This window comes from Desulfallas sp. Bu1-1 (genome assembly GCF_015594625.1).
Classification (GTDB): Bacteria; Bacillota; Desulfotomaculia; order Desulfotomaculales; family Desulfallaceae; genus JADNRQ01.
The window spans coordinates 57,672-173,014 of sequence record NZ_JADNRQ010000006.1 but is presented as its reverse complement, the minus strand read 5'-3'; the positions used below and the strand labels follow the sequence as shown (position 1 = coordinate 173,014).

Sequence of the window (115,343 nt, the reverse complement as noted above, 5' to 3'; positions counted from 1 at the left end):
ATAACCTTTTGTTCATTGCATTAGCCTCCCTAATATTTATTATTTTCTGGATCTTTATCTGTGCCCTTTTCTTGCTTGCGGTCCGTTACAGATTACCGTTTTTATAGCTCTCAATTGCTGATATCAGGGCCGGGACTGCCTGATACAGGTCAGCCACAATGCCGTAGTCAGCAATTTCAAATATTGGAGCCGCTGGATCAGTGTTGATAGCCACGATCATATCCGACTCTTTCATACCGGCAGTATGCTGTACAGTCCCGGAAATGCCGCATGCAATGTATAGTTTCGGACGCACTGTTTTACCCGTCTGGCCGATCTGGTGGGCGTGTGAAATCCAGCCGGCGTCCACTGCATCCCTTGAAGCTCCGATCTCTCCACCAAGCACACCAGCCAATCTCTCAAGAACCTTAAAGCCTTCAGCCGAGCCCAAACCCCTACCCCCGGCGACAATGACATCGGCTTCTTCCAGGTTTACTCCCCTTTTAATCTCTTTGACAATATCAAGAACCTTGACCCTCAAATCCATGGTATCCAATTTATATGGTATCTTGACTACTTCTCCTCTTCTCCCTTCGTTCCTAGGGAGGCTTACCATAACTCGCGGGCGCACTGTCGCCATCTGTGGCCTGTGGTTCGGTGTAACAATAGTGGCTATTATATTACCTCCAAAAGCAGGACGGGTTTGCAAAAGCATACCCTCATCGTCTATGTCCAGGCCGGTGCAGTCCGCAGTCAGCCCCGTCCCCAGCCTTCTGCCAACTTTAGGGGCCAGGTCGCGACCCAAGTTGGTAGCTCCCACGAGGAAAATCTCCGGTTTGGACTCCCGGATCTGCATACACACCACTGATGCATAAGGGGTAAGGATTGACGATCAAGCCAAGGGTTCCTCTCTCGATGATAAAAATATAAACATAAGTGTCTTGCTATTATTCTCCGCAAAGATAGCAGGTAAAGATAGCAGGTAAAAATAGCAGGTAACCTTCCGGTCTATCCCTGCTATCTTCATCAGAACCTCACCGAGCGCTCGGATTATTCCCCAACATTGCCCTATTCTCACGCCAAGTAAGAGCCATAATTATTATAATCAAGTCATTATTCTCTGCATTTAACCATTAAAATTATCAATCCCTCCTGTACCACCGTTCCATCCTGTTTGATCAACTTGGTTTCCCTGACCAGAATTCCCCGGCTTGGATTGGAGGTTTTCCGCTTTTCCTTAATAGTCACTTCGACATGAACAGTGTCACCGAAAAAAATAGGCGCCTTCATATTCCATTCTTTTATGCCAAGATTGGCGATAGCCGATTCATTAAAAATTCCCATCCTGTATGTCAATCCTGAGGCTATGCACAGGCCCAGCAAACCATGAGCTATAGGTCTGCCGAATATTGTTCCTTTAGCAAACTCATAATCGGTATGCAGCGGATTAAAGTCCATGGACAACCCGGCAAACTGCATTACGTCACTCTCGGTAATAGTTCTTCCGGGACTGGTAAACTTCTGCCCCACCTTAAAATCTTCAAAATATAATCCCATAATATACACCTCTACTGTGTTCTAAAGAACTTTAGTCTCTAAGCAATTCCCTGGCTATGACTATCCTTTGAATTTCCGAAGTTCCTTCAACAATCCTCATAACGCGAGCTTCCCTATACATGCGCTCTATGGGCAGCTCTGACATATAACCCATACCGCCGAATATCTGCACTGCCCGGTCAGCCACCCGGCAGACCATTTCGGTGTTATACAGTTTAACCATGGCCGACTCCTTGACCAGTTTTTCCCCATTGTCGTGCCTCGCCGCGGCATTATAAAGAATCTGCCGGGCGGCATAAATCTCCGTGGCCATATCCGCCAACATAAACTGTATGGCTTGCTTGGTGGCGATGGGTTTTCCGAACTGCACCCTCTGCTTGGCATAATCCACCGACATGTCCAGCAACCTCTGGGCCATCCCCAAAGCCATTGCACCGTACTGCAGTCTTCCCTCGGTCAGTGTTTCCATGGTGATGTCAAAACCATGACCGACCTGGCCGATTATATTGGATGAGGGAACTCTGCAGTCTTCGAATACCAGTTCAGCTTGAATCACCGGAGGCCCTGCCATAGTTTCCTGAAGCTGCTGGACTGAAAAGCCGGGGGTTCCCTTTTCTACTATGAAAGCCGTAATCCCTCCCCGGCTTCTTTTCTCCCTGTCAGTTAACGCCATAACAGTTACTATGTCTGCCACCGCGCCATTTGAAATAAAATGTTTGGTTCCATTCAGTACCCAGTAGTCACCCTCCTGCCTGGCTGTAGTTTGTATTGCGGAGGCGTCGGATCCCGCATTAGGCTCTGTTAATGCAAAGGCTACCAGAATTTCACCTTTCGCTATACCGGGCAGGTATTTTTTCTTTTGTTCCTCGCTACCCCCAATTAAGATAGCCCTGGAGCCGATACCGTTGCTAAGGCTGACTTCGTGTAAGTATGCCTTCGGCCCCTTGGCTAACTCCTCCATCACTACGCAGTACCCGAGAGCGCCGATTCCCATCCCGGAATACTCTTCCGGAATGGTCAGCCCGTAAAAACCGAGTTCCTTCATTTTCTGCAATGTACTTTGATTAAGTTGTCCGGTTTTCCTCAGTTCCTCTTCTTTCGGAATGAGTTCCCTGCGTGTAAAGTTGGCCGCCATTTTTTTTAGTTGCATAATATCTTCAGGTAAATTAAAATCCATTTCTTCTCCTCCATTATGAATTATGTAAGCCCTTCCGGTTCTTCAAGGTTTATCTTACAGAATTCAGTCCCTTTTAGACCTTGGGGTCCCAAGCATACTCCTTTATTTCAGTCAGGATAAAACTGCCTGAACAGCTTGATGCATGTTCCCTCCCTTCATTCAAAGCCGTTTCGGTCACTTCTTGCATTAGGCCTCATCAATACCCAAATAATTCTTTGCTTCTTTAAAAAGCAAACTCCAGGGCAACGGTACGGCTGATACTTAATTCCCGCAGATTTATTTCTTGCAAGGACTATGCCAAGTCTATCAACAGGGCTGGCACTCCCCAAGAACTATAATATTCAAAAGATTTATTGAACTCGTGCAACTTTTATTGCAAAAATGCAAAAATAATTGCGCCTTAACACCGTTAAGTAACTGTGTAGCGCCATCTAGCCAGTGGCAATCCTCTTGCCTGGCTGTGTTATATGTTTGAGATTCAGAGCCGTGCTATAACCGGTTTTGTATTGGCACGGGAATTGCGGCCATAGTTTAGATCTGTTGAGATCTTTTGCCGATACTATTTGGCACGCCAGGCTGCCTTGGTGAGATGATGAACTTGCCGTAGTCTTCTGGTCGAACTGACACCGGAGGAAGATTTTGAGAGTTTGGATACCGGCCAACTCATGTGCAAATACATAGCAGAAGATTAGCAGTGCCATAAAACCAATAGTTTCTGCTTTTACAGTCTGGCATCAGGCATAGAAGAAACAATGGCTCTGATCCGCCGCAGTACATACGGGGATTGAGCCAGCAAGACGTGGCCGACGCCTCTGCGGAGGCCTTTGACGAAAGGGTGATGTCCAAGAGCACCGTGAGCCGGGTGGTCAGGGCCATCCAGTAATGCTCTATGGCCGGAAGATCAGTCCCAATGCCTATGGGCTCGCCTGCTGAAAGAATCAGCCGAGTCTCATGAACCTGGGCCACCCTCTGCCCACCAAAGTGGGACCATTTTTACAGGAAAAATGGACTTGACGGGGGAAGTGCTTTTTTAATATAGTAAAATTATAATAACTAACTTCTTATGGAGGAGGGATAGCATTGAATGCAACCACGATCCAACAATATAGGCCTAAAAACGAAATTTTTGTAGGTAATTCTCAGTTTATGAAGGACTTAACAAAAAAAGTCATGCAGGTAGCAGCATATGATTGCACGGTCTTATTAATGGGTGAATCGGGCACTGGAAAAGAACTAATTGCTAACACCATTCATAAGTTCAGCAAAAGACCCGGCCACATGATCAAAATAAATTGTGGTGCTATTCCAGAGAATCTTTTAGAATCAGAACTTTTTGGCTATGAGCATGGAGCTTTTACTGGCGCAAAAACCGGTGGAAAACCAGGAAAATTTGAGGAAGCAGATAATGGGACTTTGTTTCTTGATGAGATAGGAGATATGCAGCTACATCTACAGGTCAAATTACTGCGGGTACTACAGGAAAAAGAAATAATACGTGTCGGAGGTTCAAAAACAAAAAAAATCAATACCAGAATAATCGCTGCCACAAACAAAAACCTGTACAATATGGTGCAGGAAGGGAAATTTCGTGAAGATCTTTTTTACCGGCTAAATGTTGTTCCCATTACTATTCCACCCTTACGGGAACGCAGAGAAGATATTATGCCCTTATTACTGCATTTCAAGAAAAAATATGAAAAAAAATATAATACCAAAAGAAGATGTTCACCCGAAGTTATAAAACTGTTCTTATCCTACGATTGGCCGGGTAACGTGCGGGAAATGGAAAATCTCATTGAACGACTAATTGTAACAATGGAACCAAAAGAAACAATTACCCCCAAAATATTGATAAAAGATTACTTAAGTATCGCCAGACAACAATTAGAAAAAGATGTATCTGTCCACCGACTTATGACCCTCAAAGAAGCAACTGACAAAGTTGAAAGTCAATTAATCAATATGGCCATGTCTAGGTATAAAACACTAAAAGAGATAGCAAATGCATTAGGAGTGGATCAGTCAACAATCTGTCGGAAATTAAAGCAGTTAAATATTCAGAGGATTTAATCAATTTAATTAATTACCTAGCAAAAACCCGCCCATTTTCACTTCGTAGGTCCTGAGAACATACGATTGTAAATGAGACAGCCAGTTGTTTGAAATATTTGTTAATCATTTCGAGTTTTCTCCCAAGACAGCCGAAGCTGCCATCAATACAGTCAAAGAGATCTACGAACTGCACCGCTATGACCCCGACCGGATGTGTGAAACCGGCCGGGTAATCCGGCAGGTTGTTTCCATAAAAGCAAAGCACGGGCCCCGGCTGCGTGAACTGCCCAAAGTAACCGTAAAGCTAACCGTTGACGCCGGCGCCGAAGATCAGGAAGTCTTTCGTAAGCATGGTGCCCCCGGCCTGCGCGAAGTGCAGATCTGCCGGATGACGGAAGAAGCCCTTGAGCAGGGCGGCGTACTCACACAAGAAGACATTGCCGACATACTCCAGGTGGATGTCCGGACCGTCAGGCGCACCATCAGGCAGCTGCAAGAACGCGGCATTCGAGTGCAGACCCGCGGTCTTTATCACGACATAGGCCCGAGCATATCCCACAAAGCGTGGATTGTCAGCCTCTATCTCGAATACAAGACCTATTCCGAGATCGCCCGGACAACCCGGCACGGGGCGACCTCCATTAAACGGTATATTATGGACTTTGCCCGAGTAGTCCTGTGCATCCAAAAAGGTTTGAGCTTGACAGAAACAGCCCATATCGCCGGTATATCAGTGCGCCTGGTCAGGGAATACGCAGGACTTTACCTGCGCTACAATACCCCGGAACATGCCGAAAGATTACAAGACCTGATCACCAAAGCAAGCCGTGACGTAGCAGGTCAAGAACAAAAAGGGGGCCTGGCGGTTTCATGAAAATTGCTGCTAATAAAGAATATGCCATAAGAAAGCGCACATTTCGAAGCGCCCTCATTGAAATGCTCGAACGGAAATACAAGCTTATCGGCAGCCACAAAGTCATTGAGCTCATTGCCGACGATATCTGCCAGTTAAGAGACGAATTCTACCCGCGAGCCAGTGAAGAAGCCTATGGTAGCCTTACCTGGGTCACCACCTCCAGTGACAACAAGAAGCCAAAATTGGGCCAGCGAGTCGAAGACTACAAAAACACCCGCATTTCGCTCCCGCTTATAGATGAAGAAGACCTCCGGATGATGGAGAACCTGCCGTCCACAGAGCGGGACAAAGCAAAGATCGTCCGGCTGATCAACTCCGCCTACGAGCAGGGGGCCTTCTAACCATTGAAGAACTGGCCCTGATGGTAAACAGGACACCCACATCCGTGTCCAAGCGGATTAAAGAATACCAGGAAGAGCACCAAGTGGTGCTGCCAATCAAAGGGAACAAGCTGGACATAGGACCCGGAATTACCCACAAACGGATTATCCTTGAGCTGTACGAAAAGAAAGTCGCCCCGCCGGATATTGCAAGGCAGATCAACCACAGCCAGGAGGCCGTAGACCGGTACATCAAAGATTACGAGCGCATCAAGTTCCTCGTACGCCAGCACAATTAAAAACTCGGTGCTACCGCCCGAGCCACCTGAACCTTTTCGGCTGACCCTGAGCGTCAAGTTCGACCTATACGGGCAAACGATAAAGCATAGTCATAGTCTTTTACCACCCGGATAACCCACTTCCGGGGCTGCTTAACCTTAAGGTACTGTTATTGTTGGGCTTGGCATCGTCGCCGGTTTGGCTCTTACAGGTTTGGCATGGCCACTTATTAAGATGCCCCAGGGCAGTTCTCGCCAGACGTCAGCCCACGTCTTTTGCAAATTTCGTTAGCGCAACGTCTAATTCCGACCGGAATCCAACGAGTTCACGGTTCCTCAACTTGGTAAAGAATTTCCCGTAATCCTTTGGCGTCAGCATATTGAACTGATAGCGAGCAGGGATTTTCTCATTTTCCAGCCATGAATTCAATCGCTCGAAATGTACAAGTGCATACTCGTGCTTTTTCACATTCTCCGGCGACGGGTCTTTAATCTCCTCGTCATCCTTGATTTCAACCACGAAGATATAGTCATTTTGCTTTATAAAGAAATCGGGGCTGAACTCCCCACGCTTCGGGTGCTCCCCTTTCTTCCAGGCGTATTCAATCGAGTAGAACCCGACCGGTGTGTTCTTAAGCCACGCATCAAGCTCCTTTGCGTTGTCCCGATTGCACAGTTCCCGGATGAACCTTCGCTCAGGCCCACCATCAGCAATAGCCAAAGAAACCGGTGTCCTAAAATCGCTGGAATTACTAATGGGAATTCGGGCTCCCGCGAATTCCCCATCCGGGTCCTCCACTTCCCTGAAGAACTCCTTCTGCTCGTCCTGCAGAGTGGCTTCACATCCGGGACCGTAGAATACCGTCTTTGCCCCACGCCGCAGTTCCGCCGCACTACAGCTCTCCGCCTGCCGCTGGATTGTGTTCAATGTAACCAGCGCCATGGCGGACAGCTTGTAAATCACCCTTTTAGCCGCCTTACGCCGCAGCGTGCCCAGCGCCTGCAGGAGCTTCTGCCGATTATCGTCCGTGACGCGCCCGCTCGTGATCTTCGCTCGCTTAAGTGACTCGAGGACGATCTGTTCGCATTTCTCAAGCGGGAACCTCTTTGCGTAATTCGTGCGCTCCTCAGGATCCTCTGCCTCTTTTGATTCCTCGTCGATTGATTTCAGCCGGTTGAACATCTGCTCTGCGACTTCTTCCACACTCCATGTCTTGTGCAGAATCTGTGTCTTAAACTTCGTGTGTTCACCCGTGACGGCTCGTTCAAACTCCACCGTCACATCCTCCGCCTCAACCTGTGTCGGCAAGTCTACGTAACCCTGCTCCAGAAGACGATACTCGCCCTTTTTCGCGTACTCGCTCGTATCTTCCACCCGATCGTAATTGAGGTTGTATAGCTCAAAGTTATATGGCGACGCAGGATTGACAGTCGAGGTAAGCCGCCGCTCGATTTCCAAAATCTCGCTCACCAAGTGCTTGATCCGGGCTGACCAAGCGTCGTGATTAAACACCGTCACCACTGGGTCTTCCCCCTGCCAACCGTCGGGCCGCCGCAGGCCGCGGCCGAGCACCTGTGCGATGAGCAACTTGCTGTTAAACGCCCGTTCCTCATGCGGAACGATTTGAAACACATTCTTAACGTCCCAGCCTTCACTGAGCATTGACACCGATACGATCCACTCGACCTTGCTGGCCGGGCTGTCCACGGTCCTTAATTTCGCCAAATTAGGCTGATGTTCCTTTGCGGATGTGACCGCCAGCACCTTGTCCCGCGCCTGTTCTACAGTAAGCTTCTCCCACTCAACAAGGAAGTCCTGTAGTTCCTCCGCGACTCGCTTGCAGTCTGCGATACCCTTGGTGACGACGATGGTCAAAGGCCTGATGCCTCGCTTCTTGAGCTTTTTCTTGAAATCCTGGTGGCGGTTGTAGATGAGCTGCCACTTCTCCTCCGGGTTGCTCGTCTCAGGCATCTCCGCAACGTACTCCACCTTCTTAACAAACCGCTGTTCGATGGCTTGGCGGAGTGAGTAGCGGCTTATCACATCAGAGAAATACTCATCGCCGACATAACACGTGCCTGATACGCCGACGATGATCCGGAAGCCATACTCTGGGTCTAGCAAAAACTCTTTCCACTTCTTAGTCGCAGAGCTGGACTCATTAGCAATGTGGTGCGCTTCGTCGTTCAGAACGGCCACTCGTGCGCCTTTGCCCTTAAGGCTGTCCCGAATTGACGACTTCACGTTCTTTAAAATAGCGTGGTAGTTCTCTACGCAGATGGAACCCTTGACGATCGTCTCCGATGCGGTTATGATTCTCGGTGTGTTTACCATCGCATTGGGCGGTAGCGCATCCCGGAGATTGCTGTCTGCCGCCAATTCTCGAAACTTGGCTAGAAGCCCCGCTTCAATCGTGTTCGACGGGCAAAGCACAAGAACGCGGTCCACAGCGCCCTCTGCCAACAGAATCGCCGCCAGGCCATAAAGCACATAGCTCTTGCCTGTACCAGTAGCCTGGTCAATTGAGCATGAAAGCTGGTCGGGCAATTGTAGATGCCTCTCCATCCCGGCCCACGAGCCGTATCGTTCCTTCAGTTCCGGATTCGCTTTAAAGTTTTCTTTTGCCAACTCCCGAAGGTTGGCATACTTGCGCCCCAAGAGGTAACGCAGTGTTATGCGGATTGCGTCCTTCTGGTATTCCCGTATTCCGCAAAGCTCGTCAAGAAACGGCTCGTACTTGGATTCGTCCCAAACCGTAGGATCAATATCCGTCGTGACCTTGAGCACCAGGTCTTCGTTGCGGAATCTACGCCGGTCACCTTTTGCACCCATATCCAGTTACCTCGCCTTCGTTTCCCAGCGGCGCCTGGGGCCTATCCCCGCCAGATCCTGCGCCCTTTCTGAACCGTTCGCTTGGGATCACCTCGCGGGCTTCGTTGCCGTATATGTCGATGAATACGGCCATCACCTGTTTGCCGAGCGGCTCCAGGGGGAACCGAACCTCCCAACCCGCTTTCTCTATAGCATCGGCGAAGAAGACCACATCCAGGTCGAACACCTCGTCGTCGTAATCGTAGTCCAACATTACCATGGAAAGCGTCTCGAGATTGCCTTTCTTCCGTAACGGTTCTCGCACTGCAGCCTCACTCTTGAAGATCTTGATGCGGATGAAGGCCTCCTCTAACGCCCCCCCTTTCCGCTTGCCCACGCCGCACTCGTATTCAAGCTCCGGCCGGCGGATGAAATCGAAGCCCACAGCCTCCACCGTGTCGTTTACCGCCATCTCGTCGGATGGTTGCTTGAGCGCGGTAAACTCGCGCTGGTGCAGTTCGTGGATGATTGAATAAGGGATGCGGAGTGCGTAATAACGAACGCCTTCGATGTCGATGTAGTCCTGTTGGAAATCAAAAGTCAGCGCGGGCGCGATGATATACAGACGGCTACCCACGCGTGAGCCAAGCGCCTCGTGCAGGCTCTGGATCGTCTCCTCGTCAATCCGCACGCCAGGCTGCTTCTGGTGGTTGAACACAAGCACGCTGGCACCCTTGAGATAACCGTCTAATTGGATTCCGCCGATCTTGTGCGGCTCATCGCGGCACTGGAATAGTTGCAGGGCGAAGAATCGCCACGACTCCCATGGCAGATCCCGCAGCTTAGAAAAATCATAGAGACCAGCGTTATAAAGCGTGAATGGCTTGGGCTTGAGCAACGGACCTTTATTGCCGATCTCCTTCCGTAAATTGAGCATCCGTTTTTGAATCGTGTAGATAGCGAGCTTGCCGCAATCGATGCCAATCCAGCGACGGCCAAGTTTCTCTGCCACGGCGCAGGTGGTACCGGAACCGACAAAGGCGTCTAAAACCAGATCTCCAGAATTAGAAAGAGCAGAGAGGACTCGTTGGAGAAGGGCTTCCGGCTTTTGCGTTGGGTAACCGGTCCTTTCCGGAGATGTAGCACCCATGAACGGAATATCCCATACATCGTCAACCTTTTCATCATTATATTCGTCATAAATTAGGTTACCATCTTCGTCACGGACGTTAACAATACGCTTAAGTTCCTTATCCCACCGCTTGCGCTTAAGATATTTCGGAGTATCCAGGGGTGTGATCTGCGGATTATACACATAATCGGCTGAAGCGGATTTTGTATACCAGAGAAGACGCTCGCTATTATTAGCAAAACCACGCATACCACGCATCTGGTATTTCCTGTAATACCAGATTATCTCTACCTTGAAGTTTTGCTCGCCAAAAACCTCATCCATGAGCACCTTGATGTAATGACTTTTGCGAGTATCCAGATGTATAACGATACTACCATTATCAGCGAGTAGTTTTTCGAGTAGCACCAATCTGCGACGCAAAAATTCAAGGAAGTTGGCACCAGCAATCTTATCTTGATATGCTTTCTGATGCTGGTTACCTTGAAATTCTTGCTTCGTCGCAAATGGTGGGTCGATATAAACCAGTCGAACACCGGGCGTGCCGTCTGCATTACAGAGATGACCTGCTTTTTTCATCTCCAACAGGCTTTTCATCACCTGAAGGTTGTCGCCGAAGATGAGCATGTTGTGCCAGTCTTCGCCGTTCTTGCCGAATGTACGCACCGGCTGCAGCGGAACGGCCAGCGTGTCCGCCAAGATATCTTCCTCGCGCTCCTTGCCGTGATACACGAGTTCATACTCGCGCTTTTCCGGCGGGAAAAGAATACGCGCCCATTCCGGCGAGAGATCCTCGCCTTGCTCCAGCAGACGAATTAGCTCCCTTCGTTGATCCTCAGTCATATCATTCACTCCCGGGTCAATTTCCGTGACTGATTTGTTTGCCCCGGAGCCAGGCATTCCAGCTCCAGTTCGTCGAGCAACCCGCTATCCGCAAAGCTGTAAGTTGCTTCTTCACCCACGATCACGTGGTCCAACACCTTCAACCCTAATGGACGCGCCGCGGCGATTAGGTCGAGCGTCAACAGCCGGTCGGACTCACTCGGCTCCGCTGCGCCAGAAGGATGATTGTGTGCTGCAATGAGCGCGCAGGCATTAACTTGTAGCGCACGGGCAACAATGGTCCGGAGCGGCGGGCGCACCGATTCCACAGTACCCTGGGCAATCAACGCATCATCCAGCAACTTGTTCCGCCGATTCAGGTAAAGAACACGGAAGTGTTCCTCGGATAAGCCCCGCAACCGGATCCGGAGATACTCAGCCGCAGCACGAGTACTTTTGATTTGAAGCTGGCTCTGCCTTCTGGACGCCGACACACGCCGGGCAATCTCCATTGCCGCTACAAGCTGTGCGGCCTTTGCACCTTTTAGTCCTTTCACTTCCAGTAGAGCCAGCACTGGCGCTTCAACCATTGCCCGCAACGAACCAAACTGCTGTAGCAATTGCCGCCCTAGTTCAACGGCACTCGTGCCCTTAAACCCAATTCGGATAAGGATGGCAATTAGCTCTGCATCCGTCAAGGCTTGGGGGCCTAAGCGCAAAAGACGTTCACGTGGCCGCTCTTCTTCCGGCCACGAAGCAATACCTTTTGTTTCCGTTCGGATTGACCTCATTTCTGTAGTTCTCCACCATAAAGCAGAATTGAGTATTTAATAAATTGAAAGCTTGCTTTTAGCCTCAGGAGAAGAGTTGTCCAAGTTATCGACTACGTTCAACAAGATGGCATAAAATACGGGCGCGAATCCTTGTCAGGAGAGATCCGAACCGGCAGGGCGACCATGCAGTCCACCAGGTCAGCTTAGATGATGTTTTTATTTCCCCTCGCAGGACTGACTGGAGGACATAGTACCGTTGGCAGCCTCTCCATTGGTACAGACATCAGGGACACAAGGCGAAACATCGATTGACAATCCAGTTGAGACACCGTTAGTCACGCTATTCCCTTCACTAAGCAAAGAATTCGCAAGTGCAAGGTGGGGTGGCCCACCAGGAAGATATTTCATACGTTTCCCCTATTCGACACTGTTCTACCCGATTCCTGCACACCAAGGAAAAGCAAAAATAAGGCTACATGCTGACCTGAACTCCATTCTTCTAACTTTTAAGCCCCATATCAATTTTGATATAATTTATTGAGGTGGAAACAGTGGACAGGATTACCAAAGAGTAGTTGTTACTAATTTATCCAAATGTTCCAGAATCATCATGACCGAAAAGGTAGCTCTTTATATTTCGAACCATCCTCAACCTACCATTCACGATTATTCAATACAACCCACTTTTGGGTCTTTATTGAGGTTTAGCATGTTTTCTTCCAGTTGGGCTTCAAATTGCTCTAGCTAGAAAAATAACGGATGTGATCGTAGGATCACATCCACCTAAAATTTAAATTTTCCGCACAGGAAGTCCCTGTCCGTGAGGGCGGGGATGAAAGATGGCTAGGGCGGGGACCGCCCGAATTTACGCCTGTCAGAGAGATCTACTCAATGAAGCAGGAAGCCTCTTCCTGAGCGAAGCGAAGGGAGGGGTAGTTCACTTCTTAACTTTGATGTCTGTAGTCTAAGGGTATTTTATATCCCTTGCGTAAGGCACTGTCACGTCTTTGGACAACATTAGGAACAGAAATGCCAAGATGTTGGGCTGTTTTAACCAATGACATGCCTTTCTCGAAAAGACATTTCACAACCTCTTGTTCTCTTTCGGAAAGTGGCTCCTCAGGTGCATTCAAATAACCATGATTAACAAGCCAGTTATAATACCTCTTTACATTATTCATGGATGTTCCCAGCTCTCGACTTACTTGGGAGTGCGATGCACCTTCCAAATATAAATCTAAAGCTTTTTGGTATTTAGGGTTATTTGGTAGTGGGGGCAAGTCTTCGGGTAATCCAGGGCAACTATTATCGTCAGGTCCACTATCTTCTAATCTCTCAATAATCCTTGAATACGCAGCTTCAAGTTCTTCATGGACAATTTTTTGAATCAAGGGAAAATCCATTATTAAAAAACCTCCTTAATTAATTAAGATAACCTTAATTTGTATTATACTCATATACCTAAAAAATGCAATATATATTTATTGAAGGAAGTTATGATTTTTTGACCTTCAATTATAACCCAAGTTTGGCGACAATTTTTTACAGTCAAAGTATATTAAGACATTTAGGCCTGTGGATAACTTTTGTAGTCCCGAACTATATTTGATGCGGTATTAATTCAATTATCACGCGGCTTTTAGGGGCTGATTATTTGTATTCGGGACTACAATTTTACGAATTGAGCCTCAGGATCCTTGATACAGCTGCGGTTGGTAAATTATGTCGCCAAACTCGGGTTATAACACAAATTTAATTGAGTAACATTCGTTAAAAAGCCGCTAACCTAACAGCGACAAGGGATAGCGGCTTTTTTATGCACATGGATATGTGTTTATTGCTTTGATGTGTTCGACAGCAACTGGATAAATAAAAGTCGCAACAAGGCTTCCCGCAAGGGCTGGCGGCTAGGTAAAAATGGTACGTGTAACTAGGCCCTATTACTGCTTTTTATGGCTAATCTCCAGTATTTTCGGGGGCTGCGGGATTTTTAAGGCTCCAAACAATTGCTTTAAAAATGGTGTTGATTCAGTTCTTTACAGAAACTTTCCTTCGCTGGTGTGAAACTCGCCCAAGTGCATTCTCTGCAAGTGCTCCCGCATCTGGCGCCAGGTATAGCCGGTCTTGTTCTCGGCACAACGGATTAGTAAAAGCGCCAACCAGCATAGCAGCACATGGGACCGGATCCGGTCCTCCAGCCGGTGGTACACCGGCCTGAGTTCTCCTGAGTTCTAAAGTGGTCTTTAAGGTACAAAAGGCGTCTTCCACTTCCAAGAGCTGCTTGTAACCCAAAGCCACGTCTTCAGGGGATATGGTGTCGTCAGAAGTGCGCAGCAGGTACTTGCCGTCCAGTTTTTTTTGGCTTTAATCTTGGCCTGATCCAGTTTGGGCTGGCCTTTTTTGTCGGTTTTCAGGTATCTTCCGTAGGTGGGATGAGCTATCAGGTTGTATACCGCCTTGGTATGAGGAGCGCCGTTCAGTTCACCGATTGCAGCCAGTTCTTGTTTGATTTTTTTAATTACAATGCAATATTTCTCCCACGTTCTACAGCAACTTATTTAAGCAAGAAAAAGAGAGATAGATCTCTTCGTAGAATACTACAAAGTCTATCCCTTTTCTTGGTACATATAACTTACGGGTGGGACTTCCCGGCGGGCAAGTTAAATTTACGGGAGACTATTATTAAGAACGTGCCAGTCCAAAATTGTTAACCATAATTAGAAAAATGGTTTACAATTATTCTGTCACCTGGTAAAATTTTATACGTTGGGATTTATTATGCGCCAAATGTTAACCTGTCGATTGTGGTTAGTTAACGATTTAATGCAGGTTAAATAAATCATTAAGGGGTAACGAAATCAAATGAATTTCTTATTAGATGAATTGGCAACGCTAAAAAGCGGTAATCTTTACCGAACACTTAAACAGATAGACGGCTCACAAGCCGCCCGGACAATAGTTGATGGAAGAGACTGTATTTTACTTTCTTCCAATAATTATTTAGGTTTGACGGAACATCCCGAAATTAAGGCGGCCATGAAAGAAGCTATTGAACGCTGGGGTGCAGGTTCCGGAGGGTCGCGCCTCATTAACGGCAATTTGGGACCGCACGTGGAACTTGAAAGAGAAATTGCTCGATTTAAAGGAACGGAAGCAGCAATTGTGTTTAATACCGGCTATATGGCCAATGTTGGAGTAATCACTGCGCTAACGGGGAAAGAGGATGTAATTATTAGTGATGAGCTCAACCATGCCAGTATAATTGACGGGTGCCGGCTTAGCCGGGCGGAAGTTAAAATTTACCGGCACAAGGATATGAATCACCTGCAAGAAATATTGCAACAAACCAGGAAATACCGCCGGCGCCTAATTATAACGGATGGCGTTTTCAGTATGGACGGCGACATTGCCCCGCTACCGGAAATTTCGGCCCTGGCAGATAAGTATGAGGCCATAGTTATGGTTGATGATGCGCATGCTACCGGTGTTTTGGGCAACCGGGGTACGGGTACGGCGGAATATTTCGGGTTGGAAGGGAAAATTCCCATTCAGATGGGTACATTAAGCAAGGCGTTGGGAAGTTGCGGGGCATATGTGGCTGGACAATTTGAACTGATTGATTTTTTAAGGAATAAAGCCAGAAGTTTTATTTTTTCAACCGCCTTGCCTCCGGCGGTGATTGCCGCATCCATTGCAGCCATAAAGGTAGTACGGAATCACCCGGAAATCCGGAAAAAGTTATGGGAAAATGCTTGCTATCTAAGGGCGGGGCTGGAGAAGCAAGGTTATCGTATTTTAGCTGGTGAGTCTCCCATCATACCTGTGTTTATTGGTGATGAAACAAAAACCATGCAGTTAACCAATTGTATATTGGAAAAAGGCGTTTATGTCTCCGGTATCCGCCCGCCAACGGTGCCGCCGGGCACCAGCAGAATCAGAGTTACGGTAATGGCTATCCATTCCCGTGAAGATTTGGACGAAGCATTGGATGCTTTTAAACAAGCGGGCAAAGAAACAGGAGTAATTTAAAAAACAACACTCGTTGGAGTCTTGGGCTGCTTATGTGACACATTGGATCGAGACTGGAACCGGGACTAACGGCTTCAGGCGACTATTACAAGGTAGGTGAAGAAAATGACCGGCAATGGTAATTTATCCGGGGGTTTTTTTATTACCGGAACTGATACTGGTGTGGGAAAAACCGTAATTACAGCAGGATTGGCCGGGTGTTTGAAACGCAAGGGGATAAACGTGGGGGTAATGAAGCCCATTGTAAGCGGAGTCAACAGTAAGAATTTACGGGGACCGGTTCCGGAAGATGCTGTTTTTGCCATGAAAGCGGCAGGTGTTACCGATGAGCTTGAGCTGGTAAGTCCCTGCTGTTTGGAACTACCCCTGGCTCCTCGAGTGGCAGCCGAAATTCAAGGTGTTACAATCAACCTTTCCAAAGTAATGGAGGCCTACCGGGAGCTCCGGCAGCGGCACGAAGTAATGCTGGTTGAAGGGGCGGGAGGCATTATGGTGCCTGTATTCGACCGGTTTTTAATGGCTGATTTAATTAAAATGATGAAGCTACCGGTCATTATTGTATCCAGGCCTAATTTGGGTACGGTCAACCATACCCTTTTAACGGTGGAATATGCCAGGGCTCGGGGAATTCCAATTGCCGGTATTATTATCAACGGTCTGAAAGAAGACGAGGCGGGTTTGGCTGAGCGAACCAATCCCGGGTTAATTGCCGAACTTTCCGGCGTACCTGTACTGGGAATAATTCCTTATGTTGATAGCGTTAATGTGGATACATGTACTACCGGGCAAATTGTTGAAAAAGTGGAAACAAATATTGATCTTAAAAAGATATTAAACTTTATTATGCCTCATAAAAATGTTTGATCCAATAGTAATAAAGGAGGAATTGTATCCATGGAAAACATTACTCCGGAACAACTTGAGTTGTGGGACAAACAATACATATGGCACCCCTTTACCCAAATGCGCCAATATTGCCGTGAAAAGCCCTTAATAATAGAACGGGGCGAAGGGAGTTATCTCTTTGATATTGAAGGAAACAGGTACCTGGATGGCATATCCTCTTTATGGGTTACCGTGCATGGGCACGGAAAGGAACAGATTAACAGGGCCATCAGAGAACAGTTGAATAAAGTGGCCCATAGTACATTGCTGGGCCAGGCCAATATTCCTTCCATACTATTGGCCAAAAAACTGGTGGAAATCACTCCGGCGGGATTAAATAAAGTCTTTTACTCCGATAGCGGGTCCACTTCGGTGGAAGTTGCACTTAAGATCGCTTATCAGTACTGGCAGCAGAAGGGCGATGAAATATACAAATCAAAGCGTAAATTTGTTTCACTGGTTAATGCTTACCATGGTGATACCATCGGATCGGTGAGCGTGGGTGGAATGGACCTCTTCCACAGTATTTTCAAGTCATTGCTTTTTGACGCCATACACGCTCCCGCTCCTTATTGTTACCGCTGCACATTTGGCTTGAATAAAGAAAATTGCGGTATGCGTTGTCTGGAGGAAATGGAAGCAATACTGGCCGACAGGCACCATGAAATAGCCGGGTTAATAATTGAACCACTGGTCCAGGGCGCCGCCGGTATGATTACCGCGCCCGAGGGCTACCTTGCGCGGGTACGGGAATTGTGTACCCGGTACAATGTATTATTAATCGCTGACGAGGTTGCCGTAGGATTTGGGCGGACAGGCAAAATGTTTGCCTGCGAACATGAAGGTGTTACGCCGGATTTGATGTGCATAGCCAAAGGTATCACCGGTGGGTATCTACCGCTGGCGGCCACTTTGGTTACAGATGAAGTTTATAGTGCTTTCCTGGGAGAACTTGAGGAATGCCGCACTTTTTACCACGGACATACTTATACCGGAAATCAATTAGCCTGTGCAGCCGCCCTGGCAAACCTGGAACTTTTTGAACGCGAAAATCTAATAGAGAGCCTGCAGGAAAAGATTGCTTATTTAACTGCCGGGCTGGAAAAGTTCAAAGATCTTGAACATGTGGGAGACGTTCGCCAGCGGGGCATGATGGTTGGAATTGAACTGGTGGAAGACAGGGAAAGCAAAAAGCCCTTTCCCATGGAAAAAAATACCGGCCACCAAGTAATCCTGGAGGCCAGGAAAAATGGTTTGATCATTCGGCCTCTGGGTGATGTTATAGTTTTGATGCCCATCTTATCAATGAGTTTGGCTGAATTGGGAACGGTCCTGGATATAACCTACGCAGCCATAAAATGTGTAACGTCCAATATCCCCATGGCACAATTCCCGGGGATTTAAGGCGCATTGCGGTAAAAAAGGATGTTGCTGAAAAATCTCCGGGTAATTTCCTCGTCGGAGATAAAAGAGCGGAAGGCCCTGGACGCAAGGCTCTCTTTATCCGGCCGGTTCCAGGCCAGGTAGAGGTCGTAACTCAGGTTCACGCCGGGCACCCTGACTTCGCCCAGGCAGCCTTTTTCCAACAGCTCGCCCGCCGCCCAGCGGGAGACGGCGCCTATGCCCAACCCCAGGCGCACGGCATTGATCACCGCCTGGGTGCTGCCCAGTTCCAGGACGCTGGAAAACTGGTCCAGCGTAATGTTGTGCTTCAACAGTTGCTGTTCCAGAGCCTGCCTGCTGCCGGATCCCACTTCCCGCACAATGATGGATTCGTTGGTCAGGGCCGCCAGGGGGACCTCCTCCCCGCTCAACGGGTGCCACGGTGGTGTTACCACCACCATGTGATCGGTGACCCAGGGCTCACATTCAATTCCCTCGGCCTTTACCGGGCAGCCGGCGATGCCCATTTCCACATCCCGGTCTTTGAGCCACTGGGACACCCGGGCGCTCCCCCCTATTTGCAGGCTCACCGTCACCGCCGGGTATTGCTCCCGAAAGCCCCCGATAACCAGCGGCAGCAGGTACTCCCCCGCCACGGGGACGGCTCCCAGCATTAAGTGCCCGGCCTTAACCTCCCTTAGATCATCTATGCCGGCCTTGATTTTATTGTACTGGCGGACCATCTGCATGGCGATGGGGAACAATAGCCTGCCCGCTTCCGTCAATACCACCTTTTTGTCGTTGCGTTCAAAAAGGGTGATATTAAGCTCCTCCTCCAGTGATTTGATCTGAAAGCTAACCGCGGGTTGGCTCATGTCAAGTTGCGCCGCCGCTTTGGTGAAGTTTTTAAGTTGTGCTACAAGTAGAAAAGCTTCCAGTTGTTTAATGTTCAATTTCGATCCACCACTATCATTATTATTATGGATAAGCTTTTTCTTTATTAACCGGTAAAACTCCTTCTGCGGAACTTAGTTCGCAACAAACATCAACCCAATGTTTTCACAGCAAAAACACTTCCAAATCATTACTCTACACCAACATTATTTGCTTACGCAACCCCGTTTTTTGAGGCCTCCCCGGTTCAAAAAAAGAGGCGAATGGACATATATCTTCCATCCGCGGTCGAGAGGAGGATTTCCGCCGCCGGCGCATATCCCAAACCGGCGACGGAAAATGTTAGGGGGTTAAAGGCATGCCAAGGTAAACTTTTACCCAAAATTATCGATGATAAGGGCGCTTCCGTTGCCTTCGCTCACTCCAACTTCGCATCGGACAACTCTATGGCGAACGGAAGCACCTTATATGGTTTGTCACAGTCTCCCGGTCAAGCCGTATGCTTGACCGCCTTCTTTTCCCTGACCAGCGGCGCCGCACTGTAATGCTGTTGGGGCAAGATGTTGAAGTTTTCCACGATGAACAGGTAGACCAGAACACCGGTAGCCACCAGCCCGATGCTTACCCCCCACTCCAGCAGGGAGGGGAAATAAAAGCCGCCCATGGAACCGGCCATACCGGTAAATACCACATTCATCCGGTTGAGTACCACACCGGCGACAACCAGCACGCTGAAGGCCAGCAGCCCCCCCTTGCTGGTACGCAGTTTGGGAGTAAAACAGATAATCAACGGAATGATGACGCCGGCAACCATCTCCAGCAGGAACATGTTGCCTTCCAGGTTGCCGCGGAATACCAGCCCGGCGGCCCCGCGGTAGAACAGGTCGATCACTTTGAGCACCAGGTAAACCGCCATCAGGTAGCCCGAAATTTTAATCATGGATTGCAGCACGTCCAGGTCGGGTTTATGCCCGTGAGCCCTGGCCCCCAAAAAGGTTTCCACGGTAACCATGGCCGGCCCCACGAAGAAGGAAGACATGAGAAAGAATGCCGGGAGCAGCATGGACCACCACAGGGGATATAGCTTACCCACTTCAATTACATACAGCGAACCGAGCGAAGACTGGTGCAGCGTGGGCAATACAATCCCGATGATGAACAATACGGGCATGATCTTTTTAAACAGGCCGTGCCAGGATTTTTGCACCTTCTCCGTGGCAACCTCGCCGAACTCCAAAAGCTGAATCATGGTATAGAGCGACACGCACCAGAACACTTCAAACAATACGCTGTGGTAACCCCAGGACACGAACGGGCGCCAGAAATTAAACCAGCGGCCGATATCCATGAACAGCCCGGCCATCACCAGTAAATAGCCGATCAACGAAGTGAGCATGGCGCTTCTGGCGATGGAATTGAATTTCTTGATTCTTAACACGTGCACCAGCAGGCACGTACTGTACCCGCCACCGGCCAGGGCCACCCCGGTGAGCACGTCAAAACCGATCCACAATCCCCAGGGCCATTCGTCGTTGAGATTGGTGGCGGCGCCCAGCCCGAAAACAAGCCTGTAAGCCATCAGCATCAACGCCAACACGCTCAGGCCCGCCAAAAAATACCTGGTCGGGGTCATTCTAAAACTCCAGTTGCTTTTTACGGCCATCAACCGAACCTCCCCACTGAATATTCCAAATCAATCACAGGGCCAAAACGGCGGAAACCGGTCTTAACCCGTTCATTTCCTCTTGTTGGCCTTGTTATTGCCTTTCTCTTCCCGGGCAATTTCGTTACGCCGCCTGTTGTACACGTACAGCCCGGTGAGCACCGCACCCCAGCCCAGCCCTACGGCGGGAGTCAGTCGCAGAATGCTTTCCGAATACCCGGGCAGCGGCCTGGTGGTAACGTTGGTGCGGAAGCCAAGGACTTCAAACGGCACGTCCGAAATGTACAACCAGGAGGTGCCCCCGGCCTCTTTTTCACCGTAAATGTGCTTTATGTAGCCGCTGTTCCCGTTGATTTTCTCCCGGGCCTGCCTGATCAAATCCTCCCGTTCGCCGTAAGTAAGGGCGCCCGCCGGGCAGACTCCCACGCAGGCGGGAGTTTCACCCTTTTCCACGCGGCCGGCGCACATCTGGCACTTGCGCACCCGGGGGAAGGTTTTGTCCCACTCGTATTTGGGGATGTTGAAAGGACAGGCCAGCATGCAATAACGGCAGCCCACACAGAGTTTGGCGTCATAAACCACCGGCCCGGATCCGGTCTTTTGAATCGCCCTGGAGAAACAGGCGGAAGCGCAGGCCGGTTCCTCACAATGCAGGCACTGCTGCTTGACAAATCTCCACGCGCTTTTCCGCCCTTTTTTAACCTCCACCTTGTTGACCACAGTCCAGTTTTCCGCCGCCAGCCTCGCGTCCTTGCCAATAGCCGGGATTTCCTTGGTGTACTTTAAATCATTCCACATCTTGCAGGCCACCACGCAGCTGCCGCACCCAACGCACCTGGTGACGTCAACCAGAACACCTTTCGACATATCGTATACCTCCCGCTAAACCACGCTCTTTGCTTTTTCCACAGCTTTAAGCTGCTTGAAACTCTTACCCCGGTCAGTATATCCGGTGTGCAGCAGTTCCTCGGCCAGTTCACTCATGGGGTGCTTGAGGAAATCCCGGTACAGGGCCAGCACCTCCGAATTCTCATGGCTTTCGCGCCAGGCCATCCGGGCATCCGCCTTGTACAGGCTCTCAATCCTTTTCAACCGGACCTCGTCGGAAGGCGGCACCGCGGACCTGGGCTGCCCGCCCCCGCTGATGCAGCCGCCGGGACAGGACATGAACTCGATAAAGTGCCACGGCGCGTTACCCCTGCGCACCGCCTCCAGCACCTGCCGGCCGTTGCCCATGCCGTGGCAAACCGCAACCTTGAGGGTGCCGGCTCCGGGCACGTCAACGGCCGCTTCCTTAACCCCGGCGAGCCCGCGCACCGGGGTCAGCGTCAACAGGTTGGCGGGCGGTTCCTTTTCGGTAATGAAGTAATAAGCTGTTCGCACCGCCGCTTCCATTACGCCCCCGGTGGCGCCGAAAATGATTGCGCCGCCGGTGCTCTTGCCCAGCAGTTGATCATAATTTTCTTCAGGCAGTTTGGACAGATTAATGCTTTTTTGCTTCAGCATCCGGGCCAGTTCCCGGGTGGTCAGCACCGCGTCCACGTCCCGCAGGGACTTGTTTCCCCAGTATTTCCCGCTGCCGTTCATTTCCGGGCGCCGGGCTTCAAACTTCTTGGCCGTACAGGGCATGACGGCTACTGAGAAAATCTTCTCCGGGTTGATGTTTTTCTTTTTAGCGTAGTAGGTTTTGGCCAGCGCCCCAAGCATCTGCTGGGGAGATTTGCAGCTGGACATGTGAGGCAGCAGTTCCGGGTAAAAATATTCGCAAAACTTAACCCAACCCGGGCTGCAGGAAGTAAATTGGGGCAAGGGCTTGTTCAAGTCGCCCTTGATCCGCTTGATCAGCTCGGTTGCTTCTTCCATGATGGTAAGATCGGCAGTGAAGGTGGTATCGAATACAGCGTTAAAACCCAGGCGCTTGAGGGCGGCCACCTGCTGCCCCGCCACCCAGGTGCCCGGCGCCAGCCCGAACTCCTCGCCCAGCGCCACCCTTGTAGCCGGCGCCGTTTGCACCACCACATGCCTGCCTGGGTCCTGTAAAGCCTGCCAAACCCTTTCGGTATCGTCGCGCTCGGTAATGGCCGCCGTCGGACACCACAGAGCGCATTGACCGCAATTAATGCATACGATTTCGTCCACCAGAGGTAATCCGTAATGACCAAAAACTGTTTGCGTATTTTTGCATACTTCCAGGCATTGCCCGCATAACACGCACTTTTCGTCATCCCGCACGATGGAGGGGTTATCCGGTTCAACCGGCACCCGCCCCCTGACCTGGGCCGGCCACGTGCCCGGCACCTGGTACTGTTGCGGCAACCAGCCCTCGCCCCCGGCATGCCCGGCCAGTGACGACGCGCCGCAGCCGGCGAGACTGACCGTGAGACCCGCCAGTCCAAGACCACCCATCATCCGCAGGAAAGACCGTCTGGTCATTTTTCTATCCAGTTGAAGCTGGTCTTCCATGTATGTATGTCCTCCTTGTTCATTCGCTCTTCTCGCCCAATCCGGCCTATTTGGCCATGGCCCGGCTATCTTTCGCCCTTTGCAACAACCTCTTGAACAGTGCCGCCAAATTGAAAGCCTTGCCGGACTTTTTCAAGTTTGCGGTCCACTCCACGAGGCGCACGATCGTGGCGCTCAATTCGTATAAAAGATACATGGGTGACGCAAATAGCAGCACCGTGAATATATCCGGGCTGGAGACCACCGCGGAAGCTATGACCACCGCCGCCAGAATGGCGAATTTGCGCCCCTTGACCATGGTCCGGTAGGATATTATCCCCAGTTTGGCCAGGAAGAAGCTGGCCAAGGGCATCTCGAAAATCAGGCCAAAAGGAAGCAAAAAATTCAACGTAAAAGAAACATATTTACCAACGGTCAGCATCGGTACCAGCTGGCTTCCGCCATACCTCAGCAAAAAAGCGACACACAGTTTAAAAACAACCAGAAAACCGAACGCGACGCCGCCAATAAAAAGAACAAATGAAATCAATACAAAAAGGGTAAAGTATATCCTCTCCACTTTGCGCAAGGCGGGGACGATAAATCCCCAGAATTGCCAGAGGGTGACAGGCAAAGATACTAAAAATCCCAGGAACAAAGCGAGCTTGATTTTAGTCATGATCGCTTCGGTCACGCCGATGTAAATGATTTTGTTCCCCGTAGCCGTTACGGGTTCCAACAGCACTTTCAGCGCAGCGTCGCTGAAAAACCAGCATCCAACGGACGCAACAAATGTTGAAATGATGCAAATAATCAGCAACCGGCGCAGTTCCTCAAGATGTTGCACCACGGTCATTTCATCGGGCCTGGAAATATCGCACCGCCCCCTCCGTACCATCCGGCCCCCAAAGCCCGGATCATGCAAATATTTACAAACAGTATTTATAAGCAGTATTGTTGGAAAACCACCGGAGTTAAATTTAATTAATGTGGGTATTTTCAGATACCTTGGAAGCTACAACCTGTTCGCCGCCGGAATTTTTCTTCCGGCCTTTTGCCGCCTGTTCATCTTCATCCGAACCTGCAAAAGCGTTTCTCATATCCCGCAGGGCGTTGCCTAGGGCCTTGCCGGCTTCGGGCAATTTGCCGGGTCCAAAGATAATCAATACCACAACCAGAATGAGAATCAGGTGAGTCGGTTGAAACAAACCGTTGAACATTTTCTCCCTCCTTTACCTTAAATTTAAAATAAAATATCATAAAAAAATGTTTGGGTTTTGTGATAAAAAAATTTAATTAATTAATGTTATTTTTAATAAATTTATTTAATAAATTTTAATTAACTTTATTTATTATAATAGTGTTTTTTGTCACTCAAATCAATAGCTAATTGCTTAAATTATGATTTTTTTGAAATTTTGAACTTATGTAAAGAAAAAATCACGTTAAAATTTATGCTTGTCAACAGGTGGAAGCAGGTATATAATCAACGACAAATGCTTATATTGAAATAACGAGCCTGACCGGCCGGGGGAGAACACCTGACCGGGAGGGTAACAATGTTGTCACTCAAGACCCTGAGGCGAACAGGTGCGGCGGCGCTGCGGTCAAGGGGGTAAGGGTTAATCGCTTTTGCCTTTTCGGCCTGTTTTCCTCGCGGGGAAACAGGCCTTTTCATTTTTACCTGGTGATAGGGAGGAAACGGATATGACCATGGAACGCCGGATCGGCGTAATCGGCATTGTAATTGAGGACCGAAAGGTAGCCCCCAGGATTAACGAAATCCTGAGCGCCCACGGGGATGTGATCGTGGGCCGCATGGGGATCCCCTACCGGGAAAGGGGACTGTCGGTAATTGCACTGATTGTGGACGGCAGTACCGACGAAATCGGCGCCCTCACGGGCAAACTGGGCAACATTGGCGGAGTCCGGGTAAAAAGCGCGCTGGTCACCCGTTAATTTAATATAGGGGCACCGGGAGGCAATGGCAAAGGTGGTATTGATATGACTGCTTACCGTTTGGAAAAGGACCTGTTGGGCGAACTGCAGGTACCGTCGGATGCGTATTATGGCATTCATACATTGAGGGCGGCACGAAATTTTAACGTTAGCGGCCACATGGTTCACCCGGGTTTGCTGCGCGCCCTGGCCGAAGTCAAATGGGCCGCGGCCCGGGCCAACCGGCAGGCCGGGATATTATCGGACCGGCTGGCCCGGGTCATCTGTAAAGCCGCCCTGGAAGTCGCCGAAGGTGGATTGGCCGACCAGTTTATTGTGGATGCCCTGCAGGGCGGCGCCGGAACGTCCACCAACATGAACATGAATGAAGTGCTGGCCAACAGGGCAATTGAACTGCTGGGCGGACAAAAGGGCGATTACCGCCTGGTACATCCATTACATCATGTCAACCTGTCCCAGTCCACCAACGATACCTACCCCACCGCGCTGCGCGTGGCCGCCATCCGGTTGGTGCTGAACCTGAGCGAAGCTTTGGCGGAACTGCAGGCCGCGTTACAGGAAAAAGAAGCGGAGTTTGCCGGGGTATTGAAGCTCGGCCGAACGGAACTACAAGATGCCTTGCCGGTAACGCTGGGCCAGGAATTCGGCGCCTACGCGGAAGCGGTCGCGCGGGACAGGTGGCGGTTGTACAAGGCCGAAGAACGGCTACGCCAGATCAACCTGGGCGGCACGGCCGTCGGTACCGGTCTTAACGCACCGCGGCGATATATCTACCATGTTGTTGAAGAATTGCGTCAGATAACCGGCCTGGGTCTAGCCAGAGCGGAAAACATGGTTGACCTGACCCAGAACGCCGATGTCTTTGCCGAGGTTTCGGGACTTTTAAAGGCAGCCGCCGTCAACCTGGCCAAAATCGCCGGCGACTTGATGCATATAGCCGCAGGCCCGGCCGGCGGTCCGGCTGAAATTAACCTTCCCCCCCGCCAGGCGGGCTCATCCATTATGCCCGGCAAGGTTAACCCGGTGATCCCCGAGATGGTGACCCAGGCGGCCTGGCAGGTGATGGGCGCGGACATGGTTATTTGCCAGGCCTGCGCGGCGGGGCGATTGGAGTTGAACTCCTTCATGCCGCTGATAGCCCATAACTTGTTGCACAGCCTCGACCTGCTGATTAACGCGGTCAGCTTGTTCGCCCGTGAATGCATCAAGGGTATCACCGTTAATGAGCACAGGTGCACCCGGTGGCTGGAAGAAAGCAATGTTCTAATCACCGCCCTGGTGCCGTACATAGGTTACGAGCGGGCCACAGACCTGGCCAAGCAAGCCCGGGAACAGAACAAGAGCGTCAAAGAGCTGGTTCTGACCGGCAACCTGCTGAGTGCCGAAGAATGGCGGGCGATCAACACGCCGCAGGAACTGACTCGTCCGGGCATTGCCGGCGCGCGCATGCTTGCCGGCCGGTTAATTAGTAAATTGGAGCAGGGGGATGATGAGAATGCATGAAACACCAAGGGGCGGCAGGCTGCACATTGCTCTGTTCGGGCGGCGCAATGCCGGCAAGTCCAGCTTGATCAACGCCCTGACCGGCCAGGACCTGGCCATTGTATCACCGGTGGCCGGGACCACAACGGACCCCGTTTACAAATCTATGGAAATTTTACCCATCGGCCCCGTTGTGTTAATTGATACCGCCGGGCTGGATGATGAAGGGGAGTTGGGTGAAAAGCGGGTGGCCAAGAGCCTGGCAGTACTGGCCAAAGCGGACCTGGTGTTGCTGGTGATTGACCCGCGGCAGGGCATGGGGGAACTTGAGCTTGGGCTGATTGACAGCGCCAGGCAAAAGCAGCTACCCGTCATCATTGTTATAAATAAAATTGACCTGCTGCCTGAAAACTGCACTATCAACATTTCAGTACCGGATATCCCCCGGGTGCAATTGAGCGCCCTCACCGGCCGGGGAATTAACGAACTCAAACAAACCATGGTGAAAATGGCCCCCCGGGATTGGACGGCGCCCACCATCGCCGGCGACCTGGTGCCCCCGGGGGAACTGGCCCTGCTGGTGGTACCCATCGACCTGGCCGCCCCCAGGGGCCGGCTGATCCTGCCCCAGGTGCAAACTATCCGCGACCTGCTGGATCACGACTGCCTGGCCATGGTGGTCAAGGAAAGGGAACTTAAAGCCGCCTTCAACCGTTTACAAAAGCCACCTGCGCTGGTAATCACAGACTCCCAGGTCTTCTTAAAAGTGGACGCGGACACGCCGCCCGGCGTGCCCATGACATCCTTCTCCATCCTTTTTGCCCGGTACAAGGGGGACCTTGCCACCCTGGTTTCCGGCGCCCTGGCTGTGGAAGACTTGCAGCCCGGAGACAGAGTGCTCATAGCGGAAGCATGTACACACCACAGGGTGGCGGACGACATCGGTACAGTAAAGATTCCCCGCTGGCTGCGCCAGTGCGTGGGCGGTGAACTGCATTTCGAGTGGTCCAGTGGTATCGAACTACCGGCCAACCTGGACCGGTACAAATTAATCGTGCACTGCGGCGGCTGCATGATCAACCGGCGGGAGATGTTGAGCCGCATCATGGCGGCCCGGGCCGCCGGCGTGCCCATCGTCAATTACGGCGTGCTGATCGCCTACATGCACGGCATCCTGCGGCGGGCCCTGGCCCCTTTCCCGGAAGTGCTGGCATTGCTTGATGAAAACGGGGTGGCTTGAGATGGAAGCTTTTGGCCTTGCCCTGCAGAAAGCTTCCGCCAGTGAACAAATTAATCAACGGGAAATTGTCGCGCTGCTGTCCGCGGACGCGGAACAAATGCCGGCACTGTTCGCCGCCGCCGATACCGTGCGCAGCAATACTGTGGGGGACGCGGTGCACCTGCGGGCAATCGTGGAGTTTTCCAATTACTGCCGCAAAAACTGCCTGTACTGCGGCCTGCGCCGGGACAACAAATCCCTGCCCCGGTACCGCCTGGCGGAAGATGAAATATTGCAGGCCGCGGGTAAAGCGGCGGCTCTTGGTTTCCGCACGGTGGTATTACAATCGGGCGAGGATTTGTTTTACAGCGCCGCCGCTATCGCCCGGATCATTGAACGGATCAAACAAAAACACGACCTGGCGGTCACCCTGTCCCTTGGCGAGCGCAGCCGGGAGGATTACAGGGTCTGGCGGGAGGCGGGCGCCGATAGATACCTGCTGAAACACGAGACGGCCGACGAACGGCTTTTCCGGTTTCTCAAGCCAGGGGGCGACTTGCGGGAACGCTTGCGGTGCCTGCACTGGCTGAAAGAGCTAGGCTACCAGACCGGTTCGGGCAACATGGTTGGCCTGCCGGGCCAAAGCCTGGCCACCCTGGCCGAAGACATCCTGTTGATGCGGGATTTAAACGTGGAAATGGCCGGCATCGGCCCTTTCCTCCCCCATCACGCCACCCCTTTAAAGAGCGCCGCCGGAGGAACACTGGAGCTGACCCTGAAAACACTGGCCGTCACCAGGCTCTGCCTGCCCGGCGCCCACCTGCCGGCCACCACCGCGCTGTGCACGCTGGCTCCGGACGGGCGCAGGATGGCCCTGGGCTGCGGAGCCAATGTCATTATGCCCAATTTAACGCCGCCGGGCGTGCGGGATAAATACTTGATTTACCCGCAAAAATCAGACATTACGGAACAACCCGAGCTGGCCCTGGCCGGGATCACCAGCCTGCTGGCCGAACTGGCAAGGCCGCCGGCCACGGGTTACGGGCATGCCCAAAACTTTTCGGGAGGTAATGGAAATGGAAAACTTGAGGGCCGAGTTTATCAATGAGGAACAAATTCAGGCATTGCTGGCCGAAGCCAGCCGGGCGGGGGCTCGCGAGGCAAGGCAAATCATTGACCGGGCGGCCCGGGCCGAAGGGCTGACGCCCTATGAATGCGCGGTGCTGCTCCACCTGGAAGACGAGGAGTTGCTGGAAGAAATGTACCGGGTGGCGCGCCAAATCAAGGAGGGAATCTACGGCCGGCGGCTGGTTTTATTCGCCCCGCTGTACATCAGCAATTACTGCGTCAACAACTGCGTTTACTGCGGCTACCGGCGCGACAACAGCTTTGCCCGGCGCCGGTTGACCATGGATGAACTGCGGGAGGAAGTCAGTATACTGGAATCCATGGGGCATAAAAGGCTGGCCATGGAGGCGGGGGAGGATCCCCAAAACTGTCCCATCGAATACGTCCTGGAGGCCATCGGAAACATTTACGAGGTAAAGGAAGCCAACGGAAGCATCAGGCGGATCAACGTCAATATCGCCGCCACCACGGTGGAAAACTACCGGTTGTTGAAAGAAGCCGGCATCGGCACCTATATTTTGTTCCAGGAAACCTACCACCGGGAAACATACAAGGCCATGCATCCCAGCGGCCCCAAACGCGACTATGATTACCATACCACCGCCATGGACCGGGCCATGCAGGGCGGCATCGACGATGTGGGCCTGGGAGTGTTGTTCGGCCTGTATGACTATAAATTCGAGGTGCTGGCCATGCTCATGCACGCCCTGCACCTGGAAGAAGCTTTTGGTGTGGGGCCCCATACCATTTCCGTACCCCGGCTGCGACCCGCCCGGGGGGTCGACTACAACAATTTCCCCCACCTGGTGAACGACGCGGAATTCAAGAAACTGGTCGCCGTTTTACGGCTGGCCGTGCCCTACACGGGAATGATCCTGTCCACCCGGGAAAGGCCGGAGTTCAGGGACGACCTGCTGACCGTGGGGATATCCCAGATCAGCGCGGGTTCATGCACCGGAGTGGGCGGTTACAAGCAGGAACAGGAGAAAAAGTCCGCCTGCACCGCCGGCACTGATGACGAAGCGCCCCAGTTCCAGGTTGAAGACCACCGGAGCCCCGATGAAATGCTGCGCAGCGTCTGCCTTTCGGGCTACATTCCCAGCTTTTGCACCGCCTGTTACCGCAGCGGGCGCACCGGCGACCGCTTCATGTCCCTGGCCAAAAGCGGGCAAATTCAGAACGTATGCCAGCCCAACGCCATCCTTACCTTCAAGGAATTTCTGGAGGACTACGCCTCGCCCGAAACGCGGGAAGCGGGTGAAAAAGCCATCAGGGAGCATCTCAACGAAATCGGCAACCCCGGTATACGCCGGTTGACTGAGGAACGTTTGCACCTAATTGAACAGGGGCGGAGGGATTTGTACTTCTAGCAGGGCTGCAAGAACCCGGCATCTGGCCAAGCTTCATCGCCCGGGGTTTGCACTTCAGATACTCAGGGTCAGTACGCCAAACCCATACGTTGCAATGTGGGACAATGGTAATTTTGGTATTATAGTTACGAAAATTAACGGAGCCGGTGGTCCCCTCTTCAGAAAAATAAATCCGGGACAGCGCTTGCGGGGAACCACCGGTGCCTGTATTATGCTTGAAAAAGGGGAAAAACAATTACTTTAATTTGAATTCTCAACCGCTTTAACCTGCGAACACACACCCTTTGTTAGATTTATACTGTTAAAGTAACATAAGGTAAGGAACAAAATTAAACCGGGAACAGACAACCAAATTTTTGGGGCCATTAACAGAATGGCGGATACTAAAAAAAGTGTCCGGCTAACCCAGTTAATTTTTCTTACAAGGAAACCTTCGGCACCTGCTGACAGGGCAATAATCCCGATCAAAGCAGTAAACACGTCAATAAGAATGTTCACGGGCTCGCCCTGCAGCAACAATGTCTTATCCATCATAAACATGAACGGAATGATGAAGGAGGTAATTCCAAGCTTCATCGCCAGCCAGCCGACCCTCATCGGAGGCGCGCCGGCTATCGCCGCCCCCGCAAAAGCGGATAAACAGACAGGCGGTGTAATTGTGGAGATACAAGCATAGTAAAAAATAAAGAGATGAGCAGCCAGTAACGGTACTCCCATATCAACTAAAGCCGGCGCCACAGTACTTGCCGCCAAGGCATAAGCCGCAACCGTGGGCAACCCCATACCCAACAGGAGGCAAAGCAGCATCACTAATACCAAAGCAATAACAAGATTACCGCCGGAAAGCGCAATGATAAAAGCGGCAATTTTAGCTCCAAGTCCGGTTAATGAAAAAACACCAATGATAATACCGGCGCAAGCGGTAGTTGCAGCAATAGATGCCATGCTTTTCATGGCATTGCTGACGGACGTGAAAAACTGCGAAAACATAATTTTATTTTTCGTAAACCAGCTTAAAACAATTAATGATCCGATAGACAGGATCGCAGCCCGAACGGGTGAATTTTTCAATACCAGCAAAGAGAAAAGCATGACCAATAAAGGGATTAACAAAACCCCGCGTTCTTTAAGGATATTTTTAGCATTGGGAAGCTCGCTTTTGGGGAGCCCCACCAAACCAAGTTTTCCAGCTTCAAAATCAACCATAAATATTACTGCCAAAAAATATAGAAGCGCCGGAATAATTGCTGCGATAATAATGGTCGAGTAGCTGATTCCGGTAATATCGGCCATAATAAAAGCGCCGGCCCCCATTACCGGCGGCAAAATTTGTCCTCCCGTCGAAGCTACCGCTTCAACGGCTCCGGCAAACGCGGGCTTATACCCTACCCGCTTCATCAGCGGAATGGTAAAAGCTCCGGTACTGGCAACATTGGCAACCGCACTTCCGCTTACAGACCCCATCATGGCACTGGAAATAACGGATACTTTCGCAGGTCCGCCGCGAAACCGCCCGGCAATCGAGTAAGCCAAATCGATAAAAAATTTACCACAGCCGGATACTTCCAGAAAAGAGCCAAACAAGATAAAAATGAAGACATAGTTGGCAGATACCCCTAAAGGAATATTATATATTCCATCCATGCTAAACATGTAACTGATAATCCGGTCCCAACTGTAGCCCTTGTGCCAGAGGTCCCCCGGAAACATGTTCCCCCAATAAGCATATCCTAAAAAAACTACTCCCAATACAGGTAATGCCCATCCGGTTGTTCTTCTGGTGATCTCAAGTAACCCCAAAAGAGCAACAGCTCCAAAAAATAAATCCCACCGGGTAGGCGCAACGCCAACCCTGTCCAGCATTTCAGTGTAAGTAAAGGCAACATATACACTCGATGAAAGCAACAATACCGCTAGCACGAAGTCGGTGATTGTCGGTCGCGCAGTGGTGCTCCCCTTAAAGGCGGAATATGTCAAAAAAGCTATTACTCCAGCACCCGCAAAGTGAATCGCCCTGAATACCCACGGATCTATCGGGTAGATAGTAAGAATAAAAAGTTGATAGATACCAAAAACAACACCGATGACAAAGACGATTTTTCCGTATATGCCGACAAGTTCTCGTTGTTGCTTTTCCAAATCGTCCAACCGCATATCCTTATTTAAAACCATACAATTCCCCCTCTTCCAAAAAGTGACCCTTTCAGAAAGGTGACTTCTAGCCGGTGAAAACGTTCCACCGGCTAGAAAATAACCTTACTTATTTCTTATATTCCGGAGGGTAAGCGGAATCCGGCAATTTAATACCCTTTTCCTCATAAAACTTGATGGCCCCCGGGTGTAATGGAACGGTAATAATTGATTCCGGCACGACATCAACGGATAATTCCTCCGCCTGTTTAACCGCCTTTGCTAATTCTGGTTTACTTTCAAAAGTAGTTTTTACGAGCTCATAAACAAAATCTTCGGGAAGATCTTTTTTAACGATAAAAGCACTCCAAATGGTTAAAGTTTCAATGTCTTCCGATTGCCCTTCATAACTGTTGGCCTTAATAATTCCAGAAGTAATACCGTATTGTTTGGCTAATTCTTTTGATTTTTCACCTACACCGATCACTTTGGCATTTTGCGTTTTAATAACCTCTGTTCCCGTTGGATGTCCGGTCGGAGCAAAAACACCAAATGCATCTATTTTTCCGTCTGCCATTAGATTGGAATATTCGCTAAATGAACCGTTAACAATTCTACTCACATTAATTTCTAAATCTTTAAACAATCTTTGTCCGTAATAATCAGGAGTTCCCCCTTTTGCTCCCGTACCAATGATTTTTCCATCCAAATCATACACTGAGGCGGCATTTGCGCTCGGCGACACGAACCAGTGCAAATAACTAACGTACATTGGGAAAATCGTACGGATACTTTCGTATTTTTTATCTGCCCAGCCGATTCCATTATAGGCTTCATATGCTGGTCCCATTGTAACCATGCCCACATCGGAGTCTCCGCGATCAACCAGCTGAATATTGGAGATTGGTCCTGCAGTAGCTTCGACATTTGTAGCAATACCCAGCTTTTTACTTATAACGTCTCCCCAGGCGGTGGCATAAACTTGGAAGGTCCCTCCAAGCGGTGCAGAAGAGATTGAAATCCCTTTGGGCCAATTCTTCTTGGAAGACGAATCCGTGCCGCCGGAGTTATCACTAGTACCGGAATTACCGCAGGCGGAAAGGACTAAGATTAAAGATAACAAAAGCGGTAATATTATAACTTTTATATGCTTCTTCATATAACTACCTCCTAATTGTTTGCATTAAGATTACGCTGTAAATAAGTATAACTTAATCATTGATGCTTTTTTTTAAACTTTTTAACTGTTTTGCTTGTTCCTTCTAATTGCCACCAACTCCCATGCTATAATTCATCAGCTTTTCCAAGAGCAGCATTATCTTCGTATTATCTTCACCCCCCATTCCTTGACTAATTGCCATAGCGTAAATATGTTGCGTGATGCTGGAGAATAGCATCGGCGTTCCCAGTTGCTTAGCCAGATCCAAAGCAATGGAACAATCTTTGTACATCAGCCTCAAAGAAAAGTTCGACTCAAATTTGCGTGCCAGGTAATATTTTGGATACCGCACCGTTGTCATGTGACTGCGCCCGCTGCCTGCATTGACCGCTTCGATGAATTTAAAAGGGTCAACCCCTGCTTTAGCTGCGATAATAGTTCCTTCCAGGGAAGTAATTAAATTAGTTGCGGAGAGCAAGTTATTTAATGACTTCAGAGTATGGGCGGCCCCCAACTCCCCGACATGAATTATATCGGTTCCCAGTTGTTCAAGGATAAAGCGACAACGCTCCATCACTTCCATTTTACCCCCCACCATAATGGAAAGGGTCCCTTCTTTTGCTGCGGGTGCCCCGCGGCTTACAGGAGCGTCCAACATCTCGGCCCCTTTAGCTAATAAAGCCTGGCCGACTTTTTTTGTCATGACCGGGGTAGAACTGGATAAATCCACAAACACATTTCCGGGCTTGATTCCTTCCAGTAAACCGTTTTCCCCGAATATTACCTTCTCTATTACTGAATCATCCGGTAATGAGGCAAGAACAATATCGCTGTATTCCGCCACTTCTGCAGGCGATTTCCTTGCTTCCGCACCGGCTTCCACCATTCGGGCAACTGCTTTTTTATCCACATCGTAGACCGATACAGGATTTTTCAATAACAACACCCGCCGGCACATTAAATTACCCATTACTCCAAGGCCGATAAAACCGATCCGTTCCAAAGTTTAACACTCCTTTTACCGGGCAGGTTGACGACCCAAAGATGATACACCCATTAAATGTTCGATAAAAGAAACGATTTTTGTAACATCTCCCGACCCCATCCCTTGATTGTGTGCCAACGCGTAAATCTCTTCAACGCGTGTGCCCACCAAGGCGGGGATCCCCATTTCATGAGCAATTTGCATACAGACCCGGATTTCTTTTAACACGTTTTCCAATGTATAATCAGAGTCGTAAGTTTGCGATAAACTATAATTAGTAAAATAACTGGAAGTTATAAAACTCTCGCCACTGCTCACATTAATGACATCCAATATTTTGTTACGATCAAGACCAGATTTGATTCCAAGTCCTATAATTTCAGCGGCGGCAATTAAATTTGCTCCCATCATCATCATAATTACAGCTTTGGCTACATGACCTGAGCCCAAATCCCCGACATGAATAGTGTCTTTCCCCAGAACGTTTAGGACCGGGCGGCATCGTTCAAGAACATCTTCTTTTCCGCCAACCAGGAATAATAACTCACCTTTATCGGCAGCACTAACCCCGCCACAAAAGGGCGCATCAATAATGCACGCGCCTTTTTTTTCCAACAATGCGGCCACTTTTCTCGTGACAGTTGGGGTAGACGTGGTGGTTTCTACTACCACACTGTCTGGCTGAATAGAATCAATAACCCCTTTATTACCGGTTAAAACAGCCTCTACGACTTCCGCGCCGGTAACACAAGTGATTATGCATGTGCTGCTTGCCGCCACGTCCGCCGGTGAAACTGCTAATTTTGCCCCCATCCGAACAAGTGGCTCCATCTTATTGTGATCCAGGTCATAAATTTTTACTTCCGCGTCGTTTGCCAATAACCGCCTCACCATGCGGGAACCCATGCCCCCAACACCAATGACACCTATTCTTTCCACGCCTATTTCCCCTTCGCAAAATTCTGAATTTAATCGGTTACCATCAATACAAACAGTATCCTAATAAAAAGCAGCTAAAAAAAGAAATACCCACCACCAAAAAACCTACCGAACAAGTTCCGTAGATTTTGGCGCTGGGTATTACCGGCTAATAGATACATGTTTTAGACAAGTACCCACAGGTAACCAGCTACTATATTTGTAAGCATGGAATGTTTTAATAAAACTATTGGACCTTAAAAGTATCTTTATAACGATCAATGGCGGATTTTATCGCTTGAAGAACCGCCCCCAAAGATGGAATCGACATATGTTTTTTTATTTTATTTTCAAGATTCCCAAAAGGTTCATCAATACAATACCCCTGAACCAAATCTTGTAGAACTTCTTTGGTAAGACTGGAAATAACGCTAAAATCAGATTTAATAATACGGTTGCTTTTCCTGTCCATTAACAGCTGTACACCGATATGCTTATACATTTCATTAAGCGGAGTCCCTTTTGGGGTTTGAGCAAAACCACTTACCAAAACATAATCATTTTTTTCCAGGTGGCCCATAACGCCTCCACTACTATGAAAGTTACTTCACATACTTATAATTTAGCATTATATTTTAAATTATTCAACACTATTTTTAAGATTTATTGATTCTTGTTGACAAATAACAAAAGATCTCTTTTATAAATTCTACGTTTTGACACACTTACTGCTGCTTGGGTTGGAAACCTTAACCCAGTATTCCTGTAAATAAGGTGAAATCTTATAAAATATTGTCATAAATATTACTTGAACAACCGGTTTAACCGCAAGAATTAACACTGTTAAGGGTGAAAAGAAAACAACAGCCAGCGCTAACGCAATAGAGGCATTTTTAGCGTTAACCCCATAAAAAAGGGATACCATGTCCGGATAATTGATTCGAGCGAACCAGGCGTAGAGGATAGTTGCACCAAGAAGAAGAACATAGAAGACTATTAATGGTAAGGTAACAATACCCAAATATTGCGGGTTTTTTAACAATACCTCCGATTGAGACATCATGGCGATAAAGAAAACCGCAAAAAAGCCTAAAGCCGAAACTGCCGAAAATACTGATTTTAATTCATCGAATTTTTCCCGACCCCATTTTCTTATTATCCCTATTCTTGTTATATTTCCCAGAAACAAAGGTACTACAATAGTATAAAAAATTGTATGCAACATATTCCATGGATCGACGGGCACATACTTGCCCGCCAAAGCCCAAATCCAAAACGGAATCAATAAAATACCGGCCAGGAGGCTGATTACCACAATAACCAGGGTCAAGGGTGTATTGCCCCTGGACATTGCGGTCCAAGCCACAATCATGCCCCCGCAAGGAACCGTTCCGTTAATAATTAGCCCTATGGCAAAATCGGGATAACCGGATAAAAAGATATACCCTAAAAGCGCCGCCAGGAGAGGGGAGACAATATAGTTTAAAAACGTTACCACTGTCATAAAACCCAGTCGTTTAGACGCCTTGACAACTTCGCTAATTTTAATCGTAACCATCATCGGAAAAAGCATAATAAAAAGTGTTAAAGGGTAAAAAATTTCCAAACGTTTCCCACTTTCCGGGTATAGATATCCTAAAAACAGCCCCAAACAAATTACTCCCATTAAAAGAGCAATTAAGTGTTTATTAATAAAGTTTGCCACCCTCATCTACACAATTCTCCCGTTTTGGAATTGTTATCCCAGTTCTCACGTATGTTACAAATTATTTATAACTTTTTTTCTTTAAAATAGCATTTGCTCTTTGCTGTAAATCGGAGATATATTCCTTTTTCGGTGGTTTAACGCGTTCTAATCGATATTTTCTTCCTAATTGCCTGTACTTGGGTTCACCGAAAGCGTGATAAGCCATCAGTTCATACTCTGTCAGGTTTTGGAGTTGGGTGATAAATTCCACAATAGCTTTTATATCTTTCCAGGAATCATTGAATTCAGGTATTACAGGGGTTCTCACAATTACCGGCGTCTCGGGAAATTGACTGGCTACTTTCAAAATGTTATCCAAGATTACCTCGTTGTTAACTCCCGTAAACGCTTTATGTTTATCTGAATCCATGCACTTAACATCGTAAAAAATCAAGTTGCAATGCCGGCAAATTCTTTCTAATTCCCTCCAATCACCATACCCGCTGGTTTCTATTGCCGTGTCGATGCCGTGTTTTTTGCACTCTTTCAACAAATCATGAACAAAGTCTGCTTGCAACAGCAATTCTCCACCACTTACCGTAATTCCTCCGCCGGTTCTCCAGGAAGCATTGCCGCCTTGAACCTCTTTGATCACGTCTTCCACGGACACCATCTGACCAAATAACGTAATCGCCCTGGCCGGGCAAACGTCGACACACTTGCCGCAATGATCACACAACCGCCTGTCAATATCGATTTTTGGCGTTTCGATCGTGGAGTTCTTAATGGCTTTTTTAGGACATGCCTTAATGCAATACCCACATTCTTGTATACCTATGCACTTATTTTGGATATAACCTATTTCTGGAAATGTATTTTGCGATTCCGGATTGCAGCACCATAGACACCGCAACGGGCATCCTTTCATAAACACTACATCCCGAATGCCCGGCCCGTCATGAACGGAAAACTTTTGGATATTAAACACGCGGCCCAACTTATGATTGACACTCCCTGTATCATTATCCATTCACAACTCCCCTTTTTTTGAAATAACAAATTGCTCTCCGCTGCTTTTTTAAAACAGCGGAGAGCATCAGTTTTATGCAAATGCGGATTGGCTACATATGTTGATGCTCGGTTCTATTAATAATTTCATTCTGCAACTGCGGGCTGAGGTCTACAAAGTAAGCGCTGTATCCGGCCACCCTTACTATTAGATTGCGGTACTTTTCAGGATTTTTCTGCGCATCCCTTAAAATATCACTGTTTAAAATATTGAATTGCAGGTGCCAGAGCTTTAGATCACAAAATGTCCTTACCATGGACATAAGATCCTGCAGTCCTTTTTCCCCGGCCACAACTTGCGGGCTGAGTTTTATATTCAGTAGCCTGGCAAGGCTGTTGGCATATTTTCTGCTTTTTGCCCTGTCAATCGATAGAAGAGTAGATAGCGGCCCCTTCATGTCAACACCTTGGGTTGGTGATATACCCTCCGATAATGGTTCACCGGCTTTTCGGCCATTAGGAGTGGCCCCCATAACCACGCCCAAACCGACATGCGAAGTTACCGGCACAAACTTTATATATTGATGGCCGTTTGGGGTTTTAAACTTTCTTGCAGTTGTAAGAAGCATGGCATCAACTTCCCGGGCAATTTGATCCGCATAGGGGTCGTTATTACCGTATTTTGGTGCATTCAGTAGCATCTGCCGCAGTGCTTCTTTCCCTTCGAAGTTGGCTTCGAGCGCTTCCAGCAATTCATTCATCGTAATTTTTTTATCATCATATACAAGTTTCTTAATGGCTGCCAGGGATTCTACAGCAGTACCAAAGCCATTGAGGTTAATATTGCCTGTATCTGCGGACACCCCACCTTTGAGGGGTTGGTGAATATCGGTGAGTTCATTCATACAAACATCGTGCAAACTGGACATGAGCGGTGCGGCCAATTTCATTGCATTTGTCATCTCTAAGGCAGTTTGTCTGATATAGAAATGCCTTACCAGGTATTCTACCTGCAGCCGGAATGCGTTTATCAATTCATCAAAGGTGGCAAAGTTTCTTGCATCCCCGGTGGTCACACCAAGCCGTTGTTTATTACCTTTCAGTTTAAGCACACCGTCGTTTAACGCCATCTCCAGCGCCGCGGGCAAGTTGATGTTTCCACCAACAACCATATAGGTGCTGGTGTTGATCATCCTGATTTCCGTGCACGCACAACCGGTATAGTCTCTGGCGTCCTCCAGCGTCGCCCCCTGGGCCAGCAAGTGCGGTATGATTTCCTCGTCGTTCAGAAGCTTCGGAAAACCTGTTCCTTCCCTGATTAACTCGCATACTTCACGTAAAAACGGCTCCGGGGTTTGGGAATGTATTCTGACGGATAGATCAGGATAATGCAGCGGGAATTCTTTTTTGGATTTTAGTATCAAATATGACAACTCATTGGTGGCATCTTGGCCATTCCTTGTCTGTCCGCCAATAACGGTCTGCTCAAAGTGGGCATATCCTTCCCAGAAAGATTTCGCGTTGGTTGCATTTAGTGGTACAAAATCAGCTATTTTCAACCAGAGGCATTCAAGCAACTCCAGCGCAGAATCTTCGTTTATACGCCCTTCCTCCAGGTCTTTTTTGTAATAAGGATAAAGGTACTGGTCAATCCTACCATTGGATATAACTCCTGTTGTTGGCTGCTCCAACCTGCAACCGAGCTGGGTAAACCACTGCGACTGCACCGCCTCGTGGAATGTTCTGGCGGGATTGGCTGGAACCCATTCACACACCTCGGCTATCCGCTCAAGTTCTTTCTTTCTGATTTCATCTTTTTCATTCCGTGCCATTTCCCTGGCCAGTTCCGCATACCTTTTGGCAAAAGCGATCATTGCGTCACATACAATAATAACGGCCTTCAAAAAAGGTGCTTTTCGAATGTGATTTTGCGGGTCAACAACATCCAGCGAATTTAATTTTTCTTCCGCGTCTTTTTTGATACCGAGAAAACCTTTTTCCAAAACCTTTTGATAGTCCACCGCCCAGTTCAGCGTGGCATTTATATTTGCATTATCCTGCATCAAACCTGATGCACCGTAACTATCGTCACCATAAATCAAATACCGTGTTTCCTCTGGCAGCAGGCTTATATATGTCTCGTGCGCTGTCTTGCCGCGCCAGTACGGCACAATTTTTTCCTTAACTGTTTTAATATCCTCGTCTGATACAAGATAAGCGCCTTGCTCTTTAAGCCTTTGTAATCCTTCCTCCAGCCAGCAACCCCTGAGCTCGGGGTACAAAATACTATGTCTCCCTGTCCCGCCACACGTACCAACAATTAACTCATCGTCATTTATAACAACTTCAATTTTATTAAGTACATTTTCCATAGCCTTGGCCCACCTGAGCACCATCGGTAAACTCTCTGTTTCTTGAAATGACTCGGTAAACAGAAGGGCTCTCTGAATATCTACACGCGGTACTTTCCTAAATCTAGCCAATAACTTATTTACTCTTTGCCTTTTATTTTTCGCCTCTTCGGTTGTCAGCTCTTCCTTATCCAGTCCCTTAATTATTCTCTCCTCTTGCGGTGTAAGCACTTTCGCCGCAGCTTCCATGTTAATCCCTCTCTTTCTTATCCAAAATTTTGTTACTTAATTATTGGTAACCTGAATCAATAGTAACTCCAATGAAGCTAACTTTAGATTTGTACACCTCCAACTTATTTATTGAAATAAGCACCCAAAATACAGAAAGCCCAGTATGTCAAATAATCGACATACTGGGCTTTTAACCTATTTTAAAGACACCAAGTTTAAAGCTCAATGTCAGTAGGTTTCCCAGATAAAACTTATCCCCATTAAACGAATCTTTATTTCATATATACTTTAGTATAAATATATATTCTGTAGCAATAATATGTCAAGTGATTATATTATTATTTTATAACAATATACTTTTATTGTTCTCCATGCATACTGTTTATAAAACGCTTTCCCCTTTTTCGCCGGCCGCGAGCACTGGTGACGAAGCACCCCAATTCCAGGTTGAAGACCACCGGAGCCCCGTTGAAATGCTGCGCAGCGTCTGCCTTTCGGGCTACATTCCCAGCTTCTGCACCGCCTGTTACCGCAGCGGGCGCACCGGCGACCGCTTCATGTCCCTACCAAAAGAGGGCAAAGTAAAACAAAAGCCCGGTGTGCCAATTATCGACATACCGGGTTTTATAAAGCAGCATAACCATTCGCAACTTTAGTTGGATCCGAAGCTCTGTTTAAAATGGCTTCCCGGTCCAACATAAAGCGGGTAAGCTCGTAATAACCGTAAAATAAATCTCTTGAATTTAATATGCCGATGATCTTTTGCCCGTCCGTTACCGGCAAATGGTTGACGCCATAACGAACGAAAATGCGTGCAGCCTGATAGATGGTTGTACTATATTCAACGGACGGCATTCCCAGCGAGCGCATCACTTCCCGAACGGGAACCCCGCTGCCGGCAAACATACTGTTAAGATAATACCAGCTAAAGGATTCGGCCTTGAAAAACACATCTCCCGTCAACATCCTCAAACCAGCCGCTTTAAGTATGCTTTTTAAAGTTAACATTCCTGTGGGCTTCATACCGTCCTTTAGCACAATTACTAAACGGGGTCCTAGCCAGGCGCCTCCGTTGTCTTTTTTATGCAGGGAATCCTTAATCATCCTCAGGGCATTGTTTATTGTTTCATTTTCATTAACGGTCAGGTATTCCCCCAGCGGTACCATGTATGCGCCTGCAGTTTGAGTTTTCATTATCATAGTCATACCTCCACAAAACTACAGTAATTCCTCCATGAACCACAGGAGATCAATAACCCTGATCACTCCGACGGCCTTATCCCCATCAACCACCATAACCGAGTCAACCTGGTTTTTCATCATGATCCGGATAACTTGATCCAAGTTATCGTTTACCCTTACGGTTCTTCCGTCCAACGGACACATGAAATTTTTAACCCGCCAGGTGGAATTACTAATCCTTCTTCTGGAAAAAACCAAGTCCAAAAACCAATTGTCATTACCCGGATCACATAACCCAATTGCTTTTAAAAAGGAACGCAAAGAAAGAAATCCTACGATTTCGCCATCTTTATTTGTAACCAACAATGATTCGTAACCCAACCAGGTGCCGCCCTTATCCCGGTAATTTTCAATAAGCATATGTGCGGCCCTGTCAAGAAAAACCTCTTCCGAAATCGCCGGATATTCTTCTATCGGGATCATTACCCCCGTTGCAGTTATTGTCATAAAATTTGCACCCGCCCGCTAAATTGTTACCTCAGGAGCATTCAACGGGTATAGATTTTACCGGCCTGATCTTTAATTAAATAACAGAGCAAAATAAATGCCAGCGCTGCTTATGGCTTGCGCTAATAAATAAAAAAGGTCTCAAGACCCCGGTCTTTTTTGTGGGATATTTTTGCCCATAAAACGGGCAAAAATATCCCACAAGTAACTTGCAAAATGTTATAATAAATTACCGGCATTCATAAAAGGGGTAATTGGACAATGAAACTTAAAATCAAATACGAGGGCTTTATCAACCAACTGCTTATTTTAATAGCCATATTACTAATGATTCCCATAGCGCTTTCAATTTACCTTTTCCACATGGTCCATGCCACCGAGCTGGGCATGATTAAAAATCATCGAAAAGTACTGGAAGAAGCAATGGATTACCTGGATAACAATCTGAACGGATCTTTTGCAACTATTCTTACCGGGTTAAACGTGCAGGAACTGCCCAGGCGTGACCAGGAAAAGGCGCTTAACCAAGCCCTGAAACCTATTGTGGATAAAGCCAGGCAGAAGTATCCCGGATTGGATATAGGCTTTTATTCCAGTGATTTTGATGTAATATTGGACGGCAATAACCAGCATTTACATGAGAACTTTTCCGCACGCAGAAAGCGCAATTTTGATGATGCCTTGGAAAGTAAAAAAACGGTATTTGAAATTTTGGGGCAGGCTGAAAACGGGCAGTTGGAAACATACCGACCGTTGGTTAGGGATGGAAAAATTATCGGTGCTGTCTGGGCCAATGAAAACATTAAGAAAATTTACATGAAAGTTGATGAAATACAGCAGGTTGTTTACGGAATCATTGTTATCGGCATCGTTTTAGGTTTTGGCGGAGCGTTCAGTTTAATAAACAAATTTGCCAGGAACGTTAACGATATTAAAAAGGGATTAAACATCATGGGTAATGATCCTACCTATATGCTACCCAAGGCGACGGGCGAGCTAGGACAGATCACCGACGCCATAAACGATATGTTTAAAAAGTTGATTGATGTGGAGAACTATAATAACCTGATTCTAACCAGCATCGATGACGGGATAATAACCATAGATATAGATGAACGGGTCATCAGTTTTAACATGGCGGCCAGCCGAATGCTAAATCTTGACAGTTCGTGTCTCGGCAAAAAAATAAACGAAATCTTAAGTAAAGACACCCCCTTTACTCATTATCTTATAAACACTCTTAACGACAAACCGGTAAAGGATGTGGATGTTATTTATAAACCTTCACCGGACGTGTCAAGGCATCTACTGATCAGCACCTCATTAATGATCAACGTCAGGCAGGAATTGGTCGGAGCACTGTTGCATTTCAGGGATATTACCGAGATGGTGCGCTTACAGGAAAGCGTAAACAGGCAGGAAAAACTGGCCGCACTGGGGAAACTGGTTGCCGGCGTGGCCCATGAAATTAGAAGCCCGTTAACATCAATAACGGGGTATATCCAGTTTTGGAATAGGGGCCACGTTCCTACCACCAAGTCATTAAATATAGTAAACCGGGAATTAAGCCGCCTCGCTTCACTGACCGACCAGCTATTGGAATTTGCCCGGCCTTCAAAGGCGATATTGAAAGCGTGCGATCTTAATTCTTTGATCAACAGGCTGGTGCAATTTTTTACCGATGCACACGGTGGCGACATTGAAATAACCTGCAATCTCGAAGAAAACTTGCCCCTTGCTGTTATTGACTCGCATCAGATTGAACAGGTGCTTTCAAATATCTTATACAACGCCTACCAGGTTATGGAAGGAAAGGGCAAAATGGAGATTTCAACCTGGCATGATATCGAAAAAGGGATGCTAGTTGTGGCTGTAAAAGATAATGGTTGCGGTATTCCCGAAGATGTTATTCCCCATATATTTGAACCTTTTTTTACAACCAAATCCAAAGGAACGGGATTGGGGCTATCAATAGCCCATGAAATCATCCAGGCGCACAACGGATCTATTCAAGTTGAAAGCAAAGTCAATCAAGGAACAACATTTAAACTCTTCCTACCACAATTCAACAGGGGTGATGACAATGTCAACAGTGCTCATAGTTGATGATGAAGAAGGCGTGTGCGAATTGCTGCGAGACGTTTTGGAAGATGCCGGTTTTGAAACCTGGCTGGCCTATAATGCCAAAGATGCGATTGAAATTCTGGAATCCAAAACTCCCGATACGATACTACTGGACATCAGGCTGCCAGACGCGGATGGAATTCAGTTGATTGAAGAATTTAAAAACATGGGCATCCACGTACCGGTAATATTAATGACCGCTTTCGGCACCACGGAAATCGCCATTCAGGCTATGAAACAAGGCGCCCACGACTATCTCAACAAACCTTTGAACCTGGATGAGTTGCTGATTACCGTGCAAAAAGCGGTGAAAATGCAGCAACTGGTTTCCGAAGTTGCCACTTTGAGAGAGGAACTTGACCATGAAGCTGATTCAGTGGATAACCTCATCGGGCAATCCAGGCATATGCAGGATATATTTAAAGTCATCGGCAAGGTGGCGGATAGTGATATTACCGTGTTGATTCAAGGGGAAAGCGGTACGGGCAAGGAAGTGGTGGCGCGAGCCATCCACAACAATAGCAGGCGCCGCAACCGGCCCTTTATTAAAATCAATTGTGGCAGCATACCGGAACATTTAATGGAAAGCGAACTTTTTGGACATGAAAGGGGCGCTTTTACCGGAGCTATCTACCAAAAGCCGGGTAAATTTGAACTGGCTCACAACGGAACTGTTTTTCTAGATGAAATAGGTGAATTGTCCCCGCATACCCAGGTTAAATTGCTACGCGTGCTGCAGGAGAAAGAATTTGAACGGGTTGGCGGCACCAAATGCATCAAGGTAGACGTTCGCATTCTAGCCGCCACCAATAGGAATCTCAAGCAGATGGTGGAGGAGGGAAATTTTCGCGAAGACCTTTATTACAGGGTTAATGTGGTAAACATAAAACTCCCCCCCTTGCGGGAAAGAAAAGAAGATATACCTTTGTTGCTTAATTATTATTTGAGTAAATCAGCCCGCAAGTATAATAAAGATATTTCCGGCATCTCCAAAGAGGCAATGGCGGTATTAAAAAATTACAACTGGCCTGGAAACGTGCGGGAATTAAAAAACGTTTGCGAACAGGCTGTTGTAATGAGCCGTGGCCCGGCGATCCTCCTGGAGGACCTGCCATTGTCGGGTAATGGTGACCTTGTGCTCGGCAACGGCAATGCCAATACCTCCATAATTGTTAATAATGGTAGGACCTTAAAAGAAATAGTCGCCGATGTAGAAAAACAGGTTATTTTAAAAGCGTTAAACGACAACCAGTGGAACCGGCAGGAAACGGCCAAAGCACTGGGCTTAAATCGCAGGTCATTATACGCCAAAATGAAAGAATATAATTTATTATGAGGGCAATATTTGCCCATTCATAGGGGATAATTTTGCCCAAAATAATAACAGACGGGAATTTAATCTACAAGCAGACTGCTTTTTGTGTGTAAAACCAGTACTTACGGGGTAATATTTTTAAACCCGGGGCTGGCATTTTTTTTGCTCATTACTTTATTCAAAATATATTAATTAACATTTTCACTTTCACAAACCTTTTAGGGGGTGGGATTAACCGATTATCTTATCTTGCAAAAAAATGAACAGGGGGAATAAAAATGACGGAAATATCCAAAGAAAAATTAAATAAATTCAGTTTAGCATTGAGTTGCGGGATATTTGTTTTTTCCATTTTACTTTTCTGGCTGGGACTTAACTTACTTAAATCAGAAATTTTTCCACACTATTACAATCCGTCCAAGCACGTAATTGTAAAGCAAAACCCAGATACCAAGGAGATCTATGCCTGGAAAGACGCTGAGGGTAAAGTTTATACCCAAGAAGATGCCCAGGTTAAAAATTTTACATGGGGCATCACGGCCCTGCTGCTGATCATAATGATTTTCGGAACTACCGTTTACAACCTGATCATCAAGTACTACACCAAAATACTTATCGAAAAGGAGCCCGAGCCAAGACGTAACTACGTGGCCAGATTGCAATAGGGAGGGATCAATATGGACATTTTTTTCCCCATAGCCAGAATGCCCATCTCTGTTTTTACGATCCTCGGACTGGGTGGCGCTGTTGGACTCCTTTCAGGCTTGTTTGGCGTAGGCGGTGGGTTTTTGATGACCCCCTTGTTGATGATGTTGGGTGTTCCACCGGCTATAGCTGTGGCGAGCGACACAAACCAGATTGTAGCGGCATCCGCTTCGGGAACCCTGGCCCATAGCAGGCAAAAAAATGTGGATTTTAAACTGGGCTTTATTATCCTGGTAGGCGGGCTGGTCGGCGGTAGTATAGGCACTGTCCTGGTTAAAATGCTCCGATCCCTTGGAAATTTTGATTTCGTGTTAAAGTTGGCTTACGTGGTGATGCTGTTTTTGGTGGGCACATTTATGTTTATTGAAAGCATCACCGCTTTGAAAAAGCTGAAAACAAAAGAAGCCGGCGCACATAAAATCAAAAAGACCTCCGCCGTAACGCGCTTTATGAATAAACTACCCATGCGAATGTATTTTGAGGTTTCCGGCATCGAGAGCTCCGTGCTGGCGCTTTTCGTCCTTGGACTTCTCATAGGCATACTTTCGGCGCTGATGGGCGTTGGAGGCGGTTTCATCATGCTTCCGGTCATGATTTATCTTATCGGCATGCCCACGCATAATGCGGTTGGCACCAGTATATTTGTCATTATCTTCACCGCCATAAACGTCACCCTAGCCCAGAGCGCTATAAATCATACGGTCGATCTCGTACTGGCCATAGTTTTGTTAATCGGTTCCTCCATAGGTGCCCAGTTCGGCGCCAAACTCGGCAAAAAGCTCAAGGGCGAACAGTTACGCGTGGTATTTTCGTTAATCGTGCTTCTAGTCATGGTAAAAATACTGGTCGATCTTGTAGTAACCCCTTCCACCATGATCGTAATGGGAGGCGGTCATTAATGAAAAAAAGTATAATCTTGATGCTGGCATTAGTGCTTGTGCTTACATGGATCAGCCTGGCCTGGGCTGCGGATACCAGTGTAAATGTTTCACCCGACCGGGTCGATATAGGATTTAATTTTCAGGGAACGGAATTGTCCATTTTAGGAACAGTGCCCGACCATGCCCGGGTATATATCAAAGTTGCCTCACCCAATGATTCGATGTTGGAGCTAAATAAAAAAGGGCGACTGGGTTTTTTCTGGATGAATGTTGAAAATGTTAGCGTAACCGCTGCCCCCAAACTGTACCAGGTTATTACTTCCGATTCTCTGGACCAGCTGCCAGGCGAACTGCAGAAAAAATTGGGTCTTTCCAGAGACTTCAAGCAAATTTATACCAGCGCCAAAGTATATAAACATTCGGAAAGCGGCCCGGTTGAACTGCCCAAGCAAGACTCCGATAGATATGTCAGCTCGCTTATCAATATTTACCAAAAAAGCGGGTTATATGCCGTCAAGGAAAACGCCGTGCAGGTCACCAATTCCAGGTTCAAAGCCAACGTAAAGCTGCCACCTAATATTCCCCATGAAAAGTGTACCGTTACGGTTTATGCCGTCAAGGAAGGTAAGCTGGTCGGCACTGCAAGCGCACCGCTGCAGGTGAACAGTGTCGGTATGGTTAAATGGCTAAGCCGCGAGGCAACATATGACGGGCCAACATACGGGTTTATCGCGGTATTAATCGCATTGGCCTGCGGGATCGGAATTGCCTTACTGTTCAGCTATCTGGATAATGCCCTCGGCGGCGGAAAAAAGAAAGGATTTAATCCCGGCGCAAGCCATTAATGCCCCCATATCAAAGGCCAACTTCATATGAAGTTGGCTTTTTTATATCATTATTTAGCACCCTCCTCCGGCTGTCACCGGAATCTCCGTGGATTTTTTTCATGTGCCATTGCCACGTTTCCCATGTAAGATTATAATAACGTTAAACAAAAATAAATTCGTCGGACGGGGGCTAGCCGCACCCTCCCAAGTTGGTATCAGGCATTGGGTAAAGCTGACAGGTTGGCAAACCTTCGCGCTCAAAACGCAAATTGGTAACGGCCGGAATTATGACTTTTGTCATCGTATACACCGGCGCGGTTCCATTCGTTTTCGCCTGAAACAAACACCTCGACAAGTTGCAGGGCCGGATCGACGATCCAGTATTCTTTGATTCCGTTGGCATAATATAATTGACTCTTTTGCTTGCGATCATATTTTTGGGTGGATGGTGAGAGGACTTCAATCACCAGATCGGAAGGGCCTTGAATGTTGGTTTCCGTGATAATTGAAAACCGGTCCTTTGAGATGAAAATTAGGTCAGACACGAAGCAGTATCAAGGCCGGTGATGTCCTAATACCGCCCGGGAAGAGTGTTGATAAAAACTATTGACTTCAACAAAATTACAAGTATAATAATATTGAAAGTAAGTTAATGAATAATAATCAAGATACAACGGTGTGTCAAAAGGCAAGGACGCTTATTAAGAAGAATTATCTTCTTAATAAGCGTTTTTTGTTTAAGATCACAATGATGTAATTAGATTGGGCAGCGACGCTCTCAACACAGGGCTTAAACCCTGTTGCGAGGGCGTTTTCTGTTATATAGCGGGAACCGGATTAATAAGCGCATCTTGCAGAAGCCGAGGCGCCAGCTTCTGGAGGAAGCGTTTTATTCGATCGGTTCCCGAAGAACTTGGTGAATTAACTGCAAAAACACCATAGCGACAGCGCTCAGGCAAATTTCTGTTAGAATTTCCGTTAATTGATACCGCCGGAGCACCGGATACAAGTACCGGTTTTTGCAGCGAAATCACTTATTTAAAAAATCAAATAAGGGGGTTAAAGAAAATGAAGAACAGGCTATTCAGGACTATATTTATGGCTCTTACTGGTTCGATGTCAATCCCCGCTTTGGCCTGGGCGGAGGAAGCAGTTCCGAAAATTGACACCGGTGACACGTCATTTGTCTTGATATCAGCTGCCTTAGTCATGCTGATGACGCTCCCCGGCCTGGCACTTTTCTACGGTGGCTTGTCCCGGAAGAAAAATGTCCTCAGCACTATAATGTACAGCTTTTTCGCAATGGTATTGATCAGTATCCAGTGGGCTCTATGGGGCTACAGTCTGTCCTTTGGCCCGGACGTAAACAACTTAATCGGCAACCTTGACTGGATTGGGCTGAGAGGCGTCGGCCTTGTACCCAGCGATGTTTACGCCACAACGGTCCCGCACCAGGCCTTTATGGTCTTCCAGTTGATGTTTGCAGTTATCACCGCAGCTCTTATATCCGGGGCTATTGCGGAAAGGATGCGTTTTCCGGCCTTTTTGGCTTTCCTGATCCTTTGGACGACACTGATTTATGACCCCGTGGCCCACTGGGTATGGGGTGGTGGCTGGCTGTGTGACTTGGGTGCTCTCGATTTTGCCGGCGGTACCGTCGTCCACATCCTCTCCGGTGTTTCCGGTTTGGTGGCCTGTATTGTTATCGGTAAGCGTAAAGGTTACGGCACCGAGCCGATGATCCCACACAACCTGCCTTTTACCGTACTCGGGGCCGCTCTCCTGTGGTTCGGCTGGTTCGGCTTTAATGCCGGCAGCGCTCTAAGCGCAAACGGCTTGGCAGCCAGCGCATTTGTGGTAACCCACCTGGCTACGGCCTCGGCTGCGTTTTCCTGGGTAGTGGCTGAATGGATCCGCCACGGCAAGCCCACCGTCCTGGGCGCTGCTTCCGGTGCGGTGGCCGGACTGGTAGCCATTACTCCCGCTTCCGGCTTTGTCGACCCCATGGCTTCCATTATCATCGGCCTTGTGGCCGGGGTGGTATGCTACCTGGCGGTCAGCGTTCTGAAAGCAAAGTTGGGCTATGATGACTCTCTCGACGCCTTTGGCGTACATGGCATCGGGGGCACCTGGGGTGCTCTGGCCACCGGTCTCTTTGCCAATCCATCAGTTAATGAATTGGGTCAAGGGCTGTTTTACGGCAACCCCAACCAGGTAGTTATTCAAATTATCAGTATCGTTGCTTCATGGGCAATCGCTGCTGTAGGGACCTTCGTCATCCTAAAAGTAGTTGGCACCGTTATTAAACTCCGTGCCAGCGATGAAGAGCAGGATGCCGGCCTTGACATCACCCAGCACGGTGAAGACGCTTACACGGATTTTGTATCCGGATCTCCGTTCGGTGATATGAAATTAACCGGAGCGAGCGTCCAGGCTACGGGTTCCATGAATCCGGCGAAGATTTAAATCCCGTGTCCAATATCTTAACTCAAGGGGGAGTAGGCTATGACTAAAATCGAATGTATCCTGCGTCCGGGAAAACTGGAGGACGTAAAAGACTCTCTCAACAAATACGGCATCCATGGCATGACCGTCACCCAGGTGATCGGCTGCGGTTTGCAAAAGGGACGCAAAGAGGTATATCGCGGCACTGAGTACAGCATCAACCTGCTGCCGAAAGTGAAACTGGAGATTGTAACCAAAGATGAAGATGTCGATGAAGTGGTGAAGATCATCAGCCAGGCGGCCAGGAGCGGGGAGATCGGCGACGGCAAGATCTTTACTTACAAGATCGACAATGCCATCCGCATCCGCACCGGCGAAACCGGGGAAGCTGCCATTTAAAAACCATACAGTAAAATCGAGTAAGATAACGCCGCAGATAATTACTGCGGCGTTATCCTTCTTGCAAAACCGTATAATCGAAAAGTCCCGACACCTCAGCAAGATGTCGGGACTTCCATATCGGGGTGTTACAAACAATACATTCGGGTAATTAACGCCTAAAACAAGGTCAGGTATTGATCAATTTCCCACTGGTGCACCCTGGTCCGGTAGCTGTCGTATTCCTTCCGCTTGGCCTCGGTCAATTTCTCGTAAATGTGTTCCCCTAAAGCACCTTTAATCACTTCGTTTTGGGCCAGCTCGGCGTACGCTTCCTGTAAGCTGCCAGGGAGGGAACCGATACCCAACTCTTTAAGTTCAGCCTCCGACATCTGGTAAATGTTTTTGTCGCATGCCGGCGGCGGCTCGATTTTGTTGACAATGCCGTCAAGACCGGCTGCCAGGCAGGCCGCCAGCGCCAGGTAGGGGTTGCAGGACGGGTCCGGGTTGCGCAGTTCAACCCTGGTGCTCTGGCCCCGCTTGGCCGGAATGCGGATAAGCGGGCTGCGGTTGCGGCCGCTCCAGGCCAGGTACACCGGAGCCTCATAACCGGGCACAAGGCGCTTGTAAGAATTGACGGTGGGATTGGTGACGGCGGCCAGCGCCCGGGCATGTTTCAGCAGCCCACCGATGTAATAATATGCTTCCTTACTTAATTGCATAGGATCACCGGGATCATAGAAAGCGTTTTCATCCCCTTTAAATAGCGACTGGTTTGTATGCATGCCGCTGCCGTTGATCCCATAAACCGGTTTGGGCATGAATGTGGCATGCAGGCCGTGCCGCTGGGCAATGGTTCTTACCACGAACTTGAAAGTCACAATCTTATCAGCGGTATCCAGGGCATCGGAATATTTAAAATCAATTTCATGCTGGCCCGGCGCCACCTCATGGTGGGAGGCCTCGATCTCAAAGCCCATCTGCTCCAGCGTCAGCACTATCTCCCTGCGGGCCTGCTCCCCGAGATCCACAGGCGAGAGGTCAAAATAACCGGCATTGTCATGGGTTGTCAGTGTTGGAACCCCCTGCTCATCCAGGCGGAACAGAAAAAATTCCAGCTCGGGCCCCACCTGCATGGTATATCCGAGTTCCGCGGCCTTGGAAAGCATGCGCTTCAGGGTCACCCTGGGGCAGCCGTCAAAGGGCGTCCCGTCGGGATTGTAGATATCGCATACCAGCCTGGCCACTGCACCCTCTCTGGGCCGCCACGGGAATACCACGAACGTGTTCGGATCGGGACGCAGGTACATGTCGGACTCCTCAATCCTGGTAAAGCCGTAGATGGAGGAACCGTCAAACATCAATTCACCATCCAGAGCCTTTTCCAGCTGGTCAATGGTGATGGCAACATTTTTCAGCACCCCGAGCAGGTCGGTAAACTGCAAGCGAATGAACTTGACTCCTTTCTCCCGGGCTTCAGAGATTACATCATGTTTGTCCATAACTTATCTACCTTCCTTTTAATTAATTATTTTTTTATAAAAATAAAAGCCGGCAAAAGGTTTTAATCAAACCTTTTGCCGGCTTCCTCGCCGGATTACCAACATCATTGTCGGTAAAGCATAAAAGCCCACAAGCAAGTTTAAACTCTCAAACTGCTTGCGGGCTTCATCGCCACTTAATAATACGCCGTTGTATTAATATTTAATTTTACTAATGATAGTGTAAATCAAAAGCTTTCAAAAAGCAATTAGTTTTTTTAAAAATATTTATGGAAATAAATTTAAAAATGCCTCGTTCAATTAGCATTATTCAAATATTCCGCGAGAATAATCTTTTTTGGCGCCCAGCAATCAAAATATTTACCTTTGCTTAAAATTATTATATAATTTTAATAACCACTTATCATTTATTGAGAGTCGATGCCGACATCTCAAACGGGGCAAAGGAGCCCGGTATTCTTCACGAATACCGGGTATTTTTTATGGAAAAAATCATCAATAATATGAGAATATAAACAGGAAGTGTGAGCATGTATATCGCCCTGGCCCAGATAAACCCCGTGGTGGGTGATCTGCAACACAACGCCGGTAAAATTATTGAATATATCGACAAGGCCAGGTCTTTTGGAGCAGACCTGGTGGTATTTCCCGAACTTACCCTTACCGGTTACCCGCCCAAAGACCTTCTTTTGCGTAAAGAATTCCTTGATGAAGTGGAAAATAATTTACAAAAAATCATTTCTGTCAGCGAAAACATTGGTGTATTGCTGGGCGTTCCCTTTCGCGAAGATAATGATCTATACAATACAGCAGTATTATTACATAACGGTATACTGGCCGGCATACAACACAAGAGCCTAATTCCCTTTTACGACGTATTTGACGAAAAAAGATATTTTACACCCGCCAAAGAAAGGAAATCCATAGAATTTAAAGGAGTCAAACTAGGTGTTACGGTATGCGAGGACATCTGGAACGATAAGGACTACTGGAACCGCCAGCGCTATGATGTCGATCCCGTGGAGGAGCTTGTAAGGCAGGGCGCGGAATTGATTATAAATCTGTCCGCATCACCATATCATTACGGGAAACACGCCCTGCGCACCGATATGTTGTGCAAGGTGGCTGCCAAACACCGGGTTGGAATAATCTACGTCAACCAGGTAGGGGGCAACGATCACCTGATTTTTGACGGCTCCAGTGTTGTCATAACCAGAGGGGGCACAATATGTTTAGAACTGAAAAAATTTACGGAAGACTTTGTTGTTATAAATACAGGCGCACTTCATGAAAAAAAAGCCGGTGGGGCCGGTCGCGAAGATATTAGCTGGATCTACAACGCGCTGGTACTGGGCACCAGGGATTATCTTTATAAAAACGGCTTTACCCGGGCCATCGTCGGCCTCAGCGGGGGGATAGACTCATCGGTAACCGCCGCACTGGCGGCGGATGCCCTTGGCCCGGAAAATGTAGTGGGGGTTTCCATGCCCTCGCGCTATTCTTCGCAAGGAAGCAAGGACGACGCCCGGACGCTGGCCGAAAACCTGGGCATCGAATACCGGGTAATTCCCATTGAAAATATGTTTAAATCTTACATTGAAGAGTTAAACCCGGGTGGCAGCCCCATTATGGATCTGGCGGAGGAAAACATACAGGCACGAATCAGGGGCAACATCCTCATGTTCATCTCAAACCGGGAGGGCCAGATGGTGCTGACTACCGGGAACAAGTCGGAAATGGCCATGGGCTACAGCACCCTTTACGGAGACCTGGCCGGGGGATTGAGCGTGCTGGCGGATGTGCCCAAGGTAATGGTTTATAAACTGGCAGAATACATCAACAGGGAGAGGGAGATCATACCCCGGAGCGTAATTAACAAGCCACCCTCCGCTGAACTGAGGCCGGACCAGAAGGACGAGGACAGCCTGCCCCCTTACCGGGTGCTGGATCAAATTCTCAGAGCCTATATAGAAGAAATAAAGCCTATCGATGAAATTGTGGCAATGGGCCATAGCAAGGAACTGGTGCTGGATATCATCCAACGGGTAAACAGAGCTGAATATAAACGCCAGCAGGCCCCGCCCGGGCTCAGGATAACTTCCCGGGCCTTCGGGCCGGGCCGCCGCATGCCCATTGCCCACCGCTGGCATTTATAATAATACCCGCTAATAATACCTGTTCTGAAATAGCAATAAAACTAAAAGAGGGAAGGCGTGGCGATAGTTATATGACTAGTATTATCAGTGAAACTATAAAAAAAATGATCTTATATTTTGACGGTGATGTTAAGCGCGTAAACCATGCCTTGAAGGTGTATGCATTCGCAAAAAGCATCGGTGAACTTGAGGGCATTCCAGTAGAAAAACTTAGGATACTTGAAGTAACCGCTATTTTACATGATATTGGAATCAAAGAAAGTGAAAGAAAATACTCATCATCTTCCGGGAAGTACCAGGAGATGGAAGGGCCACCTGTAGCGCGTAATATTTTGCAGGAATTGAATTTTAGTCAAGATTTCATTGACAGAGTCAGTCATTTGATAGCCAACCATCATACATACAGCAAAATAGACGATATAGACTTTCAAATTCTTGTCGAAGCGGATTTTCTCGTAAATATCTTTGAAGATGAATTTAGAAAAGAACAAGTCAAAACCATTAAAAAGAAATATTTCAGAACAAATACCGGGATATGTTACCTGGAAAGCCTGTATGGTATATAAGCAAAGCTAATTTGCTAAAGCAAAGCCCCTCGGAGCAGCTAATCATTCCTTACTTCTCACTGTAATCAGTGGCAACAACTTTTTGTTATCGTAATTTCCAGCTCTCCGGTACCAAGTTCATTAACATTACTGCATAATTTCCCGGACAAAAATTCTGCTTCCAGCCACGGGGGGATATGATTGCAAAGCACTTTCAATTCATAAAAGTTCCCCTGGCGAAGAAACGGCAGCAGCACCTGTTTTGAGGTAACACCCAGGTTTTTTTCCTGAATTTCCTTGATGGAAATCCGGTAACACCCGGCGGATGTTTCCACCGGGGCCGGCGGCACCGTTTCGGTTTTTTGTTCTTCCAGTTGCCGTTCTTCTTCATCCCTGGCCAGGATATAATCCAGGAAATCGCCGGGTTTGCCCTGCATTTCCCAAACCACGCGCCGGGATCTTTCCAATTCAAAAAAAGGTATCCCTGTAACCGAAAGTCCCACGAAGATTTTGCATTCTGCCAGAAAATCCATGACCTCTTCCATCATCCGGCGCAATTCCTTCATCCCCTGGCTGGCACTCGGGTTAAATTCCCTTTCCCTCAATACATTCCATTTGTTTTGCATTTTTCGGAATACCACTATTTTCCCCCGGTCCTTCAGGGAAGCGGTTTCACCGTTCTCGCCCACATATACCGCAATATCAACAGCCATATACCTCATTCTCCCCAAAAGTTATTTTTCTTCCTTACGATGCAGCGGCGATATTTTGTTTTTGAGCGCGCCCATCACCTGCGGCCGGCTTTTCTTCCAGGGAAGCCTTGCTGAACTCCTGAGACCTGTCATCATCCAGCAGTCCGATGGCATCGGCCCGGCACTGTTTACAGTGGCGCATTTGCCGCAGTTCCAACCCGCAAACGTCTCGCATCCGGTTCAATTCTTCGGTGTCTGTGGGGGCAAAATCTTGAAATACGCTCCCCCGGGCGGGAACCAGGGGCATAATATTAGTTATAAACGCGCCTAGATCTTTAACTTTACGTACAACAGCGGGAATTTGGCCATCGTTGATTCCCCGGATCATCACAATGTTTACTTTAACTATAACCCCACGTTGCGCCAGGTAAGCTATACCTGTCTGTTGATTTCTAATTAAGATTTCTGCTCCTGCAGGTCCTTGATATTTCCGGCCTTTGTAGTAAACATACTTATAAATCCCGGCTCCTGTCTCCGGGTCCAAACAATTTACCGTGACAGTGACATGCTTGATGCCGAGATCTACGATTTCCCGGGCATATTCCGGTAACATTACCCCGTTGGTCGACAGGCAAAAAATCACATCCGGATCAACCTGTTTGATTAACATAATGGTTGTTTTGGTTTTTTCCCAGTTGGCCAGCGCGTCACCAGGGCCCGCGATTCCCACCACACTCAGATGATCAATTTTTTCCCGTACCAGGAGATATTTGTCCCTCGCCTGTAACGGTGTGAGGATTTCACTGGTCACCCCGGGCCTGCTTTCGTTGGCGCAATCAAATTTCCGGTTGCAATAATTACAACTTATATTGCACCGGGGCGCTACCGGCAGGTGCATCCTGGCGTACTTGCGGTGGGCTTCAAAGGAAAAGCAGGGGTGTTTTGCAATCCTTTCCAGGGCATTGGCTTCCGTTAGATCATCCCTTAAGTTTCTGTTACAGCCACAGGCCAATTTCTCCACCTCAACTTCCTACAGAGCATTGATTATTTTCTTCAACTCCCCGGTAAAATTTTTGATACATGGAGGAACGGTAGTTTTTAAGTTTATTTTCCAGCAGCGTATTGGTAATCCGGTCCAAAAACATGGTGGTGCCCACATAGCCCACCGACAGCAACCGCTGCCCCCCTACCCGGTCGTGGATGGGAAAACCGGTCCGAACCAGCGGGATGCCTTCTTTTTCCGTCAGATATTTGCCGTCCGAATGGCCGATGGCGATATTAACACCCATATCCCTGCAACAGGCCCGGATTCGGGTGAAGTCAGCCTCATTTACAACGCGCACTTCAAGGGGACACTCCGCCACCACCGGCTTGAGCAACTCCTCCAGCCTGGCGCTCCTGCTGCCCGTTGCCACCACCGCCGGAAAAACTCCGTTTTCCACGCACACCTTAACCACAGCGTATACCAGCTCAGGCTCGCCGAAGACCACGCTCCTGCCCCGGGCATTGTATTTATGGGAATCAATCATGCAGTCCAACAGCCGGCCCCTTTCCTGCTCCAGGATGACGGGTATTTTGCCGCCGGTCAGCCGGGCCAGCAGGTTAACCAGCAAGTCCGTATTTTCAATGCCCATGGGCACGGGCAGGTTATACAGGGGTACGCCGAATTCGTTTTGTAGATAATGCCCCGGCGAGATACTTTCATCCACCGTCACACCCAGCTGGATGGTGGCCGCAGCCCCGGGCATTTGCTCGATATCAGCAAGCCTGGTGCCCCCCTCGGGTATTTTTTTGTAAGTGCGGGTGTAAGGACTATCCAGGGTATCCGAAAAATCGGGTACCAGGGTATACTTAACCCGCATCAGCTCCAAGATCCGCTTGATTTCCCGGATATCGGCGGGGCTAAGATTGGGGACGATGACATTGATGCCGGCATGCTTTTCAGTTGGCCGGGCCAGTTTGGCGACAATTCTTTTAACCGCCAGCCAGTAACCTTCGGCATGACTGCCCCCGTAGCCGGGCGTGGAAACGGTAACCAGGGGGAAGTCCGCCAGTCCCCGTTCATGCAGGTAATCCCGGGCTATTCCGTCGATATCCTCGCCGATTGTTTCCGCCAGGCAAGAGGTGAGCACGCCGATCAGCCGGGGCCGGTATACCTTCCGGATATTGTCCAGGGCCTGTTTTAGATTTCCGGCGCCGCCGTAAATGGTCCCCTTTTCATTGAGGGAGGAAGAACCCACGTCAACCGGTTCGTTGAAATGCTCGGCGATATGCCGGCGCATGTACGTGCTGCAACCCTGGGACCCGTGGATAATCACCATGGACTGCTCGATTCCCTTGAAGGGGAGAATCCCGCCCATGGGCATGCACATATTGCAAGGGTTCTCGTTGACGTTCCGGCAGTGCCGGGTGTTAACCTCATTCCTGTGCATGTAAAACACCTCCCATGCCCCGGGTATATTTCCAGACCGGGGAGCATACCGTTGAATAAACTTCCCGGGCGAAATTAATCGCGCCCACGAACCCGCTCAACGGGTGCTTGCGGTCGTGGTTGTGATCGATAAAGGCCACGCCCAGCTTGTAAGCCAGCGGCCTCTCCTTGACGCCGCCCACCAGGAGGTGGGCGCCTTTTTCCAACATAAATTTTTCCAATTCCGAGGGGTTGGCGTCGTCCAGGATGACCGTTCCGTCATCGGCAATGTCATGTAATGTTTGGTATTCCTCTTCCCTGCCGGTCTGGGTACCCACCATCACCACATCGATACCGATTTCCCTGAACTGTTTAACCAGCGAAATGGCTTTAAATCCACCGCCCACGTAAATCGCAGCCTTTTTCCCCCGAAGCTTTTCCCGGTATTGCTCTATGACCGGCCTGACCCCGGCCGTTTCTCTGGCGATAAGTTCCTCCGCCCGGCGCATCATTTCCGGGTCTTTGAAAGCGGCGGCAATTTTCCGCAAGGACGCCGAGGTATCCTCCAAGCCCAGAAAGGAAACCTTCAGGTACGGGATGCCATAAAGCTCCTCCATCCGCCGGGCCAGGTAAGCCATGGAACCGGCGCATTGCATGATATTCAGCGACGCCGTTGCAGCTTTTTTCAAGGACTGGTGGGTGGCATCCCCGGTGAACACCACATTCACATCGACTCCCATGCTCTTCAAGTAATTAGTGATAATCCAAGCCTCGCCGGCCAGGTTAAAGTCGCCCAGGTAATTGACGCTCCTCCCCCCGGAGCCGGCTGTTCGGCCCGGGAGTTTACCAGCAGGCAGTTCGATCAGCCGGAGCAGCGCGTCACAAGCAGCCCGGTAACCCGCCGATTTATTGCCGATAAAGCCGCTGGACTGGACGGGAATTACCTCAATGCCGTGCTTTTTGGCCGCCGCCCGGCACACCGCCTCCAGGTCGTCGCCGATCACGCCCACCACGCAGGTGGAATAAACGAAAACCAGGCCGGCGTTATATTTTTCCACCAGCTCGTCAATGGCCCGGGCCAGTTTCTTCTCACTGCCGAAAATCACGTCGTTTTCTTTTAAATCCGTGGAAAAGCTGTTGCGGTACAACTCGGACCCGCTGCTCAGGCTGCCCCTGATATCCCAGGTATAGCTGGCGCAACCGATGGGGCCGTGCACCAAGTGGATGGCGTCGGTGACCGGGTTTAAAACCACTCTGGCACCGCAGTAAACGCAGGCCCGCTGGCTCACACACCCCGCAATGCTATCTGCTTCGCATTTCAACTGGTTTTTTTGCCTGCCTTTCACCACAATGAAAGACTTTCTTTCTTCAACCAACTGATCTTTTAATAAATTTACCGTAGACATATCATCACATCTTTCCATAATAAAGTGTGATCCTACATTACCAGTTCAACATCCTCATCGGCGGCATCCCGTTCCCTCCGGTCCAGCAGGGCATTGCTGATCATTTCCACCAGCCGCATGGCCCCCCTGTAACCCACGATGGGCATATAGTGGTGCATGCCCCGGTCAAGAATGGGGAATCCCACCCGCACCAGAGGTATATCCTCCGCCCGGGCGATATACTTGCCGTAAGTATTGCCAATTAACAAATCAACCGGATCATTCTTGATCCACTGGTGCAGTTCAAACAAATCGCCGGCGGCTTTCACCCTGCCCTCGATACCCGCTTTAGCCAGCATCTCAGTGATTTCCTTTTCAAAAATGTCCTGGGGGCCGCCCAGTGTTCCCCCGGGAGTGCCGGTCAACACATGGACGGGCCGCATACCCAAGCTCAAAACAAACTCAGTCAAACCAATTACGATATCCGGATCGCCGAAGATGGCCACCTTTTTGCCGTGGAACTGGTGGTGGAGGTCAATCATAGCATCCACCAGCTGGCCCCGCTCCTCTTCCAGCGCGTAGGGCACCTCCCGGACAAACTTGCCCCGCAGCGTCATCAAAAACTCATCCGTGGCCTTAATGCCAATAGGTGTCTTTAGAGTCATGGCGGGCACGTTGCATTTTCGCTCCAGCAGGTGGGCGGCATCGCTGGAAGCATAGGCGCCCAGGGCAACGGTGAGCATGGAGTTGCCCGAGTCCCTGATCTCTTCCACCCGGGCGCCCCCTCCGGGGTACATGACAAATTTGCCGGTCATGGGTGAGTCCAGAACACCTGAAGTATCGGGGAACATGATGAATTTGATGCTCATCTTGGTGACCAGCCGCTTGATTTCCCTCATGTCCCCGGGGTTGACAAAACCGGGGATGATATTGACCTGCTCCTTCTTGGTCTCCGAAGTAGCTTCCGCCAGGTAACTGACCATGGCCTTCGTCATGTTGGAAAATCCAGTAACGTGGGAACCCTGGTAGCTGGGCGTATTGGCATGGATAACCAGCTTGCCTTCGGGAATCTCGGCTGATTTTATAATCGTCGGGATATCGTCGCCGATGGTTTCGGACAAGCAAGTGGTATGAATTGCCATCACATCGGGATTATAGATGGCAAAAACATTTTTGATCGCCGTTTTCAGGTTACCACCGCCCCCGAACACTGAAGCCCCTTCGGTAAAGGAACTGGTGGTGGCCATGATGGGTTCCCGGAAATGCCTGGTAAGATGCGACCTGTGATATGCGCAGCAACCCTGGGAACCATGGCTGTGAGGCAGGCAGTTGCGAATACCAAGAGCGGCATACATAGCCCCGATGGGTTGACACGTCTTGGCGGGATTAATTACTCCGCCGCTGCGTTCTTTGATTTCTTTGGGTGTACAGTCTAACATTTTACACTCCTTCCTTCTCTCTCAATTCCTGTCATCGTAGTACAGTCATTTAACGCCTGTCTCGGGCCATTACTAAAACGGGCGCCTTAAATTATTCTCACCCGGCGCAAGTTTCCCCGGCAGCGCACTCCGCAATGGTTCCTTCCAGCAGCGGTCTGTCTTTCCAGGGTGGAACGGCAAAATTCCAGGTAGGCGAGGTAAAACTCATACAGATGTCCCGGGCAAAGTTTACGGCACCCCGAAAACAGTAATAAGGCCCGCTGTAATCATAATTGTGCAACTGCTTGGAAGGTATGCCCATTTTATAAGGTATATATTTGTCCTTAATCCCAGAGGAAAAAATATCGGGCTTGAGGACTTTGATGAATTCTTCGGTTTCATAATGGTTTAGGTCATCCACGATAACGCTGCCGTCTTTCATGTCCGGAATCATGCCTTTGTAGTGACATAGCGGCAGCTTCTCTTTCAGCTCTTCCATTTTCTCCTTGGGTATTTTCAGGCGGTAGCGCCGCTCGTCCGGGGTAACATGCAGGTCGGGAATGTTTTTGCTGTCCGCATCGGGTTTAATGTAGGGCAGCACATCCCGGCCCTCGTAATCGTCCCGGTGGGCAAACTCGTAGCCCGCCAACACCGTTTTAATGCCCAGTTCCTCGTACAAACCCTGGTAGTGATGGCCCCGGGAGCCTCCCACGAAGCAAAATGCTGTTTTGCCCGCGCAAATCTTTCTATACGGTTCCAACTGCGGCTCAATCACCGCCAGTTCCCTGGCGATGACTTCCTCGGTCCGTTTAATCAGCTCCGGGTCGCCGAAGTAAAGAGCCATATTACGCAATGATTCGATAGTGGACCGGATGCCGATAAAATTTACCTTCAACCAGGGCGTTCCGTACTTGGTTTCCAGCATGGAAGCGATGTAGTTGATGGAACGGTGGCACTGAACCAGGTTCAATTGCGCCACGTGGGCGTTTTTCAGGTCTTCGTAAGAGCCGTTGCCGGTCATCACGGCCTGGACGTGGTAGCCGATATCCTTTAAAATCCTTTCCAGTTCCCAGCTGTCGCCGCCAATGTTATATTCGCCCAATATGTTGATGGTGTATTTGCCGGGCGGTTCCTCCCAGTCGCCTTCTCCGATTACATGTTCCATCAAACCGTTGTTGGCAATGTGGTGGCCTGCGGACTGGCTTACTCCCTTATAACCCTCGCAGTTATAAGCGGTGATGTTAATGCCATGCTTTTCCCGCGCCGCCCTGGCCACGGCCTGAATGTCGTCACCGATTAAACCCACGGGACAGGTGGCGGAGATGGTAATGGCATTTGGCTTAAATATTTCCACCACTTCGTCAATCATTCTAGCCAATTTCTTTTCGCCGCCAAAGACAATATCTTTTTCCTGCATATCGGTGGAGACGCAGTAGGTGAGAAAATTTTTCTTCGGGTCTTCTGATTTGGCCTTATTGCGCCGGGTCAGCCAGCTGTAGTAGGCGCACCCAATAGGGCCGTGAACGATGTGAACCACATCTTTCAGCGGGCCCAGAACCACTCCCTTGCAGCCGGCAAAGGCGCAGCCGCGGTTGGTGATAATCCCCGGGACGGTACGGGTGTTGGCTTCGATTTCCTGGTGGCCCTGCGAAGCGTCTCTGATCACAATGTGCTTTTTGCGGTTTCTTTTGACCTTGGCCGGGTACTTGTTCAGTATTTCCTCGAGCGCTTTTTCATTGACAGCCATATAACCGCCTCCTTATATCCGGAAAATAAGTTTGCCGGGGAACATTGAAACCCCGCAAGTTGTTGTTAATAATAGCCGCAAAGCATCATGGATGCTAAATTGCTTCCTCACCGCGTTCACCGGTGCGAATCCTCAACGCATCGTTAATGGGTAGGACGAAGATTTTGCCGTCGCCCCGGTTGCCTTCCTTATTGACATTAACAATCGTGTCTACAACTTTTTTTACATCCCGGTCCTGCACCAGGATTGTCAACAACCGCTTGGGAATCAACCGGGGCCCTTTGGCCAAGCTGTCCGCCACAATGGCCCCAATTTCCTCTCTGGCCCCCAGTTCATCCAGCACGGAAAGATCAACGTGTACTTTACCCCGGCCCATCACCTTCATGGCGTGCATTCCACAGACCCCGATATCGGCCAGGGCTTTTTTGGTAAGGTTTACCTTGTTCATCCGAATTATCGCTATAATTTCTTTCATGGTAGCCCCCCTTAAAGCCCCTTGGTGCCGCTGCTGATGGTATATGCTTCTTCCACCGTGCTCACAAAGATCTTGCCGTCGCCGAAGGCGCCTTTTTCTCCGGTTCTGGCGTACTTGGCAATGATGCTGATCACATCTTCTTTATCTTTTTCGTCCTGCACAACCAGCATAAGTAGATCCTTGGGTATCTCGTCGTAAACCACTTCGCCGACCCTTACTCCCCTTTGTTTGCCGCGGCCGACCACGTCGATCCTGGTTACCGCCGGAAAACCTGCACTATTTAATTCGGACAGGATAAGATTAGTTTTTTCCGGTCGGACGATGGCTCTGATCATGTACATAAACATCACTCCTTAATTTTAGAAATTCTTTTTGTCCAGGGAAAAACATCAGTCCAGGATACCGTAACTCATCATCAATTCCTCCAGCCGGTCCTGGCTCATAGGTTTGGGAATGACGAACATCTGGTTTTCGTCAATATTTTTGGCCAGTGTCCTGTACTCGTCTGCTTGTTTGGCCCGCGGATCATAATCGATCACCGTCTTCTTATTGATTTCGGCTCTCTGCACAATGTTATCCCTGGGCACGAAGTGGATCAGCTGCGAGCCAAGTTCCTCGGCGAATGCCTTCAGGAGTTCGTATTCGTTATCCACTTTCCGGCTGTTGCAGATGATCCCGCCCAATCTTACACCACCGGTATCGGCAAATTTTTTGATGCCCTTGCAGATGTTGTTGGCCGCATACATGGCCATCATTTCCCCGGAAGCCACGATATATATTTCCCGAGCCTTTCCCTCTCGAATGGGCATGGCAAAGCCGCCGCAAACCACATCGCCCAGTACATCATAAAAGACATAATCCAAATCGTCGGTGTAAGCCCCCAGCGACTCCAGCATGCTGATGGAAGTGATGATCCCCCTGCCCGCGCAACCTACTCCGGGTTCGGGACCGCCGGATTCCACGCACCTGGTGTTTCCAAAGCCCAGCCGCATAATATCCTCAAGGTCGATATCCTCCCCCTCATCCCTGAGGGTATCCAAAACGGTTTTTTGGTTTAAACCGTGAAGCAACAGCCTGGTGGAATCAGCCTTGGGATCGCAGCCAACAACCAGTACCTTTTTGCCCGCCTCGGCCAGAGCGGCCACCGTATTCTGGGTGGTGGTGGACTTGCCAATGCCGCCTTTACCGTAAATAGCTATTTGTCTCATAGTGTCACTCCCCCATTTGTTTTGTTAATAAAAAAGCCATTGTAGCATAATGATAAAAGCTACAATGGCATCAACGCCCGGTTTACTGCCGAAGTAAATGCGGAGATAAGCAAATGTTAAAGTAAAGATAAATATAAAAACCGGTAATTATACCGGCATCTTCGCCTAAGCCTTAAATAATACTACAACAATAAACATAAGGCGCCGGCATCATCACCGGCGCCATCGCCTTATCTCCTTCAGACACAACAATGTATCTGGTTGATTACGATTATACCATGGCAATTTAAATATTGCAATACCTATTTTCAATTATTGTTATCATAGAAATGTTAATTTTCATAATAATAGTTTTTATTCTTCATGCTTTACTTTGGTGTTTATTTATTGCTTACTTTCTGTTTTGTTTTGTTATACTTTGAAGCTTGAGGCATGACCAATATTGCCGGTTCCAGGCACAAAAATAATTCCTGATGAAACCTGGTTGATCAGTAGATGTTCGTTCGAGTAGCCTGTAAATTTAATCCCGACGCTAAATGTGGCCGGTTGGCCGCTATAGCCACATAACGGCTCAGGACCGGTAATATATCAAGATTAAAAATACCTGTATTTTTAAAGTTTTTGTGAAAAATCTTTAAGATATCCTCCAAACAGGTATTGCCGGCCCGCTCTCCAAGGCCCCCCACAGTAGTGGTGATATGTGTCGCGCCCGCCGTAAAGGCGGCCACACTGTTTGCCGTAGCCATGCCAAAGTCGTTATGGCCGTGAAACTCAACCGGTATGGACAATTTTTTAACCAGCGCGCCCACCACCCGCCTGGTACTGAAGGGATCAAGTATTCCAACGGTATCAGCGTAACGAAACCTTTCCGCGCCCATTTCCTGCGCCAACAAGGCAAATTCCATTAAAAACCTAAAATCCGCCCGGGAAGCATCTTCCGAACCCACGGAAACACGACACCCATAGTCGAAAGCGTAGCGCATGGCTCTCTTCAGGCAGTCCAGCACCCATTGCTTGTTTTTGCCCAGTTTAACTTGAATATGTAAATCTGATACCGGAGCGGATATATGAATATCCCGGACGCCACAGGCTAATGAAGCCCTGATGTCCGACAGAAGCAGCCGGTTCCAGGATACTACCCTGGCCCTCAGGCCCAAACCGCATATTTTTCTTAGCGCCTGCTGTTCCAACTCTCCCATGATGGGTGTTCCCACCTCTATTATTTCTACCCCGAGCAAATCCAACAACTTGGCAATAGCAACTTTCTCCTTAAGGTTGAAAACCACCCTGGGGGCCTGTTCCCCGTCTCTAAGGGTTGAGTCAACAATAACAGGTCTAGATGTTTTGGACCCATCTGCAATACCAGCCATTTTGACCTTCCTTTCCAATGAACTTGACTGCAAAAAAAATCCCGACACCAAGAGCAGGTGTCAGGACTTCTTTATCCCAGCGATACAACCATGTACCGTCGCGTATAAAGTTATCATACCAAATTTGTAATAAGCCTTAAGACAGTAACTTTAGTAACAACATCTCGTTATTTTTAATATTAATTTTATTATAACCTCAAACCATAAAAAATCAAGTCCAGTGCTCCACTCACTCCAGAAATCCGCCGGATCGCCTGCCGCTGTGGTGTTTTTGCAGTTAAATCAGTCTTAAACTGCCGACCCGCTGAGCCCTTCCCACCCCAACTCCATTGCCCTCCGAGTTGCCGGGCGGCCTTCCGCTGATGAAAACAGGTAAACTTTCAACCTTTCAACACCTGGCACCTTACCAGCCCCGGGAATAATCCTCGAAGCAATCCAGACAAACAAACTTGCCGTCACGCACCCTGGCCCGGGGTTCCATAACTAATTCCCCGCAGCGGGAGCACTTGACCGATGGGAAAATGCGCGCCTTGGAGGGGAAAGTGAAATCAATTTCCTCCACCTTGCAAAACTTTTCTTCAGGCATGTGCAGTATTTCTTCGATGCGCCTGGCCTGGGCCGCCTGGAATCTGGCCTTTTCCTCCTGCGAGGCGGTGCCGCCGAACACCTTTTGGCGCAGTTCCGCCAGCTCCGGATCCGGCCGGTGCAGTATCTCGCCGTTCACCGCAATCCGCAGCGCCCGGTTGCCGTTGCGGCTGCCGAAGGTATAAACCTGTTTGCCCAGGTCGCGGTAAATCAGGTTGCCTTTGCCCAGGGTGCACCCGGTAATAAGCATGACCGCGTCAACGCCGCAGGCATCATTTTCCACTATCGCCACCAGTTCCTCGTCGGGCGAGCGCATTTCGGATAGCCGCTTGAGAGCTATTTCAGACACCCGGTAACCGATGGCCAGGCCGGGACAGGAATGCCCGTGAAATTCTATGGCCTTTTCCCATGGCGTTTTTTCCATACACATTAACCAACACCCCTATCTCATTATTTTGGAAACCAAACAAGCAACAAATTTAAAGGCCACAAAGATGCCTCTCCCTGGAGCAGACCTTCGTGGCCTTTGCCTTCGTTCTTAAAAGTAACTATACCCGTGCGGAATTCAAAATCACACCCGGCTTCGAGCCGGTTTTTTCACTGCTTATGCTACTTGGTTTTAAAAGTTTTGTCAACCCTTTTCATATCAACCCGAGGCGTTCCACACCGGCACCAGGCTGAAAACAGCGTAATAAATTTCATAAAGTCCCACCAAACTAAGATATACATGTTCAACATGATATGTTATGATGAAAAAAATGACCTCACCGGGTTTTAAAAGCAAGTTCATCAATACAAGACCGTCCCTGTCCAAAAGCTTTCTCGCGATTACTCCCCGGGGGGTGGTAAAAGTTAAAATCTCCGGAATTTTAATAATCTCCACAGTTCAAAATCCTCCTTTGATGAAACGTATTTTATCAGGATCATTATGTATTAAAACCAGTAGTGCGGGTACTTATGTTCTCTGGACAAATTATTGATTACCAGGGCGATCAACACCAGGCAAACAGCGCCCAGCCCAACGGGGGAGAAAATAAACCCGAAATCCTGCCCCGTATATACCGCTACAAATGCTGTAGCCCCGCCGGGCGGGTGCAGCGTATAGGTTACGGTCATGACCAAAATGGCCAGCGTCACTCCCAGGGCGATGGCCCACCAGGGGTTCCCGAACAACTGGTATACGGTAACTCCCATTATCGCGGACACCAGGTGACCACCCACCACGTTTCTTGGCTGAGCCATGGGGACATGGCAGGCAGCGTAAAGCAGCACCGCCGTGGCCCCGAACGAGGGCAAAAGCACTGGCAACTGGTAGTACGCGGACAATAGTGCCACCAGGCCGATCCCGGCAAAACTGCCCGCCGCGGAAACCAGCAACACCAGGGGCGTCAACCTTGGCAAGTCAGCGCACCTGCCCGCTTTCATCTTGCAAAGATATGCCTTGACGACTGCACCGGGATACACCCGGCACTCCTCTATTTGTTCCATTGGCTCTCTCATTTTACAACACCTCTTAAAATCAAGTATGATTTGATAAAAATAATGATAAACTTTTCCCATCCCCGGGGCTGTTATCAACCTCACTGCCCCGGTGTGATTAACATCACTTTTCACCAAATTCATGGCGTCATCCAATATTTCCCGGGTGTAAACACCCGAACATTTTGTTAACTGCTATAACAAGGAAAATCATCAAAATAAAAGGGAACCGTCGATATATTACGGGTAGAACAAAAATCAGGGACCGGCATGTCCGGCCCCTTTTGATATTCCGTTAAGTTATCAAACAAAAGCCCCGGCGCGTTAAAGCAGACCGGGGTCTTTATGATCAGTTCAGTGCTTATATTTTTACCGGCACATCAGCTCGCCGTGCTTTCTCAACAGATTCCCGGGCAATTTTGACTTCGCGTTTCCCCCGGGTACCAACCGAGAAAGACGGGTAGGTGTTACCTTTGTAAAAAAATACTTTAGCCACAAAGAAACCATTTAAAAAGACCATGAACAAACTTAATAAAATTACAATAATTAGCGATGACGCGCCGTCATCCATAAGAACTAATCCACTCTCCTTTTAGATCAAGGTATTGCTCCGCAGCCGGCCAACCAATATGCCATACTTATAATACCAGATTTATAAACTTTAATAAAACCCCCTTTATGCCCCTGGCGGTCGGATACCCCCGCCTGGTTTTCCTTATTGCGTTTTTTCAACACTTTGTTCATAATATCTAACCCGCACCCAACCGCTGAAAAACTTGCGCCGCAATAATTATTTATGCCGGGTTGCCCAAGTTTATACCTTCACCGTTCAATTAGATGGCCAAACCGTGTTCCCTCAACCGGCTGATTTTTCGTGTTAGGGTCGACTGGTCCACTTTTAATACGCGGGCGGCCTTGTTGGCGCTCCCGAATTCCTTGATGGCGTTGCTGATCAACTGGCTCTCCAATTGCATCACGGCTTTTTTTAGCGGCATAATCCCTTTCACGTATACTTCGGGTTGCTGTTGTCCAAGATTTTCAAAAACATAAGACGGCAGGTCGCTTACTGTAATTTCGGAACCCGGCGTCGTAACCATCAACCTCTCGATCATATTATCCAATTCCCGAACGTTTCCGGGCCAGTGATAGTTCAGGAAAGCTTCGTAAACCCGGGGGTCAATTTTTTTTTGGATGCCGTACTTGTTTTCGTATCTTTGTTTAAAAGCGTGCACCAGCGGAATTATATCTTCCTTGCGTTCCCTGAGCGGCCATATTTTCAGCGGCACCACGTTAATCCTGAAATATAGATCCTCCCTAAACCTTCCCTCCTTGACCATGGTTTCCAGGCAGCGGTTGGTTGCAGCCAGGATCCGCACGTTTACCGGCCTTGGCTTGCTGCCGCCAACCCGGAGCACCTCCCTTTCCTGGATGACCCTGAGCAGCTTGACCTGGAAGCCTGGGGGCAACTCCCCGATTTCATCAAGAAAAAGCGTGCCGTTGTGCGCCAGTTCAAACATTCCTGCTTTGCCCTCCCGGTTGGCGCCGGTAAACGCGCCCCGCTCGTAACCGAAAAGCTCCGATTCCAGCAGGTTCTCCGGGATGGCCCCGCAGTTTACGGTAATAAACGGGCCGTCTTTGCGCTTGCTTTGACTGTGAATCGTCCTGGCGATAATTTCCTTGCCCACGCCGGATTCCCCCAGAATCAACACCGTGGAATCCACCGCAGCCAGGCGCGAGGCCACCTGCAGCAGTTCACGCATTTTGGGTGAGTGAAATACCAGACCTTCCTGGTTGAACAGCTTCCCCCGCAATTGAGTCAGTTCATCCTGGTAGCGTTCGCTCAGTTCTTTCGTTTGTTCCAGTTGTTCCCTTAAATTGTTTAACTCGGTCAGGTCGCGGATATTGACTACGATACGCAGCACTTTCCCGTCATGGTCCCTGACCGGGCTTCCCGTAATCAGAAAATGCTTTTTCTCCACCATCGTTACGGGCTTACCCTCCCGCATCACCGCGTCCACAATGGAACGTGAATAAACGCCCGCCGTTACAAGATCGGCCATGTTTTTACCCAGGATTTCGGACGAGGGAACGCCGGTAATCCGTTCGTGGGCACGGTTGGCCTTGAGGATTGTGCCCTCCGGATCGGTTAATAAAATGCCGTCATAAGAAGATTCGATAATCAGTTCGAGTTTTGTATTCAGCTGTTTGACCGATTTAAGTTCCTGTGAGATTTGCTCCACTTCGGAAATATCCTGGAATATGGCCACGGCGCCCACGATTTGGCCGTTTTCGTAAATTGAACTGCGATTGGTCAGGTAAGTGCGGTTGCCGCTGGTGTAAGTAATGGGGGGTTTGCACTCGGACTGGCTTTGGCCGTCCTTTAAATAGTCCAGCAAACCTTGCGGGTTGATCACCTCTGAAAGATGCCGTCCCATGGCGTAACTTTTAGGACGCCTGGTCATCTTCTCCGCCGCCCTGTTATACAATGAAATGATGCCCTGATTATTAATGGCGATAATACCGTTGTTAACGGAATCCAGGATGGTGTCCACCTGCAACAGAATCCAGTTGGCCTTGTTAAAAAGCTCGACCACCACCCTGTACTTATCCAGCAAACCGATCAGCCGGCCGTCTTTGTCGACAACCGGAAAAACCTTGCCGTGCAGCGCCCAGGCGTCCACCAGGGAAGAATCCTCCCGCAGAACACATACCCGGTCGCGCATCAATGAAGTCACCGCCGCGCCGGGCCGGGCCAAAATTTCGGGGCCGGATTCAATTATGTCGTCCCTGGTGACCACCCCCACAATTTGGCCGTCCGGCTCCACCACCGGCAGCCCCACTGTACCGTGTTTCCGGATCAATCGCCACGCCTTCACAACCGGATCACGCGGGGACAGGCTTATTTCCAGCGGGGTCATGATATCCTTAACCAGCATGTAGATACCCCCTTTGCCATTAACTTGCTTAAATGACCGGCAGCTGTATAACAAAGCTTTCTTGTGACCCGGATGATAAATTATTCCCGGGCTACTTACAAAGCAAATGTGATGCCGGGATCAACAAGTAATGAATTTGCAAAACCCTGCGAGTAACTTTTTCAACCCTTATGCATTTTTACATAACCTATGTATTTTTGCAAATTAATTTAACCTGCTTTGCTCACTGCTTTTTTGTCAGGTTATTATGCAATAATGCATAATCGTTAATGCCTAACCCCAGCTTTGGTTTGTTGCCGTCGTCGTTATGAAATTGTTCTGAACCAGGAAATCCCGGTTTATTAAAACCCTTGTTACTTTCTATTAATTTAATTCTCCATCTGGCACGCGAATTGCTCTTATTAATTTTTAACCAACCCAAATAAGTTCCTTTGTATACTGTACACAGGAGGTGGCTAAATGTAAATAACTTATAAGGACATAAACTGTAATTCCCAAATAAAGAGCGTAAAAAATTTTAGAATTAAGGGGGGTTTTTAAATTATGAATATTTCTGAAGCCGTAATCATAGCCCTGTTGGTATTTGCACTCGGAGCGGTAATTTCATTTATGGTGGCAGCCCTGATCAAGGGAATTTTCGTGTGCATCCGGTTGCGCGAAACCGTGAAAATCAAGTCAAAGGAAAAATGGCAAGGAGTTACAGCGGCATCCAAATCTTAACCCGGTCAAAACAAACGAGGTGTAAAACATGCCTGACATCAACTTTTTAAACCTGTTCCAGGGGATCGCCACGTTGTTTGCTACAGACACTTTGATCACCGTCGCCAGGATAGGGCTGATAGTCCTGGGAATAGCCCTGGTTTACCTGGGGGCCAGAAATATCCTTGAACCGCTGTTAATGATTCCCATGGGCTTCGGCATGGCTTCGGTCAACGCCGCCGTCCTGTTTTTATCAGGCGGAAAACTGGGCACCATTTTCATTGACCCGCTGGTGGCCGATCCATCTCAATTGATGAACATTTTACAGGTCGACTTTCTTCAACCCATTTACACCCTTACCTTCAGCAATGGTCTCATTGCCTGCTTCATCTTCCTGGGCATCGGCGTAATGACCGAGATCGGGTACGTGCTGGCCAGCCCGTTCAGCAGCATGGTGATCGCCATCTGCGCGGAACTGGGTACGGTAGCCACCTTCCCCATCGCGGTGGCAATGGGGCTGAACTACAGCGAAGCCGCATCCATAGCCATGGTGGGGGGTGCTGACGGGCCAATGGTTCTGTATACATCCCTGATGCTGGCCAAGGACCTGTTCGTGCCCATAACAATAGTGGCGTACCTGTATTTAAGCCTTACTTACGGAGGTTACCCGTACCTGATAAAACTGTTGATCCCGAAGCGCCTGCGCGGCATCCAGATGGATTTGAGCAAAATCCCCACCGTCACACCCGGTGAGAAAATAGCTTTCTCCATCATAACTTGCACGGTATTGAGCCTGTTGTTTCCGGTGGCCGCCCCGCTGTTCATGTCCTTTTTCCTCGGGGTTACCATCAGGGAGGCCAACTTGAAGCATTACATCTCATTTATTGAAGGGCCGCTGCTCTACGGATCAACGTTCTTTCTAGGGGTCCTTCTGGGGGTATTGTGCGAGGCGAACACCATCATGAACCCCAAAATCCTTGTCCTTCTGGTGCTGGGTATATTATCACTGTTTCTTTCCGGGCTGGGCGGCATCGCCGGGGGATACCTGATGTACTGGATCAATAAGGGCAAATTCAACCCCGTCATCGGCATCGCCGGGGTATCCTGCATACCCACTACGGCCAAGGTGGCCCAGAAAGCGGTAACCGAAGCCAACTCCCAATCCCTCATTTTGCCCTACGCCATCGGGGCCAACATCAGCGGAGTCATCACGTCCGCCATCCTGACCGGAATATACGTTACCTTAATTCCGGTGCTAAAATGATGAGCAATAAAAGAAAGATTTACTGGATCACGGGAACAATTACTGCCTTCACCGGCGTGCTTATGGTGAGGATTTTAGCATTGCAAACGGCGGGACGGCTCAAATTACCCGTCATGTTTGGTGGCTACATGCTGGCTATCGCAGGGCTGTTCATTATCACCCTCGGCACGCGGAGAAAATAACCAAGTGCCAGGCACCTGGATAATTACTCCAGGTGCCTGGCACTTGGTTTAATTTACCACCTTGTAGCCGGCTTCTTCAATGGCTTTGACCAGCTGACCGCGGCCGGCACTGCCGTTCACCACGACCTCCTTTTTGGCCAGGTCCACCACGGCGCTTTCCACGCCGGCCACTTCCTTGAGAGCTTTTTCCACCGCCATTTTGCAGTGATTGCAACTCATCCCTTCAACCTTGAGCACTGTTTGTCCCATTTTTTATACCTCCTTTGGTTATAGCTTTTCCTTCAACGCTCCGGGTTATAGCGTTTCAGCAGCAGGGAATTGGTCACCACGGACACCGAGCTGAAAGCCATCGCCGCCCCGCCCATAACGGGCGTGAACACGCCGGAGACGGCCAGTGGAATGCCGATCAGGTTGTAAATAAAGGCCCAGAACAGGTTTTGCTTGATCTTGCGCAGCGTCCGGCGCGACAACCGGATGGCCTGGGCAATGGTGCGCAAGTCCCCGCGGATCAGGGTGATGGAGGCGCTTTCCATGGCCACGTCGGTCCCCGTGCCAATGGCCATCCCTACGTCCGCGGTGGCCAGAGCCGGCGCGTCGTTAATGCCGTCGCCCACCATGGCCACCACTTTCCCGGCATCCTTTAATTTCTGGATTTCCCTGGCCTTATTTTCCGGCAGCACTCCCGCGACGACGCGGCTGATCCCCACCTGCCGGGCGATGGCCCGGGCCGTCCGTTCCTGGTCGCCGGTCAACATGTAAACCTCGAGGCCCATCCGTTCCAGTTCGGCAATCGCCTCCCGGGCATGTTCCTTGACGGTGTCGGCCACCGCGACCAGGCCGGCCAAACGCCCGTCCGCAATGGCGATCATCACGGTTTTCCCTTCCTCCTCCCAGCGGGCCGTAAAGGGCAGCACCGGAGTCAAATCAACACCCAGCGCTTCGGCCAGGGCTTCGTTCCCGGCATGCCAGGCGACGCCTCCGGCTCGGAAACGAATACCTTTGCCGGGCAGAGCCTCAAATTCACCCACATCTTCCTCCAGCGCAATTCCCAGTTCCGCAGCTTTATTTACCACGGCCCGGCCAAGGGGATGTTCCGATTTTCTCTCTCCCGAAGCAATAACCCCGATCAGCCCTTTTTCCTCAAAAGGAGGAACCGCCAGAATATCCGTTACGGAGGGCTCCCCCCGGGTGATGGTTCCGGTTTTATCCAGGACCACGGTGTCAATTCTGCCCGCCCGCTCCAGGTGTTCCCCGCCCTTGATCAGGATGCCCTTTTCGGCGCCGACCCCAGTACCCACCATGATGGCCGTGGGAGTGGCCAATCCCAGCGCGCAGGGACAGGCGATGACCAAAACGGTGATCATGTGCACCAGCGCGGCGGTCAACCCCGCGCCATGCAGGTACCAGCCAGCGAAAGTAAGCAAGGCGATGATCACCACCACGGGCACAAAGATGCCCGATACCTTGTCCGCCAGGCGCTGTACCGGGGCCTTGGAGCCCTGGGCGGCTTCCACCAGGCGGATGATCCTCGCCAGCGCCGTGTCGTCGCCCACTCTGGTCGCCCGGAAAGTGAAGCTCCCCTGCTTGTTCACGGATGCCCCGACCACCTCATCGCCCGGACCCTTATCCACCGGGATGCTCTCCCCGGTGAGCATGGATTCATCCACGCTGGAGTTTCCCTCGACAATAATCCCGTCCACCGGAATGCGCTCCCCCGGGCGGACCAGGACCAGATCTCCCACTTCCACTTCTTCCACGGGGATATCTTCCTCCGTCCCGTTGCGCAACACCCGGGCGGTTTTAGCCTGAAGCCCCATCAATTTCTTGATCGCTTCCGACGTTTTGCCCTTGGCCACGGCCTCCAGCAGCTTGCCCAGCAAAATTAAAGTGATTACTATGGCCGACGATTCAAAGTATAACGTTTGCCAACCTTTTAGTACGGAAACAAGGCTGTAAAAATACGCCACCGAAGTGCCCAGCGCCACCAGCACGTCCATGTTGGCCCCGCCCGTTTTCAGGGCATGGTATGATCCCCGGTAAAATTGCCAGCCGGCAATGAACTGGACCGGTGTCGCCAGGACCAGCTGCAACCAGGGGCTGAGCATAAACTGGTGCCACCCGGTCACTTCGGCCAGCATCATCCATAACAGGGGTAGAGACAGTGCAGCCGCTAGAACGAACCTGGCCGCCTGCAGCCGGATTTCCCTTTGCCGGGCCTGTCCCTCCTCGTCCCGGGAAACCCCGGCGGCCGGGCGCGCCCCGTAACCCAGCGCCTCCACCGCTTTACGCAACTCCGTGACCGTAACCATGCCCGGGATGAACCTGACACTGGCTTTGCCGGTGGCCAGGTTGACCGACGCCGATTGCACCCCGGCCATGGAATTAAGTTTCTTCTCCACCCGGCTCGAGCAGGCCGCACAGCTCATCCCGGAAATAAGCAGTTCCAGGTTTTCTTCCGGCACTTCGTAACCAATATTGCGAATTTTAGCGATAATTTCAGCCGGAGCCAGTTGCCCCGGGTCGTAGCTAACGGTTCCTTTTTCCAGGGCCAGGTTGACGGCAGCATCCAAAACCCCCGGTATTTTATTCAGTTCCCTCTCCACCCTGGCCGAACAGGCCGCGCAACTCATCCCGGAAATGGGAACCGTCAACGTTGCCCTGTTCAATTCCACCGCTTTAGCTTCAATTGATTGTCCCATGCCAAAACCTCCCGGGTTACTAGCTTTAGCTTGCTAGCGCATCATCCTGAAAATTGTTTTCAGCACCTCGTCAATCACCTGGTCGTCGCCCTCCTGCAGCTGCTCCTTGACACAGGATTTCATGTGTTTTTCCAACAACAGTTTGGCCACCCCGTGCAGGGCGGAATTGGCCGAGGCGATCTGGTTTAAAATATCGTCGCAATACACATGCCTTTCAATCATGCCCTTGATTCCGCGGAGCTGTCCCTCGATCCGGTTGATCCGGTTGACCAGCTCGCGGATCGTTTTTTCGTCATGATGGCTCAGGCGCTCCTTGGAGCCCGCAGATTCACAGGCCGGGCAAGAGATTTGTTTTTCGTTGTCCAAATGGCGTCACCGTCCTTTAAGGTTATAGTATACCCCCCTACCCTATTTGTCAACAAAAATTATAATCCCGGACCGCGCCGGGAAAGGTTTTTAAGAGTCTTGCACACTTATGGCAGAAAGGCGGGCGCAATCCCTCTTAAATATTTGCAGCAAGAGCGGATTTAATCAAGTTCTCGCTGCTGAATTGATTGTTGGTGCGCTGGTAAATTGGCCCTTCACCACCAAAAAGCATATCTCTTATAGTACTAATGGGATACCCTTTTTGGTATAGCTCTTTGACTTCCCGTGATAAATTTTTGAGATAGTTGATACACTCAGCAAGGGCACTTCGGCCATTCTCAACAATTCTTCCAATTGAAGTAAACAAAACCAGATCGCTTTTGGTAGTATTTAAAATTCTCTCCATGGAATTCACTATTTGGGTTATATCCTCTTCCGGCCGGATAACTTTGGGGTTTTCCGATACAAATAAATCACCGGTAAAACACCAGCCTTTATTTGTTTCAAGTAATACAATATGCCCATCACAGTGGCCGGGAGTCTCTATTACATCAAACGAAAAGTTCAAAGTATTTATTTTATCTCCAACAGGTATACCATTTTCATAGTTTTTAGGATACCCCCACACCATTTCCTGATATGGATAGAGTTCAGGCTTTTGCTTCATCAGGCAAACTGTTTTGGGATGAGCAAAAATATTGATGTTAAAAGTATTGCCAATTAAATAATTGGCGCCGACATGATCTTCGTGGTAATGGGTATTCACTACAAACTCAACATCATATTTTTGTAATAGATCACACAGTTCCTTCGATGTATAGTCGCATCCCGTATCAACAAGCATCCCGTCAATAAAATAAGCGGCAACCCAGTAAAGTGGTTTTCCTCCTATGTCGCGGCTCATCTTTATTTGTGTTACTTCCTGGTATTTATGTATTTCTATCACATTTATCCCCCTTTTCTCCAAGGCACTTGGCCATTTGATTCCCTTACTGGCGTATTATAAATGTTTGTAAAGTTGTTGCGCGAATTTTTTCAACTGGTTTATGTTTCGGCATTCAAAAACACCGTCGCAATAACGCATGTAAATATCCATGTAACTGTCACCAGTGCCCCAATATGATCTATCTTCTGGATTGAGCCAGTAAATACGTGCAGCGGTGGTTCTTATTTTTGCCAGCAAGTCAGCCCCGGAATAAAAAATGTTATTCCTGGCATCCCCGATAATAAGTACTGTGGTTCGGCCGGTTAATTCATTATGGTGATATTTGTGAAATCCTTTGAGTGCGTTGCCATAGTCCGTTAAACCGCGCCGGGTAATTTTGGAATTTGAACAAATATTATCAATCGACCTTCTTATGTCAACGGGGTCAATACGGTGGGTTAACTCTTCCAGGGAATCCACGAAGCCGAAAACCCGGACGGTACTATAACAAACAGCAAAGGTAAACACAAATTCAAGCACAAAAGGCAAATAGACCGACATGGAATTGGAAAAATCACAAATAATGAATAATCTGGGCTTATTTAAGCGTTTTTCATACCAGGCCAGTTCCAGGGGAACACCACCGGTACCCAGACTTTTGCGCCAAAGTTTACGAAAATACAGTTTCGAGCCATTATTTTTTCTGCCGGTTCCCTTTTTTACCGCGAGTTTTCTTGCCATCATCTTGATCAACGCCAGCATCCGCCTTTTTTGACCGGGGCTTGCTGCAATAAAAGGAAGATTCAAAAGGCCTTCTTCCCCCGGCAAATAACCGTAATCATTGTCTATTTTAGTTTTTCTTTGTTTTTCCACCCCTTTTCCCGTTGTCTTTTGTGTCAAACCCACACCTTTTCCCGCATCCGTACCCTTACCGGCAATTAAGCCCGGCCGGGCGGCACCGGCTGTGGATTGTTTTTCTTTCGGGTTTATAAAAACGGTTTCGAACGCTTCATCAAATACGCGGCTCAAATCTCTGTCTTTAACCATTGCGGCCTTAATCACAGCTTTAACCACAGAGACATCCTGAGAGCGAACGAGAACCAATCCCTTCAGGGAATCTATAATCTCCGGTGTGGATACCAAAATACCCCGTTCCCTAAGAATATTTGCCAATAACAGCAGGCTGTCAATCACTAAAACCACCTTCAATAATAATCTGAAAACGATCTACCCGGTTGAAATGATACCACATTTAATACTTTCAGCCAGGTACCGGGAGTCTCTGTAATGTTTAACAAGAATATTGCGGGCAAGATCCAGCGCGCGGCTGTCAATCCGGTTGGAGCCGGCAAGCAGCAGGGCTGCAGCCCAGTCCAGGGTCTCAGTGATACTGGGTGGCTTGTGCAAATCAAGTTCCCTTACGGACTTCACGAAGGCCGCAATACGGCCAGCCAGTTCTTTATCTAAATTCGGAAGCTTATTAAGAATTATTTCCTTCTCTCTTTCTTGCGAAGGATATTCCATGTACAAATACAAGCAACGCCTTTTTAATGCCTCGGATAACTCCCGGGATCGATTGGACGTTAAAAAAACAACCGGCGGGTGCTTTGCCCTGATGGTGCCGATCTCAGGCACAGTTATTTGCCAGTCTCCCAGCAATTCCAATAGCATCGCCTCGAACTCCTGATCCACTTTGTCTATCTCGTCAATCAGTAGAACCACGGGGGTGGGTGAAGTTATGGCCTGCAGTAGGGGCCGGGCAATCAAAAAAGGCTCACTGAAAATGTTATCCTCAATGGACTCCCATTCCTTTTCCCGCACTGCCTGAATATGTAAAAGCTGCTTTTTATAGTTCCACTCATATATAGCTTTAGCCTCATCGAGGCCTTCATAACACTGCAACCTGATTAGCCCAAGGCCCCGCATCTGACTGTATGCCCTGGCCAAATCAGTCTTCCCAACTCCCGCCGGCCCCTCAATCAGGAGAGGCTTGTGCATCCTTTCCGCTATAAACAGGATGGCAGCCACGTTATCATCGCATATATACTGACGCCTGGCCAGACCATTCTTGATACCGGCAATACCAAGATCCAGCTCGCCGTTTTCTCCCCGGTTTTCAGTCATAATGCTTTTCCCCCCCGTAAAATTGAAGCATTTCTTTTAACCACTTGACCTTTACTTTTTGGACCTCAATTCCGTAGTCCAGGATCCTGATCCTGTGCGTCTGAACGGCCTTTTGTACCATGCTGTTTCTGGCTTTTTGAAGGTTTTCCAGTTTACTTTCCATAAGCTCCAGTTGCTTGGAAAGTTTGTCCCTAGCCTCCCGGGGTTCCAAATAGTTAAAAAAGTTGCACTTGTTTAAGAACGTGTACTTGTTAAAAAAATCGAAGCGCACAGATTCATTTTCCCCTTCACCGGACATAAGCCACCGCAGAAACTCCGCCCGCCCTTTTTCCGTAATATTTAATAATTTCTTGCTGGGAGCCTTGTCCTGGTGTACGGTATACCTGGTTATCAGCCCCTCTTTCTCCATCTTGTTCAGCAAGGTATACAGCTGTCCGTCATTTACTTCCGGAGCCAGTCCAAAAAAATCTTTATAAATATTTCTTAACATCTTGTAACCATAAGACGGGTGGTCAAGCAGGCATCCCAATATTAAGTGTTTTAAAGACATGCGTTCTTTATTACCCCCTGTCTTACTGTACGAACTATCAAGCCACTAGCAAGCCATATCCACCAACAATTGTTTTCGCAGGGTAGACGTTTAGCAAAGCACATGGATCATGTATATTAATTATAATATACCTTACTTGTAAGGTAAAGAGAGATTCAAAAGGGCGCTCAAGATAATATTGAGCGCCCAAAGAAAGAAAGGTTCTAAATGCCGTCTCTGAATTAAGCTCCTATGCAACCCTCCAATTAACACGAAACCCCGCTGAAATTGAGTTTTTCAGGAGAAACTAGTTAACAGAATTGCTTAAAAATATGTGCATTCTGCAAAAATACTATTGAATTTGGGATAACTGCCCAATTCAACAAATTCAACAAAGCCGGCAATATCAGCCGCCCTGCTGTATTCACTTGAAGAAAGCAAAGCCAACTTGGCCCCCGTACCCGCAGCATTGCCGACCATTTTGATTTTACCTTCCAACTCCGGTGGAATCAGCCCGATCATACACGCACTGTGCGGGTTGAGATAATTCCCAAAGGCCCCGGCTAATAAAACTTCTTTAATATCGCCGGCCTGAATACCATAGACTTCCATTAAAACCCTGACACCCGCCGCCATTGCACCCTTGGCCAACTGAAGCCCCCGAATATCACTCTGTGTAATCATAACCGGCCGGCCGTGTCCCGTTTCACTTGCGCCAGCGAGTAGGAATGCGGATTCTCCTTCGTACTCCGTAAGATGATCCTTAAACCTTAGCGCCGACGTATTTGCTATTTGTTCCAGGGGTAATATTTTTCCCCTTTTATTGATAATACCCAGCTCCAGCAATCCCGCCACCGTATCAAGCAAACCGGAACCGCAAATGCCCAGGGGGCTGCCCCCGCCAATTACGGAATATTCAAGTTTATCCCCGAAATAAACATGGTCAATGGCCCCGGCGGCGCCTCTCATGCCACTGCTTATCTGGGCTCCCTCAAACGCAGGCCCGGCCGCGGCGGAACAGGCCACTATCCGGTCCTTTGTGCCCAAAGCGATTTCCCCGTTGGTGCCGATATCGATCACCAGCTTGACATCTTCGCTCCGGTCCATTTCCGTGGCCAGCAGCACCGCCACCGTATCGGCTCCGACAAATCCCGCAATATTGGGCAATATGAATATTTTGCCCGCCCGGTTGATGTCGATGGCAAGCTCACCGGCATCCACCACCAGAGGTTCACTGATCGCCGGAACGTAGGGCGCCACCGCAACGTTTTCGGGACTGATGCCGAGAAACAGGTGATGCATGCAGGTATTGGCCACGACGGAAATCCCGTAAACCTGTTCCCTGCTTGCACCGGCTTTTTCCACCGCTTCCTCGACCAAATTGTTGATTGCCCCAATCACGGCGTTGTGCAACCTGTACAGGCCGTCCTTTTCCCGCCCGGCGAAAGTAATCCGGGAAATCACATCGGCTCCAAACCCGGTCTGCGGGTTTAACGTGGAAACAACGCCCAACTCCCGGCCCGAGTACAGATCCAGCAAGTATCCCACGATGGTGGTTGTTCCGATATCAAAGGCCATGCCCAGCATGGTCGCCGTGCTGTCCCCTCCGTCAAACCCCGCAATTTTATCACCGTGCATCACCGCGGTCAGGCGGTACCCCGCTTTCCGCATGGTTGACGGCAGCCGGCGCAACAACGCCAGCGGCAACGCCGGGCCAGTGCCGTCAGAACCGTGCCCGGCAAGGGTGTCCCTGAACCGGCGCCAGTCCGACCGCAGGTCGTCCAGCGACGGTTTTTCCAACTCAACGTATACTTTTCTCAAATGCGGCTCGATTTGATACGCCCTTTCCCCCGAAGCGATTAAAATATTGTGCCTTAGCCGTTCCGGCAGTTGCACGGTCATATGGCCGTGAATTTTGGCGGCGCAGGCCAGCCGAATGCCGTTCTCCAATTCCTTTTCCGCAAGGATTTCCCGCTCCACGGCGGCGGGTTCGCCCCCGCCCGCCAGTATTTTCACCCGGCACTTTCCACATTTTCCCCTGCCGCCACAGGGAAAATCGGCGTCAATGCCGGCTCTGTGCATGGCTTCCATAATAGTGCTTCCTTCCGGTATTTCTGTTTCCAAGCCTCCGGGTTGAAAAACCACTTCAAAACTTTTCAAGGTAAATCCCCCTAACACTACAAAGTAATTTGAGCCAGGTGAGCCAGGGGGAGCTAGAGGGGGAGCCAGGGGGAGGGAGCCAGGGGGACGGTTCAAACGGTTCCCCTGGCGCAGCGAAGGGTCGAAGGGAAGACGATGCCGCGATGGAACCGTCCCCGTGGCGCTCCCCCGTGGCGCTCCAGGCCATCGCGCCCCCGGAAAAAACTAAACTGCACCGGCGATTGATGCAGTTTTTCACAATTTATTGACTGGTTCCCTGTAACTTGATGTAATCACCCCGGTAGTAAGTTATCCCCAACCCCATCGGCTTGTTTTCGGCATTGTAGATTTTTTGCTCGACAACTAACAGGGCAAGTTCGTTGTAAATGTTCAAGTACCTTTTGATGTCCTCCCCCGGGGTTGCGGCATAAATGATGATTTCTTTTTTTAACGCGAAAGGAGGAACTCCCGGGGACAGCATTTCCGGGAAAGTGGCATGCTCGATTTCCTTTTCCACGATGGGCATGCCTTTCTGGTACAGGAGGTACTTGATGTCATAAGCAACCGGTTCTCCGTCCGTGTAGAACAGCCGGCGAATCAAGATCACGTTTTTGTTTTTGGTGATTTGCAAATCGGCGGCCAGTTTATCCCCCGGCATAATAATGTTGACTTCCAGCAACTTGGCCTTATCCACGCTGTTAATGGAATTTTTCAATTCGCTATAATAAATGGTGTACTTGTTCAGCTCGGGCTTGCGCACAAAATTACCTTTACCGGGGATGGAATAAATATAACCTTCACTGGCCAAAACGGCCAGTCCTTTGCGCACGGTCATCCGGCTGGCGCCATATTCGTCACATAGCGCTTTTTCGGAGGGTACGGTGTCACCCGGTTTCAGCTCGGCACTGTTTATTTTTTTCTTGATGTCTTCAACTATTCTGAGATAAACCGGACTAACCATGATGAATTGCTCCCTGTCCGCCCGCGCAGCTCATCCATTCTTTGCAAATTTTTACCCCGACTGAAGCGTCGCTGGCAAAGCCGTCGGCGCCAATATACCTGCAAGCCTCGGCCGTCAGGTGGTTGCCCCCCGCAATGATCCTGACCTTGTCCCTGACCCCGGCTTGCACAAACGCGTCCACCACTTCTTTCATGGTATCCACGGTAGTGGTCAAAACCCCGCTGAGCCCCAAAATATGTGGGGCATATTCTTCATATTTTTTTAAAAACATTTCTTTGGGGACATCCACGCCCAGGTCCATGACGTCAAACCCGTTGGCCTCCAGCATCCCCCTGAAAATATCCTTGCCGATGTCATGAATATCCCCTTTGACAGTGCCGAGCAAAACCTTGCCGATCTTGTTGATTTGACCGACCTGGAACTGGGCGATCATTTTATCCAGCCCCAGCACTTGTTTGAAAATAAGGCCGGCCATGATTAAATCGGCGATGTAATAATCCTTGCTCTCGTAAAGTTTACCCACCCGGTTCATTCCCTCGTTTACGAGGTCCAGCAAATACAGCGGGTCCATGCCTGCATTCAACAGTTCATCGGCCAGTTTAAGGACATTTTCTTCGTCAAGTTGCTCGACATATTTAATTAATTCCTTTTCTTTTTCTCCCCAATCCTTCATTTTGCCCTCCGGGAAATAACAGCCTGGGCATCCGGTGCCACCCTCACGCCGGGAATCCACCGGATCGCCCGCCACTATGGGGTTGTCACGGTTTATATCGCCTGGTGGGCCGGCGCCGCGCCCGCCATCCCGAAATGAGATGAATTTACCGTTCCACCCCGGGGAATAACGCTAAAATCTTCATCATAGGGACCTGTCAGCAGCTTTTGCAGCAACCAAACACTTCCTTTGGACACCACCACCTCCAGTCCGGTGTTGCCGGCCAATTCCTCCGCTTTGCTCAAGCAATCCGCCAGTGGATAAGCTCCCGTGTCTATGACCATCAAGTAATTGTAGTTTTTTAACATGAACTTGAAGAGTTTTCGAGCCCTGGCCTCGCCATAACGCTCGCACGCGTGCTCGTATTCGGCAGCTATGCTTTTGGAACCCTGCAGCCAGCCCCTGGTCAGAAAATAAGTGCGCTTCAAACGTTCAAATTTCTCACCGGGCCGGCTCAACACCATGGAAATGCAATCTTCCGTCCTGGGGATGATCAAACCGGCCGTTGACGCCTTCAACCCCACCAGGCCGTTGCCGCAGCAACCATAGGCCAGTAAAACGTCTTGAAAATCCGTTAACTTGTCTATTTCCTCCTGCAGTTTGGCCCGCAACAAATTGGGGTCCATATGGTAATCCGACGCCATCCGGATAACCGGGTAGGAACACCCGGTTGCACGCATGGCCAGGTTCAGCTCGTCAGATATGGTTTGACAGGCGATAATCACTTTGCTCATATATTTCTCCTCAAATAAGCCTGCGTTGGGGCTTCGTGTTAATTTCCCGTATATACGACACTAGATCAATTTTCATCTTAAATTCAGACCATCTTTTTGTCAACTTGCACCAACCCGGGCCGGGCTTTGGCACCCAGTTCGGGCAATAATAATACCACGGCGCTCACCAGCAACAGGCACATGCTGCCCAGGGTGAAACAGACGTTATAGTTCTGGCCGGCCAGCGGCGCGATGATAAAAGAAGGAATACACACCGCACCGGTAACCTGGAGGGTGCCGATGATTCCCCCGGCGCTGCCGGCATAAACCGGACCGATCTCGGGCAGCAGCATGGGAAATGCCATCAACAGCGGCATGCACATTCCCGTCATGATGCCCATGACGACAAGCAGCACCGGCATAACCGCATCTTGCGGCGTAAACCAGGCCCAGTACCCGGCTATCGCTCCCAGCGCCGTCATGGTGGCCAAAAATGGTTTCATTTTCCCGAGGCGGTTGGGGATTGCCGGTCCCAGCAAACTACCGGCAATGGTGCCGAAAGTCACCAGGGAGGTCATAAAACCCGCCGTTACAGGGTCCATCCCGCGCGAGCTGTGCAGCGCATTCGGCAAAAACCCGGAAAATACCATTGATGAACCCATGGCCAGCATCAGGGCCGAACCCACCAGCCACACATTTTTACTCCTGGCGGCCACACCGATGTACCGGGTCACGGGCTCAACCGGCTGGTCAGGCGCTCCAGCGGGCTTGGCTTGGACAAACACCACCCATAGCACCCACACCGCCAGCATCATCAACCCGGCAGTAACAAAGGCACTTTCAACGGAAGGAAACAGGCCCGGCGTGGCCAGGGCCAAACTCATGCCCACGCCGGTGGCTGAAAAATAGATCCCCATGGCGGTGCCCATTTGCTTCCCGGGAAACCAGGCCCCCAGCAGCTTTGCCGCGTTGGCGTTCAAAACACCCGGGCAAACTCCCGCCAGGAACATCAGCGCAAACAGCTCGGTGAAATTTCCCGCAGCAAACCGGAACAATGCGCCCGCCACCGAAAAGGCGAACCCAACGGCCACAATCTTTTTGACGCCCCACCGGTCGGCCAGGGCGCCCGCCGCCACGCTGAAGAACAAACCGGCCAGCATGGGCGCGGTCAAAACCAGGCTATACTGCGATGGGGTCAAATTGAAACCCGGGATGATTTGGTAAGCAAACGCCGCCACTTGAAACTGCGCAACAAGCGCTGAACAAATTGTCAGCCACATAATACCCAAAATCACCCAGCGATATGGCGAGGATAACGGTCGCGTGCCAGTACTGTTCATAGTTGTACTCAACCCTTTAATCATTTTGGATCTGGAACAAAGTAAAAACAATACAGAGAGGCGAAGCTCTCTCTGTATTGACCGGAACAAACCACCCGCGGCAATGGTTACATCAACAGAAACATGATGAAGGAAAACATCATGTCCTCGTACCCCTGCATTTTGGGTTTCATTACTTGGGCTTGTTTTTCGTCAATTTCAGGGTGTTCCGCCAGGTACTGTTCCCAGGTTTTATAATATTTCGTATTCATGTTAACCCTCCTTAATAGCCGGCGTTTGCGGCCACGTAATCCAGCACCGCCCGCGCGTTTTCCACGTTCAAGCTGTCCAGCGTAATGGGCACCTTGTCAAAGTCAAAGATATACCTGCCACCCGGTGCCAGGATGTCGATGATCTCCTTGGCCTTGTCGATGCACTGCTGCCTGGTTCCGGTTTTCAACAACGCCACGGGATAAAAACCCGAGATAATGTGTTTATCGCCGAGTTTTTCCTTCACCAGCTTGGGATCGCCGTACTCAAACCGCATGATGGTGCCGGCCGGCAACTCATACAGGTGATCAAGGTAACGCATCCAATCGTGCTCGACAAACAAATACGAGGGATGTCCCGCTTCGGCCAGCGCGTCAACCAGTTTCTTGAACGAAGGCCAGTAAAACCTCTCAAAGTCTTTGGTGCGCATAAACGGCGCCATGTGCAGCGGGATAAACGTGGCATTGTATTTCGAGGCAAATGGCTGGAGGCCGGCTTTGATCATCAAGGGAGTGGCCGCGTCCACCGCCGCTTCAACTTTGTCCGGCACCCTTCTGATATCGGTGGAAATACCTTTGAAGCCCCTCAGCTGGTCGGCGACAAAATCAAAGGGCGCCTCGGTAAAGCCGGCGAACAAGTTGATGTCCGCATAGCCGTACTTTTGATTCAGCCTGCCGTAAATCATCACGGCGTTGCCCATTTCATCGTGGAAAGCTTTAAACGCTTTGGCCAGGGCCAGCGCCCTGGTGGCGGCGTCGGTATCAAGCTCGGTGTATAAACGCGGCAGTATTTTCTCGATGATACAGTTATAAGGGGAGGCAATGAAATCATCGTATTCTTCCTGCAACAACCCTTCAACTTCGGGGTGCTGCAAAAAACCATTGGAGCTCATCACAAAATTCCTCGCCCCCAGGAGCTTGTAAAAGGAAGGGAACCGGAAAGCGTTCACGGGAAGCAAGTCCGAATAGAAATCCCGGCATATTTGATCAAATATTTCTTCAAGCTGGCCGGTGTCCCATTGGGCTTCCGCCAGGTTTTTACCGGCATACTGAATGGCAAACTCGATGGAAAAACTCACACAAACAGGCACCCTTTTGGGGATATTGCCGTCAATCACATCGCGAAACAATTGGGTTCTTTCCCGGGCCAAATCCATTCCTCCGGTCATGTTATTTCACCCACCCTTGACATATTTTAACGCCTTCGGCGGCGTTGGTTGTGAAAGCGTCCGCGCCGATAACCCTGCATGCTTCCTCGGTAACCGGGTTCCCGCCAATGATCACTTTGACTCCGTCGCGCAACCCGGCCGTTTTTAGCTCGTCCACCGTCTTTTTCATGGAATCCAGGGCCAGGGTGAGCACTCCGCTCATGCCCACGATTTCCGGCTTGATTTCTTTCACTTTTTCCACGAAAGTGGCGGCGGGAACATCGATGCCCAGGTCGATAACTTCAAAACCGGCCGCTTCCGCCATGTTTTTGAAAATATTTTTCCCGATATCATGCAAGTCCCCTTCGACGGTGCCAAGCACGATTTTACCAACCGTCACCGTGCTTTCACCACCCAGAACCGGTTTTAAAATGTCGATGGCGGAAGAAAGCAGTTCACCGGCAAAAATCAAGTCCCCGACAAAATACTCCTTCTGGTCGAACAATTCTCCCACAATGGCCATACCCTGCTGGCAGGCATTTACCACCGCCACGGTTTCTTCGTTACCGGGATTGGTGGCGACAAATTCCTTCAACATGGCCAACACCTGTTGTTCATTCAGGTCCCCCACTGCCTTGGTCAGCGCTTGCAAATCCAACATTAGCATGTCCTCCTTTAGCACTTATTGTTGTTAGAAAATGCGTGCGTTTGCGTTTGCTCGTTCCTGCTGAATCCCCCCCTTTAAGCCATTGTTGCACATGTTCACCGGCAAATACCAAGAGGCTTGTATGGTTATACCTCAATAATGACAATACCAGACCAAATGATATATACTCGTATATACAGGTTATGGTGAAAAATAAATCCTCTGGCTACAAGGTTCAACTTATTAACTAGTTTCCCCTGAAAAAGTCCGAGTTGGGACTTTGTGGTTAATTTTTTCAGGAGTAACTAACTAATTGTTAAGTTGATAAAAAGGTCTTTATTTTTTGGTAATTCTTTCAGGCCCAATTTTATTTTTCCGGTAGGCGTTGGAGAAATTCCTGCAGTACCTGTCGCGGCCGAGCAATGCTTCGGTGGCCAGGAGCGTTGTCAGCATGTCCCTGTTGCACGGGTCCATAATGGCCGAATCCATGCCCGCATAAATCGCGATTGCTAAAAAGTGTTGATTGATGATTTTTCTCAAGGGCATACCAAAGGAGATATTACTCAAACCGGAGGTTACTTTGATGGTGGGATAAAGTTTTTTCACCGCTGCCAGCGTATCGACAAATTTGATCAAAGACTGGTTGTCCGCCGATAACGCCATGACCAGAGGGTCAATGTGGATTCTGTCGGGTGTGATATCGTATTTTTGGGCTTTTTCCACCAGCATTCTGGTGATATCAACTCTCTGCTCAACACCGGAAGGAATGCCTTTGTTATCGCAGGTTAAGGCAATAACCTGCCATGCAGTGCCCTGCATCAAGGGGTAAATCACTTCGCATTTATCGCCTTCTTCAGATACCGAGTTAATAATGCCTGGTTGTTCGGCATATTTTAAAACCTGTTCAATTACCCTTGGATTGGGACTGTCAATGCACAAAGGTGTATCAACGGCATCCTGAACAATATCCATCAGCCACTTTAATGTCTCGGCTTCGATTTCAGGCGCAGTGCCGGCGCACACGTCAATATAGTCGGCACCCGCTTCCGCCTGCTTGACGGCCAGGTCGCGAATATACTGTTCGTCCCTGTTTGCGATAGCTTCTTTTACGCTTGGAATCGTTCCATTGATTTTTTCTCCAATAATGATCAATTTCAACACTTCCCCCTTTTGGATACCCCAAATCCGTCTCTACACGTATATACATGTATATTTAAATACTACCATGTTTGATTAATATGTCAATACTTAACTGTCTGATTAAATTAACATTCAAAACATTAGGTACATAAAAAGCATCCACAAAACGCAGATAAAAAATTATTGACGCCATAATTGTTACCATGATAAAATTAGTTCGTTTTCTAACAGTATGTACTATGATGGCATGCGGGGTGATCCGGATGAATTTTCGGGAAGCCAAGGAATTACATGATTTATTATATGCATTTATGGGTATGTTTCACGAAAAGTTTATCCTGCGTTTTCGCCGGGATTATCACGGCCTGCCCTGGATGAAAAAGAATCATGCCAAGATTATCAACATTTTGTACCAGCATGACCACCTGACCCCGACCGAAATCGGCAAAATGCTCGACATCGAAAAAGGCAGTCTAACCACTTTAATCGACCAGCTGGAAGAAAAGGGCATGGCTATACGCCTTGAGGACCCCAGCGACAGGCGCAAAATCTTGATTTCCCTCAGCCCCGCCGGAAGGACCGAAATGGACAAGATCATGGATTTTTACACCCACAAGCTGAACGATTTTTTCCAGGACGTCGATCCTGGAGAAATAAAGCGTTTCATTGCCAGCTTGCGTTATGTGGTTTCTTTCCTCAAAAAAATGTAAAGGTGTTGTGATTATGGACAGAAGTATCGAGATGCGTAATGGAAAGATCGGCAGCTTGCTTTGGAAGTTTTCCCTGCCGGCCATAACGGGAATGCTGGTCAACGCGCTGTACAATATTATCGACAGGATCTTTGTGGGGCGCGGCGTCGGTCCCCTGGCCATAGCGGCAACAACGGTGGCTTTTCCAATCATGCTTATTATGATGGGTGTTTCAATTCTGATCGGTGTTGGCGCTACGGCATTAATCTCCATACGCTTGGGAGAACAAAAAAAAGAGGAAGCCGAAAGGGTAGCCGGCAATGGCATGATAATGTTAATCATATTGCCACTAATTCTAACGGCTGTTTATTTTCTATTCTCCGAGCCGATCTTAAAAATATTTGGGGCAAGTGAAGATGTTTTTCCCTACGCCCGGGATTTTACACAAATTATTATGGTGGGATCAGTACTTGGCTCCATTGGCATGGGTATGAACAACTTTATCAGGGCTGAAGGCAATCCCGGGTTTGCCATGTTTACACAAATCATCGGAGCGTTGATTAATGGAGTATTGAACTATATTTTTATTTTCAGACTGGGGCTGGGGATAAAAGGCTCCGCGCTGGCCACTGTCTGCGCTCAATTCATTTCGGCAACCTGGGTGCTCGGTTATTTCGGGTCGGGCCGGAGCCTGGTGAAAATCAGGCTGAAAAACCTGAAATTGCAATTACCCATCCTCACGGGCATCATGTCCATCGGCTTCGCGCCCTTTGCCATGCAAATCACCAACAGTGTGCAGCAATTGATTTTGAACAAAACACTGATGTCCTATGGCGGCGATTTGGCCCTATCCGCCGTGGGCATCATGATGAGTATCGGCGCGCTGGTATTCATGCCCATTTTGGGTATCAGCCAGGGGGCGCAGCCCATCATTGGTTTTAATTACGGAGCCCGGCAATACCACAGGGTCAAGGAAACCTTGAAAAAAGCGGTGGTGGCGGGTACCTGCATCGCACTGGCCTTTTATTTGGTCATTCATATTTGGCCCAATCAAATCGCAGGACTGTTCAGCAAAGACAATATTACCCTGACGCGACTGACTGCCCATGCCATGCTGGTTTTCTTTGCCATGCTGCCGGTCATCGCCTTTCAGATCATTTGCTCTCATTACTTCCAGGCGGTGGGCAAACCGGTTCAATCCACCATCCTCGCCCTGTCCAGGCAGGTATTGCTGTTCATCCCCCTGCTGTTGATTCTCCCCCGTATCTGGGGCATTGAAGGGGTCTGGAGGACGGCACCCATTGCTGACGCCCTGTCGGTGATCTTAACAGCCAGTTTAATTTATTTGGAAATGAAAAATCTTCCCGGGTCCCGGCCGCTGGAACAAACGGCCGGGTAAACCGGTAACATTAAACTACTAAAACCCATAAACTTGGTGCCACGTTATTTTATTTATGATTCTACAATATTCCCGCTTCCGCCAGCTGTAAAGACCGGTAAGCCAAATATAAACCATACCCGGCGGAGGTATTTTTATTTTTGGCGTTTAAATAATCCAGTTCGCTTTGCATCAGAGCCAGTTTGGATATCCGGCCCTGTTCAAATCTCTTTTGGTCCCAATCATATTTTTTTTGTGCATTTTTATAATCAATCAACGATAATTGATAATCTTCTTGCTTTGATTTGACTTCCGCTATTAAGTTGTTTATCGCCTCTTTCAATTTATACCTCTCATCTTCCAGCTCCAGTTCTTTTTCTTTGATTTCCAGTTCCAGCAATTCTTCCTGGTAGCCATCATCATCGATGGAATCCAGGTCGTCTTTTTTATTACTGATATCCCGTTTAATCACTGCTATTGCGTCATATTCCCGGGCGGCTTTGGAGAACAACGTGTCATATTCAGGTATTTCAATGTTCTCCTGAATCTCAAACGGAACCAACCTCAATTCCGCGCCATATTCTCTACCCATCATATCATTCAACTCACCTTTTAAATTTTTAATTAAGCTGTTCAACTCAATAATTTTTTTATTTAATTCCGTAACATCCCTGGATAGTTGATTCACATTAAGCCGGCTGCTTCTGCCCAGCTGCAGCTTTACTTTTTCTATGTTCAGCAAGTTGAGCTTTAATTCATACTCTTTACTTGAAGTTAGTAAGCTTTCCTCCTGAATCAATATTGTTGTATAAAGCTCTTCTACTGTATATTCCAATTGCTTTTGATAGTTTTCTTCCGCGGCGACTGAATCATCGTAATTATCTTCAGCATCTCTTTTTTGATCTGATAAAGATTCTATTGCATCGGATTGTTTGTTGATATCATCCCAAATAGCATCCATCTCTTCTTTAATTTCGTTCATTCTATTGATATCATCTTCACTTAAGTCCTCCTTTGCTTGAAGATCGGAGTACTCTTGACTTAAACTGTTATATTTATTCATGTTAACATCCTGGTCATAATTCGCTTCCCAATACTGGTCATTAATTTCATATAATTGGTATTTTGCTTTTCGCTTGCTGATTTCATATTTGGTCAAGCTTCTGCTGTTTTCTTCAGCCAGCTTCACTGCCTGTTCCAAAGTAATAACATCCTCTGCAACATCCTCCGCGGCATATACGTTGGAAAAGCCGCTCAATACAATAAGCACAGCCAACAGGAAGATAACTTTCCCTTTCATTTTGCACCCACTTTTCCCAAAAAACTTTTACATATCATTACCTAATACCAACCTGCGGCCCGGGGACGGGCGGACAGGGTTATCCGCCCCTACGTCACACCTTTTTCATCTTTTTGCTGGTGCCGCGCCAGCGACATAGATATCTATTCACCAGAAACAACTTTCGACTGAATTGGTCACTCATATCTCAACGCGTCTATCGGGTTTAATTCGGCGGCCTTCCAGGCTGGATAGAACCCGAAAAACACACCTGTAATTACAGAGAATACCAGCCCCAGCAGGATGCCGCTTATGGAAGGCAGAGCGGGAAGCTCAAAGTATTTCAACAGGGGAACGGCAGCAAAGCCTATAATCACACCCAATACACCGCCAACCAAACTAATAACAACGGCTTCGATCAAAAACTGGCCCAGTATTTCCCTTTTTTTAGCCCCAATTGCTTTCAAGGTGCCGATTTCCCTGGTCCTTTCTTTTACTGTCACGAACATAACGTTCATGATTCCTATCCCGCTGACAATCAACACCACAGCCGCCACCGCCAGCAACAGCAGAGACATGGTCCTGGCCGACTCCTGCGCCGCCACCAATCTGCTGCCCGCGTCCAGTATACGAAACTGTTCCGCTCCTCCCGCGCGGTGGGTTTCATTTAAAATGTTTGTAATATCTTCGATAGCTGACTGCACTGTCTCCAATCCCGTGGCCTGAACAATAATAGTTGGGTTCGCCCTGGTGCCCAATAAATACTTTTCTCCCACCGTGTAAGGAATAAACGCCGAGTCATCATAACTCATACCTGTACCGGAATCTCCCACTGGATTATAAACACCTACAACCTCAAACTTTCTGCTGTTGATACTAATACTCCGGCCCACTATCCCGGAAGGATTGCCGTCTGTAAGTGTATTTGCCAGTTCCGCACCAACTACCGCATACTTATTCTTCTTTTTTTCGTCATCTTCCACAAGGGCCCTGCCCTGCTGAACAGTCAGGTGATTGCTATCCTGAAACCCCGGCTGGATGGCTTGAAAACCGGCATTGGTAGAGAAGTTATCATAGGTTATACTTCCGTTGCCACGTAAAAGGGGAAAAGCCCGGGCCACATTTTCACTTTCCTGAAACAGCAGGGCATCTTTTTTGGTCAACGGATCCGCTACCTTGCCCCTTGCGGCGGGCATAACTATAATGGTTCCCACATTCAATTTGGCGTACTGCTCGTTAACCCGGGCTTCTCCTCCCGCGCCAATAGCTACCACCATAAAAATTGTGGCTGTACCGACGATTACCCCCAGCGTGGTCAAAAAAGTGCGCACCTTGTTTTGGGTAATATTGATAAAAACCAGTTTAAGCAGCTGTTTCAGCTTCAAAAAATCACCTACTTTTTGGGGTAAACAACCGTTTCATTTTCCCTAAGACCTTCCAGTACTTCTACACTGGTGCCGTCCGTAAACCCGGTTTTTATTTCCCTTTCCACACTTTGGCCCGTTTCATCAACCACGGTGACAACTTGTTTACCATCCACAATTTTAACGGCGTTATAAGGCACAATTAGACAATCCTTCACTTCTTTAATGACAAAGGAAACCGCGCAAGTCATGCCGTCCTTCAACTCGGTCCCGGGGTCTTTGATCTTGATTTCCACCGTATAGTTGACCAGCCCGCTGGAATCCTCGGAGGGTAAAGCATTGATCTTGCTCACTTCGCCGGTGAATTTTTTATCCGGTATTGCTTCCACCGTCACATATACTTTTTGTCCCACTTTAATTTGACCAATATCATATTCAATGACCTGGGTTACGGCATTAATCGCATTATTTTCATGAATTGTGGCGAAGTCCTGCTCGTCTGTAACACTTTCCCCCACTTTATTGGCCAGGTCTAAAACAATGCCGGAAACGGGCGCGTATAAAATGGTTTCTTCCAAATCTTCCTTCGCCATTTTCACTTCCAGTTCATTTTGTTTCAACCCCTGGGCTTTTTGCAGTTCATATTTCTGTTGCAAGTTTTGGTATTCTGTATCCTTGTTGTCCAGTTCCAATTTTTTCATTTTTAACTCACTGGCTGAGTAAGCATCTGGAATTGCTTCCATCTCCATATATTCGTCCTTGAGCTGTTCCAGCTCGGCTGCAGTAGTTTTCAGCTTTAATTCAGTATCTAAAAGACTGGTTAACTCTTGTTCCCGGGCTTCTTGCAGCTTGGCCAAAGCCAACTGGTACTGGTCCTGATAATCCCGGTCATCCAACTTGGCAATCACATCTCCTTTTTTCACCTCATCACCTTCGGCAACCAAAATTTCAGCAATTGTGCCTTTAACACCAAACCTTAAATTAACTTTGGCAAAGTCAATGGTACCGTCGGAATCAAAGCCGACAACAATATCATCCCTTTTAACTTGTACCTGCTCGTATTGAATTTCCGCGCTTGTAGCGTCACCTTTTTTTTGAAACCATAAACCTGCTCCAGCGGCCAGGACTATGAACACGATAATAATGGCGATGATTTTTTTGTTTTTAAGACTAACCAACCCCTTTACCTCCATCATTGTAAATTTTACCGTCCCGGATATAAAATATCTTGTTTACCTGTTCGGCCACTTCGATATCGTGGGTAATGATTACTATGGTATTTCCCTGTTGATTGAGTTCTTTAAAAATTTCCATGGCATCTTGACTGGATTTGCTATCCAAGTTTCCGGTCGGCTCATCCGCTAAAACTATATCGGGATTACCCACTATGGCCCTGGCAATGGCCACCCTTTGCTGTTGTCCGCCTGACAGTTCATTGGGGCGATGAGTCAGCCGATCCTCCAAGCCTAAAAGAGTTAATTTTTGTTTAGCCCGCTCCATGGCTTCTGACTCACTGATCCCGCGATAAAGCAAAGGAAGCATCACATTTTGCAACGCTGTTAATCTGGGCAACAAGTTGAACTTCTGAAAGACAAATCCAATTTTTTTATTGCGAATCCCGGACAATTCATTATCAGAAGCCTTTAAAACGTCCAAACCATCCAATAAATACTGCCCGGAAGTAGGTAAATCCAGGCAACCCAGTATATTCATCAAGGTTGATTTGCCGGACCCGGAAGGCCCCAAAATAGCCGTAAAATCACCTTCAAAAACCTGTAAAGTAACGTCATCCAAAACTTTCAGCTCATCAGAGCCATTTTGATAGATCTTGACGATGTTTTTAGCATCTATAATACATTTTGCGTTATTCGCCATATTACTGTGGACCACCACCTGGTGGCGGGCCGCCACCCATATCAGGCGGCATGTCGCCTCCGAATCCCGGCCCCTGACCGTTGGTACCTTGCCCGGTACCCCTTTGACCGCTACCACCTATTACCTGGACAAATGAAACTGCATCACCGTTTTTCCAAATGCGTAAAACTGTATCCTTTTTTATCTCTGTGAGCTCAACCTGGTTGGCTTCATTAGAACCCCTTTGCATTGTTACAATGGGAGTTCCCACCGGTATAATAAAAGTCTCGGTTTCTTCAGTGAACTTCATGGGGTTTCGAGTTGGGCCCGGCTGAATACCAAGTTTATCCATTTCTTCTTTTGCTTGTTCAGAAGTGATTGTGCCGTTTTGGACTTTTTCACGTATGGCCTGGAGCTTATCTCGTGCCTCTTCACTTAGCGGTTCTTCTTTTGGTGTTTCCTCATTTGGATTAGCTTCCGCTTTATACACGGTTACTTCATTACCGACAATTTCCTTGACCTTGCCGGTTAAAGCCGGCTGTTCTTCGGGAAGAGCAACCTTCTGACCTTCTGAAACTGTTGCAGCATTCTCCTGTGTGACCTTTTGAGCGGCGTTTATACCACTGCTGCAACCAACAACCAATACTGCAGCAAAAGTTACCACTAACATGAGTATGAGTTTATTTAACTTCACACTATCACCTCGCATCTTGAATTCATTTAAACAATTAATAACCATGTTAAAATTTTGAATAATATAACCTTTCCCATAGTATGTAATTAATTGAAATAATTGGACTCATATTAGGTTAATTCGGGAATTCTCCCACGAAAAAGCTTGATCAAACGGAATGAGGGGCACATTACCCCTCAACGCTACACCCGAATATTAATTGGACTCCGCCAACCTGTCAGCCAGAGCCTGGTTCCTCTCCACCATTTGTTCCAACAGCTGTGGCAGCAGTTCCTTTATTTTAGTTTCATCGTTCGCATCCACCGCTTCTTTCAACTGAACCATCAGGTTGTCCCCGAAAATACCGGGTTTTCCTTTAAGGCCGAGCTTTTGCATTTCCTCTTTGGCCTGTTCGGGGGTAAGTTTTCCGTTTTGCACATCCTCGCGTATGGACTGTAATTTTTCTTTCAACTCAGCGGACAATTCAGGCCTTTGACCAACCTCATCACCGGGTATCCCGGGTTGGCTCCTGAATTTTTCAATGCCGAGATTCTTTAACTCTTCCCTGGCCTGTTCGGGCGTGAGTTTTCCGTTTTGCACGTCCTCACGTATGGACTGTAATTTTTCTTTTAACTCACTGGATAATTCAGGTCTTTGCTTATCGACCGGGCGCTTTTCCTTCAAATCATTCACCAATTGGTCTCGTTCAGCTAGAGCATTTTTCCAGTCGACCAGGCTTTCGGGTGTGTACTTGCCAACCAAGTCCAACAATTGGTTATCCATTTCCTGGCGCTTTTCTTCATTAAAAGGCTGGTGGTGGGCAAATCCTTTTTTCGCAGGCACTTCGCCCGCACCGGTGACAGTACCGGCGGCAAAAGCGGCGGAGGGTACCAGCACGGACAACGCCAGGGCTGTAGATAAAACTTTGGTCTTCCAGTTTTTCATAATTTATCACCCCTTGATTTAAAATTTTTCTGTGGTCTATCCCGCGGGGCTCCACATGTTTGTTATTATAGCGGGTAATTTTGACCGGTTTGTGAACAAACTATGAATAAATTCCGAACTTTACATTTCAACCGGTAATGCTTTCATGGTGAAACTGAAGGTGGATCCTTTGCCCACTTCGCTTTGAACGTTAACAGTGCCACCGTGGGCCTCCACGATTTGTTTCACAATGGCCAGTCCCAGCCCGGTGCCCCCCAGGGCCCGTGAACGGGACTTTTCCACCCGGTGAAAACGTTCCCAGATATGCTCCAGGTCTTCCGGCGGAATACCGGGTCCCTGGTCGGTAATGCTTACCGTAATGCTGTCGTTTTCCACCCCGGCCCGCAGCGTCACAACCCCCCCGGGCGGTGAAAATTTAACGGCGTTATCCAGCAGGTTCAGGATCACCTGTTCAACGCGGTCTTCATTGCCCAGCATCAACGGCAACCGGGCGGGGAAATACCTGTCTACAGTTACCTGATGTTTTTCCATAAGCGGTTGCAATTTTACCAGTGTCTGATCTACAAGTTCCGGCACGTCTATTTCGTTCAAGTCCCATTTTTCCTTGCGCGATTCAATCAGCGACAGATCCAGGAGATCATAAATCAACTTGTTCAGGCGCAGCGTCTCCCGGTGGATAATCGCCAGGTATTTGTCGTGGTCCTCGCTTGGGATGGCACGGTCCAGCATGGCTTCCACGTAACCCTGGACCGAAGTCAGGGGAGTACGCAGTTCGTGGGATACATTGGCCACAAAGTCCCGGCGCAGTTGATCCAACTTCTTTAGTTCGGTTATGTCCTGTAGCACGCTTACTGCACCAAAGCTGTTGCCTGCCTGATCAGTTAACGGGGAAACGTGGGCCAGTAGATATGTTTGCCCGTGGTCCGGCGTATATTCCCTGCTGCACGGCTCACCTGACGCCAGAACCGCTGTAAACAATTCTTTTAACTGGCTGTCCGGAAAAGGTTCCACGCAGGATTGCGCTGTTAATTCCGTTGTTTCTTCCAAACCGAGGGTGCGAGCCGCCTGCCTGTTAAGCAAAATCACCCGGTTCTCGCTGTCCACGGCCACCACTCCTTCGGCCATGTTAGACAGTATACTCTCAATTTTCCCCTTTTCCCGGGCCAGTGTGCCCACGGTCTCTTCCAGGGATACCGCCATCCGGTTAAAATTTTGCGCCAGTTGGCCGATTTCATCACCGGATTCAAGCTCCACCCGCTGCCGGTAATCGCCGCCCGCTATTTGCACGGTGGCCTCGTTTAACCGGCGTAGCGGCCGGGCCAGGGAACGAGATAAAAACAAACCCAGCAGGGCTGCCAGCAACAGCGCGGGAATCGCGGCATAAAACATTAACCGCCGCACAGCCTCTACGGCACCGGTGATATCCGCCAGCGGAGCCGACAGAAATAATGCTCCCGCCACTTCGTTATTTATTTCAACGGGCACAACGGCAAAAATAACCACCTGGTCAAGACGTGGCGGGTGTCCCCGCCGGGTAACAGATTTTCCCTCCAGCAACAATTGGGCATCAGCCGGTTCCAGCCAGATGCGCCGTGGATCATTATTAAAAAACCCGCCGTGGGCCATAAGGATAAGATTTTCCCTGCTGATTAACAACACGCGGTTTTCCAGAAAGCGATTTAAAGTTTCCACAACTTCGGGGGCAGGCCGGCTCTGTTCAGTATTTTCAGCTATAATCCGTGCCATTTCCCTGCCTTTATTGAGCAGTTCCATTTCCTTTGTAGAGTAATAGTAATCACCCAACAGGTAGGACATAGCCATACCCAATACAAGCAAGGTAATTAAAATGATGGCAATGTATGTGAATATAAGTTTACTGAATAGACTTTTGAACATTTAGTTTCCTACCTCGAATTTATAGCCCCGGCCCCACACTGTTTTTATGTAACGCCGGCCAGTATTGGCGCTTAATTTTTCGCGCAAACGTTTAATATGGGTATCCACGGTGCGGGGGTCCCCCATGTAATCATATTCCCAGATCTGTTGCAGCAGTTGTTCCCGCGTAAAAACCTGGCCGGGATTACAGGCAAAAAACCACAACAAGTCAAATTCCTTGGGGGGTGTCGGCACCACCTTGCCGTTCATTTCCACCTGCTTGGCGCTGTTATCTATTACCAGGCCGGGTAAAGTAATTACCTCGGCGTTTTTTCTTGCCCCCGCCTGTTGCACCCGTCTTAAAACAGCTTTAACCCGGGCCACCATTTCCCGCGGAGAAAAGGGCTTGGTTATATAATCATCCGCCCCCATCTCCAGGCCCAGCACACGGTCCAGTTCCTCCCCCCTGGCGGTCAGCATAATGATAGGGGTGGAACTCTGTTTCCTGATTTCACGACAGACTGCCCAGCCGTCCACTTTGGGCAGCATAATATCCAAGAGGATCAAGTCCGGGCGGCTGCCGGAAAATTTAAGCATAGCTTCTTCCCCATCCACCGCTATTTCCACCTGAAAACCCTCTTTTTCCAGGTATAGCCGCAACAGTTCCCTTACCGGTTCCTCGTCTTCCACGACCAGTATGGTTCCGGCATGCTCATACACTTTACCCGCCTCCAGTAGCCGTTATTTTAAAAGGGAGGGGGACCCAAAAGCCCCCCTTTTTCTTGTTAATTCTAAATAACTACTGCACATTGCCGGCTCCAAAGCCTCCCCTGAAGCCGTGGCCCTTTTTACTCCTGAACTCGTTCATCTTGGCCTGCTGCTCCGGGGTGAGTAAAGACTGGCACTGCTGCCTACCCTGCTGGGCTATACTATGGATTTTGTCACGCAGATCGTTAATTTCCTTGATCTTGGCGTCTATTTGGGCTTTGTCCGGATTTTTCTGCAGCTGCAGTTGTTTTAGTTCATGCATGCTGTCCATCAGTTTAATACGCAGGTCGCGGGTTTGCTCGTAGGTGTTCTGGTTAATTTCCCGCATTTTAGTGATTTGCTCGCCGGTGAGGTTTAAGGCTTCCACCGGGCCGACCCAGTTATCGCTGTTCAGCATGCGCGGGCCGCCGCCACCCCAGCCCAGTCCGGCCGCAGCGGCCACTTGGACAATACCGAACGCCAAAAGCAGTGTAATGGTTAACAACGCTATTCTTTTCTTCACTGTTACACCTCCTTTCCTTCCCGGTTACACAGGAATTTTGTTGATTTTCCTGCGCTAATTATATTCTACCCAGTAATTGTGAACAAACTGTGAATAAAGAATGGAAAGTTTACGAACTAACGATGGATAAATTGCATTATTGTTAATTGACAATGTTTCATTATGGTTTTAAACTATTGTTAATTAACTATTTGGGTGAGGGGGATAAAAAGTGAGTGTTATTCTGGCCAAAAATCTTGACCCCAATTTTATGAACGAAGTTATTTCAAAAGCCTGCACTACCAGTAATCGCGAAAATTTTTACAATTGCCTGTCCTGCGGCATGTGCAGCGCGGGATGTCCCTACAACGGCGTTCACGACAACGCCGATCCCAGGAAATTCATCCGGATGCTGACTTTGGGCATGAAGGACGAAGTGTTGAACTCCGATTTCATTTGGGCCTGCACCCAGTGCGGGCGTTGCACCATGGAATGCCCCATGGGAGTGGAAGTGTTGACCCTGGTACGCACCGTCAGGGGCAATTTCGGCTTGAGAGCGCCCGGATTTCTCCAGGACGTTGTGGACGCCCAGATCAAAACCGGCAACCAGATGGAAGTTTCCACCGAAGACTACCTGGAAACGCTGGAGTGGATGGAAGAGGAACTGCAGGAGGAAGTGGGAGACCCCAACGCCAAAATTCCCATCGACAAGGAAGGCGCCGAGTTTCTGTTTCTCTGGGACCCCCGGGAAATCAAGTACTATCCTCACGACGTGCAGAGCATCGCCAAGATCATGTGGTATGTGGGCGCGGATTGGACATGCAGCAGCCGGTGGTGGGACGCCACGCACTACGCCCTGTTCAACGGCAATGACGAGGAAGCGCGGATCATAACCCAGCGCTACGCAGATGAAGTTAAGCGGCTAAAGGTGAAAGAGCTGGTGGTGACGGAGTGCGGCCACGCGACCCACGCCAACAAGTGGGGCCCCAAGGTTTGGCTGGAGAAGGACAATACATACCCGGTCAAAAGCATTGTTGAAAAATATGTGGAATGGTTTGAAGCCGGCCTGTTAAAGGTGGATCCCAGCAAAAATACCGAGCCCATCACTTTGCACGACCCCTGCAACTCCGTACGCAAGCAGGGCCTGGGAGACGCCATGCGCTATGTTTTAAAGAAAACGGTAACTGATTTCAGGGAAATGCATCCCAACGGAGTTATGAACTACTGTTGCGGCGGTGGCGGCGGACTGTTGGCCATGGGCAAGGATATCTATCCCTACCGGATGGCCAAGGGGAAACTCAAAGCGGACCAGATTAAAGCAACGGGATGCAAGTTGATAGCCTGTCCCTGCCACAACTGCTTCGACCAGTTAACCGACATCATCAAGTACTACAATCTGGAAGGTTGCCGGGTGATCCACCTGCATCACCTGATCAGCCACGCCTTGATCATGGATGAAAAACCTTAAAGATCTCCTGGCTCACGGGTTCCAATACTGGAACCCTTTTTTTAAGCGTGCGGCCGGTCATAGGCCCGCATCAGGATGCCTGCCAGTTCCTGGATCAGGGGCATACGGGGGTTGGCGGTGGTGGACTGGTCGACAAAGGCCTTCTCCGCCAATCCGGGCACTTTTTGTTTGAACACCGCGGCATCCACCCCGCATTCCGCGATGGTGGAAGGGATACCAACACCGGCGCGCAGTTTTTCCACCGCGGCAATCAGGCTGTTGACCCCTTCTTCCACCGTACCCGCCGGCAGGCCCAAAAAGGCCGCCATCCGCCTGTATTTTTCCGGCGCCTGAAAATACTCGTACTGGGGAAAAGCGGCGAACTTGCTGGGAACTTCGGCGTTATACCTGATCACGTGAGGCAGCAAAATGGCATTGGCCCGCCCGTGGGGAATGTGAAACTCACCCCCGATTTTATGGGCCAGGCTGTGGCAGACGCCCAAAAAGGCGTTGGTGAAAGCCATGCCCGCAATGCAGGATGCATTGTGCATTTTGCTGCGGGCCACAAAATTGTCCCCGCCCCTGTAACTTTCGGGCAGATACTTGAACACCAGCTCCACCGCCTTCAGTGCCATGGCATCGGTGTAATCCGAAGCCATTACGGATACATAAGCCTCAATGGCGTGGGTCAGCACGTCCAAACCGGTGTCCGCAGTCACCGCCGGCGGCAGCGTAGCCACAAAATCCGGGTCGATAATCGCCACGTCGGGGGTTAGTTCATAATCGGCCAGGGGATACTTGACATCCTCGCCCTTGTGGGTAATCACCGCAAAGGCACTTACCTCCGACCCCGTGCCGCTGGTTGTGGGGATGGCCACCAGCCGGGCCCGCCGCCCCAGCTTGGGGTATTTATAGGTGCGCTTACGGATATCCAGGAATTTCAGGCGCAAAAAATCGAACTCCACTTCCGGGTGTTCGTAAAATAGCCACATGGCCTTGGCGGCGTCGATGGGAGAGCCGCCCCCCAGGGCGATGATGGTGTCCGGGCGGAACTGCTTCATTAATTCTACGCCCTTTTTCACGGTATCCACCGAGGGGTCGGGCTCCACACCGGAAAACACCTCGATGTTCACGGGGTTATTTCGCTTGTTCAGGTGATAAACCACCTTCTCCACGAAGCCCAGCTTCACTATCCCCGGGTCGGTAACGATAATGGCCCGCTCAATCCCCTGCATTTTTTCCAGGTATTGCACGGCCCCCGGAGAAAAGTAGATTCGCTCCGGCACCCGGAACCATTGCAGTTTTTCCCGCCTCCCGGTCACCCGCTTGATGTTGATCAGGTTGTCCACGCTGACGTTGGAAGTGGTGGCGTTGTGCCCCATGGAACCGCAACCCAGGGTCAGGGAGGGTACATTGACGTTATAAAGGTCCCCGATGGCTCCGTGCGAAGCCGGCGAGTTGATGATGATTCTCCCGGCGCGCATGCGCCGGGAGAACAGCGCAACCACGTCCTTGTTCTCGGAATGCAGCACGGCCGAGTGCCCCAGCCCTCCGAAGCCGATGATTTCCTCGCAGCGCCGGATGCCCTCCTCATAACCGGCAACCTCGTAGCAGGCCAAAATGGGGCTTAACTTTTCCATGGATAGGGGATGCCCGGGGCCGACTCCTTGCTGGGGAGCCACCAGCACCTTGGTGTCCCGTGGCACCTCAAAGCCCGCCATCCGTGCGATATCATACGCGGGCTGCCCCACTATGGCCGGGTTGAGGCTGCAGTCTTCCCCCTTGGCGACCAGTTGTTCCAGTTCGGCCGTCTCTTCCTCGTTAAGGAAATAACAGCCGTAGGACTTCATTAAGGAAGTGACTTCCTGAAAAATATCGCTGTCGATAATCACCGACTGTTCCGAAGCGCAAATCATCCCGTTGTCGAAAGTCTTGCTCAGGATCAGGTCGGTGACTGCGCGCTTGATATTGGCCGACTTTTCAATGTAGCAGGGGACGTTACCCGGCCCCACCCCCAGGGCGGGCTTTCCAGTGCTGTAAGCGGCCCGCACCAGCCCGGCGCCTCCCGTGGCCAGGATCAGGTGTACCCCCGGGTGATGCATCAGGTACCGGGTAGCCTCGATGGAGGACTGCTCAATCCAGCCGATGCAGTGTTCCGGCGCCCCGGCCTTCACCGCCGCTTCAAGCATTACTTTAGCCGCCGCCGCGCTACACTTTTGCGCCCCGGGATGAAAACTGAAGATCACCGGATTGGCTGTTTTGATGCAGATCAGGGCCTTGAACATGGTGGTGGAAGTGGGGTTGGTCACGGGAATGACGGCGGCGATCACCCCCACGGGCTCGGCCACCTCCATGTAATCCTCCTCCTCGTCCACCCTGATCACGCCCACCGTTTTCTTATACTTGATGCTGTGGTACACCGACTCCGTGGCGAAGATGTTTTTAATCATTTTATCTTCAAAGACGCCACGTTTTGTCTCTTCCACCGCCAGCCGGGCCAGTTCCATGTGCTGGTCCAGCCCGGCCAGGGCCATGGCCTGGACTACCTTGTCGATTTCCTCCTGGGACAAGCGCACAAGGGCCTCCCGTGCCTCTTCCGCCCTCTCCACCAGCTTATCCACCACCAGCCGCTGCTCATCACCGATATATTCCAGTTTATGTTCGCTCACCGTCAATACCCCCGTTTGCTAAAATAGCCTGGCCTCTCCCTCGTCCTCGTTGTCATTGTTCACCTGGTGGTGGAAGATGGCATCCAGGTCGTAGTCATCATACCCGCCCGGGCGGATTTTCAACTGGCTGACCACACCCGTAACTCCCCGGGCCTTTTGCGCGGTTTTGATGGCCTCCTGCTCCTCCCCCGGTGTTTCCACCGTACCCATGAGATAAACCGTGCCGTCCACGGACTTTGCCCCTATGTGCCGCAGCTTGACCTGAGGATTGGCGTTCAGTTCTTCCATCACCTCTTCCGTCACCGACTTGTCGTCAATGGCCCCGTCCGTGCTTACGGCCAACCCCAGTTCCAACCTTTTGACTCCCGGCATCTTTTTCAGGTTCTCTTCCAGTCGTGTTTTTTCCGACAGCGTGTCCACAACGCCGCTGACCTGAACTTCCCCGTCAACGACGTTCGCCTTGAGACCGTAACCCTTTAAATCCTTGTCATTGTCCAAAAATTGCTGCACCCTCCGCTGCAGGGCTTTATCCTTATCCGACAAGAATTCCACCCCCGGTAGTTTTATATTGCTTATTATTACCGGGTTGATATTTCAATATGATTAATCAGAACTTTTACCCAACATCCAAGTGAAAAATACAGCCAAAAAAAAACGGCCTCCAACCACAAAATAAACCTGTGGAAAGGAGAATGACCGCAATTATTTTCCTCCGAAAGCAGGCAGGGAAGTACCTTGGGGATTATGCAATCATTCGGAGTATGGGCCGGATACTGGGCCCGGTCGTGGGGGCGCGATATATCGCGATATGTGATCTACATATGAATATGCTATAGCTCGATAACAGTTCCGGCATTGTTGAAAAAGAACTTGTCCCCGAATTCCCGGGCCAGAAACGCCGCCGCCGGCAACCCGGTGCAGTGGGACACACCAATTTTTTCAACGCCGAACTCGCGCAGCGCCGCAATTGATTCATCAAGCTGGTTTTGCTGCGCCCGGATCAGGTGGGTTCCGCCGACAACGGCGTATATTTTTTCAACTCCCGTGATCTTCTGCGCGTGCAGCATGGTGTTGACCATGCCCCGGTGGGCACAGCCCAGCACCACCACCAGGCCTTTGTCCGTCTTGACAATCAACGACTGGTCGCCGGGGAGGGTATCGGGCACAAAACCAGCGTCGGATTTGATATACATGTTGTCGTCCACCTGTTCAAAGGGTGTGACCATGGGCACTTCCCCGGTGGTAACCATGTGCTCGTTCAGCCAAACCGGCTCCCCGGTTAAATTAAACGATGCCCCGAGACCTTCCAGTTCCTCGCGGCAAAAGGGCACCCCCACGTACCGGAAAAGCCCGTCCTTGCCGCCCGGAAGAACAACCCGGATATATTTCTTGCCCCACATTTCGGGGTGCGCGTATACCTCAACTCTTTTTCGCAATCTCTGCAGCAGCAGCCGCAGCCCACCGGTGTGATCGGTATGGCCGTGGCTGATCACGATCTTGTCCACTTTACTCAAATCCACACCGGCCACGGAAGCGTTACGCACCACCGAGTCGCTGAAGCCCGTGTCCAAGAGCACCGCGTGCCCGCCGGCCTCCACCAGGATGGACAGGCCCCACTCGCCGGTAAATCCAATGCCCCCCGCCGTGTTTTCACAAAGCGTCGTCAAGCGCACCTGCATTTTAAACCCCCCTCTTTCATTTAAAAAGACCCTTGATAAAACTTTTTCTTCGTTAATCAGCTATAATTAATATCAAATTTACTTTGACAAAATCGTCCAGAGTGTCAACAAGGGCCGGAGGAAGCAAAGAGCGATGCTTTTCCAATGTCCGGCCCACATCATGTACTTTAGGCACTTCTACTCCAATGGCCCTCAAAACAGCCTTTAACAAAAGCTCCACTAACTCCTGAGCTTCCCTTACCACGTCGGAGTATGCCTTGTTCTCCTTGTAAAAAAACAACGCTTTAAAACGCACTTGTGCCTTTTTAAGATAGGATAAGGACAATTCATCAATCTTTACAAATCCATTCCTCCCAGGAAACCCATATTTTCCCCGTTTGCCACTCCCAGGTGTTATTTGTCCTTTGCCGCAGTTCATCCATTTCCCGGATGTCCCCGGCGCATTGTTGAACAATTCCCGTGTCAGTCAAATTAGTTGCAGTATTACCTTAAATTTACAGGCATCGCCCGGATGGCGAGTTCTAAAGTTGTTCAAACTAAGCACGGGAGGTGATTTTCTTGTCCAGAAGAGAAGACTCATTTCTAATCCACGAGGAACTGGATGTCATAAACAAGGAAGCCAACGAAGAGGCGGCCCAGGATTACCTGCGCATCAGAGCCGGCGCCGAAGTTTTGCTCGACAACCGGAAACTAAAATAAGCGTTAAGGTAAATAGGTTACCCCTTCCGGGTAACCTTTTTTAAGCTACTTCATGAAATGAAATAAAGCACTCAATAACTGCCGCCTTTATTACTCGTTTTTTAAGCCGGTTTTTTCGGACATTTCCAGCTTCACGCCTTTATTCGTTCCATGCCGGTGCTCGCTTTGCAGTTGTGCCTTTTGGGACTTGATTTCCCTGGCCCGGGGCGCGCCCACCGGGCGGTGCAGGTCCTCCTGCAGTTCAGGACGATCGGGTCTGTCGATCAACGGATTACCTCCTTCTGTTTGCTTTTAAATATATTATAGCGTCAAACAGAGAAAATATCCGCCTTCCATCATAAACAGCCCGGAGGACTCCCGCCTCTCTAAATCAACCTTGTTACGGCTGGACTCAGCCATTAATTGAAGGCCCTTCCAAGGGGCTTTTTTTATGCCTTCGCAAATAAAAGGATTCAGGAATATTATAGCGAAATCACCAATAGAAATACGGTTGGGAAAATTCAAACACGATGTTCCCGGTTTGAACTGAGAACAGTAAACATGGAGGTTCCTTGATAGTGAAAAAAACATGCACCCGGCTAACAATCAGCCTGGCCCTTCTATTTTTATCCATGACGGCTGCTCACGCCGCACCATCGTATTTACGCTAAATAGCCGGGAATACAGCGTTAACGGCGCCACGTATCAAGTGGACGCGGAGCCGTACATTCAAAAAGCCAGAATTTTTGTGCCCTTACGCTACCTTGCCCGTGCGGTATGCCCCCGCCGGCACGGACGCCACCGTTGTCTGGGGCGCGAAAGACCTCAGGTTTATCAATACCGGCGCAAACCCTGTAATCATTTATTCCCGGCTGGAAAATAAAAACGGGGGGGTTACCGCCTCTACGCTGAAATCCGAGAAAAAGTCAAACTTGCCCGGATCAAGATAGCGGTTATAAAAAACGAACCGGGCGCTTGCATATGGGATAATATAGATATAGATAAGGAAAGTTTTACCGGAATTCTAAAAGACAATCATACATTCATATCGTCGGACCAGTTGGAACAGCTGCTTCACCTGGCCTGCGATAAAAAAGAATTTAACGGGAAATTGTATTGTTCCTTTAATTTAACCGGTCAAATTATTAATTTTATGGAAGGAAACAATAAGGCTACGATTAACGGCACGGAGTTCAATTTATCCGGGACTCCTTTCCGCTCCGGCTCAAAAGATCAGACTTTATGGATTCCCCTGCAAACCACCGGTGGCACCGCGGGAGTGTTTATCTTACCGCCGCTTTTTTATGGCGCTAGCAACTATGTAAAGAAAAATTATTGACACCAGGGCAACCACCACGTAGACAAAGAAGACCGGTATACTCCAGGCGCCCGTCCCTCTTTTATAAAAACTCTCAATAACTTTTTGCTGGGATTCATTCCATTCCCTGCTGGCCCCCGGGATAAGAGGGGTGATCCGGTCGAAATTAATATCCATCGAGGATAACCCGGCTGCGGTACAAATACCCCGGCCGGTTATCTCTGTAATGTCTCCCCGGTAGGCGGCCGCCGGCCCGGAGGCTAAAAACACCGCAACCAGGGTGAATAAAATGATCAATGCTTTTCCCAAGTTCACCACCTCCTTTCCCCCCGCTACTAAAAAAAATGATCCGGACAAATACTATAGCAAGCATATGTATATTTAACTGTTACCCGGGCCATATGCAACAATCCGGGCCATATGCAACAATACTGTTTTCGAGGTGATCGGTTTGGACAAAAACAATGAATTACATTCACCCCAGTTGCTGCCCGGCCGGGAGAAACCGCCCAGGCCCTGGGACGACCGGAAAAAAACGGGTATGAGCGTGGCTGAGATGATCAAAGAAAAAATGGAAGATATGATCGATGAAAACTGACCGTCCACTATTCCTATGGTATAATTAATACCAGGTTTCTTTCAGCAAAGGGGAGAACCGAATGATTCATCATCGCGATACAAGGTTGGCCGGCCTTCCGCGCAACTTGCTGCTGGCCTCTTTATTAATCCTGGTTTTCATCGCCCTGGCCCTGGGCGTGGTATATAATTACATTCTCGCCTTCGACAAGACGGTCAGCGATGCGGTCAGGCACTTAACCAGCCCGCAGGTGACGGCAATAATGTTGGCTGTTACTTTTGGGGCCAATACTAAAACAATGTTTGTAATCGTTCCTATCCTGGTGGTTATTTTTTACCTTTTGAAACGCCCGCTGAACGAACTGTTTTTAATCATCCTTTCAACCACCGGAAGCTGGTTTATCTTGGATCAATTAAAGGAATTGTTTCACAGGCCCCGACCCGACAACCCGCTGGTTCCCGCTTCCGGCTTCAGCTTTCCCAGCGGCCATGCCATGATGAGCATCGCTTTTTACGGCGCTGTTGCCTACTTGCTTGGCCGGAACCATCCTGACTCGCGCCCGGCCCGGTTCCTGGCCGGCGTTTTTGCCCTGTTCATTCTCACCATCGGTATCAGCCGGGTTTATTTGGGGGTTCATTACCCCAGTGACGTGCTGGCCGGTTTTGCCGCGGGCGGAGCCTGGCTCGTAATATGCATTACAATCATTGGGATTACCGCTCATCGAAGCAAAACCGGGATTTATGGCCGGGCGAGTAAATTATTTCTATTAGGCAAGTTTTTCGATTGAATCTTCCTGAAAGCAAAACGAACTCAGAAAGGATATGAATTCTTTTACTACCGGTGTTTGGAACTTGTTTTTATTATAAATTACATAAAACTTCCGTACTAGAGAAACATCCTTGACTTTAACCGAAACGAGAGTACCCAACTTCAATTCTTTTTGTACTGCCCATTTAGAAATAATTGTTGCACCAAACCCGGCTTCCACAGCCTCCTTTACCGCTTCGGTACTTCCTAATTCCATAACCACGTTTAATTCAGATAGATTTATACCTGCTTCCCTTAATCTATCTTCTGTTATCTTCCTTGTACCCGACCCTTGTTCTCTCAAGATAAAAGGCAACGCCACAAGTTCATCAATCAAGATAAACTTCTTACCAGCCAAGGGATGGTCGACGGGAAGCAAAACAATCAGTTCGTCTTTCATAAAAGGTTTTGCAATCAATTCAAAGTTATTCACGCGACTTTCCACAAGCCCCAAGTCCAGCGCCTGCTTTAACACCAGCTTAACTATTTGTTCTGTGTTGGTCACCTTTAGTAAAACCCTTACCTGGGGATGTTGTTTTTTAAAGCACCCCAAAACTTGCGGAATCACATATTCGCCCAAGGTAAAACTTGCTCCTACCGATAAGGTGCCTCGTATACAGCCGGTGAAAGCGGAAATATCTTTTTCAGCTTCCTCCAGCAATGACAAGATCTTTTCCACATATTCATATAGAATACGACCAGCTTCTGTGATGGTTACTTGTTGGGTGTTACGATCAAACAATCTTGTGCCGAAATGGTCTTCCAGAGATTTGATATGCATACTGACTGCCGGCTGAGAGATAAAAAGGGCTTGTGCAGCCCCGGAAAAACTCTTTTTATCAGCCACTGTTTTAAAAATATGAAACTGGTATAAATTCATAGTACCTTCCTCCTTTTAACAACTAGAACGGGAATGTCAGATGCTTCAACTACAGCTTCAGCAATGCTTCCTAAGGCTATTCTTTTGATTCCCGTTAAGCCGGTATCTCCTGTAATGATTAAGTCAGCTCCTTCTTTTTCAGCAACGTTAATGATTTGCTTCACGGGATTGCCGCTTAAAAGAAGCAATTTCACATTTATACAGTATGCTTTACCGTATTTATGGGCAAGCTTTAAGCCTGCCAATCCATAGCGAACTCGCTTAGTCTTTTTAGCCAGCAGCTCCCATTCATTTTCTGGGATGACTGCATCTTCTCCATCTGGATCAACAAATACAGCAATTATTTCTGAGCTATTCCGTTTAGCCAAACCCATTGCATATTTAGTTGCTTCAATAGCCGGAGCAGAACCGTCTACTGCCAGGATAATTCTGTTAATGGATGTATCCACAGCCTCCAGTTGATTTTTGGCCAACAGTTCTTCTGCTAACTTGCTCAGCATTTTAAAACCCCCCAACCCTAAAAATGCAGGGTACGAATAACTAATAAGCCGGCAACTGAGATAACCAGTGAGCCGATAAATCCGATAAACAGCGACTTTATTCCCATGCGCTTAAACATCACAATATCTACGCTAAGTCCCATGCCCGCCATCGCAATTATCATAAGAAGACTGCTGATGTGAAGCATCACAGAAGTAAGATCATGAGGAATTAAACCAAAGGTATTGAGACAACTCAGACCTAAAAAGCCGAAAATAAACCAGGGAATTGTCAAACCCTGCGATCCGGCGCTTTGTTCCTTCCCTGCACCCCTCAGGTTAAACCAAAGACTAATCCCAAGAGTAACGGGAATTAATAGTGCCACCCGGCCGAGTTTGGTTAAAATAGCCATACTGGCCGCAGAATCACCTGCCGGCTGAGATGCTGCCACCACATGGGCGACTTCGTGTAAGGTTGCTCCCACAAAAATACCGTATTCATCTAAATCCAACCCCAGAAATGGTTTTAACAGAATGTATAAAATACTACCAATGGTCCCCAGAACAGCAACACTAGCCACAGCTACCACTGTTTCATCCTGATTCGCTTTAATCGTGGGCGCGACCGCAGCAACAGCAGCGGCTCCACAGATACCTGTCCCTACTGCTGTCAGCAAGGCTAATTTTTCTTCAACAGCCAGTATTCTTCCTAGATAGCATATAATAACAACAGCCATAATAATTATTAATGTATCCAGGAGAATAATTTGGGGACCTGTAGCAAAAATGGCATCCAGGTTGAGACGAACACCCATTAAAACAATACCATAGCGCAAGAGTCTCTTGCTCGCAAAGTTTATTCCTGTGTTGGCATATTTTGGGATTCCCATAAGTGCCCGCCAGGCCATTCCAACTAAAATAGCGATAACCATTGGCCCGGGTACTGACAAAAGAGGTACGCGGATCATGTTTTGGGCAAGGACTCCCACTACCATAGTTAGAACGAGTCCCTGGATACTACCGTGAAGAAAATTTTTACGTTGAAGAACAGCAACCTGCATCCCAATCCTCCTTCCAAATTTTCTTTCTAAAGTTTACCGCAACAATTGGAGGGATTGGAAATACCTGATTATAATAAGTCTTATAATGAGGTACTTATACAAAATCAAATATGCCCGGTAGTAACCACCCCGGGCTTTTTCGAGTTGTTCTATGAGGATTATTAATCTGAGATAAGGGTATGCTCATCTTCTACCCGGCTACGCACTCAAAGAATCAACGGGGAAGAGGTGTGCGCAACAGATAAATCACTACCAGTACCGTAACTAATAATAACGTGGCAGCCAGCAACAAGTCAGCCGTAAGTGAAGGACGGTATGTACCCTGGTCAATCTGGGAGCGAGTTTGCAGGTAACGGGCGGCAGCCAGGATTACAACCAACCCTGACATTATGCTAAAAGCCACTCCCAGATAATCTGCCACCCCTCTAGTCGGAGTGGAAAACATGCTGTCCTGATATTCCAAGAAATGTAAATATGCCGAAAATTTTTCAATTACAAAACCAAAGGCCAAAATGGCTACAGAAGTACGGATCCAGGACAGGAAAGTTCGCTCGTTCGCCAGGTGTTCTTGTATATGCTGCCGTTCGCCTGTTTGGCGATATCTATCTTCATTATCCTTCCTATTCAATTCCAACTGCTCCTTTGTCACCATTATTAGTATGGTCTAATCGCGCAACAGTCCCCGCCGGAGCATCTTTTCTTTTACGGTGGGATAGTAATCAAGATTGGTATGGGGCAGAAATTTACTGCCCACAAACTTATTCATAAATACCTCGCTGGCGTTAAGCTCAAAATACGTTATGCTGCGCGCTATCTTTTCGGCCTCCCGTCTGCTGTCACCGGATATCAGCACCAGTCTGGCTCCTTCCCCGGAACTGTTACCTAGCCGGATCATTCGTTCCCGGGGCAAGTCCGGATACAATCCTATGGTTATGGCTGATTCCAGATCCAGATACTGCCCAAAAGCTCCTGCGGCATAAAAAGTTTCTATGTCAGCCAATTGGCATCCCACACCTTCAAGCAACACTTCCAAAGCTGTATTAACAGCGCTCTTGGTGCGCATGATATTATCAATATCGGTCTGGGTAAAAGTAATATCTTTTCCGGTGGCAGATTCAGATGCCGGCACTACGACAAATTCCTTTTTATTGTCCCTGAACTTCCCCGCCCGATCAATGATTCCGGCCAGCAACAATTCAGCCAGGCAATCTACCAATCCGGAACCGCAAATGCCCACGGCCTTTTGCCCACCTATAGTTCGATAGACCACCTTCCCGGTTTCCGCATCAATTCGCACTTGATAAACAGCCCCCGGCTCAGCCCGCATACCGTCGTGGGCAACACCGCCTTCCAGTGCAGGGCCGGCTGCTCCGGCACACGCCGCAAGCCATTCACTGTTCCCCAATATCATTTCCCCATTGGTACCAATATCGATAAAAACAGCCAGTTCCGGCTTTTTATACATTCCGCTGGCCAGAATGCCGCCGGTTATATCTCCGCCCACATAACTGCCAACCCCTGGTAAACAATAAAGAGGCGCTTTGGGGTTAACTGCCAGACCGGGTTCAGATGCTTTAACGCAGCCCGGCAGATTAACAACCGGTATATATGGTTCCATGCAGATCCGGGAGGGATCAAGCCCTAAAAGCAAGTGTACCATCGTAGTATTGGCGCCCACGGTGACGGCGCTAATTTCCACGTTCTTTATTTTTAATTCCCGTACCAGGCGGTTAATAATATTATTTAATGTGTTCACTACTGCATCCTGCAGCTGTTTTCTGCCCTCCGGCGTGCCGGCCAGGTAAATTCTGGTCAATATATCTTCTCCATACCGGACCTGTTCATTATAATCAGCAGCGGAACCCAATATTTTCCCAGAGGTCAAATCTACCAGGTAACCTACCACGGTGGTCGTTCCCAGGTCTACCGCCAGCCCGAAATGGCGTTCCGTCTTGTCACCAGGCTCGATATCAATCATTTGCCAATTTCCCCCGAAATCGGCCACCGTCACTGTTACCCGCCAAGCTGCCTGGCGTAATACTTCACCCACTTTATTCATCAAGTCCAAAGGGACTGTCAGGTTATGATACCGGTCAGTTAATGCCGCCATTAACCTGTCAACATCCGCCTGATTGTTTAATAAACTGGGTGGGTCCAGTTCAATATAATGCTTCCGGCTCATCGGGTTTATGGTAACATCGACAAGAACCCGGTTCTGCAAAATAATTTCATTGTTATTTTGTGCCGACAATGAGTTTTACACCTCTTTATTAGTAATAATTAAAACATATCATCATTGAGGGCCGAATGGAAATATCAAGTAATGATGTGATTCATAAGTGGTGCTTATAAATAGTCCCGAAAAAATCCTGGTAAATCGTCTTTAACATCCTCGCTTCAATTCCTGACCCGCTTGCCGGATAATCTTGATCCGCTCCAGTGCCGGCGGGTGGGTGTAGCTGAACCACCGGATAAAGGCCGGTGGCGCCACATCGGACAGGTTTTTAGCGGCCAGGTTCACCTCCAGGCGGACCGCCGCAGGAACGTTTTCCGTCAGCGTCACCGCCACCCGGTCGGCCTCCCGTTCCATGGCGCGGGAGAAATAATTTTGCAGCGGGCTGACGGCAAAGGCAACCAGCAGGAGAAACAACACAATCACCGCCCAGGTGTAAGGCGGGTAGTGATTGGCCGGCGGCAGCGTTACCCGCAGCAATACAAACAAAACACCCCAAACAATAAAATTTCCCAGGACACCCAGGGCCAATCCCCTGGTAATATGTCCCTGGCGCCAGTGGGCCATTTCATGCGCCACCACCGCTTCAACCTCGTCCAGGGGGTAATCCCTCAGTAAATTGTCGTAAAGCACGATGCGCTTGGTCCGGCCCAAACCGGTAAAATAAGCGTTGGCCTTGGTGGTACGCCGGCTGGCGTCCATCACCAGCACCTGGTCCACAGGTATACCGGCCTTGCACGCAAGATTTTGGACCATGTTCACGACGGCAGGGTCTTTTGCCGGCTCGAAACGGTTGAACAGGGGCGATACTACAACCGGCCAGAGAAAGCTCTGGACAACCAGCCACAGCGAAAACAGGGTCGCGACAATCAGCCACCAGGTTCCGGACCAGCGCCCCATGATCCAGAACAACAGCGCAACCCCCAGGGCGGACAGCGCCAGTTCCAGCCCGGCGCCTTTAAAATAATCCATCCACCACGCCCCCGGGGTCTGAGTGGAAAAGCCCCAGCGGTGCTGCCAGAAATAGCTGTTGTACAACGTAAAAGGAAGCCTGATTAGCCGTAAAATAAACCAGAGCAATATAAAAAACAGCAAATAAGACCAGATTGTTCCACCGGCAACCTGCTGCACCCAGCGGGAAAGGGCAACGGCCCTGCCGCCGAATACAAACCACAGCAAAAAAGCCGCCTGCAGCAAAAAGCTGCCGGTAAACAGCAGCCGCGGCACCTGGCTGTATGCGCGGCCCTGATTCACCTGTTGCTGATTAAAATACTGAAACACATCGGGACCGGGCCGCCCTGGAAACAGGGTAAACCAGATATATAGCAGGCTGAATATTCCAGTCAAAAAAATTAATAGTA

At 49.1% G+C, this 115,343-nt stretch carries 108 protein-coding genes and 3 pseudogenes (2 of these 111 cut by a window edge); 32 read left to right on the top strand and 79 right to left on the bottom strand.

Going from position 1 to position 115,343, the window contains the following annotated elements:
- The 4 genes from IT084_RS08430 to IT084_RS08415 form a co-directional block, all read right to left on the bottom strand.
- A protein-coding gene (locus IT084_RS08430; RefSeq protein WP_195712413.1) for an SDR family NAD(P)-dependent oxidoreductase crosses the window boundary here: on the bottom strand, positions 1–16 show its start. It extends 932 nt beyond the left edge of the window; 16 of the gene's 948 nt are visible here — the first part of the coding sequence; its start codon is at positions 14–16; its stop codon lies off the left edge, out of view.
- A 69-nt stretch (positions 17–85) separates the two neighbouring features.
- A complete protein-coding gene (locus IT084_RS18835; protein WP_313885452.1) occupies positions 86–844 on the bottom strand; it encodes an electron transfer flavoprotein subunit alpha/FixB family protein in 759 nt (252 codons plus the stop codon).
- A gap of 248 nt (positions 845–1,092) precedes the next feature.
- The gene (locus tag IT084_RS08420) at positions 1,093–1,536 is read right to left on the bottom strand and encodes a MaoC/PaaZ C-terminal domain-containing protein (RefSeq protein WP_195712411.1); all 444 of its coding nucleotides are present in this window, start codon (positions 1,534–1,536) and stop codon (positions 1,093–1,095) included.
- A gap of 31 nt (positions 1,537–1,567) precedes the next feature.
- Positions 1,568–2,713 (bottom strand): acyl-CoA dehydrogenase family protein, encoded by a 1,146-nt coding sequence (locus tag IT084_RS08415; protein ID WP_195712410.1) that lies wholly within the window; start codon positions 2,711–2,713, stop codon positions 1,568–1,570.
- A gap of 1,080 nt (positions 2,714–3,793) precedes the next feature.
- Between IT084_RS08415 and IT084_RS08410 the strand changes: the two genes are divergently transcribed.
- From IT084_RS08410 to IT084_RS19000, 3 genes and pseudogenes are all read left to right on the top strand, one after another.
- A complete protein-coding gene (locus IT084_RS08410; RefSeq protein WP_195712409.1) occupies positions 3,794–4,783 on the top strand; it encodes a sigma-54-dependent Fis family transcriptional regulator in 990 nt (329 codons plus the stop codon).
- 85 nt (positions 4,784–4,868) lie between these two features.
- On the top strand, positions 4,869–5,639 hold the full coding sequence (locus tag IT084_RS08405) for a DUF1670 domain-containing protein (protein ID WP_195712408.1): 771 nt from the start codon (positions 4,869–4,871) through the stop codon (positions 5,637–5,639).
- Positions 5,636–6,300, top strand: a pseudogene (locus IT084_RS19000) (DUF1670 domain-containing protein). Before IT084_RS08405 ends, IT084_RS19000 begins: the two are co-directional and overlap by 4 nt.
- Positions 6,301–6,541: 241 nt before the next feature.
- Here IT084_RS19000 and IT084_RS08390 read toward each other — a convergent pair.
- The 5 genes from IT084_RS08390 to IT084_RS18165 form a co-directional block, all read right to left on the bottom strand.
- Positions 6,542–9,112 (bottom strand): DEAD/DEAH box helicase, encoded by a 2,571-nt coding sequence (locus IT084_RS08390; RefSeq protein WP_195712405.1) that lies wholly within the window; start codon positions 9,110–9,112, stop codon positions 6,542–6,544.
- Positions 9,096–11,066: a site-specific DNA-methyltransferase gene (locus IT084_RS08385; RefSeq protein ID WP_207744485.1), complete on the bottom strand. Its 1,971-nt coding sequence runs from the start codon at positions 11,064–11,066 to the stop codon at positions 9,096–9,098. Before IT084_RS08385 ends, IT084_RS08390 begins: the two co-directional genes overlap by 17 nt.
- A 5-nt stretch (positions 11,067–11,071) precedes the next feature.
- The gene (radC, locus tag IT084_RS08380) at positions 11,072–11,836 is read right to left on the bottom strand and encodes a DNA repair protein RadC (protein ID WP_195712402.1); all 765 of its coding nucleotides are present in this window, start codon (positions 11,834–11,836) and stop codon (positions 11,072–11,074) included.
- A gap of 926 nt (positions 11,837–12,762) precedes the next feature.
- Complete coding sequence (locus IT084_RS08375) at positions 12,763–13,221, bottom strand: sigma factor-like helix-turn-helix DNA-binding protein (RefSeq protein WP_195712401.1); 459 nt, start codon at positions 13,219–13,221, stop codon at positions 12,763–12,765.
- 633 nt (positions 13,222–13,854) lie between these two features.
- Positions 13,855–14,028: a hypothetical protein gene (locus tag IT084_RS18165; RefSeq protein ID WP_243276844.1), complete on the bottom strand. Its 174-nt coding sequence runs from the start codon at positions 14,026–14,028 to the stop codon at positions 13,855–13,857.
- Between the two features lie 652 nt (positions 14,029–14,680).
- Between IT084_RS18165 and bioF the strand changes: the two genes are divergently transcribed.
- From bioF to bioA, 3 genes are all read left to right on the top strand, one after another.
- On the top strand, positions 14,681–15,847 hold the full coding sequence (gene bioF, locus IT084_RS08365) for an 8-amino-7-oxononanoate synthase (RefSeq protein WP_195712398.1): 1,167 nt from the start codon (positions 14,681–14,683) through the stop codon (positions 15,845–15,847).
- A 105-nt stretch (positions 15,848–15,952) separates the two neighbouring features.
- A complete protein-coding gene (gene bioD / locus IT084_RS08360; RefSeq protein WP_195712397.1) occupies positions 15,953–16,711 on the top strand; it encodes a dethiobiotin synthase in 759 nt (252 codons plus the stop codon).
- Positions 16,712–16,741: 30 nt separating this feature from the next.
- The gene (gene bioA, locus IT084_RS08355) at positions 16,742–18,136 is read left to right on the top strand and encodes an adenosylmethionine--8-amino-7-oxononanoate transaminase (RefSeq protein WP_195712396.1); all 1,395 of its coding nucleotides are present in this window, start codon (positions 16,742–16,744) and stop codon (positions 18,134–18,136) included.
- Here bioA and IT084_RS08350 read toward each other — a convergent pair.
- From IT084_RS08350 to tatA, 6 genes are all read right to left on the bottom strand, one after another.
- Entirely contained in the window at positions 18,133–19,068 is a 936-nt protein-coding gene (locus tag IT084_RS08350) for a selenium metabolism-associated LysR family transcriptional regulator (RefSeq protein WP_195712395.1), read from the bottom strand. The two genes, bioA and IT084_RS08350, sit on opposite strands and share 4 nt — an antisense overlap.
- Positions 19,069–19,499: 431 nt before the next feature.
- A complete protein-coding gene (nrfD, locus tag IT084_RS08345) occupies positions 19,500–20,672 on the bottom strand; it encodes an NrfD/PsrC family molybdoenzyme membrane anchor subunit (protein WP_195712394.1) in 1,173 nt (390 codons plus the stop codon).
- Between the two features lie 72 nt (positions 20,673–20,744).
- Positions 20,745–21,539 (bottom strand): 4Fe-4S dicluster domain-containing protein, encoded by a 795-nt coding sequence (locus tag IT084_RS08340; protein ID WP_195712393.1) that lies wholly within the window; start codon positions 21,537–21,539, stop codon positions 20,745–20,747.
- 15 nt (positions 21,540–21,554) lie between these two features.
- Positions 21,555–23,135, bottom strand: coding sequence for a [FeFe] hydrogenase, group A (locus IT084_RS08335; protein WP_195712392.1), 1,581 nt, complete (start codon positions 23,133–23,135; stop codon positions 21,555–21,557).
- A gap of 46 nt (positions 23,136–23,181) precedes the next feature.
- Entirely contained in the window at positions 23,182–24,012 is an 831-nt protein-coding gene (gene tatC, locus IT084_RS08330; protein WP_207744484.1) for a twin-arginine translocase subunit TatC, read from the bottom strand.
- An 82-nt stretch (positions 24,013–24,094) separates the two neighbouring features.
- Entirely contained in the window at positions 24,095–24,334 is a 240-nt protein-coding gene (gene tatA / locus IT084_RS08325; RefSeq protein WP_195712391.1) for a twin-arginine translocase TatA/TatE family subunit, read from the bottom strand.
- 493 nt (positions 24,335–24,827) lie between these two features.
- On the opposite strand from tatA, the gene IT084_RS08320 reads away from it, so the two are divergent.
- From IT084_RS08320 to hydG, 5 genes are read left to right on the top strand one after another with little or no spacing between them, the layout of a single operon-like run.
- Positions 24,828–25,073 (top strand): TM1266 family iron-only hydrogenase system putative regulator, encoded by a 246-nt coding sequence (locus tag IT084_RS08320; RefSeq protein ID WP_195712442.1) that lies wholly within the window; start codon positions 24,828–24,830, stop codon positions 25,071–25,073.
- A gap of 45 nt (positions 25,074–25,118) precedes the next feature.
- On the top strand, positions 25,119–26,576 hold the full coding sequence (locus tag IT084_RS08315; protein WP_195712390.1) for an aspartate ammonia-lyase: 1,458 nt from the start codon (positions 25,119–25,121) through the stop codon (positions 26,574–26,576).
- Positions 26,569–27,795 (top strand): [FeFe] hydrogenase H-cluster maturation GTPase HydF, encoded by a 1,227-nt coding sequence (gene hydF, locus IT084_RS08310; RefSeq protein WP_195712389.1) that lies wholly within the window; start codon positions 26,569–26,571, stop codon positions 27,793–27,795. Before IT084_RS08315 ends, hydF begins: the two co-directional genes overlap by 8 nt.
- 1 nt (position 27,796) lies before the next feature.
- Entirely contained in the window at positions 27,797–28,882 is a 1,086-nt protein-coding gene (gene hydE, locus IT084_RS08305; protein ID WP_195712388.1) for a [FeFe] hydrogenase H-cluster radical SAM maturase HydE, read from the top strand.
- Entirely contained in the window at positions 28,851–30,272 is a 1,422-nt protein-coding gene (gene hydG, locus IT084_RS08300) for a [FeFe] hydrogenase H-cluster radical SAM maturase HydG (protein ID WP_195712387.1), read from the top strand. The genes hydE and hydG overlap by 32 nt, the downstream gene beginning before the upstream one ends.
- 240 nt (positions 30,273–30,512) lie before the next feature.
- Here the strand turns inward: hydG and IT084_RS08295 are convergent, their stop codons facing one another.
- The 8 genes from IT084_RS08295 to IT084_RS08260 all read right to left on the bottom strand — a co-directional run bounded on the left by IT084_RS08295 (position 30,513) and on the right by IT084_RS08260 (position 40,759).
- Positions 30,513–32,444, bottom strand: coding sequence for a TRAP transporter permease (locus tag IT084_RS08295; protein ID WP_195712386.1), 1,932 nt, complete (start codon positions 32,442–32,444; stop codon positions 30,513–30,515).
- 88 nt (positions 32,445–32,532) lie between these two features.
- Positions 32,533–33,561 carry a TAXI family TRAP transporter solute-binding subunit gene (locus IT084_RS08290; protein ID WP_195712385.1) on the bottom strand — a complete coding sequence of 343 codons (1,029 nt, stop codon included), beginning with the start codon at positions 33,559–33,561 and terminating at the stop codon, positions 32,533–32,535.
- Between the two features lie 103 nt (positions 33,562–33,664).
- The gene (locus IT084_RS08285) at positions 33,665–34,564 is read right to left on the bottom strand and encodes an NAD(P)-dependent oxidoreductase (RefSeq protein ID WP_195712384.1); all 900 of its coding nucleotides are present in this window, start codon (positions 34,562–34,564) and stop codon (positions 33,665–33,667) included.
- Positions 34,565–34,579: 15 nt separating this feature from the next.
- Positions 34,580–35,485, bottom strand: a complete 906-nt coding sequence (locus IT084_RS18830) for an NAD(P)-dependent oxidoreductase (protein WP_195712383.1) — start codon at positions 35,483–35,485, stop codon at positions 34,580–34,582.
- 226 nt (positions 35,486–35,711) lie between these two features.
- Positions 35,712–36,044: a DUF3870 domain-containing protein gene (locus IT084_RS08275; protein WP_195712382.1), complete on the bottom strand. Its 333-nt coding sequence runs from the start codon at positions 36,042–36,044 to the stop codon at positions 35,712–35,714.
- A gap of 129 nt (positions 36,045–36,173) precedes the next feature.
- Entirely contained in the window at positions 36,174–37,175 is a 1,002-nt protein-coding gene (locus IT084_RS08270; RefSeq protein WP_195712381.1) for an arsenic resistance protein, read from the bottom strand.
- Between the two features lie 55 nt (positions 37,176–37,230).
- Complete coding sequence (locus IT084_RS08265) at positions 37,231–38,181, bottom strand: glycyl-radical enzyme activating protein (protein ID WP_195712380.1); 951 nt, start codon at positions 38,179–38,181, stop codon at positions 37,231–37,233.
- Positions 38,182–38,272: 91 nt separating this feature from the next.
- Positions 38,273–40,759 carry a glycyl radical protein gene (locus IT084_RS08260; protein WP_195712378.1) on the bottom strand — a complete coding sequence of 829 codons (2,487 nt, stop codon included), beginning with the start codon at positions 40,757–40,759 and terminating at the stop codon, positions 38,273–38,275.
- Positions 40,760–41,166: 407 nt separating this feature from the next.
- Here IT084_RS08260 and IT084_RS18160 point away from each other — a divergent pair.
- Positions 41,167–41,328, top strand: a pseudogene (locus IT084_RS18160) ([FeFe] hydrogenase H-cluster radical SAM maturase HydG); the annotation flags it as partial.
- A 37-nt stretch (positions 41,329–41,365) separates the two neighbouring features.
- Here IT084_RS18160 and IT084_RS08255 read toward each other — a convergent pair.
- Complete coding sequence (locus tag IT084_RS08255; protein WP_195712377.1) at positions 41,366–41,941, bottom strand: cyclic nucleotide-binding/CBS domain-containing protein; 576 nt, start codon at positions 41,939–41,941, stop codon at positions 41,366–41,368.
- A gap of 18 nt (positions 41,942–41,959) precedes the next feature.
- Complete coding sequence (locus IT084_RS08250) at positions 41,960–42,430, bottom strand: HPP family protein (protein WP_195712376.1); 471 nt, start codon at positions 42,428–42,430, stop codon at positions 41,960–41,962.
- A 261-nt stretch (positions 42,431–42,691) separates the two neighbouring features.
- On the opposite strand from IT084_RS08250, the gene atoS reads away from it, so the two are divergent.
- The 5 genes from atoS (at position 42,692) to IT084_RS08225 (ending at position 48,300) form a co-directional block, all read left to right on the top strand.
- Positions 42,692–44,536: a two-component system sensor histidine kinase AtoS gene (gene atoS, locus IT084_RS08245; RefSeq protein WP_195712375.1), complete on the top strand. Its 1,845-nt coding sequence runs from the start codon at positions 42,692–42,694 to the stop codon at positions 44,534–44,536.
- Positions 44,514–45,890 (top strand): sigma-54 dependent transcriptional regulator, encoded by a 1,377-nt coding sequence (locus IT084_RS08240; protein WP_195712374.1) that lies wholly within the window; start codon positions 44,514–44,516, stop codon positions 45,888–45,890. The genes atoS and IT084_RS08240 overlap by 23 nt, the downstream gene beginning before the upstream one ends.
- Before the next feature lie 257 nt (positions 45,891–46,147).
- A complete protein-coding gene (locus IT084_RS08235; RefSeq protein WP_195712373.1) occupies positions 46,148–46,534 on the top strand; it encodes a hypothetical protein in 387 nt (128 codons plus the stop codon).
- Positions 46,535–46,546: 12 nt separating this feature from the next.
- Positions 46,547–47,473 carry a sulfite exporter TauE/SafE family protein gene (locus IT084_RS08230; RefSeq protein WP_195712372.1) on the top strand — a complete coding sequence of 309 codons (927 nt, stop codon included), beginning with the start codon at positions 46,547–46,549 and terminating at the stop codon, positions 47,471–47,473.
- Positions 47,473–48,300: a TIGR02186 family protein gene (locus IT084_RS08225; protein ID WP_195712371.1), complete on the top strand. Its 828-nt coding sequence runs from the start codon at positions 47,473–47,475 to the stop codon at positions 48,298–48,300. Before IT084_RS08230 ends, IT084_RS08225 begins: the two co-directional genes overlap by 1 nt.
- A gap of 239 nt (positions 48,301–48,539) precedes the next feature.
- Here the strand turns inward: IT084_RS08225 and IT084_RS08220 are convergent, their stop codons facing one another.
- A complete protein-coding gene (locus IT084_RS08220) occupies positions 48,540–48,827 on the bottom strand; it encodes a Uma2 family endonuclease (protein WP_195712370.1) in 288 nt (95 codons plus the stop codon).
- Positions 48,828–49,350: 523 nt separating this feature from the next.
- On the opposite strand from IT084_RS08220, the gene IT084_RS08215 reads away from it, so the two are divergent.
- Positions 49,351–50,748, top strand: coding sequence for an ammonium transporter (locus tag IT084_RS08215; protein WP_195712369.1), 1,398 nt, complete (start codon positions 49,351–49,353; stop codon positions 50,746–50,748).
- 39 nt (positions 50,749–50,787) lie between these two features.
- A complete protein-coding gene (locus tag IT084_RS08210; RefSeq protein ID WP_195712368.1) occupies positions 50,788–51,126 on the top strand; it encodes a P-II family nitrogen regulator in 339 nt (112 codons plus the stop codon).
- Between the two features lie 158 nt (positions 51,127–51,284).
- Here the strand turns inward: IT084_RS08210 and glnA are convergent, their stop codons facing one another.
- Positions 51,285–52,607, bottom strand: a complete 1,323-nt coding sequence (glnA, locus tag IT084_RS08205; RefSeq protein WP_195712367.1) for a type I glutamate--ammonia ligase — start codon at positions 52,605–52,607, stop codon at positions 51,285–51,287.
- 530 nt (positions 52,608–53,137) lie between these two features.
- On the opposite strand from glnA, the gene IT084_RS08200 reads away from it, so the two are divergent.
- Positions 53,138–54,763 (top strand): NAD+ synthase, encoded by a 1,626-nt coding sequence (locus IT084_RS08200; protein WP_195712366.1) that lies wholly within the window; start codon positions 53,138–53,140, stop codon positions 54,761–54,763.
- 71 nt (positions 54,764–54,834) lie between these two features.
- Positions 54,835–55,329, top strand: coding sequence for an HD domain-containing protein (locus IT084_RS08195; protein ID WP_195712365.1), 495 nt, complete (start codon positions 54,835–54,837; stop codon positions 55,327–55,329).
- A gap of 65 nt (positions 55,330–55,394) precedes the next feature.
- Here the strand turns inward: IT084_RS08195 and IT084_RS08190 are convergent, their stop codons facing one another.
- The 15 genes from IT084_RS08190 to IT084_RS08120 form a co-directional block, all read right to left on the bottom strand.
- Positions 55,395–56,021: a Fe-only nitrogenase accessory AnfO family protein gene (locus IT084_RS08190; protein ID WP_195712364.1), complete on the bottom strand. Its 627-nt coding sequence runs from the start codon at positions 56,019–56,021 to the stop codon at positions 55,395–55,397.
- A 34-nt stretch (positions 56,022–56,055) separates the two neighbouring features.
- Positions 56,056–57,012: a nitrogenase cofactor biosynthesis protein NifB gene (gene nifB, locus IT084_RS08185; protein WP_195712363.1), complete on the bottom strand. Its 957-nt coding sequence runs from the start codon at positions 57,010–57,012 to the stop codon at positions 56,056–56,058.
- A gap of 10 nt (positions 57,013–57,022) precedes the next feature.
- Positions 57,023–58,432 carry a nitrogenase component 1 gene (locus IT084_RS08180; protein ID WP_195712362.1) on the bottom strand — a complete coding sequence of 470 codons (1,410 nt, stop codon included), beginning with the start codon at positions 58,430–58,432 and terminating at the stop codon, positions 57,023–57,025.
- A complete protein-coding gene (gene nifE, locus IT084_RS08175; RefSeq protein WP_195712361.1) occupies positions 58,419–59,816 on the bottom strand; it encodes a nitrogenase iron-molybdenum cofactor biosynthesis protein NifE in 1,398 nt (465 codons plus the stop codon). Before nifE ends, IT084_RS08180 begins: the two co-directional genes overlap by 14 nt.
- 32 nt (positions 59,817–59,848) lie before the next feature.
- Entirely contained in the window at positions 59,849–61,234 is a 1,386-nt protein-coding gene (nifK, locus tag IT084_RS08170; protein ID WP_195712360.1) for a nitrogenase molybdenum-iron protein subunit beta, read from the bottom strand.
- 97 nt (positions 61,235–61,331) lie between these two features.
- Complete coding sequence (gene nifD, locus IT084_RS08165; protein WP_195712359.1) at positions 61,332–62,960, bottom strand: nitrogenase molybdenum-iron protein alpha chain; 1,629 nt, start codon at positions 62,958–62,960, stop codon at positions 61,332–61,334.
- A gap of 94 nt (positions 62,961–63,054) precedes the next feature.
- Entirely contained in the window at positions 63,055–63,435 is a 381-nt protein-coding gene (locus tag IT084_RS08160) for a P-II family nitrogen regulator (protein WP_195712358.1), read from the bottom strand.
- A gap of 11 nt (positions 63,436–63,446) precedes the next feature.
- Entirely contained in the window at positions 63,447–63,776 is a 330-nt protein-coding gene (locus tag IT084_RS08155) for a P-II family nitrogen regulator (RefSeq protein ID WP_195712357.1), read from the bottom strand.
- 48 nt (positions 63,777–63,824) lie between these two features.
- A complete protein-coding gene (gene nifH / locus IT084_RS08150; protein ID WP_195712356.1) occupies positions 63,825–64,643 on the bottom strand; it encodes a nitrogenase iron protein in 819 nt (272 codons plus the stop codon).
- Between the two features lie 488 nt (positions 64,644–65,131).
- The gene (locus tag IT084_RS08145; protein WP_195712355.1) at positions 65,132–66,013 is read right to left on the bottom strand and encodes a homocitrate synthase; all 882 of its coding nucleotides are present in this window, start codon (positions 66,011–66,013) and stop codon (positions 65,132–65,134) included.
- Between the two features lie 403 nt (positions 66,014–66,416).
- Positions 66,417–67,028: an FmdE family protein gene (locus IT084_RS08140; protein WP_195712354.1), complete on the bottom strand. Its 612-nt coding sequence runs from the start codon at positions 67,026–67,028 to the stop codon at positions 66,417–66,419.
- A 216-nt stretch (positions 67,029–67,244) separates the two neighbouring features.
- Positions 67,245–67,481 carry a hypothetical protein gene (locus IT084_RS08135; RefSeq protein WP_195712353.1) on the bottom strand — a complete coding sequence of 79 codons (237 nt, stop codon included), beginning with the start codon at positions 67,479–67,481 and terminating at the stop codon, positions 67,245–67,247.
- A 50-nt stretch (positions 67,482–67,531) separates the two neighbouring features.
- Positions 67,532–68,098, bottom strand: a complete 567-nt coding sequence (locus tag IT084_RS08130; RefSeq protein ID WP_243276843.1) for an HPP family protein — start codon at positions 68,096–68,098, stop codon at positions 67,532–67,534.
- Positions 68,099–68,438: 340 nt separating this feature from the next.
- Positions 68,439–68,648 carry a hypothetical protein gene (locus IT084_RS08125; protein WP_195712352.1) on the bottom strand — a complete coding sequence of 70 codons (210 nt, stop codon included), beginning with the start codon at positions 68,646–68,648 and terminating at the stop codon, positions 68,439–68,441.
- A gap of 262 nt (positions 68,649–68,910) precedes the next feature.
- On the bottom strand, positions 68,911–71,013 hold the full coding sequence (locus tag IT084_RS08120; protein ID WP_195712351.1) for a sigma-54-dependent Fis family transcriptional regulator: 2,103 nt from the start codon (positions 71,011–71,013) through the stop codon (positions 68,911–68,913).
- A 543-nt stretch (positions 71,014–71,556) separates the two neighbouring features.
- Between IT084_RS08120 and IT084_RS08115 the strand changes: the two genes are divergently transcribed.
- Genes IT084_RS08115 through IT084_RS08105 form a run of 3 tightly spaced genes read left to right on the top strand, consistent with a single transcriptional unit; the run spans position 71,557 to position 73,158 of the window.
- Complete coding sequence (locus IT084_RS08115; protein WP_195712350.1) at positions 71,557–71,733, top strand: hypothetical protein; 177 nt, start codon at positions 71,557–71,559, stop codon at positions 71,731–71,733.
- Positions 71,734–71,761: 28 nt separating this feature from the next.
- Positions 71,762–72,976: a sodium ion-translocating decarboxylase subunit beta gene (locus IT084_RS08110; RefSeq protein WP_195712349.1), complete on the top strand. Its 1,215-nt coding sequence runs from the start codon at positions 71,762–71,764 to the stop codon at positions 72,974–72,976.
- Positions 72,976–73,158, top strand: coding sequence for a hypothetical protein (locus IT084_RS08105; RefSeq protein ID WP_195712348.1), 183 nt, complete (start codon positions 72,976–72,978; stop codon positions 73,156–73,158). Before IT084_RS08110 ends, IT084_RS08105 begins: the two co-directional genes overlap by 1 nt.
- A gap of 48 nt (positions 73,159–73,206) precedes the next feature.
- Here the strand turns inward: IT084_RS08105 and IT084_RS08100 are convergent, their stop codons facing one another.
- The 16 genes from IT084_RS08100 to IT084_RS08025 all read right to left on the bottom strand — a co-directional run bounded on the left by IT084_RS08100 (position 73,207) and on the right by IT084_RS08025 (position 88,860).
- Entirely contained in the window at positions 73,207–73,407 is a 201-nt protein-coding gene (locus IT084_RS08100) for a heavy-metal-associated domain-containing protein (RefSeq protein ID WP_195712347.1), read from the bottom strand.
- Positions 73,408–73,439: 32 nt separating this feature from the next.
- A complete protein-coding gene (locus tag IT084_RS08095; RefSeq protein ID WP_195712346.1) occupies positions 73,440–75,857 on the bottom strand; it encodes a heavy metal translocating P-type ATPase in 2,418 nt (805 codons plus the stop codon).
- Between the two features lie 33 nt (positions 75,858–75,890).
- Positions 75,891–76,223: a metal-sensitive transcriptional regulator gene (locus IT084_RS08090; protein WP_195712345.1), complete on the bottom strand. Its 333-nt coding sequence runs from the start codon at positions 76,221–76,223 to the stop codon at positions 75,891–75,893.
- A 136-nt stretch (positions 76,224–76,359) separates the two neighbouring features.
- Positions 76,360–77,169, bottom strand: coding sequence for an MBL fold metallo-hydrolase (locus IT084_RS08085; RefSeq protein WP_195712344.1), 810 nt, complete (start codon positions 77,167–77,169; stop codon positions 76,360–76,362).
- Between the two features lie 54 nt (positions 77,170–77,223).
- Positions 77,224–78,342, bottom strand: coding sequence for a VWA domain-containing protein (locus IT084_RS18825; RefSeq protein ID WP_195712343.1), 1,119 nt, complete (start codon positions 78,340–78,342; stop codon positions 77,224–77,226).
- A gap of 33 nt (positions 78,343–78,375) precedes the next feature.
- A complete protein-coding gene (locus IT084_RS08075) occupies positions 78,376–79,272 on the bottom strand; it encodes a MoxR family ATPase (protein ID WP_207744483.1) in 897 nt (298 codons plus the stop codon).
- On the bottom strand, positions 79,265–79,822 hold the full coding sequence (locus IT084_RS08070; RefSeq protein WP_195712342.1) for a PadR family transcriptional regulator: 558 nt from the start codon (positions 79,820–79,822) through the stop codon (positions 79,265–79,267). Before IT084_RS08070 ends, IT084_RS08075 begins: the two co-directional genes overlap by 8 nt.
- 303 nt (positions 79,823–80,125) lie before the next feature.
- Positions 80,126–81,961 carry an ASKHA domain-containing protein gene (locus IT084_RS08065; RefSeq protein ID WP_195712341.1) on the bottom strand — a complete coding sequence of 612 codons (1,836 nt, stop codon included), beginning with the start codon at positions 81,959–81,961 and terminating at the stop codon, positions 80,126–80,128.
- Between the two features lie 241 nt (positions 81,962–82,202).
- The gene (locus tag IT084_RS08060) at positions 82,203–82,901 is read right to left on the bottom strand and encodes a GntR family transcriptional regulator (RefSeq protein ID WP_195712340.1); all 699 of its coding nucleotides are present in this window, start codon (positions 82,899–82,901) and stop codon (positions 82,203–82,205) included.
- Positions 82,894–83,574: a B12-binding domain-containing protein gene (locus IT084_RS08055; protein WP_195712339.1), complete on the bottom strand. Its 681-nt coding sequence runs from the start codon at positions 83,572–83,574 to the stop codon at positions 82,894–82,896. Before IT084_RS08055 ends, IT084_RS08060 begins: the two co-directional genes overlap by 8 nt.
- A gap of 92 nt (positions 83,575–83,666) precedes the next feature.
- Positions 83,667–84,347, bottom strand: coding sequence for a DUF1638 domain-containing protein (locus IT084_RS08050; protein ID WP_195712338.1), 681 nt, complete (start codon positions 84,345–84,347; stop codon positions 83,667–83,669).
- Between the two features lie 83 nt (positions 84,348–84,430).
- The gene (locus IT084_RS08045) at positions 84,431–85,666 is read right to left on the bottom strand and encodes a nitrate/nitrite transporter (protein WP_195712337.1); all 1,236 of its coding nucleotides are present in this window, start codon (positions 85,664–85,666) and stop codon (positions 84,431–84,433) included.
- Positions 85,667–85,773: 107 nt separating this feature from the next.
- Positions 85,774–85,917 (bottom strand): hypothetical protein, encoded by a 144-nt coding sequence (locus tag IT084_RS08040; RefSeq protein WP_195712336.1) that lies wholly within the window; start codon positions 85,915–85,917, stop codon positions 85,774–85,776.
- A gap of 11 nt (positions 85,918–85,928) precedes the next feature.
- Positions 85,929–87,083 carry a uroporphyrinogen decarboxylase family protein gene (locus IT084_RS08035; RefSeq protein ID WP_195712335.1) on the bottom strand — a complete coding sequence of 385 codons (1,155 nt, stop codon included), beginning with the start codon at positions 87,081–87,083 and terminating at the stop codon, positions 85,929–85,931.
- Between the two features lies 1 nt (position 87,084).
- Entirely contained in the window at positions 87,085–87,723 is a 639-nt protein-coding gene (locus IT084_RS08030) for a B12-binding domain-containing protein (protein WP_195712334.1), read from the bottom strand.
- A 321-nt stretch (positions 87,724–88,044) separates the two neighbouring features.
- Positions 88,045–88,860: a methyltetrahydrofolate cobalamin methyltransferase gene (locus tag IT084_RS08025; protein ID WP_195712439.1), complete on the bottom strand. Its 816-nt coding sequence runs from the start codon at positions 88,858–88,860 to the stop codon at positions 88,045–88,047.
- 251 nt (positions 88,861–89,111) lie between these two features.
- Between IT084_RS08025 and IT084_RS08020 the strand changes: the two genes are divergently transcribed.
- Positions 89,112–89,558 (top strand): MarR family winged helix-turn-helix transcriptional regulator, encoded by a 447-nt coding sequence (locus tag IT084_RS08020; protein ID WP_195712333.1) that lies wholly within the window; start codon positions 89,112–89,114, stop codon positions 89,556–89,558.
- A 13-nt stretch (positions 89,559–89,571) separates the two neighbouring features.
- On the top strand, positions 89,572–90,936 hold the full coding sequence (locus tag IT084_RS08015; protein WP_195712332.1) for an MATE family efflux transporter: 1,365 nt from the start codon (positions 89,572–89,574) through the stop codon (positions 90,934–90,936).
- Positions 90,937–90,997: 61 nt separating this feature from the next.
- Here the strand turns inward: IT084_RS08015 and IT084_RS08010 are convergent, their stop codons facing one another.
- The 9 genes from IT084_RS08010 to IT084_RS07970 all read right to left on the bottom strand — a co-directional run bounded on the left by IT084_RS08010 (position 90,998) and on the right by IT084_RS07970 (position 100,175).
- Entirely contained in the window at positions 90,998–92,215 is a 1,218-nt protein-coding gene (locus IT084_RS08010) for a TolC family protein (protein WP_195712331.1), read from the bottom strand.
- A 176-nt stretch (positions 92,216–92,391) separates the two neighbouring features.
- Positions 92,392–93,579, bottom strand: coding sequence for an ABC transporter permease (locus IT084_RS08005; RefSeq protein WP_195712330.1), 1,188 nt, complete (start codon positions 93,577–93,579; stop codon positions 92,392–92,394).
- Between the two features lie 8 nt (positions 93,580–93,587).
- A complete protein-coding gene (locus IT084_RS08000) occupies positions 93,588–94,736 on the bottom strand; it encodes an efflux RND transporter periplasmic adaptor subunit (protein WP_243276842.1) in 1,149 nt (382 codons plus the stop codon).
- Positions 94,729–95,433, bottom strand: coding sequence for an ABC transporter ATP-binding protein (locus IT084_RS07995; RefSeq protein ID WP_207744482.1), 705 nt, complete (start codon positions 95,431–95,433; stop codon positions 94,729–94,731). The genes IT084_RS08000 and IT084_RS07995 overlap by 8 nt, the downstream gene beginning before the upstream one ends.
- Position 95,434: 1 nt before the next feature.
- Positions 95,435–96,106 carry a hypothetical protein gene (locus IT084_RS07990; protein ID WP_195712328.1) on the bottom strand — a complete coding sequence of 224 codons (672 nt, stop codon included), beginning with the start codon at positions 96,104–96,106 and terminating at the stop codon, positions 95,435–95,437.
- 195 nt (positions 96,107–96,301) lie between these two features.
- Positions 96,302–97,030 carry a hypothetical protein gene (locus tag IT084_RS07985; protein WP_207744481.1) on the bottom strand — a complete coding sequence of 243 codons (729 nt, stop codon included), beginning with the start codon at positions 97,028–97,030 and terminating at the stop codon, positions 96,302–96,304.
- A 120-nt stretch (positions 97,031–97,150) separates the two neighbouring features.
- A complete protein-coding gene (locus IT084_RS07980) occupies positions 97,151–98,926 on the bottom strand; it encodes an ATP-binding protein (protein ID WP_195712327.1) in 1,776 nt (591 codons plus the stop codon).
- Positions 98,927–99,625, bottom strand: coding sequence for a response regulator transcription factor (locus IT084_RS07975; protein ID WP_313885450.1), 699 nt, complete (start codon positions 99,623–99,625; stop codon positions 98,927–98,929).
- Between the two features lie 79 nt (positions 99,626–99,704).
- The gene (locus IT084_RS07970) at positions 99,705–100,175 is read right to left on the bottom strand and encodes a Spy/CpxP family protein refolding chaperone (RefSeq protein ID WP_195712326.1); all 471 of its coding nucleotides are present in this window, start codon (positions 100,173–100,175) and stop codon (positions 99,705–99,707) included.
- Between the two features lie 211 nt (positions 100,176–100,386).
- Here IT084_RS07970 and IT084_RS07965 point away from each other — a divergent pair, with 211 nt between their 5' ends.
- The gene (locus IT084_RS07965; protein WP_313885448.1) at positions 100,387–101,622 is read left to right on the top strand and encodes a (Fe-S)-binding protein; all 1,236 of its coding nucleotides are present in this window, start codon (positions 100,387–100,389) and stop codon (positions 101,620–101,622) included.
- Between the two features lie 41 nt (positions 101,623–101,663).
- On the opposite strand, the gene adhE is transcribed toward IT084_RS07965, so the two are convergent.
- From adhE to IT084_RS07945, 4 genes are all read right to left on the bottom strand, one after another.
- Positions 101,664–104,270 carry a bifunctional acetaldehyde-CoA/alcohol dehydrogenase gene (adhE, locus tag IT084_RS07960; protein WP_313885447.1) on the bottom strand — a complete coding sequence of 869 codons (2,607 nt, stop codon included), beginning with the start codon at positions 104,268–104,270 and terminating at the stop codon, positions 101,664–101,666.
- An 18-nt stretch (positions 104,271–104,288) separates the two neighbouring features.
- Positions 104,289–104,813: a BON domain-containing protein gene (locus IT084_RS07955; protein WP_195712324.1), complete on the bottom strand. Its 525-nt coding sequence runs from the start codon at positions 104,811–104,813 to the stop codon at positions 104,289–104,291.
- A 287-nt stretch (positions 104,814–105,100) separates the two neighbouring features.
- Positions 105,101–105,949, bottom strand: a complete 849-nt coding sequence (locus tag IT084_RS07950) for an MBL fold metallo-hydrolase (protein ID WP_195712323.1) — start codon at positions 105,947–105,949, stop codon at positions 105,101–105,103.
- A gap of 52 nt (positions 105,950–106,001) precedes the next feature.
- Positions 106,002–106,367: a HEPN domain-containing protein gene (locus tag IT084_RS07945; RefSeq protein WP_195712322.1), complete on the bottom strand. Its 366-nt coding sequence runs from the start codon at positions 106,365–106,367 to the stop codon at positions 106,002–106,004.
- Positions 106,368–106,507: 140 nt separating this feature from the next.
- On the opposite strand from IT084_RS07945, the gene IT084_RS07940 reads away from it, so the two are divergent.
- Positions 106,508–106,648 (top strand): hypothetical protein, encoded by a 141-nt coding sequence (locus IT084_RS07940; protein ID WP_195712321.1) that lies wholly within the window; start codon positions 106,508–106,510, stop codon positions 106,646–106,648.
- A gap of 90 nt (positions 106,649–106,738) precedes the next feature.
- Here IT084_RS07940 and IT084_RS07935 read toward each other — a convergent pair whose 3' ends face one another.
- Positions 106,739–106,915 (bottom strand): hypothetical protein, encoded by a 177-nt coding sequence (locus tag IT084_RS07935; protein WP_195712320.1) that lies wholly within the window; start codon positions 106,913–106,915, stop codon positions 106,739–106,741.
- 301 nt (positions 106,916–107,216) lie between these two features.
- Between IT084_RS07935 and IT084_RS18995 the strand changes: the two are divergent.
- Positions 107,217–107,390 (top strand): annotated as a pseudogene (locus IT084_RS18995) (stalk domain-containing protein); the annotation flags it as partial.
- A gap of 7 nt (positions 107,391–107,397) precedes the next feature.
- Positions 107,398–107,577: a VanW family protein gene (locus IT084_RS18990; protein WP_395879577.1), complete on the top strand. Its 180-nt coding sequence runs from the start codon at positions 107,398–107,400 to the stop codon at positions 107,575–107,577.
- Between the two features lie 338 nt (positions 107,578–107,915).
- Here the strand turns inward: IT084_RS18990 and IT084_RS07925 are convergent, their stop codons facing one another.
- Positions 107,916–108,254: a hypothetical protein gene (locus tag IT084_RS07925; protein ID WP_195712318.1), complete on the bottom strand. Its 339-nt coding sequence runs from the start codon at positions 108,252–108,254 to the stop codon at positions 107,916–107,918.
- Positions 108,255–108,396: 142 nt separating this feature from the next.
- Here IT084_RS07925 and IT084_RS07920 point away from each other — a divergent pair, with 142 nt between their 5' ends.
- Positions 108,397–108,543 (top strand): hypothetical protein, encoded by a 147-nt coding sequence (locus IT084_RS07920; protein WP_195712317.1) that lies wholly within the window; start codon positions 108,397–108,399, stop codon positions 108,541–108,543.
- Positions 108,544–108,604: 61 nt separating this feature from the next.
- On the top strand, positions 108,605–109,309 hold the full coding sequence (locus IT084_RS07915) for a phosphatase PAP2 family protein (RefSeq protein WP_195712316.1): 705 nt from the start codon (positions 108,605–108,607) through the stop codon (positions 109,307–109,309).
- On the opposite strand, the gene IT084_RS07910 is transcribed toward IT084_RS07915, so the two are convergent.
- The 6 genes from IT084_RS07910 to IT084_RS07885 form a co-directional block, all read right to left on the bottom strand.
- Positions 109,289–110,209, bottom strand: coding sequence for a selenium metabolism-associated LysR family transcriptional regulator (locus IT084_RS07910; protein ID WP_195712315.1), 921 nt, complete (start codon positions 110,207–110,209; stop codon positions 109,289–109,291). The two genes, IT084_RS07915 and IT084_RS07910, sit on opposite strands and share 21 nt — an antisense overlap.
- The gene (locus IT084_RS07905; RefSeq protein WP_195712314.1) at positions 110,206–110,709 is read right to left on the bottom strand and encodes a universal stress protein; all 504 of its coding nucleotides are present in this window, start codon (positions 110,707–110,709) and stop codon (positions 110,206–110,208) included. Before IT084_RS07905 ends, IT084_RS07910 begins: the two co-directional genes overlap by 4 nt.
- A 17-nt stretch (positions 110,710–110,726) precedes the next feature.
- Positions 110,727–111,749 carry a YeiH family protein gene (locus IT084_RS07900; RefSeq protein ID WP_195712313.1) on the bottom strand — a complete coding sequence of 341 codons (1,023 nt, stop codon included), beginning with the start codon at positions 111,747–111,749 and terminating at the stop codon, positions 110,727–110,729.
- Positions 111,750–111,963: 214 nt separating this feature from the next.
- A complete protein-coding gene (locus IT084_RS07895) occupies positions 111,964–112,377 on the bottom strand; it encodes a YidH family protein (RefSeq protein ID WP_243276841.1) in 414 nt (137 codons plus the stop codon).
- A gap of 36 nt (positions 112,378–112,413) precedes the next feature.
- Positions 112,414–114,000 carry an ASKHA domain-containing protein gene (locus IT084_RS07890; RefSeq protein WP_195712311.1) on the bottom strand — a complete coding sequence of 529 codons (1,587 nt, stop codon included), beginning with the start codon at positions 113,998–114,000 and terminating at the stop codon, positions 112,414–112,416.
- A gap of 132 nt (positions 114,001–114,132) precedes the next feature.
- On the bottom strand, positions 114,133–115,343 hold the 3' portion of the coding sequence (locus IT084_RS07885; RefSeq protein WP_395879602.1) for a M48 family metallopeptidase. 28 nt of this gene lie beyond the right edge of the window; the window shows 1,211 of its 1,239 coding nt (coding positions 29–1,239); its start codon lies beyond the right edge, outside the window — the gene reads right to left on this strand; its stop codon occupies positions 114,133–114,135.

What these genes read in the sequence shown, in the direction of transcription:
- IT084_RS08270 (WP_195712381.1), bottom strand. Translation starts at nt 37,175, where the DNA reads ATGAGGGTGGCAAACTTTATTAATAAACACTTAATTGCTCTTTTAATG.
- IT084_RS07910 (WP_195712315.1), bottom strand. Translation starts at nt 110,209, where the DNA reads ATGAATTTATACCAGTTTCATATTTTTAAAACAGTGGCTGATAAAAAG.
- glnA (WP_195712367.1), bottom strand. Translation starts at nt 52,607, where the DNA reads ATGGACAAACATGATGTAATCTCTGAAGCCCGGGAGAAAGGAGTCAAG.
- IT084_RS08200 (WP_195712366.1), top strand. Translation starts at nt 53,138, where the DNA reads ATGTATATCGCCCTGGCCCAGATAAACCCCGTGGTGGGTGATCTGCAA.
- IT084_RS08190 (WP_195712364.1), bottom strand. Translation starts at nt 56,021, where the DNA reads ATGGCTGTTGATATTGCGGTATATGTGGGCGAGAACGGTGAAACCGCT.
- IT084_RS08140 (WP_195712354.1), bottom strand. Translation starts at nt 67,028, where the DNA reads ATGTGTATGGAAAAAACGCCATGGGAAAAGGCCATAGAATTTCACGGG.
- IT084_RS08210 (WP_195712368.1), top strand. Translation starts at nt 50,788, where the DNA reads ATGACTAAAATCGAATGTATCCTGCGTCCGGGAAAACTGGAGGACGTA.
- IT084_RS08160 (WP_195712358.1), bottom strand. Translation starts at nt 63,435, where the DNA reads ATGAAAGAAATTATAGCGATAATTCGGATGAACAAGGTAAACCTTACC.
- IT084_RS07945 (WP_195712322.1), bottom strand. Translation starts at nt 106,367, where the DNA reads ATGAACTGCGGCAAAGGACAAATAACACCTGGGAGTGGCAAACGGGGA.
- nrfD (WP_195712394.1), bottom strand. Translation starts at nt 20,672, where the DNA reads ATGGCCGTAAAAAGCAACTGGAGTTTTAGAATGACCCCGACCAGGTAT.
- IT084_RS08015 (WP_195712332.1), top strand. Translation starts at nt 89,572, where the DNA reads ATGGACAGAAGTATCGAGATGCGTAATGGAAAGATCGGCAGCTTGCTT.
- IT084_RS08320 (WP_195712442.1), top strand. Translation starts at nt 24,828, where the DNA reads ATGGAACGCCGGATCGGCGTAATCGGCATTGTAATTGAGGACCGAAAG.
- IT084_RS08315 (WP_195712390.1), top strand. Translation starts at nt 25,119, where the DNA reads ATGACTGCTTACCGTTTGGAAAAGGACCTGTTGGGCGAACTGCAGGTA.
- IT084_RS08010 (WP_195712331.1), bottom strand. Translation starts at nt 92,215, where the DNA reads ATGAAAGGGAAAGTTATCTTCCTGTTGGCTGTGCTTATTGTATTGAGC.
- bioF (WP_195712398.1), top strand. Translation starts at nt 14,681, where the DNA reads ATGAATTTCTTATTAGATGAATTGGCAACGCTAAAAAGCGGTAATCTT.
- IT084_RS08225 (WP_195712371.1), top strand. Translation starts at nt 47,473, where the DNA reads ATGAAAAAAAGTATAATCTTGATGCTGGCATTAGTGCTTGTGCTTACA.
- tatA (WP_195712391.1), bottom strand. Translation starts at nt 24,334, where the DNA reads ATGTTCAACGGTTTGTTTCAACCGACTCACCTGATTCTCATTCTGGTT.
- IT084_RS08265 (WP_195712380.1), bottom strand. Translation starts at nt 38,181, where the DNA reads ATGGATAATGATACAGGGAGTGTCAATCATAAGTTGGGCCGCGTGTTT.
- IT084_RS08215 (WP_195712369.1), top strand. Translation starts at nt 49,351, where the DNA reads ATGAAGAACAGGCTATTCAGGACTATATTTATGGCTCTTACTGGTTCG.
- nifE (WP_195712361.1), bottom strand. Translation starts at nt 59,816, where the DNA reads ATGTCTACGGTAAATTTATTAAAAGATCAGTTGGTTGAAGAAAGAAAG.
- IT084_RS08055 (WP_195712339.1), bottom strand. Translation starts at nt 83,574, where the DNA reads ATGAAGGATTGGGGAGAAAAAGAAAAGGAATTAATTAAATATGTCGAG.
- IT084_RS08060 (WP_195712340.1), bottom strand. Translation starts at nt 82,901, where the DNA reads ATGGTTAGTCCGGTTTATCTCAGAATAGTTGAAGACATCAAGAAAAAA.
- IT084_RS08095 (WP_195712346.1), bottom strand. Translation starts at nt 75,857, where the DNA reads ATGGGACAATCAATTGAAGCTAAAGCGGTGGAATTGAACAGGGCAACG.
- IT084_RS08020 (WP_195712333.1), top strand. Translation starts at nt 89,112, where the DNA reads ATGAATTTTCGGGAAGCCAAGGAATTACATGATTTATTATATGCATTT.
- IT084_RS07905 (WP_195712314.1), bottom strand. Translation starts at nt 110,709, where the DNA reads ATGCTGAGCAAGTTAGCAGAAGAACTGTTGGCCAAAAATCAACTGGAG.
- IT084_RS08035 (WP_195712335.1), bottom strand. Translation starts at nt 87,083, where the DNA reads ATGACCGGAGGAATGGATTTGGCCCGGGAAAGAACCCAATTGTTTCGC.
- bioD (WP_195712397.1), top strand. Translation starts at nt 15,953, where the DNA reads ATGACCGGCAATGGTAATTTATCCGGGGGTTTTTTTATTACCGGAACT.
- IT084_RS07985 (WP_207744481.1), bottom strand. Translation starts at nt 97,030, where the DNA reads ATGAAAAACTGGAAGACCAAAGTTTTATCTACAGCCCTGGCGTTGTCC.
- IT084_RS08340 (WP_195712393.1), bottom strand. Translation starts at nt 21,539, where the DNA reads ATGTCGAAAGGTGTTCTGGTTGACGTCACCAGGTGCGTTGGGTGCGGC.
- IT084_RS08040 (WP_195712336.1), bottom strand. Translation starts at nt 85,917, where the DNA reads ATGAATACGAAATATTATAAAACCTGGGAACAGTACCTGGCGGAACAC.
- IT084_RS08180 (WP_195712362.1), bottom strand. Translation starts at nt 58,432, where the DNA reads ATGCACAGGAATGAGGTTAACACCCGGCACTGCCGGAACGTCAACGAG.
- IT084_RS08075 (WP_207744483.1), bottom strand. Translation starts at nt 79,272, where the DNA reads ATGACTGAAAACCGGGGAGAAAACGGCGAGCTGGATCTTGGTATTGCC.
- IT084_RS08155 (WP_195712357.1), bottom strand. Translation starts at nt 63,776, where the DNA reads ATGTACATGATCAGAGCCATCGTCCGACCGGAAAAAACTAATCTTATC.
- IT084_RS07900 (WP_195712313.1), bottom strand. Translation starts at nt 111,749, where the DNA reads ATGCAGGTTGCTGTTCTTCAACGTAAAAATTTTCTTCACGGTAGTATC.
- IT084_RS07915 (WP_195712316.1), top strand. Translation starts at nt 108,605, where the DNA reads ATGATTCATCATCGCGATACAAGGTTGGCCGGCCTTCCGCGCAACTTG.
- IT084_RS07980 (WP_195712327.1), bottom strand. Translation starts at nt 98,926, where the DNA reads ATGTTCAAAAGTCTATTCAGTAAACTTATATTCACATACATTGCCATC.
- IT084_RS08255 (WP_195712377.1), bottom strand. Translation starts at nt 41,941, where the DNA reads ATGATAATGAAAACTCAAACTGCAGGCGCATACATGGTACCGCTGGGG.
- IT084_RS08415 (WP_195712410.1), bottom strand. Translation starts at nt 2,713, where the DNA reads ATGGATTTTAATTTACCTGAAGATATTATGCAACTAAAAAAAATGGCG.
- nifK (WP_195712360.1), bottom strand. Translation starts at nt 61,234, where the DNA reads ATGTTAGACTGTACACCCAAAGAAATCAAAGAACGCAGCGGCGGAGTA.
- IT084_RS07950 (WP_195712323.1), bottom strand. Translation starts at nt 105,949, where the DNA reads ATGCAGGTGCGCTTGACGACGCTTTGTGAAAACACGGCGGGGGGCATT.
- IT084_RS08385 (WP_207744485.1), bottom strand. Translation starts at nt 11,066, where the DNA reads ATGACTGAGGATCAACGAAGGGAGCTAATTCGTCTGCTGGAGCAAGGC.
- nifD (WP_195712359.1), bottom strand. Translation starts at nt 62,960, where the DNA reads ATGGCTGTCAATGAAAAAGCGCTCGAGGAAATACTGAACAAGTACCCG.
- IT084_RS07995 (WP_207744482.1), bottom strand. Translation starts at nt 95,433, where the DNA reads ATGGCGAATAACGCAAAATGTATTATAGATGCTAAAAACATCGTCAAG.
- radC (WP_195712402.1), bottom strand. Translation starts at nt 11,836, where the DNA reads ATGAGGTCAATCCGAACGGAAACAAAAGGTATTGCTTCGTGGCCGGAA.
- IT084_RS08120 (WP_195712351.1), bottom strand. Translation starts at nt 71,013, where the DNA reads ATGCTGGTTAAGGATATCATGACCCCGCTGGAAATAAGCCTGTCCCCG.
- IT084_RS08145 (WP_195712355.1), bottom strand. Translation starts at nt 66,013, where the DNA reads ATGGCTGGTATTGCAGATGGGTCCAAAACATCTAGACCTGTTATTGTT.
- nifH (WP_195712356.1), bottom strand. Translation starts at nt 64,643, where the DNA reads ATGAGACAAATAGCTATTTACGGTAAAGGCGGCATTGGCAAGTCCACC.
- IT084_RS08100 (WP_195712347.1), bottom strand. Translation starts at nt 73,407, where the DNA reads ATGGGACAAACAGTGCTCAAGGTTGAAGGGATGAGTTGCAATCACTGC.
- hydG (WP_195712387.1), top strand. Translation starts at nt 28,851, where the DNA reads ATGGAAAACTTGAGGGCCGAGTTTATCAATGAGGAACAAATTCAGGCA.
- IT084_RS08260 (WP_195712378.1), bottom strand. Translation starts at nt 40,759, where the DNA reads ATGGAAGCTGCGGCGAAAGTGCTTACACCGCAAGAGGAGAGAATAATT.
- atoS (WP_195712375.1), top strand. Translation starts at nt 42,692, where the DNA reads ATGAAACTTAAAATCAAATACGAGGGCTTTATCAACCAACTGCTTATT.
- IT084_RS08235 (WP_195712373.1), top strand. Translation starts at nt 46,148, where the DNA reads ATGACGGAAATATCCAAAGAAAAATTAAATAAATTCAGTTTAGCATTG.
- IT084_RS08115 (WP_195712350.1), top strand. Translation starts at nt 71,557, where the DNA reads ATGAATATTTCTGAAGCCGTAATCATAGCCCTGTTGGTATTTGCACTC.
- IT084_RS08375 (WP_195712401.1), bottom strand. Translation starts at nt 13,221, where the DNA reads ATGGATTTTCCCTTGATTCAAAAAATTGTCCATGAAGAACTTGAAGCT.
- IT084_RS08045 (WP_195712337.1), bottom strand. Translation starts at nt 85,666, where the DNA reads ATGAACAGTACTGGCACGCGACCGTTATCCTCGCCATATCGCTGGGTG.
- IT084_RS08070 (WP_195712342.1), bottom strand. Translation starts at nt 79,822, where the DNA reads ATGTCTTTAAAACACTTAATATTGGGATGCCTGCTTGACCACCCGTCT.
- IT084_RS08240 (WP_195712374.1), top strand. Translation starts at nt 44,514, where the DNA reads ATGTCAACAGTGCTCATAGTTGATGATGAAGAAGGCGTGTGCGAATTG.
- IT084_RS08275 (WP_195712382.1), bottom strand. Translation starts at nt 36,044, where the DNA reads ATGGGCCACCTGGAAAAAAATGATTATGTTTTGGTAAGTGGTTTTGCT.
- IT084_RS08195 (WP_195712365.1), top strand. Translation starts at nt 54,835, where the DNA reads ATGACTAGTATTATCAGTGAAACTATAAAAAAAATGATCTTATATTTT.
- IT084_RS08290 (WP_195712385.1), bottom strand. Translation starts at nt 33,561, where the DNA reads ATGAAGAAGCATATAAAAGTTATAATATTACCGCTTTTGTTATCTTTA.
- hydE (WP_195712388.1), top strand. Translation starts at nt 27,797, where the DNA reads ATGGAAGCTTTTGGCCTTGCCCTGCAGAAAGCTTCCGCCAGTGAACAA.
- IT084_RS08230 (WP_195712372.1), top strand. Translation starts at nt 46,547, where the DNA reads ATGGACATTTTTTTCCCCATAGCCAGAATGCCCATCTCTGTTTTTACG.
- IT084_RS08130 (WP_243276843.1), bottom strand. Translation starts at nt 68,098, where the DNA reads ATGAGAGAGCCAATGGAACAAATAGAGGAGTGCCGGGTGTATCCCGGT.
- IT084_RS08250 (WP_195712376.1), bottom strand. Translation starts at nt 42,430, where the DNA reads ATGACAATAACTGCAACGGGGGTAATGATCCCGATAGAAGAATATCCG.
- IT084_RS08105 (WP_195712348.1), top strand. Translation starts at nt 72,976, where the DNA reads ATGAGCAATAAAAGAAAGATTTACTGGATCACGGGAACAATTACTGCC.
- IT084_RS08390 (WP_195712405.1), bottom strand. Translation starts at nt 9,112, where the DNA reads ATGGGTGCAAAAGGTGACCGGCGTAGATTCCGCAACGAAGACCTGGTG.
- IT084_RS08125 (WP_195712352.1), bottom strand. Translation starts at nt 68,648, where the DNA reads ATGGATGACGGCGCGTCATCGCTAATTATTGTAATTTTATTAAGTTTG.
- bioA (WP_195712396.1), top strand. Translation starts at nt 16,742, where the DNA reads ATGGAAAACATTACTCCGGAACAACTTGAGTTGTGGGACAAACAATAC.
- IT084_RS08110 (WP_195712349.1), top strand. Translation starts at nt 71,762, where the DNA reads ATGCCTGACATCAACTTTTTAAACCTGTTCCAGGGGATCGCCACGTTG.
- IT084_RS08335 (WP_195712392.1), bottom strand. Translation starts at nt 23,135, where the DNA reads ATGGAAGACCAGCTTCAACTGGATAGAAAAATGACCAGACGGTCTTTC.
- IT084_RS08030 (WP_195712334.1), bottom strand. Translation starts at nt 87,723, where the DNA reads ATGTTGGATTTGCAAGCGCTGACCAAGGCAGTGGGGGACCTGAATGAA.
- IT084_RS08420 (WP_195712411.1), bottom strand. Translation starts at nt 1,536, where the DNA reads ATGGGATTATATTTTGAAGATTTTAAGGTGGGGCAGAAGTTTACCAGT.
- hydF (WP_195712389.1), top strand. Translation starts at nt 26,569, where the DNA reads ATGCATGAAACACCAAGGGGCGGCAGGCTGCACATTGCTCTGTTCGGG.
- IT084_RS08050 (WP_195712338.1), bottom strand. Translation starts at nt 84,347, where the DNA reads ATGAGCAAAGTGATTATCGCCTGTCAAACCATATCTGACGAGCTGAAC.
- tatC (WP_207744484.1), bottom strand. Translation starts at nt 24,012, where the DNA reads ATGGTACGGAGGGGGCGGTGCGATATTTCCAGGCCCGATGAAATGACC.
- IT084_RS08295 (WP_195712386.1), bottom strand. Translation starts at nt 32,444, where the DNA reads ATGGTTTTAAATAAGGATATGCGGTTGGACGATTTGGAAAAGCAACAA.